At 36.7% G+C, this 115,343-nt stretch carries 121 protein-coding genes, 3 tRNA genes, 2 pseudogenes and 1 riboswitch (2 of these 127 cut by a window edge); of the genes and pseudogenes, 100 read left to right on the top strand and 26 right to left on the bottom strand.

Translation table 11 applies throughout. From position 1 onward, the window contains the following. The 9 genes from A6J68_RS07690 to A6J68_RS07645 form a co-directional block, all read left to right on the top strand. Positions 1-495 carry the 3' portion of a matrixin family metalloprotease gene (locus A6J68_RS07690; protein WP_001259482.1) on the top strand. Its footprint begins 216 nt before the window's first position, so the window shows 495 of its 711 coding nt (coding positions 217-711); the start codon falls outside the window, past its left edge; it ends in the stop codon at positions 493-495. Between the two features lie 237 nt (positions 496-732). Continuing rightward, positions 733-1,404: a ribose-5-phosphate isomerase RpiA gene (gene rpiA / locus A6J68_RS07685; RefSeq protein WP_000343877.1), complete on the top strand. Its 672-nt coding sequence runs from the start codon at positions 733-735 to the stop codon at positions 1,402-1,404. 56 nt (positions 1,405-1,460) lie between these two features. Next, a complete protein-coding gene (locus tag A6J68_RS07680) occupies positions 1,461-2,672 on the top strand; it encodes a phosphopentomutase (RefSeq protein WP_000077191.1) in 1,212 nt (403 codons plus the stop codon). A gap of 50 nt (positions 2,673-2,722) precedes the next feature. Next, complete coding sequence (arsC, locus tag A6J68_RS07675) at positions 2,723-3,130, top strand: arsenate reductase (glutaredoxin) (protein WP_000416957.1); 408 nt, start codon at positions 2,723-2,725, stop codon at positions 3,128-3,130. 38 nt (positions 3,131-3,168) lie between these two features. Then, entirely contained in the window at positions 3,169-3,978 is an 810-nt protein-coding gene (locus A6J68_RS07670; RefSeq protein ID WP_000173383.1) for a purine-nucleoside phosphorylase, read from the top strand. Between the two features lies 1 nt (position 3,979). Next, entirely contained in the window at positions 3,980-5,236 is a 1,257-nt protein-coding gene (locus tag A6J68_RS07665; protein WP_000254651.1) for a chloride channel protein, read from the top strand. Further along, positions 5,220-5,930, top strand: coding sequence for a purine-nucleoside phosphorylase (gene deoD / locus A6J68_RS07660; protein WP_000022110.1), 711 nt, complete (start codon positions 5,220-5,222; stop codon positions 5,928-5,930). The genes A6J68_RS07665 and deoD overlap by 17 nt, the downstream gene beginning before the upstream one ends. An 8-nt stretch (positions 5,931-5,938) precedes the next feature. Then, positions 5,939-6,706, top strand: coding sequence for a hypothetical protein (locus A6J68_RS07655; protein ID WP_000129278.1), 768 nt, complete (start codon positions 5,939-5,941; stop codon positions 6,704-6,706). 75 nt (positions 6,707-6,781) lie between these two features. Then, positions 6,782-8,127, top strand: a protein-coding gene (locus A6J68_RS07645; RefSeq protein ID WP_370657101.1) for an IS3-like element IS861 family transposase whose coding sequence is annotated in 2 segments (ribosomal slippage) — positions 6,782-7,238 and positions 7,238-8,127 — 1,347 coding nt in all. Because the reading frame shifts where the segments join, the coding sequence is not laid out codon by codon here. Positions 8,128-8,165: 38 nt separating this feature from the next. On the opposite strand, the gene A6J68_RS07640 is transcribed toward A6J68_RS07645, so the two are convergent. Further along, on the bottom strand, positions 8,166-9,089 hold the full coding sequence (locus A6J68_RS07640; RefSeq protein WP_001222599.1) for a LysR family transcriptional regulator: 924 nt from the start codon (positions 9,087-9,089) through the stop codon (positions 8,166-8,168). A gap of 189 nt (positions 9,090-9,278) precedes the next feature. Between A6J68_RS07640 and A6J68_RS07635 the strand changes: the two genes are divergently transcribed. From A6J68_RS07635 to A6J68_RS07550, 18 genes are all read left to right on the top strand, one after another. Continuing rightward, complete coding sequence (locus tag A6J68_RS07635; protein ID WP_105253172.1) at positions 9,279-10,736, top strand: LCP family protein; 1,458 nt, start codon at positions 9,279-9,281, stop codon at positions 10,734-10,736. A gap of 5 nt (positions 10,737-10,741) precedes the next feature. Continuing rightward, positions 10,742-11,473, top strand: coding sequence for a capsular polysaccharide biosynthesis protein Cps4B (cps4B, locus tag A6J68_RS07630; protein ID WP_000565380.1), 732 nt, complete (start codon positions 10,742-10,744; stop codon positions 11,471-11,473). Between the two features lie 8 nt (positions 11,474-11,481). Then, positions 11,482-12,174 (top strand): Wzz/FepE/Etk N-terminal domain-containing protein, encoded by a 693-nt coding sequence (locus A6J68_RS07625; RefSeq protein WP_001033073.1) that lies wholly within the window; start codon positions 11,482-11,484, stop codon positions 12,172-12,174. Positions 12,175-12,184: 10 nt separating this feature from the next. After that, complete coding sequence (locus A6J68_RS07620) at positions 12,185-12,874, top strand: tyrosine-protein kinase (protein ID WP_000197398.1); 690 nt, start codon at positions 12,185-12,187, stop codon at positions 12,872-12,874. Positions 12,875-12,886: 12 nt separating this feature from the next. Continuing rightward, positions 12,887-14,275: a sugar transferase gene (locus tag A6J68_RS07615; RefSeq protein WP_105253171.1), complete on the top strand. Its 1,389-nt coding sequence runs from the start codon at positions 12,887-12,889 to the stop codon at positions 14,273-14,275. 23 nt (positions 14,276-14,298) lie between these two features. Then, entirely contained in the window at positions 14,299-14,748 is a 450-nt protein-coding gene (gene pssD / locus A6J68_RS07610; protein WP_000686634.1) for a PssD/Cps14F family polysaccharide biosynthesis glycosyltransferase, read from the top strand. Further along, on the top strand, positions 14,748-15,221 hold the full coding sequence (locus A6J68_RS07605) for a glycosyltransferase (protein ID WP_000578448.1): 474 nt from the start codon (positions 14,748-14,750) through the stop codon (positions 15,219-15,221). The genes pssD and A6J68_RS07605 overlap by 1 nt, the downstream gene beginning before the upstream one ends. After that, the gene (locus A6J68_RS07600; protein ID WP_001233887.1) at positions 15,218-16,363 is read left to right on the top strand and encodes a capsule biosynthesis protein CapK; all 1,146 of its coding nucleotides are present in this window, start codon (positions 15,218-15,220) and stop codon (positions 16,361-16,363) included. The genes A6J68_RS07605 and A6J68_RS07600 overlap by 4 nt, the downstream gene beginning before the upstream one ends. Continuing rightward, entirely contained in the window at positions 16,360-17,328 is a 969-nt protein-coding gene (locus A6J68_RS07595) for a glycosyltransferase family 2 protein (RefSeq protein ID WP_000660893.1), read from the top strand. Before A6J68_RS07600 ends, A6J68_RS07595 begins: the two co-directional genes overlap by 4 nt. Before the next feature lie 33 nt (positions 17,329-17,361). Further along, on the top strand, positions 17,362-18,309 hold the full coding sequence (locus A6J68_RS07590; protein WP_000591739.1) for a glycosyltransferase family 2 protein: 948 nt from the start codon (positions 17,362-17,364) through the stop codon (positions 18,307-18,309). Between the two features lie 83 nt (positions 18,310-18,392). Beyond that, positions 18,393-19,349, top strand: coding sequence for a glycosyltransferase family 52 (locus tag A6J68_RS07585; RefSeq protein ID WP_000181211.1), 957 nt, complete (start codon positions 18,393-18,395; stop codon positions 19,347-19,349). Continuing rightward, a complete protein-coding gene (locus A6J68_RS07580) occupies positions 19,346-20,746 on the top strand; it encodes an oligosaccharide flippase family protein (protein WP_001093065.1) in 1,401 nt (466 codons plus the stop codon). Before A6J68_RS07585 ends, A6J68_RS07580 begins: the two co-directional genes overlap by 4 nt. Then, entirely contained in the window at positions 20,746-21,771 is a 1,026-nt protein-coding gene (gene neuB / locus A6J68_RS07575; RefSeq protein WP_000262516.1) for an N-acetylneuraminate synthase, read from the top strand. The genes A6J68_RS07580 and neuB overlap by 1 nt, the downstream gene beginning before the upstream one ends. Before the next feature lie 76 nt (positions 21,772-21,847). Continuing rightward, complete coding sequence (gene neuC / locus A6J68_RS07570) at positions 21,848-23,002, top strand: UDP-N-acetylglucosamine 2-epimerase (protein ID WP_000717640.1); 1,155 nt, start codon at positions 21,848-21,850, stop codon at positions 23,000-23,002. Continuing rightward, entirely contained in the window at positions 22,999-23,628 is a 630-nt protein-coding gene (locus A6J68_RS07565; RefSeq protein WP_000727601.1) for an acetyltransferase, read from the top strand. Before neuC ends, A6J68_RS07565 begins: the two co-directional genes overlap by 4 nt. Before the next feature lie 10 nt (positions 23,629-23,638). Next, entirely contained in the window at positions 23,639-24,880 is a 1,242-nt protein-coding gene (gene neuA / locus A6J68_RS07560; protein ID WP_000802345.1) for an N-acylneuraminate cytidylyltransferase, read from the top strand. 113 nt (positions 24,881-24,993) lie between these two features. Continuing rightward, entirely contained in the window at positions 24,994-25,479 is a 486-nt protein-coding gene (locus tag A6J68_RS07555) for a hypothetical protein (RefSeq protein ID WP_001209321.1), read from the top strand. A gap of 98 nt (positions 25,480-25,577) precedes the next feature. Continuing rightward, complete coding sequence (locus A6J68_RS07550; RefSeq protein WP_000682955.1) at positions 25,578-26,231, top strand: uracil-DNA glycosylase; 654 nt, start codon at positions 25,578-25,580, stop codon at positions 26,229-26,231. A 65-nt stretch (positions 26,232-26,296) separates the two neighbouring features. Here A6J68_RS07550 and plsY read toward each other — a convergent pair whose 3' ends face one another. Beyond that, positions 26,297-26,935: a glycerol-3-phosphate 1-O-acyltransferase PlsY gene (gene plsY, locus A6J68_RS07545; RefSeq protein ID WP_001021321.1), complete on the bottom strand. Its 639-nt coding sequence runs from the start codon at positions 26,933-26,935 to the stop codon at positions 26,297-26,299. Positions 26,936-27,048: 113 nt separating this feature from the next. On the opposite strand from plsY, the gene parE reads away from it, so the two are divergent. From parE to A6J68_RS07505, 8 genes are all read left to right on the top strand, one after another. Beyond that, entirely contained in the window at positions 27,049-28,998 is a 1,950-nt protein-coding gene (parE, locus tag A6J68_RS07540; RefSeq protein ID WP_000165915.1) for a DNA topoisomerase IV subunit B, read from the top strand. A gap of 133 nt (positions 28,999-29,131) precedes the next feature. Next, complete coding sequence (gene parC, locus A6J68_RS07535) at positions 29,132-31,591, top strand: DNA topoisomerase IV subunit A (RefSeq protein WP_000065521.1); 2,460 nt, start codon at positions 29,132-29,134, stop codon at positions 31,589-31,591. A 113-nt stretch (positions 31,592-31,704) separates the two neighbouring features. Then, the gene (locus A6J68_RS07530) at positions 31,705-32,727 is read left to right on the top strand and encodes a branched-chain amino acid aminotransferase (RefSeq protein WP_000217780.1); all 1,023 of its coding nucleotides are present in this window, start codon (positions 31,705-31,707) and stop codon (positions 32,725-32,727) included. A gap of 82 nt (positions 32,728-32,809) precedes the next feature. Next, entirely contained in the window at positions 32,810-33,040 is a 231-nt protein-coding gene (locus A6J68_RS07525; protein WP_000037096.1) for a DUF2969 domain-containing protein, read from the top strand. A gap of 60 nt (positions 33,041-33,100) precedes the next feature. Next, a tRNA-Tyr gene (locus A6J68_RS07520) sits at positions 33,101-33,181 on the top strand. 5 nt (positions 33,182-33,186) lie between these two features. After that, positions 33,187-33,258 (top strand) — tRNA-Gln (locus tag A6J68_RS07515). A gap of 125 nt (positions 33,259-33,383) precedes the next feature. Next, positions 33,384-34,586: a 30S ribosomal protein S1 gene (rpsA, locus tag A6J68_RS07510; RefSeq protein WP_001001614.1), complete on the top strand. Its 1,203-nt coding sequence runs from the start codon at positions 33,384-33,386 to the stop codon at positions 34,584-34,586. A gap of 72 nt (positions 34,587-34,658) precedes the next feature. Next, positions 34,659-34,730 (top strand) — tRNA-Arg (locus A6J68_RS07505). A gap of 268 nt (positions 34,731-34,998) precedes the next feature. Here the strand turns inward: A6J68_RS07505 and A6J68_RS07500 are convergent. From A6J68_RS07500 to A6J68_RS07480, 5 genes are all read right to left on the bottom strand, one after another. Continuing rightward, complete coding sequence (locus tag A6J68_RS07500; protein ID WP_000612517.1) at positions 34,999-35,622, bottom strand: DUF3862 domain-containing protein; 624 nt, start codon at positions 35,620-35,622, stop codon at positions 34,999-35,001. A gap of 68 nt (positions 35,623-35,690) precedes the next feature. After that, complete coding sequence (locus A6J68_RS07495; RefSeq protein ID WP_000224247.1) at positions 35,691-36,386, bottom strand: LrgB family protein; 696 nt, start codon at positions 36,384-36,386, stop codon at positions 35,691-35,693. Further along, positions 36,367-36,759 carry a CidA/LrgA family protein gene (locus tag A6J68_RS07490; protein ID WP_000781330.1) on the bottom strand — a complete coding sequence of 131 codons (393 nt, stop codon included), beginning with the start codon at positions 36,757-36,759 and terminating at the stop codon, positions 36,367-36,369. Before A6J68_RS07490 ends, A6J68_RS07495 begins: the two co-directional genes overlap by 20 nt. Positions 36,760-36,917: 158 nt before the next feature. After that, the gene (locus A6J68_RS07485; RefSeq protein WP_000235896.1) at positions 36,918-38,153 is read right to left on the bottom strand and encodes a cation diffusion facilitator family transporter; all 1,236 of its coding nucleotides are present in this window, start codon (positions 38,151-38,153) and stop codon (positions 36,918-36,920) included. Between the two features lie 63 nt (positions 38,154-38,216). Next, positions 38,217-39,563, bottom strand: coding sequence for an alanine/glycine:cation symporter family protein (locus A6J68_RS07480; RefSeq protein ID WP_000956724.1), 1,347 nt, complete (start codon positions 39,561-39,563; stop codon positions 38,217-38,219). A 156-nt stretch (positions 39,564-39,719) separates the two neighbouring features. Further along, a riboswitch (glycine riboswitch) is annotated at positions 39,720-39,852 on the bottom strand. A 307-nt stretch (positions 39,853-40,159) separates the two neighbouring features. On the opposite strand from A6J68_RS07480, the gene A6J68_RS07475 reads away from it, so the two are divergent. From A6J68_RS07475 to tpx, 14 genes are all read left to right on the top strand, one after another. After that, positions 40,160-41,485, top strand: a complete 1,326-nt coding sequence (locus A6J68_RS07475) for a uracil-xanthine permease family protein (RefSeq protein WP_000174081.1) — start codon at positions 40,160-40,162, stop codon at positions 41,483-41,485. Between the two features lie 132 nt (positions 41,486-41,617). Further along, a complete protein-coding gene (locus tag A6J68_RS07470) occupies positions 41,618-42,004 on the top strand; it encodes a PaaI family thioesterase (RefSeq protein ID WP_000671265.1) in 387 nt (128 codons plus the stop codon). 105 nt (positions 42,005-42,109) lie between these two features. Then, the gene (gene pcrA, locus A6J68_RS07465) at positions 42,110-44,389 is read left to right on the top strand and encodes a DNA helicase PcrA (RefSeq protein ID WP_001068637.1); all 2,280 of its coding nucleotides are present in this window, start codon (positions 42,110-42,112) and stop codon (positions 44,387-44,389) included. A gap of 411 nt (positions 44,390-44,800) precedes the next feature. Then, on the top strand, positions 44,801-45,046 hold the full coding sequence (locus A6J68_RS07460; RefSeq protein WP_000523009.1) for a GlsB/YeaQ/YmgE family stress response membrane protein: 246 nt from the start codon (positions 44,801-44,803) through the stop codon (positions 45,044-45,046). 47 nt (positions 45,047-45,093) lie between these two features. After that, on the top strand, positions 45,094-45,342 hold the full coding sequence (locus A6J68_RS07455; RefSeq protein WP_000053321.1) for a GlsB/YeaQ/YmgE family stress response membrane protein: 249 nt from the start codon (positions 45,094-45,096) through the stop codon (positions 45,340-45,342). Positions 45,343-45,356: 14 nt separating this feature from the next. Beyond that, positions 45,357-45,938, top strand: coding sequence for an alkaline shock response membrane anchor protein AmaP (gene amaP / locus A6J68_RS07450; protein WP_000033484.1), 582 nt, complete (start codon positions 45,357-45,359; stop codon positions 45,936-45,938). Between the two features lie 9 nt (positions 45,939-45,947). Then, on the top strand, positions 45,948-46,142 hold the full coding sequence (locus A6J68_RS07445) for a DUF2273 domain-containing protein (RefSeq protein WP_001288927.1): 195 nt from the start codon (positions 45,948-45,950) through the stop codon (positions 46,140-46,142). Positions 46,143-46,197: 55 nt separating this feature from the next. After that, on the top strand, positions 46,198-46,740 hold the full coding sequence (locus tag A6J68_RS07440; protein ID WP_000141119.1) for an Asp23/Gls24 family envelope stress response protein: 543 nt from the start codon (positions 46,198-46,200) through the stop codon (positions 46,738-46,740). Positions 46,741-46,786: 46 nt separating this feature from the next. Beyond that, complete coding sequence (locus A6J68_RS07435) at positions 46,787-46,984, top strand: CsbD family protein (RefSeq protein WP_001288036.1); 198 nt, start codon at positions 46,787-46,789, stop codon at positions 46,982-46,984. Positions 46,985-47,005: 21 nt separating this feature from the next. Beyond that, on the top strand, positions 47,006-47,557 hold the full coding sequence (locus A6J68_RS07430; RefSeq protein ID WP_000431299.1) for an Asp23/Gls24 family envelope stress response protein: 552 nt from the start codon (positions 47,006-47,008) through the stop codon (positions 47,555-47,557). Positions 47,558-47,720: 163 nt separating this feature from the next. Beyond that, positions 47,721-48,362: a TrkA C-terminal domain-containing protein gene (locus tag A6J68_RS07425; protein ID WP_000253256.1), complete on the top strand. Its 642-nt coding sequence runs from the start codon at positions 47,721-47,723 to the stop codon at positions 48,360-48,362. A 4-nt stretch (positions 48,363-48,366) separates the two neighbouring features. Next, positions 48,367-49,131 (top strand): HAD-IIB family hydrolase, encoded by a 765-nt coding sequence (locus A6J68_RS07420; RefSeq protein ID WP_000348145.1) that lies wholly within the window; start codon positions 48,367-48,369, stop codon positions 49,129-49,131. Further along, entirely contained in the window at positions 49,131-49,790 is a 660-nt protein-coding gene (locus A6J68_RS07415; protein WP_000362929.1) for a DNA alkylation repair protein, read from the top strand. The genes A6J68_RS07420 and A6J68_RS07415 overlap by 1 nt, the downstream gene beginning before the upstream one ends. Before the next feature lie 72 nt (positions 49,791-49,862). Continuing rightward, on the top strand, positions 49,863-50,357 hold the full coding sequence (gene tpx / locus A6J68_RS07410; RefSeq protein ID WP_000206527.1) for a thiol peroxidase: 495 nt from the start codon (positions 49,863-49,865) through the stop codon (positions 50,355-50,357). Between the two features lie 75 nt (positions 50,358-50,432). Here the strand turns inward: tpx and A6J68_RS07405 are convergent, their stop codons facing one another. The 3 genes from A6J68_RS07405 to A6J68_RS07395 form a co-directional block, all read right to left on the bottom strand. Further along, positions 50,433-50,966: a DUF3278 domain-containing protein gene (locus tag A6J68_RS07405; protein ID WP_000660086.1), complete on the bottom strand. Its 534-nt coding sequence runs from the start codon at positions 50,964-50,966 to the stop codon at positions 50,433-50,435. Between the two features lie 99 nt (positions 50,967-51,065). Beyond that, positions 51,066-51,305: a helix-turn-helix transcriptional regulator gene (locus tag A6J68_RS07400; RefSeq protein ID WP_001869992.1), complete on the bottom strand. Its 240-nt coding sequence runs from the start codon at positions 51,303-51,305 to the stop codon at positions 51,066-51,068. A gap of 154 nt (positions 51,306-51,459) precedes the next feature. Continuing rightward, positions 51,460-52,743, bottom strand: coding sequence for a hypothetical protein (locus tag A6J68_RS07395; protein ID WP_000061222.1), 1,284 nt, complete (start codon positions 52,741-52,743; stop codon positions 51,460-51,462). Positions 52,744-53,221: 478 nt separating this feature from the next. Between A6J68_RS07395 and A6J68_RS07390 the strand changes: the two genes are divergently transcribed. From A6J68_RS07390 to A6J68_RS07370, 4 genes and pseudogenes are all read left to right on the top strand, one after another. Further along, positions 53,222-53,908, top strand: a complete 687-nt coding sequence (locus A6J68_RS07390; RefSeq protein WP_000714061.1) for a hypothetical protein — start codon at positions 53,222-53,224, stop codon at positions 53,906-53,908. Between the two features lie 107 nt (positions 53,909-54,015). Continuing rightward, positions 54,016-55,023 (top strand): YeiH family protein, encoded by a 1,008-nt coding sequence (locus A6J68_RS07385; protein ID WP_000897651.1) that lies wholly within the window; start codon positions 54,016-54,018, stop codon positions 55,021-55,023. Positions 55,024-55,096: 73 nt separating this feature from the next. Then, positions 55,097-56,473: an NAD-dependent succinate-semialdehyde dehydrogenase gene (locus tag A6J68_RS07380; RefSeq protein WP_000323651.1), complete on the top strand. Its 1,377-nt coding sequence runs from the start codon at positions 55,097-55,099 to the stop codon at positions 56,471-56,473. 142 nt (positions 56,474-56,615) lie between these two features. Then, positions 56,616-58,163 (top strand): annotated as a pseudogene (locus A6J68_RS07370) (BCCT family transporter). Positions 58,164-58,185: 22 nt separating this feature from the next. Here the strand turns inward: A6J68_RS07370 and A6J68_RS07365 are convergent. Further along, positions 58,186-59,073 carry a polysaccharide deacetylase family protein gene (locus A6J68_RS07365; RefSeq protein WP_000951504.1) on the bottom strand — a complete coding sequence of 296 codons (888 nt, stop codon included), beginning with the start codon at positions 59,071-59,073 and terminating at the stop codon, positions 58,186-58,188. Between the two features lie 176 nt (positions 59,074-59,249). Here A6J68_RS07365 and A6J68_RS07360 point away from each other — a divergent pair, with 176 nt between their 5' ends. The 14 genes from A6J68_RS07360 to A6J68_RS07295 all read left to right on the top strand — a co-directional run bounded on the left by A6J68_RS07360 (position 59,250) and on the right by A6J68_RS07295 (position 72,284). Continuing rightward, a complete protein-coding gene (locus A6J68_RS07360) occupies positions 59,250-60,533 on the top strand; it encodes a homoserine dehydrogenase (protein ID WP_070469347.1) in 1,284 nt (427 codons plus the stop codon). Between the two features lies 1 nt (position 60,534). Further along, entirely contained in the window at positions 60,535-61,401 is an 867-nt protein-coding gene (gene thrB / locus A6J68_RS07355) for a homoserine kinase (RefSeq protein ID WP_001220331.1), read from the top strand. Next, positions 61,388-62,275: an EamA family transporter RarD gene (gene rarD, locus A6J68_RS07350; RefSeq protein ID WP_001224293.1), complete on the top strand. Its 888-nt coding sequence runs from the start codon at positions 61,388-61,390 to the stop codon at positions 62,273-62,275. The genes thrB and rarD overlap by 14 nt, the downstream gene beginning before the upstream one ends. Before the next feature lies 1 nt (position 62,276). Next, on the top strand, positions 62,277-63,539 hold the full coding sequence (locus A6J68_RS07345) for a bifunctional folylpolyglutamate synthase/dihydrofolate synthase (protein WP_000222111.1): 1,263 nt from the start codon (positions 62,277-62,279) through the stop codon (positions 63,537-63,539). A gap of 18 nt (positions 63,540-63,557) precedes the next feature. Further along, on the top strand, positions 63,558-64,121 hold the full coding sequence (folE, locus tag A6J68_RS07340; protein ID WP_001133587.1) for a GTP cyclohydrolase I FolE: 564 nt from the start codon (positions 63,558-63,560) through the stop codon (positions 64,119-64,121). Positions 64,122-64,124: 3 nt separating this feature from the next. Further along, on the top strand, positions 64,125-64,928 hold the full coding sequence (gene folP, locus A6J68_RS07335; RefSeq protein WP_000690157.1) for a dihydropteroate synthase: 804 nt from the start codon (positions 64,125-64,127) through the stop codon (positions 64,926-64,928). A 1-nt stretch (position 64,929) separates the two neighbouring features. Beyond that, positions 64,930-65,292 (top strand): dihydroneopterin aldolase, encoded by a 363-nt coding sequence (folB, locus tag A6J68_RS07330; protein ID WP_000358072.1) that lies wholly within the window; start codon positions 64,930-64,932, stop codon positions 65,290-65,292. After that, the gene (gene folK / locus A6J68_RS07325; protein WP_000214503.1) at positions 65,289-65,777 is read left to right on the top strand and encodes a 2-amino-4-hydroxy-6-hydroxymethyldihydropteridine diphosphokinase; all 489 of its coding nucleotides are present in this window, start codon (positions 65,289-65,291) and stop codon (positions 65,775-65,777) included. Before folB ends, folK begins: the two co-directional genes overlap by 4 nt. A gap of 143 nt (positions 65,778-65,920) precedes the next feature. Next, positions 65,921-66,823: a UDP-N-acetylmuramate dehydrogenase gene (gene murB / locus A6J68_RS07320; protein WP_000598027.1), complete on the top strand. Its 903-nt coding sequence runs from the start codon at positions 65,921-65,923 to the stop codon at positions 66,821-66,823. A 48-nt stretch (positions 66,824-66,871) separates the two neighbouring features. After that, a complete protein-coding gene (locus A6J68_RS07315) occupies positions 66,872-68,026 on the top strand; it encodes an ABC transporter ATP-binding protein (RefSeq protein ID WP_000184098.1) in 1,155 nt (384 codons plus the stop codon). Continuing rightward, on the top strand, positions 68,010-68,804 hold the full coding sequence (locus A6J68_RS07310; RefSeq protein ID WP_000753810.1) for an ABC transporter permease: 795 nt from the start codon (positions 68,010-68,012) through the stop codon (positions 68,802-68,804). The genes A6J68_RS07315 and A6J68_RS07310 overlap by 17 nt, the downstream gene beginning before the upstream one ends. After that, a complete protein-coding gene (locus A6J68_RS07305) occupies positions 68,801-69,577 on the top strand; it encodes an ABC transporter permease (protein WP_000712704.1) in 777 nt (258 codons plus the stop codon). Before A6J68_RS07310 ends, A6J68_RS07305 begins: the two co-directional genes overlap by 4 nt. Continuing rightward, positions 69,570-70,643: an ABC transporter substrate-binding protein gene (locus tag A6J68_RS07300; RefSeq protein ID WP_001255365.1), complete on the top strand. Its 1,074-nt coding sequence runs from the start codon at positions 69,570-69,572 to the stop codon at positions 70,641-70,643. Before A6J68_RS07305 ends, A6J68_RS07300 begins: the two co-directional genes overlap by 8 nt. Before the next feature lie 108 nt (positions 70,644-70,751). Next, positions 70,752-72,284 carry a ClC family H(+)/Cl(-) exchange transporter gene (locus tag A6J68_RS07295; protein ID WP_000427427.1) on the top strand — a complete coding sequence of 511 codons (1,533 nt, stop codon included), beginning with the start codon at positions 70,752-70,754 and terminating at the stop codon, positions 72,282-72,284. 56 nt (positions 72,285-72,340) lie between these two features. Here the strand turns inward: A6J68_RS07295 and A6J68_RS07290 are convergent, their stop codons facing one another. Beyond that, positions 72,341-73,270, bottom strand: a complete 930-nt coding sequence (locus A6J68_RS07290) for a helix-turn-helix transcriptional regulator (protein WP_001086430.1) — start codon at positions 73,268-73,270, stop codon at positions 72,341-72,343. A gap of 261 nt (positions 73,271-73,531) precedes the next feature. Here A6J68_RS07290 and A6J68_RS11760 point away from each other — a divergent pair. From A6J68_RS11760 to A6J68_RS07275, 3 genes and pseudogenes are all read left to right on the top strand, one after another. Beyond that, a pseudogene (locus tag A6J68_RS11760) lies at positions 73,532-73,713 on the top strand (hypothetical protein); the annotation flags it as partial. 970 nt (positions 73,714-74,683) lie between these two features. After that, positions 74,684-75,202 carry a ClbS/DfsB family four-helix bundle protein gene (locus tag A6J68_RS07280; protein WP_003047214.1) on the top strand — a complete coding sequence of 173 codons (519 nt, stop codon included), beginning with the start codon at positions 74,684-74,686 and terminating at the stop codon, positions 75,200-75,202. Between the two features lie 256 nt (positions 75,203-75,458). Beyond that, positions 75,459-76,760, top strand: a complete 1,302-nt coding sequence (locus A6J68_RS07275) for a hypothetical protein (protein ID WP_003047216.1) — start codon at positions 75,459-75,461, stop codon at positions 76,758-76,760. A 567-nt stretch (positions 76,761-77,327) separates the two neighbouring features. Here the strand turns inward: A6J68_RS07275 and A6J68_RS07265 are convergent. Together A6J68_RS07265 and A6J68_RS07260 are read right to left on the bottom strand one after the other, a co-directional pair. After that, a complete protein-coding gene (locus A6J68_RS07265) occupies positions 77,328-77,951 on the bottom strand; it encodes a YczE/YyaS/YitT family protein (RefSeq protein ID WP_001872998.1) in 624 nt (207 codons plus the stop codon). Positions 77,952-78,268: 317 nt separating this feature from the next. Further along, positions 78,269-79,513 (bottom strand): YSIRK-targeted surface antigen transcriptional regulator, encoded by a 1,245-nt coding sequence (locus tag A6J68_RS07260; RefSeq protein WP_025195529.1) that lies wholly within the window; start codon positions 79,511-79,513, stop codon positions 78,269-78,271. A 240-nt stretch (positions 79,514-79,753) separates the two neighbouring features. On the opposite strand from A6J68_RS07260, the gene A6J68_RS07255 reads away from it, so the two are divergent. Then, on the top strand, positions 79,754-82,966 hold the full coding sequence (locus A6J68_RS07255) for a GA-like domain-containing protein (RefSeq protein WP_225791477.1): 3,213 nt from the start codon (positions 79,754-79,756) through the stop codon (positions 82,964-82,966). 280 nt (positions 82,967-83,246) lie between these two features. Here A6J68_RS07255 and tnpC read toward each other — a convergent pair whose 3' ends face one another. The 7 genes from tnpC to A6J68_RS07210 all read right to left on the bottom strand — a co-directional run bounded on the left by tnpC (position 83,247) and on the right by A6J68_RS07210 (position 88,534). Further along, the gene (gene tnpC, locus A6J68_RS07245; RefSeq protein WP_071659975.1) at positions 83,247-84,518 is read right to left on the bottom strand and encodes an IS66 family transposase; all 1,272 of its coding nucleotides are present in this window, start codon (positions 84,516-84,518) and stop codon (positions 83,247-83,249) included. Next, entirely contained in the window at positions 84,490-84,675 is a 186-nt protein-coding gene (locus tag A6J68_RS07240) for a transposase (protein ID WP_000391861.1), read from the bottom strand. Before A6J68_RS07240 ends, tnpC begins: the two co-directional genes overlap by 29 nt. A 53-nt stretch (positions 84,676-84,728) precedes the next feature. Further along, positions 84,729-85,079 (bottom strand): IS66 family insertion sequence element accessory protein TnpB, encoded by a 351-nt coding sequence (gene tnpB / locus A6J68_RS07235; protein ID WP_000154547.1) that lies wholly within the window; start codon positions 85,077-85,079, stop codon positions 84,729-84,731. Positions 85,080-85,337: 258 nt separating this feature from the next. After that, positions 85,338-85,547, bottom strand: coding sequence for a helix-turn-helix domain-containing protein (locus A6J68_RS07225; RefSeq protein ID WP_000673009.1), 210 nt, complete (start codon positions 85,545-85,547; stop codon positions 85,338-85,340). Then, positions 85,537-87,195 (bottom strand): DUF2326 domain-containing protein, encoded by a 1,659-nt coding sequence (locus A6J68_RS11515; RefSeq protein ID WP_000904398.1) that lies wholly within the window; start codon positions 87,193-87,195, stop codon positions 85,537-85,539. The genes A6J68_RS07225 and A6J68_RS11515 overlap by 11 nt, the downstream gene beginning before the upstream one ends. Beyond that, the gene (locus A6J68_RS07215; protein WP_001176802.1) at positions 87,186-87,410 is read right to left on the bottom strand and encodes an ABC-three component system middle component 7; all 225 of its coding nucleotides are present in this window, start codon (positions 87,408-87,410) and stop codon (positions 87,186-87,188) included. Before A6J68_RS07215 ends, A6J68_RS11515 begins: the two co-directional genes overlap by 10 nt. Beyond that, positions 87,410-88,534, bottom strand: a complete 1,125-nt coding sequence (locus tag A6J68_RS07210; RefSeq protein WP_003047226.1) for an ABC-three component system protein — start codon at positions 88,532-88,534, stop codon at positions 87,410-87,412. Before A6J68_RS07210 ends, A6J68_RS07215 begins: the two co-directional genes overlap by 1 nt. Positions 88,535-88,966: 432 nt before the next feature. On the opposite strand from A6J68_RS07210, the gene A6J68_RS07205 reads away from it, so the two are divergent. Both A6J68_RS07205 and A6J68_RS07200 read left to right on the top strand, forming a co-directional pair. Continuing rightward, positions 88,967-89,563 carry a hypothetical protein gene (locus A6J68_RS07205; RefSeq protein WP_017646662.1) on the top strand — a complete coding sequence of 199 codons (597 nt, stop codon included), beginning with the start codon at positions 88,967-88,969 and terminating at the stop codon, positions 89,561-89,563. Between the two features lie 161 nt (positions 89,564-89,724). Beyond that, positions 89,725-90,267 carry a hypothetical protein gene (locus A6J68_RS07200; RefSeq protein ID WP_017646663.1) on the top strand — a complete coding sequence of 181 codons (543 nt, stop codon included), beginning with the start codon at positions 89,725-89,727 and terminating at the stop codon, positions 90,265-90,267. A 61-nt stretch (positions 90,268-90,328) separates the two neighbouring features. Here the strand turns inward: A6J68_RS07200 and A6J68_RS07195 are convergent, their stop codons facing one another. Genes A6J68_RS07195 through A6J68_RS07180 form a run of 5 tightly spaced genes read right to left on the bottom strand, consistent with a single transcriptional unit; the run spans position 90,329 to position 94,524 of the window. Beyond that, on the bottom strand, positions 90,329-92,284 hold the full coding sequence (locus A6J68_RS07195) for a DNA polymerase (RefSeq protein ID WP_017646664.1): 1,956 nt from the start codon (positions 92,282-92,284) through the stop codon (positions 90,329-90,331). 48 nt (positions 92,285-92,332) lie between these two features. Beyond that, complete coding sequence (locus tag A6J68_RS11425; RefSeq protein WP_017646665.1) at positions 92,333-92,500, bottom strand: hypothetical protein; 168 nt, start codon at positions 92,498-92,500, stop codon at positions 92,333-92,335. An 18-nt stretch (positions 92,501-92,518) separates the two neighbouring features. Then, on the bottom strand, positions 92,519-93,082 hold the full coding sequence (locus A6J68_RS07190) for a DUF2815 family protein (RefSeq protein WP_017646666.1): 564 nt from the start codon (positions 93,080-93,082) through the stop codon (positions 92,519-92,521). 4 nt (positions 93,083-93,086) lie between these two features. Beyond that, positions 93,087-94,208 carry a DUF2800 domain-containing protein gene (locus A6J68_RS07185; RefSeq protein WP_017646667.1) on the bottom strand — a complete coding sequence of 374 codons (1,122 nt, stop codon included), beginning with the start codon at positions 94,206-94,208 and terminating at the stop codon, positions 93,087-93,089. Further along, a complete protein-coding gene (locus A6J68_RS07180) occupies positions 94,201-94,524 on the bottom strand; it encodes a hypothetical protein (RefSeq protein WP_017646668.1) in 324 nt (107 codons plus the stop codon). Before A6J68_RS07180 ends, A6J68_RS07185 begins: the two co-directional genes overlap by 8 nt. 358 nt (positions 94,525-94,882) lie before the next feature. Here A6J68_RS07180 and A6J68_RS07175 point away from each other — a divergent pair, with 358 nt between their 5' ends. From A6J68_RS07175 to A6J68_RS07045, 27 genes are all read left to right on the top strand, one after another. Next, positions 94,883-97,171 carry a phage/plasmid primase, P4 family gene (locus A6J68_RS07175; RefSeq protein ID WP_017646670.1) on the top strand — a complete coding sequence of 763 codons (2,289 nt, stop codon included), beginning with the start codon at positions 94,883-94,885 and terminating at the stop codon, positions 97,169-97,171. A 280-nt stretch (positions 97,172-97,451) separates the two neighbouring features. Next, positions 97,452-97,733 (top strand): VRR-NUC domain-containing protein, encoded by a 282-nt coding sequence (locus tag A6J68_RS07170; protein ID WP_024051851.1) that lies wholly within the window; start codon positions 97,452-97,454, stop codon positions 97,731-97,733. Then, a complete protein-coding gene (locus A6J68_RS07165; RefSeq protein WP_017646672.1) occupies positions 97,714-99,090 on the top strand; it encodes a DEAD/DEAH box helicase in 1,377 nt (458 codons plus the stop codon). The genes A6J68_RS07170 and A6J68_RS07165 overlap by 20 nt, the downstream gene beginning before the upstream one ends. Beyond that, positions 99,083-99,559 (top strand): hypothetical protein, encoded by a 477-nt coding sequence (locus tag A6J68_RS07160; RefSeq protein ID WP_017646673.1) that lies wholly within the window; start codon positions 99,083-99,085, stop codon positions 99,557-99,559. The genes A6J68_RS07165 and A6J68_RS07160 overlap by 8 nt, the downstream gene beginning before the upstream one ends. 194 nt (positions 99,560-99,753) lie before the next feature. After that, a complete protein-coding gene (locus tag A6J68_RS07155; protein ID WP_017646674.1) occupies positions 99,754-99,936 on the top strand; it encodes a DUF6900 domain-containing protein in 183 nt (60 codons plus the stop codon). A gap of 47 nt (positions 99,937-99,983) precedes the next feature. Then, positions 99,984-101,021, top strand: a complete 1,038-nt coding sequence (metK, locus tag A6J68_RS07150; RefSeq protein ID WP_024051850.1) for a methionine adenosyltransferase — start codon at positions 99,984-99,986, stop codon at positions 101,019-101,021. Between the two features lies 1 nt (position 101,022). Further along, complete coding sequence (locus A6J68_RS07145; protein WP_017646676.1) at positions 101,023-101,388, top strand: HNH endonuclease; 366 nt, start codon at positions 101,023-101,025, stop codon at positions 101,386-101,388. A gap of 288 nt (positions 101,389-101,676) precedes the next feature. Beyond that, on the top strand, positions 101,677-102,132 hold the full coding sequence (locus A6J68_RS07140; protein WP_017646677.1) for a hypothetical protein: 456 nt from the start codon (positions 101,677-101,679) through the stop codon (positions 102,130-102,132). Next, on the top strand, positions 102,104-103,360 hold the full coding sequence (locus A6J68_RS07135) for a site-specific DNA-methyltransferase (RefSeq protein ID WP_017646678.1): 1,257 nt from the start codon (positions 102,104-102,106) through the stop codon (positions 103,358-103,360). The genes A6J68_RS07140 and A6J68_RS07135 overlap by 29 nt, the downstream gene beginning before the upstream one ends. Further along, positions 103,357-104,637 carry a DNA cytosine methyltransferase gene (locus A6J68_RS07130; RefSeq protein WP_017646679.1) on the top strand — a complete coding sequence of 427 codons (1,281 nt, stop codon included), beginning with the start codon at positions 103,357-103,359 and terminating at the stop codon, positions 104,635-104,637. The genes A6J68_RS07135 and A6J68_RS07130 overlap by 4 nt, the downstream gene beginning before the upstream one ends. Before the next feature lie 61 nt (positions 104,638-104,698). After that, on the top strand, positions 104,699-104,950 hold the full coding sequence (locus tag A6J68_RS07125) for a hypothetical protein (RefSeq protein ID WP_017646680.1): 252 nt from the start codon (positions 104,699-104,701) through the stop codon (positions 104,948-104,950). Between the two features lies 1 nt (position 104,951). Continuing rightward, positions 104,952-105,401 (top strand): DUF4314 domain-containing protein, encoded by a 450-nt coding sequence (locus A6J68_RS07120; RefSeq protein WP_017646681.1) that lies wholly within the window; start codon positions 104,952-104,954, stop codon positions 105,399-105,401. 48 nt (positions 105,402-105,449) lie between these two features. Beyond that, positions 105,450-105,923: a phage terminase small subunit P27 family gene (locus tag A6J68_RS07115; RefSeq protein WP_017646682.1), complete on the top strand. Its 474-nt coding sequence runs from the start codon at positions 105,450-105,452 to the stop codon at positions 105,921-105,923. Then, positions 105,920-107,512 carry a terminase large subunit gene (locus tag A6J68_RS07110; protein WP_017646683.1) on the top strand — a complete coding sequence of 531 codons (1,593 nt, stop codon included), beginning with the start codon at positions 105,920-105,922 and terminating at the stop codon, positions 107,510-107,512. The genes A6J68_RS07115 and A6J68_RS07110 overlap by 4 nt, the downstream gene beginning before the upstream one ends. Positions 107,513-107,578: 66 nt before the next feature. After that, positions 107,579-107,872: a hypothetical protein gene (locus A6J68_RS07105; RefSeq protein WP_017646684.1), complete on the top strand. Its 294-nt coding sequence runs from the start codon at positions 107,579-107,581 to the stop codon at positions 107,870-107,872. Then, on the top strand, positions 107,865-108,203 hold the full coding sequence (locus A6J68_RS07100; protein WP_017646685.1) for a type II toxin-antitoxin system RelE/ParE family toxin: 339 nt from the start codon (positions 107,865-107,867) through the stop codon (positions 108,201-108,203). The genes A6J68_RS07105 and A6J68_RS07100 overlap by 8 nt, the downstream gene beginning before the upstream one ends. A gap of 69 nt (positions 108,204-108,272) precedes the next feature. Then, the gene (locus tag A6J68_RS07095) at positions 108,273-108,476 is read left to right on the top strand and encodes a hypothetical protein (RefSeq protein WP_017646686.1); all 204 of its coding nucleotides are present in this window, start codon (positions 108,273-108,275) and stop codon (positions 108,474-108,476) included. Positions 108,477-108,544: 68 nt separating this feature from the next. Beyond that, a complete protein-coding gene (locus tag A6J68_RS07090) occupies positions 108,545-109,840 on the top strand; it encodes a phage portal protein (protein ID WP_017646687.1) in 1,296 nt (431 codons plus the stop codon). Continuing rightward, positions 109,833-110,531 (top strand): head maturation protease, ClpP-related, encoded by a 699-nt coding sequence (locus tag A6J68_RS07085; RefSeq protein ID WP_017646688.1) that lies wholly within the window; start codon positions 109,833-109,835, stop codon positions 110,529-110,531. Before A6J68_RS07090 ends, A6J68_RS07085 begins: the two co-directional genes overlap by 8 nt. Before the next feature lie 12 nt (positions 110,532-110,543). Beyond that, positions 110,544-111,752 (top strand): phage major capsid protein, encoded by a 1,209-nt coding sequence (locus A6J68_RS07080; RefSeq protein ID WP_017646689.1) that lies wholly within the window; start codon positions 110,544-110,546, stop codon positions 111,750-111,752. Next, positions 111,749-112,006, top strand: a complete 258-nt coding sequence (locus tag A6J68_RS07075; RefSeq protein ID WP_017646690.1) for a head-tail connector protein — start codon at positions 111,749-111,751, stop codon at positions 112,004-112,006. Before A6J68_RS07080 ends, A6J68_RS07075 begins: the two co-directional genes overlap by 4 nt. Next, the gene (locus tag A6J68_RS07070) at positions 112,006-112,344 is read left to right on the top strand and encodes a head-tail adaptor protein (protein WP_017646691.1); all 339 of its coding nucleotides are present in this window, start codon (positions 112,006-112,008) and stop codon (positions 112,342-112,344) included. The genes A6J68_RS07075 and A6J68_RS07070 overlap by 1 nt, the downstream gene beginning before the upstream one ends. After that, positions 112,337-112,705 carry an HK97 gp10 family phage protein gene (locus A6J68_RS07065; protein WP_017646692.1) on the top strand — a complete coding sequence of 123 codons (369 nt, stop codon included), beginning with the start codon at positions 112,337-112,339 and terminating at the stop codon, positions 112,703-112,705. Before A6J68_RS07070 ends, A6J68_RS07065 begins: the two co-directional genes overlap by 8 nt. 8 nt (positions 112,706-112,713) lie before the next feature. Continuing rightward, the gene (locus A6J68_RS07060) at positions 112,714-113,040 is read left to right on the top strand and encodes a hypothetical protein (RefSeq protein ID WP_017646693.1); all 327 of its coding nucleotides are present in this window, start codon (positions 112,714-112,716) and stop codon (positions 113,038-113,040) included. 2 nt (positions 113,041-113,042) lie between these two features. Next, a complete protein-coding gene (locus tag A6J68_RS07055) occupies positions 113,043-113,612 on the top strand; it encodes a major tail protein (RefSeq protein ID WP_017646694.1) in 570 nt (189 codons plus the stop codon). A gap of 11 nt (positions 113,613-113,623) precedes the next feature. Beyond that, positions 113,624-114,043: a hypothetical protein gene (locus A6J68_RS07050; protein ID WP_001249611.1), complete on the top strand. Its 420-nt coding sequence runs from the start codon at positions 113,624-113,626 to the stop codon at positions 114,041-114,043. 182 nt (positions 114,044-114,225) lie between these two features. Then, positions 114,226-115,343 carry the start of a phage tail tape measure protein gene (locus A6J68_RS07045; RefSeq protein ID WP_017646695.1) on the top strand. The gene runs 2,002 nt beyond the window's last position, so 1,118 of the gene's 3,120 nt are visible here — the first part of the coding sequence; it begins with the start codon at positions 114,226-114,228; its stop codon lies beyond the right edge, outside the window.

Genomic DNA, 115,343 nt, shown 5'->3' with positions numbered 1-115,343 from the left:
CAGCTCAAAAATTCCTTTGCTAATCTAGCTACGGATAATGTTCATCATTCAGAAAATACTAGATGGGATAAAAATCAGGCAACTATCTATATAGCAACTAGAGATTCTGAGTTGGCCTCTGCTTACAAGCAAGCAATCTCCAATTGGAATGCAACAGGTGCTTTTGTGTTACAAACAACAGATAATCCTAATGCTGATATTATTGCTAAGGATTACTCAGATGCTAAAACACAAGCTGCAGGTGTAGCTGAAACCGAGAGAAATGCTTTAACTAATCGTATTTCAAAGGTAACAGTTAAATTAAACACATTTTACCTTAGGAATAAACAGTTTGGTTATGACCATACTAGGATTGTTAATACGGCCGAACATGAATTAGGACATGCTTTAGGTCTAGGACATAATGATCAACAACATTCCGTTATGCAGTCAAAAGGTTCGCATTATGGCATTCAAGAAGTTGATATTCAAACGCTAAAAAACTTATATGCATAAAAAGATGAGCTAATAAACTCATCTTTTTTGTTTGAACACTTATTTTAGGTGATATAAGTGCGTTAGCAATAGATTATTAAAAATAAAGAATTTGACTATCACTACTAACTAAAATGCATAAAGAACAAAGAAAATGTTTTCAAAAATCACTTAAAAAATGGTATAATGTGTCTTGAGATAGTGTTTTGAATAGACTTATCAAAAATATTAGATAACATTAACTTAAAAGGGGAAAATATGGACGAACTAAAAAAACTTGCTGGAGTGACCGCTGCAAAATACGTTAAAAACGGTATGATTGTGGGTTTAGGGACAGGTTCTACAGCATATTTTTTTGTTGAAGAAATTGGACGCCGTGTCAAAGAAGAGGGATTGCAAGTCATAGGCGTTACAACGTCAAACCGTACGACTGAGCAGGCAAGAGGATTAGGTATTCCGTTGAAATCAGCAGATGATATTGATGTCATTGATGTCACTGTGGATGGAGCAGATGAAGTAGACCCTGATTTTAATGGTATCAAGGGGGGCGGTGGTGCGCTGCTCATGGAAAAAATAGTAGCTACTCCAACTAAAGAATATATCTGGGTTGTCGATGAGAGCAAACTTGTTGAAACGTTAGGTGCATTTAAATTGCCTGTTGAGGTTGTTAGATATGGTTCTGAGCGTCTTTTTCGGGTTTTTAAATCAAAAGGTTATTGTCCTTCTTTCCGTGAAACAGAAGGTGACCGCTTTATCACTGATATGGGGAACTACATCATCGACCTAGATTTGAAAAAAATAGAGGATCCAAAGCAGTTAGCGAATGAACTTGACCATACAGTTGGTGTTGTTGAACATGGTTTATTTAATGGTATGGTTAATAAAGTTATAGTAGCAAGCAAAAATGGTCTTGACATACTTGAAAAATAATTATTTAAATAATCGGTTTTAGGAGCTAACCGTAACCTCCTTAGAAAGAAGATATAATGTCACAATTTGATCGCATTCACTTAGTTGTCTTAGATTCAGTGGGTATTGGAGCGGCACCAGATGCCAATGATTTTGTCAATGCAGGAGTTCCTGATGGTGCTTCAGACACGCTTGGCCACATTTCAAAAACAGTTGGACTTGCGGTGCCAAACATGGCTAAAATCGGACTTGGTAATATTCCTCGTCCCCAAGCGCTTAAGACCGTCCCTGCAGAAGAAAATCCAAGTGGCTACGCGACGAAGTTACAAGAAGTATCACTTGGTAAGGATACAATGACAGGGCATTGGGAGATCATGGGCTTAAATATTACAGAGCCATTTGATACTTTCTGGAATGGTTTTCCAGAAGATATTATCACAAAGATTGAGGATTTTTCAGGACGTAAAGTTATTCGTGAAGCGAATAAACCTTATTCAGGGACAGCTGTTATTGATGACTTCGGACCACGCCAAATGGAAACTGGTGAGCTCATCATCTATACCTCAGCTGATCCAGTCCTACAAATTGCAGCTCATGAGGATATCATCCCTCTAGAAGAACTCTACCGTATTTGTGAATATGCTCGTAGTATCACAATGGAGCGTCCAGCTCTCCTTGGTCGTATTATCGCTCGTCCATATGTGGGTGAACCAGGCAACTTTACGCGTACAGCCAACCGTCACGACTATGCAGTATCACCATTTGAAGATACCGTATTAAATAAACTAGATCAAGCTGGCATCGATACTTATGCTGTTGGTAAAATCAATGATATTTTCAATGGTTCAGGCATTAATCATGATATGGGACATAACAAATCAAATAGTCATGGTATTGATACTTTGATAAAAACGATGGGGTTATCAGAGTTTGAAAAAGGCTTCTCCTTTACTAATTTGGTTGACTTTGATGCTCTCTATGGTCACCGTCGTGATCCTCATGGTTATCGTGATTGTCTTCATGAGTTTGATGAGCGTCTTCCAGAGATCGTTTCAGCGATGCGTGACAAAGACTTACTTTTGATCACTGCCGATCATGGTAATGACCCAACTTATGCAGGTACAGACCATACAAGAGAATACATTCCTCTCTTAGCCTATAGCCCATCTTTCACAGGAAACGGCCTTATCCCAGTAGGGCATTTCGCAGATATTTCAGCAACAGTTGCGGATAACTTTGGTGTTGATACTGCGATGATTGGAGAGAGCTTCTTGCAGGACTTGGTATAAATTTTTATTTCCTTAAGACACTTGTAGCATTAAAAATTGAGAGGAAGATGATGGAAAAAGTTAGGATTTACCATAACCCAAATTGTGGGACATCAAGGAACGTACTTGCCATTATTCGTCATTGTGGTATTGAACCAGAAATTATTTATTATCTGAAAACACCACCTAGCAAGATGGCACTAGTTGAACTGTTGTTAGAAATGAAACTTTCTGTGAGAGAACTTCTAAGAACAGATGTTCCTGCTTATGAGAAATTCAATTTGGAATCTTCTAGCGTTACAGATGAAGAAATGATTGATGCGATGATACAAGATCCTGTTCTTATCAATCGTCCCATAGTTGTTACGAGTAAAGGTGCAAAACTCTGCCGACCCTGTGAAGAAATTTTAACCATTTTACCTGTAAAGATGGAAAAAGATTTTGTTAAAGAAGATGGGCAGATTATCCAAAGTTTATAGCATATTGTATAGTGAATAATAGTTTAGGAGGTAAGTAAATGACATTATTAGAAAAAATTAATGAGACTAGAGACTTTTTGCAAGCAAAAGGCGTCACAGCACCAGAATTTGGTCTTATTTTAGGCTCTGGTTTAGGAGAATTAGCTGAAGAAATCGAAAATCCCATTGTTGTGGATTATGCAGACATCCCAAATTGGGGACAGTCAACAGTAGTTGGTCATGCTGGAAAATTAGTGTATGGGGATTTATCAGGCCGTAAGGTATTAGCGCTTCAAGGTCGTTTTCACTTTTATGAAGGAAATACAATGGAAGTCGTTACTTTCCCAGTACGTATCATGAGAGCATTGGCTTGCCACAGTGTGCTTGTGACTAATGCAGCGGGTGGGATTGGATACGGACCAGGAACTTTAATGCTGATCAAAGACCACATCAATATGATTGGGACTAACCCTCTCATAGGTGAGAACCTTGAAGAATTTGGACCACGTTTCCCAGACATGTCGGATGCTTATACAGCAACATATCGACAAAAAGCTCACCAAATTGCTGAAAAACAGAATATCAAACTCGAAGAAGGTGTGTACTTGGGTGTATCAGGACCCACTTATGAAACACCTGCAGAAATTCGTGCATTCCAAACAATGGGCGCACAAGCGGTAGGTATGTCCACGGTTCCAGAGGTGATCGTTGCAGCTCACTCAGGGCTTAAAGTGTTAGGAATTTCAGCAATTACTAACTTTGCCGCTGGCTTCCAATCAGAGCTCAATCATGAGGAGGTCGTTGAAGTTACTCAGCGTATTAAAGAAGATTTCAAGGGATTAGTTAAATCATTAGTTGCTGAACTTTAAAATGGTTTCTCGATTATACTATGCTGTCAAGTTTATGATAGCCGTTCTATTTATGACAGTTATGGCAGGAGTTGGAGCTATCTTAATGCACTATGTATTAATGTTTACAGAGTGGTTAGCATTTGGTGATAGTAGAGAAAATACTCTGTCTTTGTTAAATAGTGTCACACCAATTAAAAGAGTGTTATCACTTACTTTAGTCTCCTTTTTAGCATCCCTTAGTTGGTATTACTTACAAATCAAGCCAAAGCAAATAACTAGTATTAAACAACAGGTTGTTTTTAAGGATTTTTCTGTAAAAAAATCACCTTACTGGCTACATATAGGTCACGCATTTTTGCAATTGATTTATGTAGGAGCTGGTGGTCCTATTGGAAAAGAAGGAGCGCCACGAGAGTTTGGAGCCATAAATGCTGGGAAAATATCGGATTTATTAGCACTTAAAGTGCTGGATAAACGTTTATTAATCGTTAGTGGTGCAGCTGCAGGTTTGTCAGCAGTTTATCAAGTACCCTTAGCTAGTGTATTCTTTGCTTTTGAAACTTTAGCTTTAGGAATTTCACTGAAAAATATTGTGACATTGCTAGTCTCTACTTTTGGTGCAGCTAGTATTGCTCAATTAGTTATTTCGACAGCCCCTCTTTATCATATTTCAAAGATGAGTCTGAATTCACAGTCATTAGCTTTTATGTTCTTGATCGTTTTATGTGTAACTCCGATTGCGATTAGCTTTAGATATTTAAATCAAAAAGTGACAGAGAGACGTATTAAAAATATAAAAATATTGTTAAGTTTGCCAGTAGTGTCATTGATAGTATCTGTTTTATCAATAATCTATCCCCAGATTTTAGGAAATGGTAATGCCCTAGTTCAAGAAGTCTTTAAAGGGACCACAGTTAGCTTAATCGCTATTTTAGTTGTTCTCAAGATGATAGCAACATTATCCACTCTTTACGCTGGTGCTTATGGCGGTATACTGACACCATCTTTTTCCATTGGTGCTTGTTTAGGTTTTTTGTTAGCTAGTATTTCTATTCCTTTACTTCCCCACCTATCGATAGTAACCAGTATGTTGGTTGGTGCAGCTATTTTTTTAGCTATTACAATGAGAGCGCCACTGACAGCTGTCGGTTTAGTCATATCTTTTACTGGTCAATCTGTTATAACTATTGTTCCCCTAACTATAGCAGTACTTTTTGCTACTGCCTATGATTATTTTATAAGAAAAATGAGGAGTTTATATGTCAATCCATATTGAAGCAAAACAAGGTGAAATTGCAGATAAAATTTTACTTCCAGGAGATCCACTCCGTGCGAAATTTATTGCCGAGAATTTTTTAGAAGATGCGGTGTGTTTTAATACAGTTCGCAATATGTTTGGTTATACAGGTACCTATAAAGGACATCGTGTTTCTATTATGGGAACTGGTATGGGTATGCCTTCAATTTCAATTTATGCTCGCGAACTAATTGTTGATTATGGGGTTAAAACATTGATTCGCGTAGGAACAGCAGGTGCTATTAATCCTGATATCCATGTTCGTGAACTTGTTTTGGCACAAGCAGCAGCAACAAATTCTAATATTATCCGTAATGATTGGCCTGAATTTGATTTTCCGCAAATTGCTGATTTTAAACTTTTGGATAAAGCTTATCACATCGCAAAGGAAATGGATATTACAACTCATGTAGGCAGTGTATTATCTTCAGACGTGTTTTATTCAAACCAACCAGATCGTAATATGGCTTTGGGTAAACTAGGTGTTCATGCTATTGAGATGGAAGCAGCAGCTCTCTACTATCTTGCAGCTCAACACAATGTTAATGCTCTTGCTATGATGACGATTTCAGACAACTTGAATAATCCAGAAGAAGATACAAGTGCAGAAGAGCGTCAAACAACATTTACTGATATGATGAAAGTTGGGCTCGAAACACTTATTTCTGAATGAGGATAGAAATGACAGATTTTTCAACTGCTCTTAAAGTATTAGTGGAACAGTATTCTTATCATAATGCTTTCTTATTATTACGAAAACATGGTCCTTTAAACTCAGATTTATTATTTTTATTAGAAATGATGAAAGAGCGTCGAGAGTTAAACATTGATTTTCTTTTTGCTCATCAAGAACAAGTTGTTATATTACAAGAAAAATACAATATAAAGCTTTTGCATAACTCGTATGATTTAGAGTTGCTGGCAAATTACATCATGGATTTAGAAGCAAAAGTAAAAAATGGATTAATCATAGATTTTGTCCGTAGTGTTAGTCCTATTTTATATCGTCTATTTATGATTTTACTTGCACAAGAAGTACCTCACTTGCATGATTACATCTATAATGCAAGAGATGATCACTACGATACTTGGAAGTTTAAAGAATTAAAGGAGTCAAACCATCCAGTCCTTTTGGCATTCTCTGAAAGGTGGCACGATAGTCGCTTGACTTCTAAAAGCCTTGCAGAATGTTTACAATTAACCGACCTTGATGAAGAAGTGAAATCGACCATCATTCAATTAAGACAGTTCGAAAAATCAGTCAGAAATCCTTTGGCTCACCTGATTAAACCTTTTGATGAGCAAGAACTATATCGTACAACTCAATTTTCTTCTCAAGCATTTTTAGACCAGATTATCTTCTTGGCAAAGGTAATTGGTGTTGAGTATGATACTGTTAATTTTCACTACGATACGGTTAACAAGCTTATTATAAAGATACTTGAGTAATTTAAAAACAGTTCTGAGACATGAACTGCACCCCAAAAGTTAGACAAAAAATCTAACGATTGGGGTGCTTTTCTGATGAAATTAAGTTATGAAGATAAACTAGAAATATACGAGTTAAGAAAGATCGGGATGTCCTGGTCTCAGATTAGTCAACGATATGATGTTCGTATCTCGAATCTTAAATACATGATAAAACTCATGGATCGGTATGGTGTAGAAATCGTCGAAAAAGGTAGAAATGAGTATTATCCACCTGAATTAAAGCAGGAAATGATAGATAAAGTCTTGATTCATGGTTGTTCTCAACTCTCTGTTTCTCTTGATTATGCTCTCTCTAATTGTTCTATACTCACAAATTGGCTTTCCCAATTTAAGAAAAATGGTTATACTATTGTTGAGAAAACAAGAGGGAGACCGAGTAAAATGGGACGTAAGCGTAAGAAAACTTGGGAAGAAATGACAGAGCTCGAGCGACTTCAGGAAGAAAATGAGCGCTTGAGAACGGAGAATGCCTTTCTAAAAAAGTTGAGGGATTTGCGCTTGAGGGACGAAGCCTTACAGAGCGAACGGCAGAAACAATTAGAGAAATGGTCACAGGAGGATTCCGACTAGACCTCTTACTTGAGATAACTAAGATAGCTCGTGCAACTTACTATTATCAACTAAAGAAACTGAATAAACCAGATAAAGACAAAGCAATCAAATCTGACATTCAATCCATTTATGATGAACATAGAGGAAACTATGGCTATCGTCGGATTTATTTAGAACTGCGAAATCGTGGCTTTGTCATCAACCACAAAAGGGTTCAAGGCTTGATGAAAAGTATGGGCTTGACTGCTCGTATTCGTCGTAAGCGCAAGTATGCCTCTTACAAAGGTGAGGTTGGTAAGAAGGCTGATAACCTGATTCAACGCCAGTTTGAGGGGTCGAAGCCCTATGAGAAGTGCTATACCGATGTGACGGAGTTTGCTTTACCTGAAGGGAAACTTTATCTATCGCCTGTTCTTGATGGCTATAACAGTGAGATAATTGATTTTACCCTGTCTCGGTCTCCTGCCTTGAAACAGGTTCAAACCATGCTTGAGAGGGCTTTTCCTGCGGCTTCATACAGCGAAACCATTCTCCACAGCGACCAAGGCTGGCAGTACCAGCACAAGTCCTACCATCAATTTCTGGAGGACAAAGGCATTCGTCCTTCTATGTCACGGAAGGGGAACAGTCCTGACAACGGTATGATGGAATCTTTCTTTGGGATTCTAAAGTCTGAGATGTTCTATGGCTTGGAGAAGTCTTACAAATCACTTGATGACCTTGAGCAAGCTATCACAGATTACATTTTTTACTACAACAACAAGCGAATCAAAGCAAAACTAAAAGGACTTAGTCCTGTGCAATACAGAACTAAATCCTTCACTTAAAATAAATTGTCCAACTTTTGGGGGTCAGTACAACAATCTCAGGACTGTTTATTTTTATGATTAAACGAAACTTCCTCTAATAAATAGTCAATAAATTTTTGTCCCATTTTTGAAAGGTTTGCTTTGTCGTGTCGGATATAGACAATATCAATAACATCATCCACGTCAAGAGGGATTGCGACAATTTCGTCACCGTTCAATTTTGAGTTGAGGATACCAGTTGCCACTGTATAACCATCTAATCCAATCATTAAATTAAACAGAGTTGCTCTATCACTGACAACAATGGATTTTGGGTGAGGAATTTGAGACATCATTTCCTCAGAAAAGTAGAAAGAATTATGCAGGCCTTGATCATAACTCAGATAAGGATAATCTTCTAAATCTTTCATACTTAATTTTTTTCTATTAGCTAAGGGATTGGATTTGCTCACGAAAATATGAGGTGTAGTAGTAAAAAGAGTTGTGGCAATTAAGGAATTATCGTCGAATAATTTGGTTAATACATCTCTATTATAGCTATTAAGAAACAGAACACCAATCTCTGAACGGAAATTTTTAACATCATCAATAATTTCCCAAGTCCTAGTTTCACGTAAAAAAAGTTCGTATTGGGTCATGTCTGTGCCATTAAAGAGAGCTACAAAAGCGTTAACCACAAATGCATAGTGTTGTGAAGAAACGCTGAACAGCTCACGACTTGTATTATCACCCTTATAACGCTCTTCAAGAAGTGCTGTTTGTTCTAGAATTTGTCGCGCATATGACAGAAATTCCATACCATCTTTTGTTAACGTTATTCCTTTTGGATTTCGAATAAAAATTTGGATACCCATCTCAGTCTCAAGGTTCCTAACAGCGTTTGAAAGTGAAGGTTGGGTAATGTAGAGTTGTTTAGCGGCTTCATTCATGCTACCAGTTTCTACAATCTTAATAACATATTGTAATTGTTGAATTCTCATAATTCTAGTTTAAACTAGAATGTAAATAAATTCAATTAGATCAGCTAAATTATCAATATAGATCAATTGAAAATGTTATTTAGCTAATATAATCAGATTATTCCAATATTATTTTCGTTGAATATTGTATTGAAAAATGATATAATATCCAAGTAAAATTAAGGCTTTTTTAAGTATTGGAGAATTACAATGTCTAATCATTCGCGCCGTCACCAAAAGAAACACTCACATACACCTCTACGGGTGATTAATTTATTTCTTTTGTTGATTTTTATTTTGTTAAGTGTAGTCTCATTATTTCTTATGTATCGTCACCATTTTTTGGCATTTAGACACTTGAACGTCATTTATGGAGTTGTAATTATTTTAATCATTTTAGCAAGTTTATTTCTTTGTATTAAGAATAAAGCTAGAATTTTTACAACTATAATTTTAGTACTATCCTCTATTTTCGTTGCTACTACTTTATATGGATTTAAGTCAACCATTGATTTGACAAATAATCTAAATAAAACTGCTTCATACTCTGAAATTGAGATGAGTGTAGTTGTACCAAAAGATTCTAAAATAACCAATATAGAAGCTGTCAGCAAATTAGCCGCACCAGTTAAAAACGATACTTCAAATATTACTGATTTGATAGAACATATAAAATCAGAAAAAGGAATCTCTATTACACCACAAAAAACAGATTCTTACCAGGATGCATACAATAGAATTAAAAATGGTGATAGTCAAGCTATGGTTTTAAATAATGCTTATGTTAGCTTAATTGAACTTAGTACCCCTGATTTTAAATCGCAGATAAAAACGATTTATACTTACAAAATTAAGAAAAAAATTAATCGTAAAAATACTAATCATAAAGAAGGGGTATTTAATATCTATATTAGCGGTATTGATACTTTTGGCTCTATATCAACAGTATCAAGATCTGATGTAAATATTATTATGACGGTTAATACCAATACCCACAAAGTATTGTTAACGACAACACCACGAGATGCCTATGTAAAAATTCCAGATGGTGGGGGCAATCAATATGATAAATTAACCCATGCAGGTTTGTATGGTGTTGAGACATCAATGAAAACACTTGAAAACCTTTACGACATCAACCTTGATTATTATGCTAGAATTAATTTTTCATCATTTTTAAAATTAATAGACCTCTTGGGAGGAGTGACAGTTTATAACGATCAAGCTTTTACAAGTAAACATGGTAATTTTGACTTTCCTGTTGGTCAAGTAACATTGAATTCTGAGCAGGCTTTGGGCTTTGTTAGAGAACGTTATTCTCTACAAGGAGGCGATAACGATAGAGGTAGAAATCAAGAAAAAGTGATTGCAGCTATTATAAATAAGTTAGCTTCTAGTCAGTCAGTAACAAAATTAAATAGCATTACCTCACAGCTCCAAACGTCCGTTCAAACTAATATGACTATTGATAATATTAATGATTTGATTAACAATCAATTGTCAACTGGACAACGCTTCACTGTCGAGTCACAAGCATTAACTGGTCATGGTTCAACGGGTGAACTCCCTTCATATGCAATGCCAGGAGCTCAACTTTATATGATGTCAATTGATCAATCTAGCTTATCTAATGCAAAATCAAAAATTAAGAACACAATGGAGGAATAACAAGAATGATTGATATTCATTCTCATATCGTTTTTGATGTAGATGATGGGCCCAAAACGCTTGAAGAGAGTTTATCTTTAATAGAAGAAAGTTATCGACAAGGTGTTAGAATAATTGTTTCGACATCACATAGAAGAAAAGGTATGTTTGAAACACCTGAAGATATTATCTTCAAAAACTTTTCTATAGTTAAACACGAAGCGGAAAAAAGATTTGAACATCTTCAAATCTTATATGGTGGAGAATTATACTATACAAGTGATATGTTAGAAAAACTGAAGTTAAAGCAAATTCCAACTTTAAACAATACGAAATTTGCTTTAATTGAATTTTCTATGCAAACTTCTTGGAAAGATATTCATACAGCTTTGTCAAATGTTTTAATGCTTGGTATTACACCAGTCGTTGCGCATATAGAGAGGTATAACGCTTTAGAGAATCAAAAAGAACGGGTGAAGGAAATTATTAATATGGGGTGTTACACACAAATAAATAGTTTCCATATTTTGAAACAAAAACTTTTTAATGATAAGCATAAACGCTTTAAGAAAAGAGCCCGTTATTTTTTAGAGGAAAATTTAGTGCATTTTGTAGCGAGTGATATGCATAACCTTGATGTTAGACCGCCATTTTTAGCAGAAGCTTATAAGATTATCTGTAGAGATTTCGGTAAAGAACGTGCTAACCAACTTTTTATTGAAAATGCTCAATCTATATTAAAAAACCATTACATTTAGGAGATTTCATGAATAAAATAGCTAATACAGAAGTTGAAATAAATATATTCAACCTTTTAAAAAAATTGTGGAAAAAGAAATTTTTAATCACATTTGTTGCCATTGCGTTTGCAACAGCTGGACTTTTCTATAGTCTTTTTATTGTTACGCCACAATATACTTCTTCAACAAGGATATATGTCATTAACCCTAATACCCCTAATAATAGTATTACTGCACAAGATCTACAAGCGGGGAGTTTTCTTGCAAATGACTATAAGGAGATTATTACGTCTACTGACGTTCTAGAAAAAGTTATTTCTTCTGAAAAATTGAATTATCCTTCGTCTCAGTTGCTACAAAAAATAACAGTTTCTATTTTAAAAGATACACGTGTTATTTCAATATCGGTCGAAGATGCTAATCCAAAAATGTCTCAAAAATTAGCAAATTCAGTTAGAGAAGCAGCAGTTTCAAAAATCAAGGCAGTTACTCAAGTAGAGGATATCACTACTCTTGAGAAGGGAAATTTACCTAAAGCACCATCTTCTCCTAATATTAAAAAGAATGTACTAATCGGGTTTATTGTTGGTGCAGGATTATCAACTATTGTTTTAGTTATTATGGGGATTTTGGATGATCGTGTTAATACTGAAGAAGATATTGAAAAGGTCTTAGGACTTACTTCTTTAGGTATAGTACCAGATTTGAATAAACTTTAAGGAGAATATAATGACTCGTTTAGAAATAGTTGATAGCAAGTTAAGACAAGCAAAAAAAACAGAAGAATACTTCAATGCGATCCGTACAAACATACAGTTTAGTGGAAAGGAAAATAAAATTCTTGCAATTGCCTCTGTTAGGGAAGGGGAAGGAAAATCCACTACTTCAACAAGTTTAGCTTTATCTTTAGCTCAAGCAGGATTTAAAACATTATTAATTGATGCGGATACTAGGAACTCTGTTATGTCTGGAACCTTTAAAGCAACTGGAACTATTAAAGGCTTGACGAATTATTTATCAGGTAATGCAGATCTTGGAGATATTATCTGTGAAACCAATGTTCCTAGACTGATGGTCGTTCCTTCAGGAAAAGTACCACCAAATCCAACAGCATTACTTCAGAACGCTTATTTTAATAAGATGATTGAAGCTATTAAAAATATATTTGATTATATTATCATCGATACTCCACCTATTGGTTTAGTTGTTGATGCCGCAATAATCGCTAATGCTTGCGATGGTTTTATTTTAGTAACCCAAGCAGGCAGAATAAAACGTAATTATGTTGAAAAAGCAAAAGAACAGATGGAACAAAGTGGTTCAAAGTTCTTAGGTATTATTCTTAATAAAGTTAATGAATCTGTTGCTACTTACGGCGATTATGGAAATTACGGAAAAAGGGATAGAAAAAGGAAGTAAGGGACTCTGGTATTGAAAGAAAAAGAAAATATACAAAAGATTATTATAGCGATGATTCAAACAGTTGTAGTTTATTTTTCTGCAAGTTTGACATTAACATTAATTACTCCCAATTTTAAAAGCAATAAAGATTTATTGTTTGTTCTATTGATACATTATATTGTTTTTTATCTTTCTGATTTTTACAGAGATTTTTGGAGTCGTGGCTATCTTGAAGAGTTTAAAATGGTATTGAAATACAGCTTTTACTATATTTTCATATCAAGTTCATTATTTTTTATTTTTAAAAACTCTTTTACAACGACACGACTTTCCTTTTTTACTTTTATTGCTATGAATTCGATTTTATTATATCTATTGAATTCATTTTTAAAATATTATCGAAAATATTCTTACGCTAAGTTTTCACGAGATACCAAAGTTGTTTTGATAACGAATAAGGATTCTTTATCAAAAATGGCCTTTAGGAATAAATACGACCATAATTATATCGCTGTCTGTATCTTGGACTCCTCTGAAAAGGATTGTTATGATTTGAAACATAACTCGTTAAGGATAATAAACAAAGATGCTCTTACTTCAGAGTTAACCTGCTTAACTGTTGATCAAGCTTTTATTAACATACCCATTGAATTATTTGGTAAATACCAAATACAAGATATTATTAATGACATTGAAGCAATGGGAGTGATTGTCAATGTTAATGTAGAGGCACTTAGCTTTGATAATATAGGAGAAAAGCGAATCCAAACTTTTGAAGGATATAGTGTTATTACATATTCTATGAAATTCTATAAATATAGTCACCTTATAGCAAAACGATTTTTGGATATCACGGGTGCTATTATAGGTTTGCTCATATGTGGCATTGTGGCAATTTTTCTAGTTCCGCAAATCAGAAAAGATGGTGGACCGGCTATCTTTTCTCAAAATAGAGTAGGTCGTAATGGTAGGATTTTTAGATTCTATAAATTCAGATCAATGCGAGTAGATGCAGAACAAATTAAGAAAGATTTATTAGTTCACAATCAAATGACAGGGCTAATGTTTAAGTTAGAAGATGATCCTAGAATTACTAAAATAGGAAAATTTATTCGAAAAACAAGCATAGATGAGTTGCCTCAATTCTATAATGTTTTAAAAGGTGATATGAGTTTAGTAGGAACACGCCCTCCCACAGTTGATGAATATGAAAAGTATAATTCAACGCAGAAGCGACGCCTTAGTTTTAAGCCAGGAATCACTGGTTTGTGGCAAATATCTGGTAGAAATAATATTACTGATTTTGATGAAATCGTAAAGTTAGATGTTCAATATATCAATGAATGGTCTATTTGGTCAGATATTAAGATTATTCTCCTAACACTAAAGGTAGTTTTACTCGGGACAGGAGCTAAGTAAAGGTAAGGTTTGAAAGGAATATAATGAAAATTTGTCTGGTTGGTTCAAGTGGTGGTCATCTAGCACACTTGAACCTTTTGAAACCCATTTGGGAAAAAGAAGATAGGTTTTGGGTAACCTTTGATAAAGAAGATGCTAGGAGTATTCTAAGAGAAGAGATTGTATATCATTGCTTCTTTCCAACAAACCGTAATGTCAAAAACTTGGTAAAAAATACTATTCTAGCTTTTAAGGTCCTTAGAAAAGAAAGACCAGATGTTATCATATCATCTGGTGCCGCTGTAGCAGTACCATTCTTTTATATTGGTAAGTTATTTGGTTGTAAGACCGTTTATATAGAGGTTTTCGACAGGATAGATAAACCAACTTTGACAGGAAAATTAGTGTATCCTGTAACAGATAAATTTATTGTTCAGTGGGAAGAAATGAAAAAAGTTTATCCTAAGGCAATTAATTTAGGAGGAATTTTTTAATGATTTTTGTCACAGTGGGGACACATGAACAGCAGTTCAACCGTCTTATTAAAGAAGTTGATAGATTAAAAGGGACAGGTGCTATTGATCAAGAAGTGTTCATTCAAACGGGTTACTCAGACTTCGAACCTCAGAATTGTCAGTGGTCAAAATTTCTCTCATATGATGATATGAACTCTTACATGAAAGAAGCTGAGATTGTTATCACACATGGCGGCCCAGCGACGTTTATGTCAGTTATTTCTTTAGGGAAATTACCAGTTGTTGTTCCTAGGAGAAAGCAGTTTGGTGAACATATCAATGATCATCAAATACAATTTTTAAAAAAAATTGCCCACCTGTATCCCTTGGCTTGGATTGAAGATGTAGATGGACTTGCGGAAGCGTTGAAAAGGAATATAGCTACAGAAAAATATCAGGGAAATAATGATATGTTTTGTCATAAATTAGAAAAAATTATAGGTGAAATATGAGGAAATATCTAGATTTAGATTATTCTTTATTTTATGCTCTTTGGGTACTTATTTTAGTACCAAACCAATGGTATCAGTTTTTAATTATTACCATTATAGTTCTATTATTACTTTGGAAGAGTGAGTTTAGAATATCTATAAGCAATTCTTCAATACTATTTCTGCTTTGGTTATTTATTTATTTATTTGCAATACTCATTAGAGGTACTCAAGAGGATATAACGTTTCAGCGATTTATTGCTGAGCTATTAAAACTAATTAGTACAGGATATGCTTTATTTTTTTATAATTATTATAGAAAAGCTGATTTTAATAGTTCAGTTGTAAGGAATGTGGTAAAGGTTAACTATTTTGTGTTGTTTCTTATAACAGTTTTATATTTATTTTTTCCTATGCTGAAGCCAACTTTATTTGGAAGAGAATTGTTTTCAATAGAGTGGTTTCCACATATGAGAATAAGACTTGCGGCATATTTTGAATATGCTACACTAATTGGTCAGTTTATTTTATTTTCTTATCCCATACTTTTTTTGAAACCCCAAAAACATATGGAAAATATTTTAATATCCTTACTGTTGACTATATGTTCATACTTTTCTGGCGCTAGAATACTATTGGTCTGTATGTTGGTTTTATTAGCTTCGCTTCTTTTAGATTATATCCTTTTTAAAACTAATTTGAAATTGACCAAGAAAAACACTTTTATACTTGGTATGACTTTCTTATTTATCACCGCTTGTTTTTCTTATAACATATGGTCAATAATTGAAAAAATAATTATGTACAGAAACCAAAGTACTATCACTAGGATGATAGTTTATCAAGAAAGTATTATTGAAGTTCTAAAAGGAAATATTTTATTTGGACAGGGTATAAGGATTCCATCAAGTGAAGGAATATTCCTAGGATCGCATTCTACTTATATTAGTGTCTTTTACAGGACTTCTTTATTAGGAATTGTTCTTTATTTTTCTGCCTTTATACTTTTATATAAAGAAGCGATTTCAAAAAATTATAAAATCTACAGATTATTTTTTTATACGTTATTATGTTACACGCTCTTTGAGGAAATAGATCCTAATCATTGGAGTATTGTATTATTATTCTCAACTTTTGGTATAGTGGGAAGGGCTAAAAAATGAAAGAAAAAGTAACAGTCATTATACCTATATACAACTCAGAAGCATACCTTAAAGAATGTGTGCAATCCGTACTACAACAGACTCATCCATTGATAGAAGTTATACTAATTGATGATGGATCCACTGATAATAGTGGAGAAATTTGTGATAATTTATCTCAGGAAGATAATCGCATACTTGTATTTCATAAAAAAAATGGAGGGGTCTCTTCGGCAAGGAACCTAGGTCTAGATAAATCCACAGGAGAATTCATAACATTTGTGGATAGTGATGATTTTGTAGCACCGAATATGATTGAAATAATGTTAAAAAATTTAATCACTGAGAATGCTGATATAGCAGAAGTAGATTTTGATATTTCGAATGAGAGAGATTATAGAAAGAAGAAAAGACGAAACTTTTATAAAGTTTTTAAGAATAATAACTCTTTGAAAGAATTTTTATCAGGTAATAGAGTGGAAAATATTGTTTGTACAAAATTATATAAAAAAAGTATAATTGGTAACTTGAGGTTTGATGAGAACTTAAAAATTGGTGAGGATTTACTTTTTAATTGCAAACTCTTATGTCAAGAGCACCGTATAGTCGTAGATACGACTTCTTCCTTATATACTTATCGAATTGTAAAAACTTCTGTAATGAATCAGAAATTCAACGAAAACTCATTAGATTTTATAACAATTTTTAATGAAATAAGTAGTTTGGTTCCTGCCAGATTAGCTAATTATGTTGAAGCGAAATTTTTAAGAGAAAAGATAAAGTGTCTCCGAAAAATGTTTGAATTAGGTAGTAATATTGACAATAAAATCAAAGTACAACGAGAGATTTTTTTCAAAGACATTAAATCATACCCGTTCTATAAAGCGGTCAAATACTTATCATTAAAGGGATTATTAAGCTTTTATTTAATGAAATGTTCACCTAAACTATATGTTATGGCATATAGAAGATTTCAAAAACAGTAGCTGGAGAAATTTGGAAAGAGAATTTATAACTTCATGATAAAGAAAATTGAAAAGGATTTAATAAGTGTAATTGTACCTATTTATAATGTTGAAGATTATTTAGTTGAATGTATAGAAAGCCTTATTGTTCAAACATATCGAAATATTGAAATATTATTGATTAATGATGGTTCGACGGATAATTGTGCAACAATTGCCAAAGAATTTTCTGAAAGAGATTGTAGAGTTATCTATATAGAAAAGTCGAATGGTGGGTTGTCAGAAGCTAGAAACTATGGAATTTATCATTCAAAGGGAAAATACTTAACTTTTGTTGATTCAGATGATAAAGTTTCCTCTGATTACATAGCGAATTTGTATAATGCTATTCAAAAACATGATTCGTCTATAGCTATCGGTGGCTATTTAGAATTTTATGAAAGACATAATAGCATAAGAAATTATGAATATTTAGACAAAGTGATATCAGTTGAAGAAGCACTACTAAACATGTATGACATTAAAACTTATGGTTCAATTTTTATTACTGCATGGGGAAAATTATTCCATAAATCTATATTCAATGATTTAGAATTTGCATTAAATAAGTATCATGAGGATGAGTTCTTTAACTATAAAGCATACTTAAAAGCTAATTCTATAACATACATAGACAAGCCTCTCTATCATTATCGTATACGAGTAGGTAGTATCATGAATAATAGTGATAATGTTATAATTGCTAGAAAGAAACTTGATGTTTTATCAGCATTAGACGAGCGAATAAAACTTATAACAAGTTTACGTAAGTATTCCGTTTTTTTACAAAAAACAGAAATATTTTATGTCAATCAATATTTTAGGACTAAAAAATTTTTAAAACAACAATCTGTAATGTTTAAAGAAGATAACTATATCGATGCTTATAGAATGTATGGACGGTTACTTAGAAAAGTGAAGTTAGTTGATAAATTAAAACTTATAAAAAATAGGTTTTTCTAGAAATGGCTGTTTAATAGTTGTAATGTGAGTGACCACGAATTGTTGGATAACTATCAAAAAGACTAATTTAGGGGAAAAATAAAATGACTAATTTTGTTTGTCATACTTTATACCATCTACTGATTACTATAATAAAGTTAAAAGATAAAGAAAATACTAGAATATTTATTTGTGACACTATCACGGATTATGAAACTTGGGTAAAGATATTAAATGATCAGGGAATAAGAACTGAATCATTTAAAGAGTTTGCTTATCGGGAGCAGTTACAAAATAAAAATATTGAAGAAGTGATGGAGCTTGTAGATTCAGACTTAAATCACTACTTTGAGAGAGTAGATACACAAGTCTATCTATTTAATGATGATACTTTAATAGGTCGCTATATGGTGTATTTAGGTAAAAATTATCATCTAATTGAAGATGGTTATAACTGTTTTCAAGCCAAGTTATTCTTGGGTGGTTCTGTCGTAAAACGAGTAATTAAAACTTACTTATTTAAAAAGTATGTTCCGTATGGTTTTTCAAAATATTGTCTCTCAATTGAGGTTAATTCTTTAGTGGGGTTACCTCATGACATAAGGAGTAAGAAATATAAAGAACTACCGAGAAAAAAATTATTTGATAGTCTTAACAAAGAACAAAAATCACTGATTTTCAAAATATTTAAAACAAAACCATTAACTATAACTCCAAAGTCAGTATTATTGTTGACACAGCCACTTGCACAAGATAAATGTTATAAAACACCTACAGAGAGGTTTCAAAGTATTCAAGAGCAATACGATTATTTTGACGATATTGTCCAGGAATATAGAACGTTAGGGTACAATGTTTATTTAAAAGTTCATCCTAGAGATGTAGTAGATTATTCCAAATTGCCGGTAGAGCTATTACCATCAAATGTTCCTATGGAAATTATAGAGTTGATGTCAACAGGTCGGTTCGAATGTGGGATAACACATTCGTCCACTGCGCTGGATTTTTTAACTTGTGTTGATAAAAAAATAACTTTAGTAGATCTGAAGGATATTAAATGAATACTAAGAAATTACTTCAATCTGGTTTTATTTATACACTCGGGAATTTATTGGTGCAAGGATTAGCCTTTATCACACTTCCCATCTATACTCGGGTTATCTCAACAGAAGTTTATGGCCAATATAGTTTATATGTCGCTTGGATGAATATTATTATGCTTTTTATTGGCCTTCAGACGAGCGGTTCTTTAAGTTCAGCCCGGGTCAAATACGGAGAAGAATTTAAAAGCTATTCAGGGAGTGCCTTTTCTGTAGGTAATATATGGTTTCTTATTATACTTTTGATAGCTTTTCTATTTAGAAGTTTTCTTGCACCATTAGTTGGTTTTTCTGAATCTATTTTTTTATTAATGGTGTGTCAAAGTTACGCTAGCTATGTGGTGACTTTCTTTGGTCAGTATTTTATACAACAACAGAGGAGTTTGGCTAATTTAATATTATCCTTAGCCAATGCAGTTTCATCTGTTGCACTATCTCTATTTTTAATTTTTCATTGGTCCGATGACTTTTTATCTAGGGTTTTTGGAGCTTTTGTTCCTACTATAATAACTGGAATAGTTGCCTTTGCTTATATTTATTATCATAGCAAATCTTTTTACAATCCTAAGTATTTTCGGTTCATTGTCACTGTGTCTGTTCCCTTGATTTTCCATTTGTTAGGACACCAGTTGTTGGGGCAATTAGATAGAATTATGCTAGCTCGTTTATACAATACTAAAGAAGTTGCAATGTATAGTTTCGGTTATTCGCTTGGAATGATTATTCAGATTGTTTTGAATAGTATTAATATGGCTTGGATTCCATGGTTTTTTGATGCTAGAAAAGAAAAATTACTGCAACTTTCAACTTATATTAGCCGTTATCTCTACTTAGGAGTTTTCTTAACATTAGGTTATTTGACTGTTTTTCCTGAGTTAGCTCAAATAATGGGAGGAGACAAGTATAGTAGTAGTGTTCAATTTATTTCTTTAATTATTGTCAGCTACTTTTTAGTTTTTCTCTATACATTTCCTGTAAATATCCAATTCTTCTATGCTAATACGACATGGATTCCTATTGGGACATTATTAGCTGCTGGTGTAAATTGGTTACTAAACCTTGTATTAATTCCTCATTATGCAGCCTATGGCGCTGCTATGGCTACAATAATATCTTATTTAGCCTTGTTGATTTTTCATCATATTGTTTCGAAAGTTAAATACCATTATTCAGATGTCTCAGTTAGGCAGTACATCATTTTAAGTGGTATAGTATTTAGTTATGCTATGTTAATGAACATGTTCCTAGATACTATCGTTATTAGATGGAGTTTAGGAATAATTATTCTTATAGTATATAGCATTGTTTTTCAAAAAGTCATTTTAGACTTATTGAGTAAAAAAAGAAGGAGAAGATAATGGTTTATATTATTGCAGAGATTGGTTGCAATCATAATGGAGATATTAATCTTGCGAAAAAAATGGTAGATGTTGCCGTGTCTTGTGGTGTTGATGCTGTTAAATTTCAGACTTTTAAAGCTGAGAAACTTATTTCTAAATTTGCTCCCAAAGCTGAATATCAAAAAGCAACTACAGGAACAGCAGACAGTCAACTTGAGATGACGAAACGTTTAGAGTTAAGCTTTGAAGAATACTTAGAAATGCGTGATTATGCAATTTCAAAAGGTGTGGAGACCTTTTCAACACCTTTTGATGAAGAGTCATTAGAGTTCTTAATTTCTACAGATATGCCAATTTACAAAATTCCATCAGGAGAAATCACTAATTTACCTTACTTAGAAAAGATTGGCAAGCAACAAAAGAAAGTTATTCTTTCGACGGGTATGGCGGTAATGGAAGAGATCCATCAAGCGGTGAATATTTTACGTCAGAATGGTACAACCGACATTTCTATTTTACATTGTACAACAGAGTACCCAACACCTTACCCCTCTCTAAATTTAAACGTTATTCATACTTTGAAAGATGAATTTAAAGATTTAACGATAGGTTATTCGGATCATTCAATTGGATCAGAAGTACCTATCGCAGCAGCAGCAATGGGTGCAGAAGTTATTGAAAAACACTTTACTTTAGATACTAATATGGAAGGTCCGGATCATAAAGCCAGTGCAACACCTGATATTTTAGCTGCTTTAGTTAAAGGGGTTCGCATTGTTGAACAAGCCTTAGGTAGATTTGAAAAAATCCCAGATCCAGTAGAAGAGAAAAATAAGATTGTTGCTCGTAAATCAGTCGTTGCTTTAAAACCAATTAAAAAAGGCGATATTTATTCAATAGAAAATATTACGGTGAAGCGCCCAGGTAATGGTATTTCTCCTATGAACTGGTATGACATCTTGGGACAAGAAGCGCAAGATGATTTCGAAGAGGATGAAGTTATTCGTGATTCACGCTTTGAAAATCAATTGCCCGAGTTATAATAACACCTAATTATAATCGGCAACAGATGTATTACACGGCTAAGATTATGTAATTACTATATATAGAAGGGATACGATGAAAAAAATTTGTTTAGTAACCGGATCGCGTGCTGAATACGGAATAATGAAGCCATTGATTCAAAGATTATCAAAAGATAAAGAAGTCAACTTACAAATTATTGCAACAGCAATGCATCTGGAAGAAAAGTACGGCTATACTTATCGTCAAATTGAAGAAGACGGTTTTGATATTGCTTATAAAGTTCCCTTACATCTTTATGATACTGACAGAAGAACTGTATCTACTGCAATGGCGCATTTACAACTAGGATTGACCAAAATTTTTGACAAGGAAGACTATGATCTAGTCATCATTTTAGGGGATCGTTACGAAATGTTACCAGTTGTGAATGTAGCGTTGATTTATAATGTCCCAGTATGCCACCTTCATGGAGGGGAGACCTCATTAGGCAATTTTGATGAGTATATTCGCCATGCAATTACTAAGATGAGTCACCTACACTTAGTCTCTACAGAGGACTTTCGTCAACGTGTGATTCAGATGGGAGAACAACCTCAATTTGTAATTAACACAGGAGCTCTCGGAGTGGAAAATGCTCTATCAATCCCTTCTCTAACCAAAGAAGCAATAGAAAAGCAATTAGGTATTGTACTAGAGGAATCCTATTTTGTTGTTCTCTATCATCCTGTTACTTTTGAACAAGGAAAAAGTGCTGGAGAACAGATGAAAGCGGTACTATCAGCCCTTTCTAAATTTGGTGTCCAGTGTCTATTTATAGGATCCAATTCAGATACTGGTTCTGATGATATTGCAAAGGCTATCAATACTTATTTGATAAATCATGAAAATAGTTATTGCTTTGCTTCTTTATCAACCCAACTTTATCATTCCTTAATTCGTCATTCACTAGGACTGATTGGTAATTCGTCTTCTGGTTTAATAGAAGTTCCTTCTTTGATGAAACCTACTCTTAATATTGGTGATCGCCAAAAAGGTAGGCTACATGGAGAAAGTGTAGTAAGTGTACCAGTCGAAACCCCCTCTGTATTGGAGGGATTATCAAAATTGAATGAAGTGACCAACTTTGACAATCCCTACTACAAAGAGAATGCTTCATCTATTGCATATGAAGCAATAAAGCTTTATTTGAAAGATGAACCTTCAATTTCCCAACCATTTTATGATTTAAAGGAGAATAATCTAAAATGAAAAAAAAGTTGGCATTTTTAGGCGCAGGAAGTCATGCTGATGCGATTGCTCCGGTTATTGATCCTCTTGTGTATGATTTCGTAGGTTTTTTTGATGATAAAGATATTACGGAGCATGATGGTTATCCTGTTCTTGGAAAACTTTATGATGTGCTACCTTACCTTGAAGATGGCTCAATAGATGCAGTATTTATTACAATAGGTGATAATGCTAAAAGGAAAGAACTATTTGAATATGTAGCAAAGGATTATTATGACTTTATTATTAACATCATTAGTCCCAATGCTTTAGTATTGACACCAGATAGTATTTGTGGGCGTGGTATCTTTATTGGTTTTGGGGCTTTTATAGGTTCTAAAGTGAAGCTGTTTGATAACAACGTTGTTAATACAGGAGCGCTCATTGAACATCATACTGTTGTAGAATCACACTGTAATATAGCACCTAATGCTACCATAAATGGTCTTTGTTATATTAGAGAAGAAGTTTATGTAGGTAGTGCCAGTGTTATTATTCAAACCTTGGATATTTCATCGTGTACGACAATTGGCGCAGGAGCTGTTGTTGTAAAAGATATTATAGAACCTGGAACCTATGTAGGGGTTCCAGCCAAAAAAATAAAATAAAGGATATGTTATGAAGCCAATTTGTATTATTCCTGCGCGATCAGGGTCAAAAGGATTACCAGATAAGAATATGTTATTCCTAGCAGGTAAACCCATGATTTTCCATACTATAGATGCTGCAATTGAATCTGGAATGTTTGATAAGAAAGATATTTTTGTTAGTACAGATTCAGAATTGTACAGAGAGATTTGTTTAGAACGCGGTATTTCAGTGGTGATGAGAAAACCGGAACTTTCAACTGATCAGGCAACTTCGTATGATATGTTAAAAGATTTTTTATCTGACTATGAAGATAATCAGGAGTTTGTGTTACTTCAAGTAACCTCTCCACTAAGAAAATCATGGCATATAAAGGAAGCAATGGAGTATTATTCTTCACATGATGTTGACAATGTTGTAAGTTTTTCTGAAGTTGAGAAACACCCTGGTCTGTTTACGACATTGTCTGATAAAGGCTATGCTATAGATATGGTGGGAGCAGATAAAGGTTATCGTCGCCAAGATTTACAACCTTTATACTATCCGAACGGCGCTATTTTTATTTCTAATAAAGAAACTTACTTAAGGGAAAAAAGCTTTTTCACCTCTAGGACATATGCTTATCAAATGGCAAAGGAATTTTCATTAGATGTTGATACGAGAGATGATTTTATCCACGTCATCGGTCACCTCTTTTTCGATTATGCCATTAGGGAAAAAGAGAATAAAGTTTTTTATAAAGAAGGCTATAGTCGTTTGTTCAATAGAGAAGCTTCAAAGATAATTTTAGGTGATTCAAAAACGATATCTATCTCACTAGAAAATTACCATAATTATTCCCAAGGTGGTGTAACATTAGCAACGATGTTGGAAAACTTACCTAACTTTTTGACAGCTAATGTAACAGAGGCTTTTGTTTCTATAGGGGTAAATGATCTCATTACAGGTCATAGTGTGGAAGAAATATTCAGCAATTTCCAAAAACTCTACTCATTATTAGCTGAGAATAAAATAAAGATGAGATTGACAACTATTGCTTACACCCTTTTTAGAGAAACTGTCAATAATGCAGATATTGAGAAAATCAATCAATGGCTAACAGAATTTTGTTATCAAAATCAGATTCCACTGTTAGATATTAATAGATTTTTATCAAAGGATGGTAATCTAAATTATCATTTAACTAGTGATGGATTACATTTTACTCAAGAGGCTAATGATTTGTTACAAAGTCAATATCAATTATTTGTAGACGAAGTTAAAACCTTATAATATTTATTTTATAAAATTATTCATCTTATTTTTGCGATTTCAATAGTGATATGGTATATTTAAAGTAAGCTACGTATAGTTTTACCAGTCAGAAATAGTAAGGATGGTTGAGTATGAGAGAAACTGAAACACACGATCACCAAGCGCTAATTCAAAAATTGTTAGTCAGTATTCATTATTTAACCTTGTTTCGTGATGAAATTATATTAGTAGAAAAAACCCCATCTTTACTGGGGAAACATTTTTCTATTGCTATTGTGCAGAATGAACTAGGTGAGATACTTTCTAAAATAGAAGCTTTGAGTAAGCAAAAAAAACTGATTCGTTCTATTTATTGGTATGATGAATCGTCATTTAAAGTCATGAATAAGGCTCTGGCTATTGTAGAAGAATGGATTAAGGGCTTAGATAATCTTTTAGAATTCTGTCAATCACAGACGGTTTTTCAAGCAATTTTAGGTGATGAACGTGCACATGTATTTGGAATCCTTATTGATGTTTATACTTCTTTAAACATTATAAATACTTCTTTGAAAGAAGAAAATTCTAGACCAGTGTCCTTATCTGATTTGGCTCTAGGTCTTAAGGACGAAGATTAATAAAAAAACGTTACTGCTTTGAATGAATAAAGCAGTAACGTTTTTTATAAAATATTGCTATACTAGTAATACAGATATCTAAAAGTAAGGAGTTATAAATGAAACATTCCAGTTGGCATGATTTAATAAAAAGAGAACTACCCAATCATTACTACAATAAAATTAATACATTTATGGATGCAGTTTACGAAAGCGGAATCGTTTATCCTCCAAGAGATAAGGTGTTCAATGCCATACAGATAACACCACTAGAAAACGTAAAAGTAGTGATTATTGGCCAAGATCCTTACCATGGCCCTCAACAAGCTCAAGGACTCTCATTTTCTGTTCCAGACAATTTACCAGCTCCTCCTTCACTTCAAAATATTCTAAAAGAATTAGCAGAAGATATTGGGTCACGTTCACATCATGACTTAACATCATGGGCGCAACAAGGAGTGCTGCTATTGAATGCTTGTTTAACAGTTCCAGAACACCAAGCTAATGGTCATGCTGGGCTTATATGGGAACCTTTTACTGATGCTGTCATCAAAGTGGTTAACCAAAAGGAAACCCCAGTAGTCTTTATTCTGTGGGGTGGCTATGCTCGAAAGAAAAAGTCGCTAATTGATAATCCTATTCATCATATTATTGAGAGTCCTCATCCGAGTCCCCTATCTGCTTATCGTGGTTTCTTTGGTAGCAGACCTTTTTCTAGAACAAATCATTTCTTAGAAGAAGAAGGAATAAATGAGATTGATTGGTTAAATTAGAAGGGAAATCTACTCTCGAAACATTGTTAGTCTTATAATAAAAAACCGCTAGTAGCGGTTTTTTATTATTTATTTTTTTGTTTACTTAGGTTTAAGCCAAACGGAACCAAATTTTCTTGCCTTTTTCGAATACGTTTGATATTATCCTGATGTCGGATAATAATCGTGAGGGCCATTAAGATAACCACAGTGGTAAATATCCAGTCATAGTCCGTTAATATAAAACCTACTAATGGAAAAATTAAGACACTAAGGATACCTACGACAGCTACTGTAATACTGGATAGCGAAATCATGCTAAAAAGATAAAGCGTTAATAAAAAGATCACTAATAAGTAAAGGAAAAAAGAAGGTGCAAATCCTAGCAAAACCCCAGCGCTTGTAGCAACGGCTTTCCCACCTTTGAATTGTGCAAAAATAGGGAAAGTGTGACCTATAATAGCAAAAAAACCGATAAAAAATGGAGATACTGTCGTTACACCTAATATGATAGGAATAAGTGTTGCTAGAGTCCCTTTTAAAATGTCAATAGTCAAAGTGACAATGCCAGCTTTTACACCTAAAATACGGAAGGTGTTCGTGGTGCCAGTATTACCACTACCGTGTTGACGAAGATTGACTTGGTAAAAATATTTACCAATCCAAAGCCCAGTTTGGATAGAGCCTAACAGATAGGCAATGATAATCATAATTATAATATTCATACCCTTATTATAACATAAGCATAAAAGTCTTTTTGCTATTTTTAAAAAAATAATTTTGCAAAAACAGCAAAAAACTTGTAATATAAAAAAGATGAAAAAATTTGGAGGTCACTTTGACTAAACAAGATATAACAGTGACGAATTATGGCGACGATGCTATTCAAGTCTTAGAAGGATTAGATGCTGTTCGTAAGCGTCCAGGGATGTATATCGGTTCCACAGATGGAACTGGTTTACATCATTTAGTGTGGGAAATTGTAGATAATGCAGTTGATGAAGCTCTATCAGGTTTTGGAAATCGCATTGATGTGATTATTAACAAAGATGGGAGTATAACTGTTACAGACCATGGACGTGGTATGCCAACTGGAATGCATGCTATGGGAAAACCTACTGTTGAAGTCATCTTCACGGTGCTTCATGCAGGTGGAAAATTTGGACAAGGTGGTTATAAAACATCAGGTGGTCTCCATGGTGTTGGATCATCTGTAGTTAATGCTTTGTCTTCTTGGTTAGAAGTTGAAATCATTCGCGACGGAGCTATTTACAGACAACGTTTTGAAAATGGTGGTAAGCCCGTTACAACTCTGAAAAAAATTGGCACGGCACCAAAATCAAAATCTGGAACTTCTGTCAGCTTTATGCCAGATCAATCAGTATTTTCAACGATAGATTTTAAGTTTAATACAATTGCAGAGCGCTTAAAGGAATCTGCCTTTCTCTTAAAAAATGTTACTTTAACCTTAACAGATAATCGTTCAGAAGAAGCAGAGCATCTAGAATTTCATTATGAAAACGGTGTTCAAGATTTTGTAGAGTATTTAAATGAAGATAAAGAAACGTTGACACCAATCATGTTTTTCGAAGGTGAAGAACAAGAATTTCATATCGAAGTTGCTTTGCAGTATAATGATGGTTTTTCAGATAATATCCTTTCTTTTGTCAATAATGTTCGTACTAAAGATGGTGGAACACATGAAACTGGCTTGAAATCAGCTATTACAAAGTCTATGAATGACTATGCACGTAAAACAGGACTTCTTAAAGAAAAAGATAAAAACCTTGAAGGTTCTGATTATCGTGAGGGGCTATCAGCCATTTTATCTATTCTTGTACCTGAGGAGCACTTGCAATTTGAAGGTCAAACTAAAGATAAACTAGGAAGTCCCTTAGCACGACCAATTGTTGATGGTATTGTTTCTGAAAAGTTAACTTACTTTCTTATGGAAAATGGAGATTTAGCATCTAATTTAATCCGTAAGGCAATAAAAGCACGTGATGCGCGTGAAGCTGCACGTAAAGCACGTGATGAAAGTAGGAATGGGAAAAAGTCGAAAAAAGATAAAGGTCTACTTTCTGGAAAATTAACCCCTGCACAATCAAAAAATGCTAAGAAAAATGAACTCTATTTAGTCGAAGGAGACTCTGCAGGTGGCTCTGCTAAGCAAGGTCGTGATAGAAAGTTTCAAGCTATTTTACCGTTGCGAGGAAAAGTATTGAATACAGCTAAGGCAAAGATGGCTGATATTATAAAAAACGAAGAAATTAATACAATGATCCATACCATTGGTGCAGGTGTTGGTCCTGATTTTAATCTTGACGATATTAATTATGATAAAGTTATCATTATGACCGATGCTGATACTGACGGAGCTCATATTCAGACACTATTATTAACTTTCTTTTATCGCTATATGAGACCTCTTGTTGAAGAGGGACATGTCTATATTGCTTTGCCACCTTTGTATAAAATGTCAAAAGGAAAAGGTAAGAAAGAAATTGTTGAGTATGCTTGGACGGATATAGAGTTAGAAGAATTACGACAAAAATTTGGTAAAGGCTCACTATTACAACGATATAAAGGGCTTGGAGAAATGAATGCCGATCAATTGTGGGAAACCACTATGAACCCTGAGACAAGGACATTAATTCGTGTAACAATTGAAGATTTAGCAAGAGCAGAACGTCGAGTTAATGTCTTGATGGGTGATAAAGTTCCTCCAAGACGCCAATGGATTGAAGATAATGTCAAGTTTACTTTAGAAGAGAATACAGTATTTTAATAAAGAGCCTTGGTTATTCATGTTTTATAGTGTACAAGTAATATTGTATGCGTTAGACAAGAGAGCCAATCATTCATTTCAAATAAGTGGAAAAATAATACTAAGCCACTCCAACTAGGAGAAAATTAAAAATATGTCTAATATTCAAAATATGTCCCTTGAGGACATTATGGGAGAGCGTTTTGGGCGCTATTCTAAGTATATCATTCAAGAACGGGCGTTGCCGGATATTCGTGATGGCTTAAAACCTGTTCAACGTCGAATCCTTTATTCAATGAATAAAGATGGTAATACTTTTGAAAAGGGATTTCGCAAATCTGCAAAATCAGTCGGTAATGTTATGGGGAATTTCCATCCTCATGGGGATTCCTCTATCTATGACGCGATGGTTCGTATGTCTCAAGATTGGAAAAATCGTGAGACATTGATTGAAATGCACGGAAATAATGGTTCTATGGATGGAGATCCTGCGGCAGCTATGCGTTATACGGAAGCCCGTCTATCAGAAATTGCTGATTATCTTCTTCAAGATATTGATAAGAATACTGTACCCTTTGCGTGGAATTTTGATGATACAGAGAAAGAACCAACTGTTTTACCAGCTGCCTTTCCTAATCTTTTAGTCAACGGAGCAACAGGAATATCTGCAGGCTATGCGACAGATATTCCACCACATAATTTAGCAGAAGTCATTGATGCTGTCGTGTACATGATTGATCACCCTAAAGCTAAATTAGATAAATTAATGGAATTTCTACCTGGTCCAGATTTTCCAACTGGCGCTATCATTCAAGGAAAAGATGAAATTCGTAAGGCATATGAGACTGGTAAGGGGAGAGTAGCGGTTCGCTCGCGAACTGCTATTGAAACCTTAAAAGGTGGTAAGAAACAAATTATTGTTACTGAAATTCCTTATGAAGTTAATAAGTCAGTTTTAGTAAAACGAATCGATGATGTTCGTGTTAATAATAAAGTTCCAGGAATAGCAGAAGTGCGTGATGAGTCTGATAGAGATGGCCTTCGTATCGCTATTGAGCTCAAAAAAGAAGCCGATGAAACAATTGTCTTAAATTATCTTTTTAAATATACAGACCTACAAGTTAATTATAATTTCAATATGGTTGCTATTGATGACTATACCCCTAAGCAGGTGGGTCTATCAAGAATATTAACTAGCTATATCGCTCACCGAAGAGAAATTATTATTGCTCGTTCAAAATTTGATAAAGAAAAAGCCGAAAAACGTCTCCATATTGTTGAGGGACTGATTAGGGTTCTTTCTATTTTGGATGAAGTGATTGCATTAATTCGTGCTTCTGAGAATAAAGCTGATGCGAAAGAGAATTTGAAGGTCAGCTATGAGTTTTCAGAAGCTCAAGCAGAGGCTATCGTCACATTGCAATTATATCGTCTCACAAATACTGATATTGTGACGTTGAGAGAAGAAGAAGAAGAACTTCGTCAACAAATCACAATGCTCAAGGCAATTATTAGTGATGAACGTACGATGTATAACGTAATGAAACGTGAGTTACGTGAGGTCAAAAAGAAATTTGCCAATACTAGACGTTCTGAACTTCAAGAATTAGCTGAAACTATTGAAATCGATACTGCAAGTTTAATTATCGAAGAGGACACATACGTCAGTGTTACTAGAGGCGGATATGTAAAACGCACCAGCCCTCGCTCTTTCAATGCATCAACCGTTGATGAACTTGGTAAGCGAGAAGATGACGAATTGATATTTGTGAGCAATGCAAAGACTACCCAACATTTATTGATGTTTACTAACCTTGGTAATCTTGCTTATCGTCCAGTTCATGAATTAGCTGATATTCGATGGAAAGACGTTGGTGAACATTTATCACAAAATCTTGTTAACTTTGCTTCAAATGAAGAAATTATTTATGCTGAATTAGTAGATGATTTTACTAAAGAAACTTATTTTGCTGTCACTAGTTTAGGGCAAATAAAGCGTTTTGAACGTCAAGAAATCAGTCCATGGCGGACATATAAGTCAAAAACAGCTAAATATGCTAAGTTAAAAAATGTAGATGATTACGTTGTGACTGTTGCTCCTATCCAATTAGAGGATGTTATACTTGTCACTTATAATGGTTATGTGTTGAGATTTAGTATAAATGATGTACCAGTCGTTGGTAGTAAAGCCGCAGGTGTAAAAGCGATGAATTTAAAAGATAGTGATCACATCGTATCTGCATTTATAGCTAACACCACAAGTTTATATTTATTAACTCATAGAGGAAGTCTTAAACGAATGGCCATTGATGTTATCCCCACAACTAGTCGTGCTAATCGAGGACTTCAAGTTCTTCGTGAATTGAAATCCAAACCGCATCGCGTTTTTAAAGCAGGACCTGTATATTTAGAGGATTCATCTTTTGAATTTGATTTATTTAGTTCAGTATCGAATCATGAAGGAGATACTTTCGTACTTGAGATTATGTCTAAAACAGGAAAAGTTTACGATGTTGATTTAAGTCAATGGAGTTTTTCTGAACGTACAAGTAATGGCTCTTTTGTATCTGATAAGATTTCTGACGAAGAAGTATTCTCAGTTAAAATTAAGTAAAAACATATTTGTGTTTTTACTAGTTTGGTAATTTATCTGAATTTTACAAATAATATTGAAAAAATAATGATAATAGCGTACAATAGTTAGAAACCCAAAGAAAGAGGTACCTTATGACAGTAAATTTAGATTGGGATAATTTAGGTTTTGCTTACAGAAAATTACCATTCCGATACATTTCGCATTTTAAAGATGGGAAATGGGATGATGGCAAGTTGACAGATGATGCAACGCTACATATTTCAGAAAGTTCTCCTGCCCTCCACTATGGGCAACAAGCTTTTGAAGGATTGAAAGCTTATAGAACTAAAGATGGCTCTATTCAGTTATTTCGTCCAGATCAAAATGCAGAACGACTTCAAAGAACAGCAGATCGTCTTTTAATGCCACATGTTCCGACAGACAAATTTATTGCAGCGGTTAAATCTGTTGTACGCGCTAATGAGGAGTTTGTTCCACCGTATGGTACAGGGGCAACATTATACATTCGTCCCTTATTAATTGGTGTGGGAGATATTATTGGAGTTAAACCTGCTGAAGAATATATTTTTACGGTATTTGCAATGCCAGTAGGTAGTTATTTTAAAGGTGGTTTAACACCAACTAACTTTATTGTTTCCAAAGAATATGATAGAGCAGCACCGAATGGTACAGGAGCTGCAAAAGTTGGTGGTAACTATGCTGCTAGTCTTCTTCCTGGGAAATACGCTCATGAGAAACAATTTTCAGATGTTATCTATCTTGATCCAGCGACACATACTAAAATTGAAGAGGTTGGAGCAGCTAATTTCTTTGGAATTACTAAAGATAATCAGTTTATCACCCCTTTGAGTCCTTCAATTTTACCTTCAATTACTAAATATTCATTGCTTTACCTTGCTAAAGAAAGGTTTGGTATGGAAGCGATTGAAGGAGATGTCTTTGTCGACGAATTAGATAAATTCACAGAAGCTGGCGCATGTGGTACAGCCGCAGTTATTTCACCAATTGGAGGAATTCAAAACGGAGATGACTTCCATGTCTTCTACAGTGAGACAGAAGTTGGTCCAGCGACACGTAAACTATATGATGAGTTAGTAGGGATCCAGTTTGGTGATGTTGAAGCACCAGAAGGGTGGATTTATAAAGTAGATTAAGTCTATACTAAAAGCTTGCTCTTGCAAGCTTTTAGTATTTTGTGTACAATAAAAAACAATAAAAGAGATATTGGAGTTAATAGTGAGTAAAAAAGATAAGAAAATTGAAATTCAAATTTTAGACGCTCAAGTAACAGTTAATGGAACTAAGGTTGATGGATACCAACTCGTTATTGGAAAAAAAATTGTAGGTCAAATTGCAGAGCTAGATTCTAAATTTGCTGTGATTAAAGGTGAGCAAGTGAGTGGATTCTATAAAAATTTAGATCAAGCTATGGGAAATATTATTGAAGAATATAATCTTAATCGCTAATATTTATTTAAAAAGCTTGCGTGCTAACAACATCTGTGGTAGAATAGTCAGTGTTGTTACGGAAAGATAGCGAAGAGGCTAAACGTGGCGGACTGTAAATCCGCTCCTTCGGGTTCGGGGGTTCGAATCCCTCTCTTTCCATTATTTGGGGTATAGCCAAGCGGTAAGGCAAGGGACTTTGACTCCCTCATGCGTTGGTTCGAATCCAGCTACCCCAGTCAAAGGTATCAAACTTTTGTTTGACACCGTCAAAGAGATATTTGTTGTCCTTGCGGGTTACCTTGAGAAAATATATTGTTATCAAAAGCTAGCTCGGCTAGCTTTTGTTGGAGGATTTTTTAGAATGAATGAATTTGAAGATTTGCTAAACAGTGTTAGCGAAGTGAATCCTGGTGACGTTGTCACTGCGGAAGTTTTAACAGTTGATAACGGTCAAGCAAACGTTGTTATCGATGGTACTGGTGTTGAAGGTGTCTTGACACTTCGTGAATTGACTAACGATCGTGATGCTGATATCAATGATTTTGTTAAAGCTGGCGACACAGTTGAAGTACTTGTTCTTCGTCAAGTTGTAGGTAAAGATACTGATACAGTAACTTTCCTTGTATCTAAAAAACGCTTGGAAGCTCGTAAAGCATGGGACAAACTTGTTGGTCGTGAAGGTGAAGTTGTTACTGTTAAAGGTACACGTGCTGTTAAAGGCGGACTTTCAGTTGAATTTGAAGGACTTCGTGGTTTCATCCCAGCTTCAATGATTGATACTCGTTTTGTACGTAACACTGAAAAATTTGTTGGACAAGAATTTGATGCTAAAATCAAAGAAGTTGATGCAGCAGAAAATCGCTTCATCCTTTCACGTCGTGAAGTTGTTGAAGAATCAGCAGCTGCTGCACGTAAAGAAGTTTTCTCAAACATTGAAGTAGGTTCAGTTGTAACTGGTAAAGTTGCTCGTTTAACAAGCTTTGGTGCTTTCATTGACCTTGGTGGTGTTGATGGACTTGTACACGTAACTGAATTATCACATGAGCGCAATGTTTCACCTAAATCAGTTGTAACTGTTGGTGAAGAAGTTGAAGTTAAAGTACTTTCAATTGATGAAGAAGCTGGTCGTGTATCACTTTCACTTAAAGCAACTACACCTGGCCCATGGGATGGCGTTGAACAAAAACTTGCTGCTGGTGATGTTATTGAAGGTAAAGTAAAACGCTTGACTGACTTTGGTGCTTTTGTTGAAGTGTTACCTGGCATTGATGGACTTGTACACATTTCACAAATTTCACACAAACGTGTTGAAAATCCTAAAGACGTATTATCTGCAGGACAAGAAGTTACTGTTAAAGTTCTTGAAGTTAATTCAGATGCAGAACGTGTATCACTTTCAATGAAAGCTCTTGAAGAGCGTCCAGCGCAAGCAGAAGGTGAAAAAGAAGAAAAACGTCAATCACGTCCACGTCGTCCACGTCGTCAAGAAAAACGCGACTATGAGCTTCCAGAAACACAAACTGGATTCTCTATGGCTGACTTATTCGGTGATATTGAATTATAATAATTAAAAGACTTGCTAAAGCAAGTCTTTTTGTTTTTGTTGATAAAGTATGCTATAATGTAACATGTACTACCATCTTTAGTGTAATGGATATCACACAAGATTCCGGTTCTTGGGATAGGGGTTCGATTCCCTTAAGATGGATAATAGATGCTCCATAAAGCTTTATGTTATAGGCTTTATATTAGTTTATCTCCAACCTTGCCTCACAGACTGATTCTCCTCATTTCTGATAAGTAAAACTAGGGTTGACAAATAAGGGAGAATCAGTTTGAAATCTGTGTAAGTTAGTATCATAATTAGTTAGTATGACCATTAAGGGGCTAAGTTAAGGTACTAAGATTAAACCATTGTGTAATAAAATGTTTCTAATAAGTAATTAAGGTATTAATAAAAAGGCGTTAATGCCTTTTTATTTTAAACCATGCTGTTGTTTGTTAGTGAGTTTATCATTTTCAAATGTAAGGTTAATTCCCGGGTCACTGTCTGACGACTGGATGCCACTAATCCATGCAGCCTGTAGTTCCTCTTTATCTGAAGAAACTGCTTGAGAAATATCATCAGGTTCTCCTAGAAGTTCTTTTACTTTATTGTATGACATGCCATTTTTTAAACTATTATAATCTTTTGTTGTGATGTTGGCATCACGAATAAACTTAAAATTACTAATTGAACGAACAATGCTACTATCGTTTAATAATTGTATAGTGATGGAGATATCATCGACATTCCAACGATAGCCTTTAAGAGTGACATTTCCCGCTGGTGTATCAAATTTTTCATTTGGTTCGCCACCAAATAATTGTTTTAATTCAGCGAGACTAGTGCCTCCTTTAAAGTTATTTGCTTTAACCCCTAACTTTACTTTATTAAATTTCAAACGTAATTCTTCGTGGTCAGCTTTGATATTTTTATGTTGTGATACATTTGATTTTGAAGTAGAGGTTTGCTGAGTATTTGAAGAAGAGCATGCTGTTAAACCCAAAAATGAGAGACAGACAATCGTTCCAACAGTTATTTTTTTTAACGGTATCATAATTATTTATCCTAAATTCTATTTTTAAATATTATAACATAATTATTTTGGGTTTACTTTTCTTTTCCTCATTTCAATATTAAGCCTGCAACTAAAGGACTGACAATAACATAGCAAATTCCTGTGATACCAATTGCTAGTCCAGCCATGGCGCCTTGAACTTGGCCATATTTTAAGGCTTGTCCAGTTCCTATAGCATGCCCAGTTCCTCCTAGCGCGAGCCCTATAGCAACAGGATCTTCTATTTTTAATAATTTTAGAAAAATAGGCCCCAAAACGCTTGTTAAGATGCCTGTAATAACAACTACGACCAGAGTGATAGTAGCTAATCCACCTGCTTTACTTGTAATTCCAACGGCCATAGCTGTAGTTACGGACTTTGGGAAAAGTGAGATTGCTAAGAAATATTTCATACCAAAAAACTTAGCAACTATTGCGGTAAAAACTGTGTTGATAACAGAAGCTAAGATGATGCTAATGCTAATACTTTTAATGTGATGCTTCATTAAATGAAAGGTTCTATAGAGAGGAATAGCCAATACAACCGTTGAAGGCGTAATTAACATCGTTAGAAATGAACCACCATTGTAGTAATCTTTATAGGAGATATGTGTTAATTTTAAAAAAGCAATTAATAAAATAGTCGCCAAAAGAAGTGGAGTTGTTGCAGGGGAAGGATATTTTCTAAAAATCCTTATGCCAATGTAATACGCCCATACGGTTAACATAATACCAAAGATAGGGTTATTCGTTAAAGTTGCCATTTTTACCTCCAATTTCTGGATAATCTCCTTCATATCTCTTTTTGATCCATTGGGATACCAGTCCAATAGTTAGAATATTGAGAAATAGCGCTCCTAAGATAATGATAGCTATCCCAAAAAGATAGGGCTTTATGTCTTGAAAGTGCTCCATCAGTCCAACTGCTGGTGGTAAAAATAAAATGGTCATATTTGCTAATAGAAAATTCCCCACAGTATCAATATGCCTGAGCCTGATGATTTTGTATTTTAACGCTAGGAATAGTAATATTAATCCAATAATACTACCTGGTATAGGTAAGTTGAATATAGTAGATAGAACCTCACCAGCGAATGAAAAGGTTAAAATAACCATTAATTGAACGTATAATTTCATGAAAAACTCCTTCCATTATAGTCTACTACTCTGAAAGTAATTTTCAAGGCTATGAAACGTTTACATAAAAACAAATTAAAAAGACGGAGATTCTTCTCAATCTTTTTAATTTGTTTTTGTAAGCTATTTTTATCAAGAGTAACTGATTAAATAGTATATTAATCAAGGGAAGTGATTTGATATCGTCTCGTTTTATACGGACTTGACTTGGCAGTTATTTGATGGTAGATTAAGAACCATTTTTCATTACGGCGCCAAATACTAGTATGTCGTTTACCTTCCAATTCATAAGACACAAGTTTTGTTTTTTGACTAATTGATTTTACATTGAAATATTTAAAGTTGCTTGCCAATGAATGATTTGTAGCATTAGTAAGCATGTCAGAAGTGATAATATTTCCCTTTTCATTAATCATATAAAAGTCAGGGCTAATAAAAGTCTCATAACCGGGGATTTTTGCTAGGATGATTTTTTCGTTTTTGTATAATTTTTGGTAAACATTATCGAAAATTTCGTCTTCTGGGATAGAAGCGGGTTCTACATGAATATCTATGTCATATACAGAAAATTTATCACTGAGTAGTTTTTCCACTTTTTCGGTAATGGCATGACTTTCAAAGACTGAGAGATCAGGGTTCATTTCGAGAACAATATCAAGGTAAATATTACTACCGTAAGTACGTCCACGTTGAGATTTTACAGCGGATATTTTAGGAATTGTTAATATAGCTTTTTCGTATTGTTTTAATTGATAATCATCGAAACCATCCGATAAGCTGAAAGCAGATTCTATAAAAATATCATAAGCTGTTTTAAGAATAAAATAAGTAATAATGATAGCAGCTAAACGATCAATAATAGGAAAATTTAGAGAAGCCGCAATGATAGCAATAGATGTGCCGATAGATGTCACAGCATCAGAAAGGTTATCTTTAGAAGCTGCAACCAGAGCGCTAGACTTTACTCTTTGAGATAATTGTTTATTATAGAAACAAACGCCAAGCATAACAAGAGCAGATATAGCACCTACTATAGCACCTAGAGGATCAATGTTAGTATCAGTATTATTAATAATCTTAGTGACAGTTTGAATAAAAACTTGAATACCTACGACAAACATGATAAAAGAGGTAATCAGGCTTGCTAAATCTTCAATTTTCCAGTGACCAAAACGATGGTTTGAGTCGGCTGGTTGACTAGCCAAGTGTAAACCAATTAAGAGTGCTACATTTCCTAAGATATCAGATAAGTTATTAAATCCATCTGCTACAAGTGAAGTAGCATCAAACCAATAACCTGCAGCTAATTTAGCGACTGCCAGTGTTATATAGGCAATGATACTAATAATAGGCCCTCTTTTTGCAAGTTGTAAGTTTTCAGTAGAAGTTGCCATTTTCCTAATTTCCTTTCATCTACACATTATATCACTTAGGAGCAGACTATAAAACTAGTAAGTTCAAGGCTTAGTGATATTTTTAGTCTCTGAAAAATATTTCTGTGTTTCTTTAACAATAATTGGTGACAAAGCTAGGAGAGCTATTAGATTTGGTAAAGCCATTAAACCATTAACGATATCAGCGATAACCCAAATGAGATCGAGCTGTAAGAAACCACCTAAGCCGACCATAATGACAAAAATAATGCGATAAGCGTTAATAAATTTAGTCCCCAATAGATATTCAAAGCAACGCTCTCCGTAGTAGCTCCATCCTAAAATAGTAGTAAAAGCAAATAAGACAAGGCAGAAGGTTAGGGCAAAACTACCTAGTGAGCCAAATACGGTATTAAAAGATGCTTGTGTTAACGGAGCACCCTGTAAATCAAATTCTAGCCATTTTCCTGTAACTAAAATTGCAATCCCTGTCAAAGTACAAATAACAATAGTGTCAATGAAGGTTCCTGTCATTGAAATAAGCCCTTGTTCAACAGGTTCTTTTGTTTTAGCTGCTGCTGCAGCTATTGGAGCAGAACCCAATCCAGATTCATTTGAGAAAACTCCTCTAGCAATTCCCTTTTGAATTGCTTCTTTAACGATAGCTCCAGAAAAACCACCAATGGCTGCTGTCCCAGAAAAAGCACCGCTAAAGATGAGTTGGAAAGTATGTGGAATCTTATTGTAATTAACTGCAATAATAATCAGAGTTGCTAAAATATAGCTTATAGCCATAAAAGGCACTATTTTTTCTGAAACTTTTGAAATAGATTTTATACCTCCAAATATAATAAATAATACTATAACAGCAAGAATGAGGCTGGTAAATCTAGTTGATATTTTGAAAGTATGCTCAAGAGAAGAGGCAATTGCATTGACTTGAGTGAATGTCCCTATTCCTAAAAGAGCTACTAAGATACCTGCTGCAGAAAAAAAGACTGCTAATGGTTTCCATTTTTGTCCCATTCCATTGACAATGTAGTACATTGGTCCCCCAGAAATTTCTCCATTAGTATCTTTTGTGCGATATTTGATAGCTAATAATCCTTCTGCGTATTTTGTTGCCATTCCAAAAAAGGCGGCTACCCACATCCAAAACAAAGCTCCTGGTCCTCCAGATTTAATAGCCGTAGCCACACCAACGATATTACCTGTCCCTACCGTTGCAGCAAGAGCAGTTGCAAGAGCAGCATAACTTGAAATATCTCCTTGTCCATTATCTTCTCGGAAAATCAATTTGAAAGCTCTAGAAAGTTGTCTCAATTGAACAAAACCTAAGCGAAATGATAGGTAAATACCTGTTCCGACTAATAAAGCAAGTAAAGGTGGACCCCAAACGAAGCTATTGATATGAGTAAAAAGTGTTAGCATATGTTCTCCTTTGATACATGACATACCTATGGATTCTGTAATGAAACGAAAGAAGTTATCTCTAAAAGAGATAACTTCTGAAAGATGCTAGCTAAAAAGCGCACAAATAAAGGTAGTAGTAAACTTAATAAGCTTACTACTCATTATTAATATTGGCTTTTAGCTTCTGTCCTTTTGCCTGAGAGATTGGAGGAGTTGTTTTACTCTTCTTGCCCCTTCGGCGCCTAGAGCACATCTTGGTGTCAATACAAAGATGTTGCTACTTATAGGTCTCTCCAGAAGTCCGTCTGTCAATCAGTCCTGTCTTAAGACACCTGAGAGTGTAATTCCTTCGGCGAAAGTCTAACTTTCTTCTCCTGAATGACGTCATTCGGTATATTTTATTATGTTAACTATCATAATGAAAAAGCATAGTTTTGTCAATATAGTTTCAAAAAACTCTTGTTTTCTAAAATGTCTTATGCTATAATTCTTTCAGCGTAGGTTTTTAAACTCATCCCGTGAGGTGAGAAAAACATCAGGAAAAAAATAAAGCCTATGACTATATTGCTATAGAAAGTGGGCTTTTTTGTATGCCCAAGAGGACTAGTTTAGATATGACTTTAAATGCTAAAGGTGAAAGTAATCAAATTCTAGTAGATAAGGAAGTACATTCTACTAACTTATTACTAGATATCGATGAAAAACCAGAATTATTTCAAGGTTTGCTTTTAAGTTTTCAACATGTTTTTGCCATGTTTGGAGCTACGATATTAGTTCCGCTTATTTTAGGGATGCCTGTATCAGTGGCTTTATTTGCTTCTGGTTGCGGAACGCTCATTTATCAAGTTGCGACAAAATTTAAAGTCCCTGTTTATCTAGGCTCATCATTTGCTTATATTACAGCTATGGCATTAGCCATGAAACAAATGCATGGCGATATTTCGGCTGCTCAAACAGGTATTCTTTTTGTAGGTCTAATCTATGTCGTTGTGGCGACGGTTATTAAGTTCGTAGGAAATTCATGGGTTGATAAGATTTTGCCACCAATAATCATTGGACCTATGATTATTGTTATTGGTTTAGGTTTGGCAAACTCTGCTGTAACTAATGCAGGTTTTGTCGCTAAAGGTGATTGGCGTAAAATGCTAGTTGCTGTTGTTACATTCTTGATTGCAGCTTTTATCAATACTAAAGGGAAAGGTTTTATCAAGATTATTCCATTTTTATTTGCAATTATTGGAGGTTATATTTTATCAATCATTCTTGGCTTGGTAGATTTATCTCCAGTTGAAAAAGCTGCCTGGTTTGAATTACCAAAATTCTATTTACCGTTTAAGACAGGTTTATTTCACAGTTATAAACTTTACTTTGGACCAGAAATGCTTGCAATTCTTCCAATCTCAATTGTAACGATTGCTGAAAATATCGGTGATCATACAGTTTTAGGTCAGATTTGTGGGCGTAACTTTCTAAAAAAACCAGGTTTAAATCGTCTTTTAATTGGAGATGGTTTAGCAACCGCATTTTCTGCTCTTATAGGAGGGCCAGCTGAAACTACTTATGGTGAAAATACAGGTGTTATTGGCATGACGCGTATAGCTTCTGTAACGGTTATTCGTAATGCAGCTTTTATTGCAATCGCTTTTTCATTCTTTGGTAAATTTACAGCTTTGATCTCTACAATTCCTAGTGCAGTACTTGGTGGAATGGCTATATTACTTTATGGTGTTATTGCAAGTAATGGATTAAAAGTGTTGATTGAAAATCGTGTCAATTTTGCTGAGGTTCGTAATCTGATTATTGCCAGTTCCATGTTAGTTTTAGGCCTCGGTGGAGCAGTCCTTGATCTAGGTGCTCTAACTTTATCAGGAACAGCATTAAGTGCTATAGTGGGTATTATATTAAATTTAATATTGCCAAAAGAAAGCATGAAATCATAACAAAAGAGCTCAGAGTATCTGAGCTCTTTTGTTATGATAGATCAGTTAAAAACTTTAAAATAAAAACGTTTACAGTTATGGTTTCCTTATTTTCTGCTATAATGGTCATAGAAAAAGTGAGGTTATAGTAGAATGAAATTCAATTTAGAACAAGTAAAAGTATTTGAGAATTACGAAATTGAAAACTGGGAAGAAGGTCAAGTTACCTTAACAACGAAGGTCGTTGACTCTTCGCTCAACTATTATGGTAATGCTCATGGTGGTTATTTGTTTACACTGTGTGATCAAGTCAGTGGTTTAGTTGCTATTTCAACAGGATATGAAGCGGTAACTCTACAATCAAATATCAACTATTTGAGGGCAGGCCGATTAGATGATCTGCTTACTGTCATCGGTACTTGTGTTCATAATGGTCGTACTACAAAAGTCGTTGATGTTCACATTAAAAATCAGAAAGACGAAATGGTTACAACTGCTATTTTTACAATGTTTGTAACTGGAGAGAGAAAAGAGAAGTAAAAAAGGTAGGAGTTAGACAGCGTCTGTTTAACTCCTTTTTCTATTGGGAAAAAGATGAAAAAATGATATACTAGAGAGGCAATTTTGACAAAATTAGGAGTAGAAATGAATCCTTTAATAATTGGAATGAATGATAAACAAGCAGAAGCGGTACAAACGACAGACGGACCGCTTTTGATTATGGCAGGAGCTGGCTCTGGAAAAACACGTGTTCTGACTCATCGTATTGCTTATTTAATAGATGAAAAATATGTTAATCCTTGGAATATTTTAGCGATTACTTTTACTAATAAAGCAGCGCGTGAAATGCGTGAACGTGCTATCGCCTTGAATCCAGCTACCCAAGATACTTTGATTGCAACTTTTCATAGTATGTGTGTTCGTATTTTACGTCGTGAAGCTGATTATATTGGATATAATCGTAACTTTACAATCGTTGATCCAGGTGAGCAGCGTACTTTAATGAAGCGAATCATTAAGCAATTAAATTTGGACACAAAAAAGTGGAATGAACGTTCAATTTTAGGTACAATCTCTAATGCTAAAAATGACCTTCTTGATGAAATTGCATATGAGAAGCAAGCCGGAGATATGTATACACAGGTAATTGCTAAATGCTATAAAGCTTATCAAGAGGAATTACGTAGAAGTGAGGCCATGGATTTCGATGACTTGATTATGATGACACTTCGATTATTTGATCAGAATAAAGATGTTTTGGCCTATTACCAACAGAGGTATCAATATATCCATGTAGACGAGTATCAAGATACTAACCACGCTCAATACCAATTAGTTAAGTTATTAGCTTCGCGTTTCAAAAATATTTGTGTTGTTGGTGATGCCGATCAATCCATTTATGGATGGCGTGGAGCTGATATGCAAAATATTCTTGATTTTGAAAAGGACTATCCGCAAGCCAAAGTTGTATTATTAGAAGAAAATTATCGATCAACTAAGAAAATACTTCAAGCTGCTAATAATGTGATCAATCATAATAAAAATCGCCGTCCTAAAAAATTATGGACTCAAAATGATGAAGGTGAGCAAATTGTATATCATAGAGCTAACAACGAGCAAGAAGAAGCCGTTTTTGTAGCGTCAACTATTGATAACATCGTTCGAGAACAAGGAAAAAATTTCAAAGATTTTGCCGTTCTTTATCGTACGAATGCGCAATCTCGTACTATTGAGGAAGCACTTTTAAAATCCAATATTCCATATACAATGGTTGGTGGAACAAAATTCTATAGTCGTAAAGAAATTCGAGATGTTATTGCTTATCTCAATATCCTTGCAAATACTTCTGATAATATTTCTTTTGAGCGGATTGTAAATGAACCTAAAAGAGGGGTGGGGCCAGGAACTTTAGAAAAAATACGGTCATTTGCCTATGAACAGAACATGTCTCTTCTTGATTCCTCTTCAAATGTCATGATATCGCCCTTAAAAGGGAAGGCTGCTCAAGCTGTTTGGGATTTAGCTAATCTGATTTTGACTCTACGTAGTAAGCTAGATAGTTTAACTGTAACGGAGATTACAGAAAACCTACTGGATAAGACAGGATATCTAGAAGCACTTCAAGTTCAAAATACATTAGAAAGTCAAGCGCGTATTGAAAATATTGAAGAATTCTTATCAGTGACTAAAAATTTTGACGATAACCCAGAGATTACAGTAGAGGGTGAAACTGGTTTAGATCGTCTATCGCGTTTTTTAAATGATTTAGCTTTAATAGCAGATACTGATGATAGCGCCACTGAAACGGCTGAAGTCACTTTAATGACATTACATGCTGCCAAGGGTCTAGAATTTCCAGTTGTTTTCTTAATCGGTATGGAAGAAGGAGTATTTCCTTTATCGCGTGCAATAGAGGATGCTGATGAATTAGAAGAAGAGCGTCGTTTAGCTTATGTCGGGATTACGAGAGCAGAACAAATACTTTTCCTTACCAATGCTAATACCCGTACTTTATTTGGTAAAACTAGTTATAATAGACCAACCCGTTTTATACGTGAGATTGATGATGAGCTGATACAACATCAAGGGTTGGCTCGACCAGTTAATTCTTCATTTGGTGTGAAATATTCAAAAGAACAGCCTACACAATTTGGTCAAGGAATGAGTCTTCAACAAGCGCTTCAGGCACGTAAAAGTAATTCACAACCTCAAGTAACTGCCCAACTCCAGGCTCTTAACGCGAACAATAGCCATGAGACATCATGGGAGATTGGTGATGTTGCAACTCATAAAAAATGGGGGGACGGTACGGTGCTTGAAGTTTCAGGTAGCGGAAAGACTCAAGAGTTAAAAATAAATTTTCCAGGTATTGGGTTAAAGAAATTATTAGCGAGTGTCGCTCCTATTAGTAAAAAGGAAAACTAACTTTCTTCTATTATATGCTTAAATAATCAGAGACTAAGAATTGTATTCTTAGTCTTTTTGCATCATTTGAATAGACAAAATAAGTTATCATTTGGTTTTTACTTACTAAAAAGGTTGATATTAAAGCGTTTTCCAAAAGTGACCATACTATTTTAAAGAAAGAAGCGTTTCTCTTGCATTCTTTTCTAAAAAGAGTATAATAACAATATCAATTAAATATCAAGTGGTCACTTAAAAATAAAAGCATTTACCAAGCTTTTTACTTGGCAGTCACTTTATAAAGTTGTATAATATTAGTATAGTTAACAACTTAATTAATTGCCGAGTGGTCACTTTAGAAACTCTTGTTATTTAGTTAAGAACAAAATAAGTTTGTACACTGAGATGTACTTAGGAAGAAAGGTATTTATCATGGGGTTAATTTGGTCATTAATCGTTGGTGCTATTATTGGTGCTATTGCAGGAGCAATCACTAACAAAGGTGGTTCAATGGGTTGGATAGCTAACATCTTAGCTGGTTTAGTTGGTTCATTTGTTGGTCAAAGTTTACTAGGAACATGGGGGCCTAAGTTAGCAGATATGGCTTTGATTCCTTCAATCGTAGGTGCGATTATCGTTATCATTGTTACTTCATTTGTATTAGGCAAAAAATCATAACTACATAACTAGTAGAATGATTAGTCAAGAAAGAGAAGGTATTTATCATGAGTTTAATTTGGTCATTAATCGTAGGTGCTATTATCGGTGCTATTGCAGGGGCTGTTACTAACAAAGGTGGTTCAATGGGTTGGATAGCTAACATCTTAGCTGGTTTAGTTGGTTCATTTGTTGGTCAAAGTTTACTAGGAACATGGGGGCCTAAATTAGCAGGTATGGCTTTGATTCCTTCAATCGTAGGTGCGATTATTGTTGTCATTGTTACTTCATTTGTACTAGGTAAAATGAATAACTAGAAAAGGAGTTACCTATGTCAAAAGGACTAAAAAGTTTATATACTTTGCTAGGTCTAATCTCCCTTACCCTACTAGGATTTGTAGCTGTTATCAGTAAACAACACATTTATCTACCATCTTTTAATTGGTTAGATTGGGATTTTAATTTGCCATCACCGATTGACGTTGGTATGTATCATTATTTCTTTTGGGGAGCATTAGTGCTGTTTGTAATCGTTTTACTGGCTATATTGGTAGTTCTGTTTTATCCAAGACGATACACAGAGTATAAACTGGCTGATAAAACTGGTAAATTGATGTTAAAAAAATCTGCAATAGAGGGATTTGTTAAAACAGAAGTATTAAAAACTGGTTTGATGAAATCTCCTAGTGTGACAGCTCATTTATATAAGAAAAAAGTGAAAGTTGATGTTAAAGGTCTTTTAACTTCTCGTACAAATGTACCGGAACAACTTGAACATATTCAAAGTGATGTTGAACTTGGCTTAAAAGAATTCTTTGGGTTGGAAAAGAAAATGAACACTAGAGTATTTGTTAAGCAAGTTGAAGAAGAAAATGTTGGAAATGCTAAGACGAATAAAAGTCGTGTAGAATAGGAGTCTAATATGTCAGAATTCGTGAGGAAATACAGATATCCACTAGGAGGTGCAGTTATTGGGCTCGTTTTAGCTGCAATGATTGTAACCATTGGATTCTTTAAAACAATTCTTGCTCTTGTTATCATTGTGCTAGGTGCTTATGCTGGGCTTTATGTGCAAAGAACAGGTATGCTTGACCAATTCTTTAATAAGAGAAAATAAAATTTTTCGTTTATATTTATTCTACATTATTTAAATAAAAGAAAGAGGAACTATTATGACTGAAACTTACATCAAAAACACAACTAACAATTCTGGCACGACAGCTGTTCGTGGAGAATTAACTTTCGAAGATAAAGTGATTGAAAAAATTGTTGGAATTGCGATTGAGCATGTAGATGGTCTTTTGGCTGTAAATGGTGGTTTTTTCTCAAATTTAAAAAATAGCGTTGTAAATTCTGATTCAGTTACAGATGGCGTAAATGTTGAAGTGGGTAAAAAGCAAGTTGCTGTTGATTTGGATATTGTTGCTGAATACCAAAAACATGTTCCAACTATCTTTGCCGATATCAAAAAAGTTGTTGAAGCTGAAGTGAAACGTATGACAGACCTTGAAGTGGTTGAAGTTAATGTTAATGTTGTTGATATTAAAACTCGTGCTCAACATGAAGAAGATTCAGTAACTCTTCAAGATCGTGTAACAAGTGCAGCACAAGCAACAGGTGAATTTGCTTCGAATCAAGTTTCAAACGTTAAAAGTGCCGTAGGTAACGGTGTTGATAAAGTGGAAGACATGAAGTCTGAACCACGTGTACAATAATTGATTTAAGTATAGTTTAAAGTATTGTTATTAGTAGGAGGCTATTATGTCTGAAGAAAAATTTGATGCAAAAGTTGATAAGGTTTCTGGTTCAGTAAAAGAATCTGTTGGGAAACTTACTGGCGATAAAGAAGTTGAATCTGAAGGTAAAGTCGATAAATTGAAAGGTCATGCAAAAGAAAAACTTGCTGACATTAAAGATACCATTAAGGGTGCTTCAGAGAGCTTTAAGAAAAAGGACTAGAAGGTTTGAGGTCATTTATTTATGGAAAATCAAAAACAAGATATTAAAACTTCAGTAACTTATGAAGAAAAGGTAATTGCTAAAATTGTTGGACATGCTTTAGAATCAGTAGACGGACTCTTGGCTGTGAGTGGAGGTTTCTTCTCTAATCTAAAAAATAGCGTTGTAAATTCTGACTCAGTAACTGATGGTGTAAATGTTGAAGTTGGTACTAAAGAAGTTGCAGTTGATTTAGACATCGTTGTTGAATACGGCAAGGATATCCCAGCTATCGTTGAAAGCATTAAAGCGATTGTCAGTCAAAACGTTGAAGTGATGACCCACCTTAAAGTTGTTGAATTGAACGCAAATGTCGTAGATGTTAAGACTAAAGCTGAACATGAAGCTGACTCAGTGACAGTACAAGATCGTGTATCTGATGCAGCACAAGCAACAGGAAACTTTGCTTCTGAACAAGCTGGCAAAGCTAAAGCAGCAATTTCTTCTGGAGCAGAGAAAACAAAAGAAGCAGTATCAAATGGTACTGAGGCTGCAAAAGAAAAAATCTCAGAAGCTCGTACTAGTGAATCTTAATTCAGTAAACTACTTTTTATGATAAGACACTCGGAGCTGGGAGACCAGCTCCTTTTATATGATATTTACTAAAGACATTAGATATTAACAAAAAAGATATATTTGCAATATTTTGCTAATTGTGGTTTAATATGTATGTTTTTATTAGGATAAGGAGGGTTGGATGGTTTCTGAACAATCTGAAATTGTAACATCTAAATATCAAAAAATAGCAGTAGCGGTTGCACAAAGAATCGCAAATGGAGATTATGAAGTTGGAGAGAAGTTGAAATCTAGAACAACTATTGCTTCAACATTCAACGTATCACCAGAAACAGCACGTAAGGGTCTTAATATTTTAGCAGATTTACAGATTTTAACTTTAAAGCATGGCAGTGGAGCCATTATTCTTTCTAAAGAAAAAGCAATTGCATTCTTAAACCAATATGAAACCTCTCATTCAGTTGCTATTTTGAAAGGTAAAATCCGTGATAATATTAAGGCTCAGCAACAAGAAATGGAAGAGTTAGCTACTTTAGTTGATGATTTTTTGCTTCAAACACGTGCGGTTAGTAAACAATACCCACTAGCACCATATGAAATTATTGTCAGTGAAGATTCTGAACACCTTGGTAAGTCAATAGGAGAATTAAATGTATGGCATCAAACTGGTGCGACTATTGTGGCTATTGAACACGAAGGGAAATTTATTGTTTCTCCAGGGCCTTTCTCAGTTATAGAGCAAGGAGATCATATCTTTTTTGTTGGTGATGAAGATGTTTATGCACGTATGAAAACCTATTTTAACTTAAGGATGGGGCTTTGAGAGAATGGATTTTGTCTTTGATATAGATGGAACTCTTTGTTTTGATGGTATGAGTCTATCTAAAGAAATACAAGGAATACTAGAGAGAGCCCAGATTGATTATGGTCATAGAGTCACTTTTGCTACGGCGCGATCTTATAGAGACACTATAGGTATCCTTGGCGACAAGCTATCTTTATCAAAAATTATTGGTTTAAATGGTGCGACTTTACATGAAAATGGTCACTTAGTGGATAGTTACTATTTACAAAGTGACTTTTTTAGTACTATTATTTCATATTGTCATCGCTATCAGATTCCATATTTTGTTGATGAGGTCTTTAATTACGCTACTTATCAGGCTTCTAAAATTCCCTTTATTGCTTATGTTGATCCTCAAAAAAGGGGAGAGCTTCTAGAAGTTTCTAAAATTGAGAAACCGATAAAAATGGTGTTGTATTTTGGTGATCAGCTGAGAAGGGCAGACCAAATGTTAGCGAAATTAAATCGTTTTGGACTTAGTAGTCACTTTTTCCACGAATTTGAAAAATGTTTGTACATAAATCCCATTGCAGTTGACAAGGGAAAAGCCACTAAGAAATTATTTGGGAATCGTTTTATAGCTTTTGGCAATGATAAAAATGATATTTCTATGTTTGATGCTGCGCATTATAGTGTTCAAGTAGGGGATTTTGATGAACTGACTCCTTACGCTAATTTACGTGTATCAAGAGAATCTGTACATGAAGGAATTACAATGCTTTTTGAAAAATACAAGGGGATTACGTAATGGATTTATTCCTAAGTTTAGAGAGGAAATTTAAAGCTGCAAGTGACAAAGAAGTTTCTAAGCAACAGGAGGCTTATTTACGCCATCATTTTAAGTGCTATGGTATTAAATCACCTGAGCGACGTATGCTCTACAAAGAGCTTATAAAGGCCGCTAAAAGACAAGCAAAAATTGATTGGCAATTGCTTGATAAATGTTGGCAAAGTGACTATCGTGAATATCATCATTTTGTACTTGATTATCTATTAGCTATGAGTCAATTTCTCACCTATAATGATTGCTCTAGACTAGAGTTTTACGCTCGTCATCAACAGTGGTGGGATAGTATTGATGTTCTGACTAAGATTTTTGGGAACTTATCCTTAAAAGATGACAAGGTTATGAATTTACTGTCAGAATGGTCACTTGATCAAGATTTTTGGATGAGGCGACTAGCTATTGAGCATCAACTAGGATTTAAAGAAAAAACAAATACTGATATTTTGTCACTTTTTATTTTAAGAAATACAGGAAGTCAAGAATTTTTTATCAATAAGGCGATTGGCTGGGCGCTTAGGGATTATTCAAAGTATAATAAAGTATGGGTAAAGGACTTTATCAGTAATCATTATGATGAGTTGTCGACTTTGAGCATACGCGAAGGAAGTAAGTACCTCTAATTATCAGTTCAATTATTCGAAAAAGAAGAAGCTTCATAGTAAAATAAAGGTAATTGATAAGGAGATAAACTTATGACGACATTTCTTGGAAATCCTGTTACTTTTACAGGAAAACAGCTACAAGTTGGGGATATTGCAAAAGATTTTTTACTAATAGCTACAGACTTATCTCAAAAATCTTTAAAAGATTTTGAAGGGAAAAAGAAAGTTATTAGCGTTGTTCCTTCTATTGATACAGGTATTTGTTCAAAACAAACACGTACTTTTAATGAGGAATTATCAGAGCTAGATAACACAGTGGTTATTACTGTTTCTATGGACCTTCCATTTGCTCAGAAGCGTTGGTGCAGCGCTAAAGGTCTTGATAACGTGATTTTATTATCAGATTTTTATGATCATTCGTTTGGTCAAGAGTACGCTCTTTTGATGAATGAGTGGCATTTGTTAACGCGTGCAGTTCTTATTTTGGATGAGCATAATAAGGTGACTTACACCGAATACGTTGACAATGTTAATTCAGATGTTGACTACGAAGCGGCGATTAATGCTGCAAAGATATTACCATAAATAATAAGGCTGGAAAATTTTCCAGCCTTATTATTTATATAGACAGTGAGAACAATTAGAGATGAAATGTTGTCATTATTCATCTTTTTCAATATCAACATTGTTTTTAAATATTAGATACATAACTCCATTGTAAGCTACACCGGACATAATACTAGACAAAATAACTTTTAAAGAAAATAGTGATACAATCAGCGGAGTGTTATTGTTAGTTGTTAAACCCAAGATAAGCCACTGGATGACAGTATAAAATATCCCGATTTTGATAAATTTTTGTTTGTTTTTCTTTATTGCTACTGGATAGTCATTTTTTGAGACTTCTAGTGGCGTTATTAAATCATGACTGTTGAGATAAGAGGGAATAACAATTAGAAAAATACAAAAATATAGAAAGAATGTTAAAGCTAGGAGAGTACATGCAGTCTCTGTGGGATATTTACTTACCGTGAACCAGGCGATGATAGAGGATAAAATGTGATAGAGACTAGTGGTTGCAAATAATAGATTTCCAAGGTAATTGATTTTTTGTTCTCTGTATTCATCGAATGGGCCATTAATACCATATAGGGATTTTATTAATTTTATCCCCAAATTTTTCTTTTCTTTCATAATATTCTCCTATCCTTGAACTATTTAATAAAGTTTGAGATTGAAATAATAATACGACCTAACCTCCCGAGTTTTCATAGATTTAGAGAGTCTAATCTGTTATAGATGTCTACTATCCCAAAAAAGAGTATTGAGGTCTGTTTGTAGGCATTCCGCTAGTCTTATACAAAGATCTAGCGAAGGATTGTATTTATTATTTTCAATAAGGTTTATTGTTTGTCTGGCGACACCAACTGATTTTGCTAAAGCTAATTGAGATATGCTAGCTTTAATTCTGTATTCTCTAAGACGATTCACGATTATTAGCTCCTTTAGTAAAGAATTTAAGAAAAGTGTCATATATAGATGACATTTTAAGTATATATCATTTTTCGAAGAGTGTCAATTATATGTGACAAATAAATATAAAAAACTTGTTTCCAGTCAAAATGGAAACAAGTTTAATGATTTTAATCAGTATAAGATAATGAGAGATTAACCCTATCGGTTATAACTATTTTTCTAAATAGCTATAGTTGTATTTAGAGTCAGTATTTTCGCAAGCAAATTGTTTGTTTGGATAACAAGCTGCTTGTGGTTTATTACCCAAAAATTCAGTTGAATCTTCTTCAGTATAGATGTTAGGCTGATTTTCAAGTGATCCTGAAGCGCCTGAGTGATAATCCCAATCAACAGGTCTTGCATCATAAGAAATTACGGGAGCGTTCTCTTTAGAATAAGGTGTTTCTGAAAGATAAACAGTATATTCTTGTTCAGCTGTTTTTTTCATATTTTGAATAAAATATCTTTCTCCTGATTTTGTAGTTGGGATAAGATTTTCTTCAAAGAGTCTGTTATAGACATGGGAGACAGTTACCAATTGATAACCAGTTAATGTGTGGTTAAATAGCGGTTGTTCAGTTTTGGCATCAACCATTTTAATCGAAATGGTTGATTCTGTACGTGCTAAACTTTTAGCATTTTTAGAAACATAGTAGCGTTCTGTAATGATGTCAGATTCTACTTCAGCTGATGAGCGACTTAATAGTGGACGGATATTCCCGATTTGGTAGTAAATATTTTCCTCATTAAAGTCATAATTGAAAATCAATTTATTAATTTGAAGGTTTTGTCGTACATTCGTGCTAATACGATGTTGAAGTTTGTAACCTTCTTTATCTAAACGAGAGTTTAAAAAAGCTTCGTAAGCAGACTTAGAAAGTGCATAGTCTGTGATATAATCTCCAACACGATAACCGTTAAGTTCCGAATCAGCAGTGTGTAGATTTGTGTATTCATCTAAAACTTTTCCAGAAGATTCTTCAACAAAGTAAATACGGTGTGATATAGCGACTGGAGTCCCCCATCGAACTTCATGTGTTTCTGTTACGATAGGAGTAACAGTACAAGTTACTGGAACGTCAATCCAAAATTTGTTTGGACCGTCTTTAGGTACAGTAACACCGTCGTTATCAATTGCTATTTCTTCTGTCTTGCCATCATCTAATTGACGCTTCAGATAAGCACTTTCCTTAAACTCGATGTTGCTGTATTGAACGTTTTTACTTTCTCCTCCAACACTAGAGTTTAAATTTCGAGCAATATAATCTAGAATTTCTTCTTTACTTAAAGTTTGTCCCATCTTTACATTGACTTCGATATAATGCGGTAAAATGCTATTTCCGTTTTGATCAGTACCTGTAACATTTACAATAATGTGAGGATTTGGGTTTTCTACGTATTGGCGGTCACTAGGACCAGCAATAGCGTGGGCTTTTTCAGTGTAATAAAGACTCATCGATAGTACGAGCGTGCAAACTCCAATCGATAGTATACGTTTAAATGTTTTCCTAGACATTCATAAATCCTTTCATTTTAAACAATAAATTGTTTAGTTATCCTAAAATAAAGCAGTGAATGATAGGAATTAATCTCTACGACACTAAGTTATACTGATATAAAAATTAATAAATATAGAAATGTATATATTAATTTAAAATCTATATTTATTTTATATTACCATAAAAAAGCGACAAATAATATAATAATTCGGAAAAATATTTAAATATACAAATGAAAACCTTTACCGAGATTAATTGTCTTATAATTATTATATAGTAAAATTAAATGTTTTAGATTATGTCATTTTTACAAATAATAGGTTTCATTAAAATGTATAAAATTACAAAATTTTATATAATTATTTTACTATTTTAATTGAAGGAGTTGTGATATTATGTTATGATTAATGTAGTTTATCATAAGGAGTTTTTATCATGAAAAAGTTTTTAAAAGTTTTTTTAACTGTACTAGTACTTATTCTAATTGTAGGTGCAGGCGGTCTCTATTTCTGGAATAATCGTCAGTCACTAGAGGGGAAATGGCGTACAGTTTCTTTAGAGAAGCAAGTTGAGAAAGAAATAGAACAACAACTTGGAAGTCAGGCAGCGGATATGGGGATTAGTGCAGCTGATTTGGTTAAGGGCGCTAATATGCATATGAACGTCAAAAACGATGAGGCAAAGATAACAGTCACTGCTCAAATTGATGAGGTAAAATTCCATCAAGCTATAAAAACTTTTATTGATAAAGCTCTTGAAAAACAATTAAAAGATCAAGGTTTGACTTACAATGATTTAAGTGAAGCAGGTAAAAAGATTTTTGATGAAACAAAAATCACTGACAAACAAATTGACCAACAAATTGATAGAAGTTTCCAAAGTGCTGCACAAGCTGTCGGAGGAAAATATAATACTAATACTGGTGAAATGACATTGCCAGTTATGGATGGTAAAGTACATCGCTTAACAAGTGTTATTAAAGTATCGCATATCAATAAAAAGGCAAATGCGTTCTATGGTAATATTGTGAAAAATGGTGAAAAAACAGCCTATAAAAAAGAGGGCTCAAAATTGATTTTAGGTAACGAAAAATCATATCCATTTATGAAAGTAACTAAATAATTGTGAATTAGTAATGAAAGAGGATCAGAGCATATTCTGGTCCTCTTTCGGTTTTCCTGCCACGTTTTAAAGCTTGTGATATAATAGTCAATGTGAGGAGGACTATCATGTTATTTAAGGAAAAAATTCCTGGACTAATATTATGCTTTATTATTGCTATACCATCTTGGTTGCTTGGGCTTTATCTCCCTTTAATAGGAGCACCAGTCTTTGCTATCTTGATTGGAATAATTGTTGGATCCTTTTATCAAAATCGACAATTGTTTAATAAGGGTATTGCTTTTACGTCTAAATATATTTTACAAACAGCAGTTGTCTTATTGGGTTTTGGACTAAACCTCATGCAAGTGATGAAAGTTGGTATATCATCGTTACCCATCATTATTATGACGATTTCCATTTCATTGATTATTGCTTATGTTTTGCAAAAGTTATTTAAGTTAGATAAAACGATTGCTACTTTAATAGGTGTTGGTTCATCTATTTGTGGTGGATCCGCAATTGCAGCGACTGCACCAGTTATTAATGCTAAAGATGATGAAGTAGCACAAGCTATTTCGGTTATTTTTTTATTCAATATCTTAGCGGCTTTAATTTTTCCAACGCTGGGGAATTTTATTGGTCTCTCTGATCACGGTTTTGCATTATTTGCAGGGACTGCTGTCAATGATACCTCGTCAGTTACAGCAACTGCTACTGCATGGGATGCTATCAATCACAGCAATACTTTGGGCGGAGCTACTATTGTTAAATTGACACGAACATTAGCCATCATTCCAATTACGATTGTATTATCTATTTATCATATGAAACAAACGCAGAAAGAACAATCTGTAAGTGTTACTAAGATATTTCCGAAGTTTGTGCTTTATTTTATCTTAGCTTCTTTGCTAACAACGATAGTTGCTTCATTAGGTTTTTCGTTACGTATCTTTGAGCCACTTAAGGTTTTATCTAAATTTTTTATTGTTATGGCAATGGGGGCAATTGGTATAAATACTAATGTCAGCAAACTAATTAAAACTGGAGGAAAATCAATTCTTTTAGGTGCAGCGTGTTGGTTAGGCATTATTATAGTTAGTTTAACAATGCAAGCTATCCTTGGAACTTGGTGATCTTGTCTAAAGCTAAATATTTGTAATCGATTTCATAAATGTTATAATGAGGATATCAAAAGGAGGGAACATTATGGCATATAAAACAATTTATCCGTACACTAACGAAGTATTGCATGAATTCGATAATATCAGTGACAGTGATCTCGAACAGTCATTAGACATAGCGCATGCCCTCTACAAGACATGGCGCAAAGAAGATAATGTTGAAGAACGCCAAAATCAATTGCATAAAGTAGCAGATTTATTACGTAAGGACCGTGATAAGTACGCTGAAGTTATGACTAAAGATATGGGAAAACTTTTCACTGAAGCACAAGGAGAAGTGGACTTGTGTGCAGACATAGCTGACTATTATGCTGATAATGGGCAAAAGTTTTTAAAACCTGTTCCGTTAGAAAGTCCAAATGGAGAGGCTTACTATTTGAAACAAGCTGTCGGTGTTTTACTTGCTGTCGAGCCATGGAATTTCCCATTTTATCAGATTATGCGTGTATTTGCCCCTAACTTTATAGTGGGTAATACTATGCTTTTAAAACATGCTTCTATTTGTCCTGCATCAGCTCAAGCATTTGAGGATTTAGTCCGAGAAGCAGGAGCTCCAGAAGGAGCGTTTAAAAATATTTTTGCTTCGTATGATCAAGTTTCAAACCTTATATCAGATCCTCGTGTTGCAGGTGTGTGTTTAACTGGTTCTGAGCGTGGTGGGGCATCAATAGCAGCTGAGGCTGGTAAAAATTTGAAAAAATCGTCTATGGAATTAGGTGGGAACGATGCTTTTCTTATTTTAGATGATGCTGATTTTGATTTACTTAGTAAAACAATATTCTTTGCGCGTTTATATAATGCAGGTCAAGTATGTACATCTTCAAAACGTTTCATTGTTATGGCTGATAAGTATGACGAATTTGTAAATATGGTAGTTGAGACCTTTAAGTCTGCTAAATGGGGTGACCCAATGGATTCGGAAACAACCTTGGCTCCACTGTCATCTGCAGGTGCAAAGGATGATGTTTTAAAACAAATTAAATTGGCGGTAGACCACGGTGCTGAGGTAGTTTTTGGAAATGACACTATAGATCATCCAGGAAACTTCGTCATGCCAACTGTTTTAACGAATATCACTAAAGCAAATCCAATCTATAATCAAGAAATTTTCGGCCCCGTAGCCTCTATCTATAAAGTGGATACTGAAGAAGAAGCTATTGCTTTAGCTAATGATTCTAGTTATGGTTTAGGAAGTACTGTTTTCTCTTCTGATCCAGAACATGCTAAAAAAGTGGCGGCTCAGATTGAAACAGGGATGACATTTATTAATTCAGGGTGGACATCATTACCGGAATTACCGTTTGGAGGTATTAAAAATTCAGGATATGGTCGTGAATTGAGCCAACTTGGATTTGATACCTTTGTCAACGAACATTTGGTATTTACACCAAATAGTGATTAATCACTAAGTCAAACACAAGAACCAGATAATGTTATCTGGTTCTTTTTTGTTGAGGAGACAAGGAGAGGTCTTGATACAGGTGATTAAAATGAGAGGAGTATTTATTAAAGTATGCTATACTATTTTAGTATAGGAGGAAATTTTGAGTAAAAAACATATTACGCCTGTGTTTACAGGTTCACTAATTGTATCGCTTATTTTAGTCTTATTAGGAATTATTGTTCCTCGTGGTTTTCAATCTTGGACACAAATCTTGCGTGAACAGGTATCTACCAATTTCGGTTGGTTGTACTTGTTGTTAGTTACTTCAATTCTTGCTTTGTGTGTCTTTTTTATTATGAGTCCTCTTGGACAAATACGTTTAGGGCGACCTCATTCACGTCCTGAATATTCAACTGTATCATGGATAGCAATGATGTTTTCAGCAGGTATGGGGATTGGTTTGGTCTTCTACGGAGCAGCTGACCCCTTATCGCATTTTGCTATTTCGACACCTGGCGCACCTAAGGAATCGCAAACAGCATTAGCTGATGCATTTCGTTTTACATTTTTTCACTGGGGGATACATGCTTGGGCAGTATATGCATTGGTTGCTTTGGCTCTAGCTTATTTTGGATTTCGAAAGCAAGAGAAATACCTCTTGTCTGTCACTTTAAAGCCTCTTTTCGGTGATAAGACAGATGGTTGACTAGGAAAAATTGTTGATATCACCACAGTTGTTGCTACAGTTATTGGAGTTGCTACGACACTTGGATTTGGAGCTGCTCAAATCAACGGAGGGTTAAGTTTTTTATTGGGTGTTCCCAATAATGCATTTGTTCAAATTGTTATTATCCTTATTACAACAGCTTTATTTGTTATGTCAGCTTTATCAGGTTTAGGAAAAGGTGTTAAAATTTTATCGAACTTAAATTTGATTTTAGCGGTAGCCCTCTTAGCTTTAGTTATTGTATTGGGACCAACGGTTCGTATTTTTGATACCCTAACAGAGTCTTTAGGCTCTTATTTACAAAATTTCTTTGGAATGAGCTTTCGTGCAGCTGCTTTTGACAATACTAAACGTTCTTGGATTGATAATTGGACGATTTTTTATTGGGCGTGGTGGATTTCCTGGTCTCCTTTTGTTGGAGTTTTCATCGCTCGTATTTCTAAAGGGCGTAGCATTCGGGAGTTTTTAACGGTAGTTCTTTTAATACCGACATTATTGAGTTTTGTATGGTTTGCAGCATTTGGCACATTATCAACTCAGGTACAACAACTGGGTATTAATTTGACAAAGTTTGCAACAGAGGAAGTATTGTTTGCTACTTTTAATCACTACACTTTAGGTTGGCTTTTATCCACTATTGCTATCATTTTAATTTTTTCATTTTTTATTACATCAGCAGATTCTGCAACGTACGTTTTGGCTATGTTGACAGAAGATGGTAATTTAAATCCAAAAAATCGAACTAAAGTAATTTGGGGGCTAGTGTTGGCAGTGATTGCTATTGTCTTACTCTTGTCTGGTGGTCTGTTAGCGCTGCAGAACGTTTTAATTATTGTCGCTCTGCCATTTTCATTCGTAATGATTTTGATGATGCTAGCGCTATTAGTGGAGCTTTTCCATGAGAAAAAAGAAATGGGCTTATCGATTTCTCCAGATCGTTATCCACGTAAAAATGAACCATTTAAATCTTATGAAGAATAAAAAGAAGCCAGAAGGCTTCTTTTTATTGGTTAATCGTTTTGATCAAATCATCATCGCTAGTAGTTGGTAAGATACGAACTCGATTAAGAGAAAGCAAACCGTTATCTTTTGTTGCAACTCTTTCGTTTGTTGTAAGCCCTAGTTTATAATATTGACTAGCAATATCCAAAGTTGTAGGATTGTAGCGTCCTGATGGATAAGCAATCGCAAGAGTATCTTGAGAGAGTTTTTGATCTAAAAACAGTTTTGATAGTGTCATTTCTTGGGTTTGTAGTTCTGGAGTTAAGAGAGAAAGATTGGGGTGAGTAACCGTATGTCCTTGGAATGACATGCCGTTTTGCTTCATTTCTAGCATTTGTTGAACGTTGAGGTTAGATTCTCGTCCTTCTTGAACAAAGCCAGTGATGATATTATTAGTGGCTTTAACCTTGTACTTTTTGAGTATAGGGTATGCCTTAGTGTAGAAATCGGCATTTCCATCATCAAAAGTAATCCAAATGACTTTTTTTTCAGGTAAAGCATTTTCGTTTAGTGCACGATATGCCTCGTTAGGGGCTAAGAAGTAATATCCTTCCTTTTTGAGACGTTTTATATGACTTTCAAAAATGTCAGGTGCCACAATTAAGTTAGCACTGGCGGCTTCAGAAGGGTCCATAACATGAACAGCATGGTACATTAAAATGGGTATTTTAACAGGAGTCTTTTGCTTAACCCATTTCTTTTTTTTGATAGATGTGACAATTTTTCGATGACTAGAGGCGTTCGTTTTTGTTTTTATTTCTTGCTTTGAACGATTGTTGAAGAATAGAAATATGCCGATTAAAGCTATTAACAAAAAAAAGACAGAAGCAATAGCTAACCATGGGGAACGTTTTCGTGGTTTACGATGACTAGTAGGTGTGTGTGCCATTTATTTCTCCTTAACTTTTAAAGTACTTTTATTGTATCATCTTTTCTGAAATAATATTCTCTTTTTAAGAACTTTCATAGGACAAGACGCGTTTACCCTATAAAAAATATTGGTAATTTGTTATAATATAGCCAATGTTTGTCTTGAAGTTAGAGACAATTTCTAAGGAGAAATTCATGACTATTAAAATAGCTTTATTAGGTTTTGGAACGGTTGCTAAGGGTATTCCATATTTGCTAAAAGAAAATCAACATAAGCTACTTTCTTTAGAAGGCGAAGATATTGTAATTGATAAAGTATTAGTAAGAGATAATGAAAGCCGCCAGCGTTTCATCAATCAGGGATTTACTTATAACTTTGTGACAGAGATAAATACTATTCTTCAAGATCCACAAATTGATATTGTAGTGGAATTAATGGGGGGGATTGAGCCAGCTAAAACTTATTTGAGTCAAGCATTAGGATTTGGTAAACATATTGTGACAGCCAATAAAGATCTCATTGCTTTACACGGAAAAGAGTTGATGGATTTAGCAGACGCTAGAGGTCTAGCTTTATTCTATGAGGGAGCAGTTGCTGGAGGCATTCCTATTTTAAGGACCCTATCGCATTCGTTTGCCTCAGATAAAATGACACGTTTATTAGGAATTCTCAACGGTACCTCCAACTTCATGTTAACAAAAATGTTTGAAGAGGGATGGTCTTATGAACAAGCTCTAAAAAAGGCACAAGAGTTAGGTTATGCCGAAAGTGATCCTACAAATGATGTTGAAGGTATTGATACTGCCTACAAAGCCACTATCTTAAGTCAATTTGGATTTGGTATGCCTATTGATTTTGATGATGTTAATTATAAGGGGATTTCTAGTATTCGCTCAGAGGACGTTGAAGTAGCTCAGGAGATGGGCTTTGCCATTAAGTTGGTAACTGATCTTCGTGAAACTCCAACTGGTATAAGTGTAGACGTTTCTCCGACACTAATTTCTCAAGAGCATCCCTTAGCTGCAGTTAATCATGTGATGAATGCAGTATTCATTGAATCAATAGGGATTGGTCAGTCTCTTTTTTATGGACCAGGTGCGGGACAAAATCCAACAGCAACCTCTGTTTTAGCCGATATCATCGATATTAGTCGTAGTATTCGATCACAGATAAAAATTAAGCCTATGAATACTTATCATTGTCCGTGTAGGTTGTCAATGCAGTCTGATATCTTCAATGAGTACTATCTAGCTATTTCTTTGAAAAATGCTGAAGATAGTGATACACTTGGAAGGTACTTTGAGCAAGAAAATATAGGTTTGAAAAATGTTATTGAAAAAGCATTGGATGATAAACAACAAGAAATCTATGTATTAACAGATGAAGTTAGCCAAGAGAAAATAACTCAATTTATTGAGGAGTTTCCTGAGAGTGGTGTCATTCAGTTAATCAATGTTTTCAAAGTAATAGGAGGGTGAAATGAGGATAATTGTACCTGCAACTAGTGCGAATATTGGTCCAGGCTTTGATTCAATAGGAGTTGCGTTATCAAAGTATTTAAGCATTGAAGTATTAGAAGAAAGTACAGAGTGGTTAGTTGAACACAATTTAGTAAATATTCCAAAAGATCATACTAACCTCCTTATTCAAACAGCTTTGCATGTTAAGTCGGATTTGGCACCACACCGCTTAAAAATGTTTTCAGATATTCCTTTGGCCAGAGGTTTAGGTTCTTCTTCCTCTGTAATTGTTGCAGGAATAGAATTAGCCAATCAATTAGGAAATTTGGCTCTTTCTCAAAAAGAAAAATTAGAGATAGCTACCCGATTAGAAGGACATCCTGATAATGTAGCACCGGCCATTTTTGGTGATTTAGTTATTTCATCAATAGTGAAAAATGATATTAAAAGTTTGGAAGTGATGTTTCCAGATAGTTCCTTTATCGCTTTTATTCCAAATTATGAATTAAAAACAAGTGATAGTCGAAATGTACTACCTCAAAAATTGAGTTATGAGGATGCAGTTGCTTCAAGCAGCGTCGCTAATGTGATGGTTGCGTCGTTGTTGAAAGGTGATTTGGTAACTGCTGGATGGGCTATAGAAAGGGACCTCTTTCATGAAAGATATCGTCAACCTTTGGTGAAGGAATTTGGAGTTATAAAACAAATCAGCACTCAAAACGGTGCGTATGCTACTTATTTGTCTGGAGCAGGACCGACGGTAATGGTTCTGTGTTCGAAAGAAAAAGAACAACCAATTGTCACAGAGTTAAGTAAATTATGTTTAGATGGACAGATTCAAGTACTTAATATTGAGCGAAAAGGAGTGAGAGTTGAGAAAAGATAATTTAGGAATTATCCTTGGCTTGTCAGCCTATGTTTTATGGGGGCTTTTATCTCTTTATTGGAAATTATTATCTGGAATTGAAGCATATAGTACGTTTGCTTATAGGATTATATTCACTGTTTTAACTATGCTTATTTATATGCTCGTTTCGGGTAGAAAAACAGTCTATTTAAAAGACTTAAAAGGCTTAGTTAATAATAAAAAGTCATTTTGGACAATGTTTGTAGCCAGTATTTTAATTTCAATTAATTGGTTGGTCTATATTTTTGCAGTCACGCATGGTCACGCTACTGAGGCAAGTCTTGGTTATTATATGATGCCGATTATTTCAATTTTGTTGTCGGTCCTTGTTTTACGTGAACACCTGGCAAGAGTAGTTAGCCTTGCAATTTTGATTGCAATCATGGGAGTTGGAATTTTAGTTTATCAAACTGGTCATTTTCCTTTAATTTCACTAACTCTAGCGCTTTCTTTTGGTTTTTATGGGTTATTAAAAAAATCAATTTCTTTATCTAGCGATTTTTCGATGCTGGTAGAAAGTAGTTTTATTGCTCCGTTTGCACTCATTTATATAGTGTTTTTCGCCAAAGATTTTTTAACTGATTATAATATATTACAATTAGTTTTACTCTCACTTTCAGGAATCATTACAGCAGTTCCTCTTTTATTATTTGCAGAAGCCATTAAGAGGGCTCCTCTAAATATTATCGGTTTTATCCAATACATCAATCCAACCATCCAATTATTGCTAGCATTGTTTATTTTTAAAGAAACTATCGTTAGTGGGGAGGTAATAGGTTTTATTTTTATCTGGCTTGCTATTTTAGTTTTTAGTATTGGACAAGTACATACGATGTTAAAGAAAGGTAAATAAGATGACTTATCAAGAAGCGCTAGAATGGATTCATAGCAAATTAGCTTTTGGTATTAAACCAGGTTTGGAACGTATGAGATGGATGCTAGAGCAGTTAGGAAACCCTCAAAACAACCTATCTGCCATTCATGTTGTTGGAACGAATGGTAAAGGATCAACAACTAGTTATTTACAACATATTTTTACAAATTCTGGTTATCAAGTTGGAACATTTACATCACCATATATTGTTGACTTTAGAGAGCGTATTAGCATTGATGGTCAAATGATTCCAGAGTCTGATTTTATCAAACTTGTTGAGACTGTTCGTCCAGTTGTTGAACGGTTGCACCTTGAGACCAACCTAGAACCAGCTACAGAATTTGAAGTTATAACAGTTTTGATGTTCTATTATTTTGGCAATAGCTGTCCAGTTGATATCGTCATTATTGAGGCTGGAATGGGCGGTTATTATGATTCTACCAACATGTTCAAGGCTTTAGCGGTTACTTGTCCGTCAATTGGATTAGATCATCAGGAGGTTTTAGGACGAACTTATGTAGATATAGCTGAACAAAAAGTAGGTGTTTTAAAAAAAGGAGTTCCATTCGTATATGCTAATGATCGTCAGGATGTTGAAGAAGTCTTTCAAATAAAAGCCAAGGAAACCCACAGCCAGACTTATCGTTTACACAATGACTTTTATATAAAAGAAGAGGAAAATTATTTTAACTATATAGGTCCTCAAGCAAATATTGATCATATTCAGTTGCAAATTCCGGGACATCACCAAGTTTCCAATGCTAGCATAGCTATAACTACCAGTTTATTATTAAGAGACAAATATCCAAAGTTAACCCTACAGACCATTAAAGATGGGCTTGAAATGACAAAATGGGTAGGCCGTACAGAATTAATCTTTCCAAATGTAATGATTGATGGCGCTCATAATAATGAAAGTGTCGATGCTCTCGTTCAAGTTATAAAAAAATATCAGCAGAAAAACGTGCATATTCTATTTGCTGCAATTAATACTAAACCGATAGAGAGTATGTTAGAATCATTGTCTAGTATCGCTCCGGTTTCGGTTACTAGCTTTGATTACCCTAAATCAATAAACTTAGACAAATATCCTAAAGCGTACACTAGAGTTAGTGATTGGAAGAAATGGCTACATGATATAAATCTGACATCAGATAAAGATTTCTATGTGATTACTGGCTCCCTTTATTTTATTTCTCAAGTTCGTCAGGAACTACTATTAATCAAAACTACAACAACTTAAAAAGGATAGGATAAATTAATGCCCAATCAAGAAAAAATGGAAAAAGCTATTTATCAATTTTTAGAGGCTTTAGGAGAAAATCCTGATCGAGAAGGGTTGAAAGATACACCGAAGCGTGTGGCAAAAATGTATATAGAAATGTTCTCAGGACTTAATCAAGATCCAAAGGAGCAATTCACTGCAGTCTTTTCTGAAAATCATGAAGAGGTTGTGATTGTCAAGGATATTCCATTCTATTCCATGTGTGAACATCATTTGGTTCCTTTTTATGGTAAAGCTCATATTGCTTATTTACCAAACGATGGACGTGTTACTGGACTTAGTAAGCTTGCACGTGCAGTTGAAGTGGCGAGTAAGCGTCCTCAACTTCAGGAACGTTTAACAGCACAAGTTGCACAAGCTTTAGAGGATGCTTTAGCGCCTAAAGGTATTTTTGTTATGATAGAAGCAGAGCATATGTGCATGACAATGCGTGGCATTAAAAAACCAGGAAGTAAGACGATTACAACGGTAGCTCGTGGTTTATACAAGGACGATCGATATGAAAGACAAGAAATTCTATCGCTAATACAAAAAGGATAAAAGATGAAAATAGGACAATATGATATTACAGGTAAAGCTTGTATCATGGGGATTTTAAATGTAACGCCTGATTCCTTCTCAGATGGTGGTTCTTATACCACAATTGATTCAGCTTTAAATCAAGTTGGTGAGATGCTTGAACAAGGGGTGGCAATTGTAGATATTGGGGGAGAATCAACGCGGCCAGGTGCAGTATTTGTGACTGCTGAAGAAGAAATTAAACGTGTAGTTCCAATGATTAAAGCTATTAGAGAGGTCTACCCTGATCTTTTGTTATCAATAGATACTTATAAAACAGAGGTAGCTCAAGCAGCCCTTGATGCAGGTGTACATATTTTAAATGACGTTTGGTCAGGTTTATATGATGGTAAAATGCTATCTTTAGCAGCAGAACGAAATGTTCCAATTATTTTGATGCATAACCAGGAAGAAGCTGTTTATCAAGATATCAAAAAAGAAGTTTGTGAATTCTTACTTGAAAGAGCAGAGCGTGCTTTAGAAGCAGGTGTTTCAAAGGATAATATTTGGATAGATCCTGGCTTTGGTTTTGCTAAAACAGAGGAGCAAAATTTAGAGCTATTAAAAGGTTTGGAACAAGTGTGTGATTTAGGTTATCCTGTGTTATTTGGGATCTCTCGAAAACGTACTGTTAATTATCTTCTAGGTGGTAATAGGGAAGTAACTGAACGTGATATGGGGACTGCTGCTTTATCGGCATGGGCAATAGCAAAGGGGTGTCAGATTGTACGTGTTCACAATGTTGAAGTAAATAAGGACATTGTGACAGTAATTAGTCAGTTGGTGTAATATGGATAAGATTTATTTAAATAAATGTCGGTTTTATGGTTATCATGGTGCTTTTTCGGAAGAACAAACATTGGGGCAAGTTTTTCAAGTTGATGCTGTTCTATCACTTGATTTAGCAAAAGCATCACAAACTGATGATTTAATTGATACGGTTCATTATGGTGAAGTTTTTGACTGTATTAAAAATCATGTTGAAAACGAACAGTATCAATTAATAGAGAAATTAGCAGGTGTTATTGTTGAAGATATTTTCTTACAGTTTCATCCAGTACAAGCTATTACATTAAAGATTACAAAAGACAATCCACCAATTAATGGGCACTATGAATCAGTTGGAATTGAATTGGAGCGCAAGCGAGTATGACAACCGTTTACTTGAGTTTAGGTAGTAATATTAGTGATAGAGAAACTTTTCTGAAGCAGGCTCTCTTTTCAATTGATCATTTGCAAAAGACAAAAGTCGCGCAAATTTCCGCTATTTATGAAACAGCTGCTTGGGGGAATACTAACCAAGAAGATTTTTTTAATATATGTTGTCAGGTAGAGACAGACTTAGCACCTTTTGAATTATTGGATTATTGTCAAGAAATTGAAAAACGCTTAAAGCGCGTGAGACATGAGCACTGGGGTCCAAGGACAATAGATATTGATATCTTACTTTTTGGTAATCAAGTGATTAACCAAGAAGATTTAGTAGTACCCCATCCGTATATGACGAAGCGAGCATTTGTTCTAGTTCCGTTACTCGAAATAGCACCTCAACTAAGTTTACCTAATGGTTCTAAGCTAGAAGACTATCTCGAAAAATTGAATTTAGGAGAAGTTCATTATTTAAAACCAGTCGAATAGTCAGTTAGGATTTTAAAATTAAAATACACAGAAATTGTGATAATGTATCGTCAACAACCTATATTTTTGGTATAATAGAAATCGGTTTTATGCCGATTTTTTGTGTCTATAAAACACAATAAAACAGAATTGAGATAAAGGTTATGATTAAAACAATACAAAAAGAATTAGAAGGTCTCGATATTCGCTTTGATGAGCCTTTAAAGAAATATACTTATACTAAAGTAGGAGGACCTGCTGATTATCTTGCATTCCCAAGGAATCGCCTTGAACTATCGCGTATTGTTAAGTTTGCTAACAGTCAAAATATTCCTTGGATGGTTTTAGGAAATGCGAGTAATATTATCGTTAGAGATGGTGGTATCCGTGGTTTTGTTATCATGTTTGATAAACTGTCAACTGTTACAGTCAACGGTTATGTTATTGAAGCAGAAGCAGGAGCTAATCTCATTGAAACAACTCGTATTGCACGTTATCATAGTTTAACTGGCTTTGAGTTTGCTTGCGGAATTCCTGGAAGTGTAGGTGGAGCAGTCTTTATGAATGCTGGCGCTTACGGTGGTGAAATTGCTCATATTTTATTGTCTGCACAAGTTTTGACACCACAGGGTGAACTCAAAACGATTGAAGCTAGGAATATGCAATTTGGTTATCGTCATTCTGTCATTCAAGAGAGTGGAGATATTGTTATATCAGCTAAGTTTGCCTTAAAACCAGGAGATCATCTCATGATTACTCAGGAAATGGATCGTTTAACCTATCTCCGTGAGCTGAAACAACCTTTAGAATACCCTTCTTGTGGTTCTGTGTTCAAACGTCCTCCAGGACATTTTGCAGGGCAACTCATTAGCGAAGCACATCTTAAAGGTCAACGTATTGGTGGAGTAGAGGTTAGTCAAAAACATGCTGGTTTTATGGTTAACATTGCAGAAGGTTCAGCTCAAGATTATGAAAATCTTATTGAACATGTTATTAACACCGTTGAATCAACTTCAGGTGTCCATTTGGAACCAGAAGTTCGTATTATCGGTGAGTCGCTATTATAAAGTAGTTTAGTACTTACTTTAGTCAGAAAAATGGAGGATTTATGAGAATTGACTAACCCAATCATTGCATTTAAAAATGTATCAAAGGTATTCGAAGACAGCAACACGGTTGTCTTAAAAGATATTAATTTTGAACTTGAAGAAGGTAAATTTTACACCTTATTAGGGGCCTCAGGAAGTGGTAAATCAACTATCTTAAATATTATTGCAGGTTTGCTAGAGGCGAGTACAGGCGATATTTACTTAGATGGGAAACGCATCAATGATGTTCCCACTAATAAACGGGATGTTCATACCGTTTTCCAAAACTATGCTTTGTTTCCACATATGACGGTTTTTGAAAACGTTGCTTTTCCATTAAAGTTGAAAAAAATGGATAAGAAAGAAATTCAAAAACGTGTTCAAGAAACTCTAAAAATGGTTCGTTTAGAAGGGTTTGAAAAGCGAGCTATTCAAAAATTATCAGGAGGACAACGCCAGCGTGTTGCGATAGCGCGTGCTATCATCAATCAACCTAAAGTAGTCTTACTAGATGAACCCTTATCAGCATTGGATTTGAAATTGCGTACAGAGATGCAATATGAATTGCGCGAACTGCAACAACGTTTAGGAATTACCTTTGTTTTTGTCACACATGATCAAGAAGAAGCGTTGGCAATGAGTGATTGGATTTTCGTCATGAATGAAGGTGAAATTGTTCAATCAGGAACACCAGTAGATATCTACGATGAACCTATCAATCATTTTGTAGCAACTTTTATAGGTGAATCAAATATCTTATCTGGCAAGATGATTGAGGATTATTTGGTTGAATTTAACGGTAAGCGCTTTGAGGCTGTTGATGGCGGTATGCGCCCTAATGAATCAGTCCAAGTAGTTATTCGTCCAGAAGATCTTCAAATTACCCTACCCGATGAAGGAAAACTTCAAGTTAAAGTGGACACACAACTTTTTCGAGGTGTCCACTATGAAATTATTGCTTATGATGATTTAGGTAATGAATGGATGATTCATTCAACTCGTAAAGCTATTGAGGGTGAAGTTATTGGGTTAGATTTCACTCCAGAAGATATACATATTATGCGTCTTAATGAAACAGAAGAAGAATTTGATGCGCGCATTGAAGAATATGTAGACACTGACGATCATGAAGATGGTTTAATCAATGCTATCGAGGAGGAGAGAAATGAAGAAAACCTCTAGTCTATTTTCAATTCCTTATATGGCTTGGTTATTCTTATTTGTATTAGCACCTGTTGCTTTGATTGCTTGGAACTCGTTCTTTGATATTAATGGGCACTTTACTTTAGCTAATTACCAGACGTTTTTTAGCTCAGGAACCTATCTTAAAATGAGCTTTAACTCGGTCCTATATGCAGGCATCGTTAGTTTCATAACGCTTTTGATTAGCTATCCAGCTGCTTATTTGCTTACAAAATTAAAACACAAGCAATTATGGCTAATGCTAATTATTTTGCCAACATGGATTAATCTTTTGTTAAAAGCCTATGCTTTTATGGGGATATTTGGTCAACAAGGGGGAATTAACGCCTTCTTAACCTTTATAGGTATCGGCCCAAAACAGATTCTATTTACAGATTTTTCATTTCTTTTTGTAGCAGCTTACATTGAATTACCGTTTATGTTATTACCCATTTTTAATGCCTTGGATGATATTGATCAAAATCTCATTTATGCAAGTGATGACTTGGGTGCAAATGCATGGCAAACTTTTCAGAAGGTTATATTTCCTCTATCTCTGAATGGTGTAAGAGCAGGTGTACAATCTGTCTTTATTCCTAGTTTAAGTCTCTTTATGCTTACGCGTCTTATTGGTGGTAATCGAGTTATTACTTTAGGGACAGCCATAGAACAACATTTTTTAATCACACAAAATAAAGGTATGGGCTCAACCATAGGGGTTATTTTAATTTTAGTGATGGTTGCTATTATGTGGTTAACAAAGGAGAGGAAAGCATGAAAAAATTCGCAAATATCTATTTAGCATTTGTTTTTATTATCCTTTATATTCCTATTATTTATTTGATTTTTTATTCTTTCAATAAAGGTGGGGATATGAATTCTTTTACTGGATTCACCTTTAGTCACTATGGAGAACTGTTTCAGGATAGCCGCTTAATGCTAATTTTAGTGCAAACATTCTTTTTGGCTTTTCTTAGCGCCTTATTAGCTACAATTATTGGTACCTTTGGAGCTATTTGGATTTATCAGGTAAGACGTAGACATCAAACCTCTATTTTATCGCTTAATAATATCCTTTTAGTAGCACCAGATGTTATGATTGGTGCAAGTTTTCTCTTAGTATTTACTGTTATTGGTTTACAGTTAGGTTTCACTTCTGTATTATTGAGCCATGTTGCATTCTCTATTCCTATTGTTGTTTTAATGGTCTTACCTCGTTTAAAAGAAATGAATGATGATATGATTAATGCTTCCTATGATTTAGGAGCTTCAACTTGGCAAATGCTTAAAGAAGTTATGTTACCCTATTTGTCGTCGGGTATTATTTCAGGTTTCTTTATGGCTTTCACTTACTCGCTAGATGATTTTGCGGTTACTTTCTTTGTTACAGGTAATGGCTTTTCAACGCTTTCAGTAGAAATCTATTCACGCGCACGTCGCGGTATATCATTGGAAATTAATGCCTTGTCAACTATTGTCTTTTTATTTAGTATTTTATTGGTAATTGGTTATTACTATATTTCGAAAGAGAAGGGAGAAAAGAATGCGTAGAGTTTATTCCTTTTTAGGCGGTATTATTCTTGTTATCCTGATCCTCTTTGGTTTAACCACTTACTTAGAAAAGAAGAGTAGTTCAACACCTAACTCAGATAAGTTAGTTATTTATAACTGGGGAGACTATATTGATCCAGCCTTATTAAAAAAATTTACAAAAGAAACTGGAATTGAAGTACAATACGAAACGTTTGACTCTAATGAGGCTATGCACACCAAAATTAAGCAGGGTGGGACGACATATGATATTGCTGTACCTAGTGATTATATGATTGACAAAATGATAAAAGAAAACCTTCTGGTTAAACTTGATCATTCAAAGATAGCTAATTGGGATGCTATTGGAGCTAGGTTTAAAAATTTGAGTTTCGATCCTAAAAATAAATATTCGATTCCTTATTTTTGGGGAACTGTTGGGATTGTTTATAATGATCAATTAGTTAAAACTCCTCCTAAACATTGGGATGATTTATGGCGTCCAGAGTTTCGAAATAAAATCATGCTAGTTGATAGTGCACGTGAGGTTATTGGAGTTGGTTTAAATTCCTTGGGATATGGATTGAATACAAAGAACATATCAGAATTAAAAGCCGCTTCTAAAAAGTTAGATGCTCTAACACCAAACGTTAAGGCTATTGTTGCTGATGAGATGAAAGGCTATATGATTCAGGGAGATGCAGCGATTGGTGTTACATTCTCTGGAGAAGCACGAGAAATGCTTGATGGGAACAAGCATTTGCATTACGTTGTTCCTAGTGAAGGATCGAACCTTTGGTTTGATAATATTGTAATCCCCAAAACAGTAAAGCATCGCAAAGAAGCTTATGCCTTTATTAATTTCATGATGGAACCTAAAAATGCGGCACAAAATGCAGAATATATTGGTTATGCGACCCCTAATCTCAAAGCAAAAGCGCTGTTACCAGCAGATATCAAAAATGATAAAGCATTTTATCCTCCTGATAAAACAATTGATCATTTAGAAGTTTATAATAACTTGGGTCAAAAATGGCTTGGTATTTATAATGATTTGTACTTACAATTTAAAATGTATCGTAAGTAATCTATTAACTAAAAGTACTTCTCTGATGAGAGGTATTTTTAGTTACCAAGAGTTCCTAGAAAGTTTGTGATATTTTTGTTAAAATAATTGTAAGAAAAGGAGGAAAATATGGAAAATCATAAAAATGAATTTCAGTTTTCACTTGAATCAATTCTGGGATTTGTTTGGAGAGGAATAGTAGTAGGCTTAATAGCAGGATTTGTTGTCAGCATATTTCGATTAGCGATTGAAAAAATTTTTTTAGTTGTTATGGAACTTTATAAAAGTGCCCATTATCAACCAATTATTTTATTGAGCATTACGGTTACTAGTATTATCGCTGCAGTGATAATAGGTTTTTTTATCAAATCTGATCCTGATATTAAAGGTTCAGGTATCCCGCATGTTGAAGGTGAACTTAAAGGAATGCTATCGCCAGACTGGTTTAGTATTGTATGGAAGAAATTCATTGCGGGTATTTTAGCTATTTCTTCGGGACTTATGCTTGGTCGCGAAGGTCCCAGTATTCAGTTAGGAGCTATGACAGGTAAGGGAATTGCACAGTATCTCAATGCTAGTCGAATGGAAAAACGTGTTTTAATTGCTAGTGGTGCAGCAGCAGGTCTTTCAGCAGCCTTCAATGCTCCTATTGCAGGCCTTTTATTTGTAGTTGAAGAAATTTACCATCATTTTTCTCGCTTAGTTTGGATAACAGCTTTGGTAGCAAGTTTAGTGGCAAACTTTGTCTCACTTAATATCTTTGGTTTAACCCCAGTTTTAGCTTTACCATCAGAATTACCATCTTTAAATCTCAACTTTTATTGGATTTTTTTACTCATGGGTCTCTTTTTGGGTATCTTAGGCTTTATCTATGAGTGGGTAATTTTGAGATTTCATGTGATCTATGATTATTTAGGTAAACTATTTCATCTACCATCTCACCTATATGGTATATTAGCGGTAATTTTTATTCTTCCTATTGGTTACTATTTCCCACAATTATTGGGGGGTGGAAATGGCTTAATTGTATCACTGCCTAGGAGTAATCTTAGTCTGATGATGTTAGGATTATTTTTCCTCATTCGTTTTTTATGGAGTATGTTGAGTTACAGTAGTGGCTTGCCAGGAGGAATTTTTTTACCAATTCTAGCTTTAGGATCTTTAGCAGGTGCTTTTTTTGCAGTAGGTATGCAGTACTTTGGTATAATATCTCATCAGCAGATATCTTTATTTGTTGTTCTAGGAATGGCGGGCTATTTTGGTGCAATCTCAAAAGCACCACTAACAGCTATGATTTTGGTTACAGAAATGGTTGGCGATTTAAAACAATTAATGGCTATTGGAATTGTAACAATGGTATCTTATATTGTCATGGATTTATTAAAGGGAGAACCTATTTATGAAGCGATGTTGGCTAAAATGACCTTCAATCCAAAAGATAAAGTAATGACACCTACATTGATTGAATTAACTGTTTCAGATAAAATATCAGGAAAGTATGTCCGAGATTTAGAATTACCAGAAAATGTGCTAATAACGACTCAAATTCATCATAAGACATCGGCTGTAGTATCAGGAAATACTATCTTGAATGCTGGCGACACCATTTTTTTAGTTGTGAATGAATCGGAAATTAAAGAAGTACGTGAGCAGCTGATGTAAACTAATTAACGCTTAAATAATAAAAAATAGAAACTAGTCATGGATTTAACTAGTTTCTATTTTTTTGTATTTATATTTCTATAGACAAGCGTACTACCGTCTTTTTTGTTGGTAAATTGTTTGCGGTACTGGCGAGGAGTTGTATGATAATAGCGTTTAAATTGGCGATTAAAATTTGATAGATTATTAAAACCAACGCTGTTGGCAATATCAATAATGGCCGTAGTGGAGTTAATAAGATGCTCACTAGCTTTATTAAGACGAACTTGTATGATAAATTCTGTACAGGATGTTCCAGTATGCTGTTTAAATACGGTCATAAAATGTGTCTTACTATACCCCATATAATCAGCTAAAAATTCAATGGTAAGATTTTGCTGGTAATTATTATTAATATAATCAATCAGATCACGAATTCTCTCGTTTTTTCTGTAGGTATCATCAGTATGTTTTTTAATGACATATTGATGATAATAGAGTAAATACAAGAGTTCGTTTAATTTAGCTTTTAGGAGTAGCTCAAAATGTCGATTTTCTTCTTTTGAAATATTAAAAATATCAAACAAACAATTTTTGATATCATTATATCCTGTCATACTAGGTTTGATACATTGAATAAACTTAAAAGAGCTAGTCTGCAACGGTTGTAAATAACGAAGGCTAACTTGGTCTACAATAGAATATCCTATTAAATCTAAGTGAAATTTAATGCTATCTGTGATATGCTCTTTATTTTCAATCGGATGAATAGAATGCATACCATTTGGACGGATCAAGATAATATCACCAGATTGGCTATTAAAAAAATCATAATCGATGTGATAACGTGCGGTCCCCTCGTGGACATATGAAATTTCAAGTTCCGGATGCCAGTGAAATAAAATGTCAGGGTAACCATTTCTAACCTCAGTATGCATGTGTTCATAGGGTAATAAATGCCGGTTATCTTCTAAATTATGTGATAGTAAATTATCAAGTGAGTTCATCGTTTTTCTTTCTAAAATCGTAGGATAGTATTATTATAACAGAAAACTATCAAAAAATGGGTTTCGTAGGATAGTATTATTTTTTGAAAGGATAGTGTAAGTTTTGTATAGGAACATGACATATAATATAAGTCATAGAGAAAACGCTTTAAAATTTTTGCTTAGAGTGTTTCTAATAACTTCAAAATCCTTACAGGGTCGTTTAATCTCCTTATCTCATGTAAGGATTTTTTGTTGTATTAATATGACCAAATTTATTAATATACTCAATTATTTATTTTTTCAAAACAGAATAACTATGTGAAAAAAAAATAATGTTAGGTCTCTCAAAAACACGTATAGCAATTTCGAATCTCAAATATTTTATTATGACTATTGTAATAGTTACGAATCTATTATTCAACTCAACAATAAGAAAACTCTTCAGTAAATCATTATGTTAAACAAGCTCTGATAGTATGGAGATAAGTATAGGTAAAAGTCGATTTAATCTCTGAAACAAAATTTAACTTAATTAATAGAACCGTTGACGTATCAGGTATCAAATCTTTTTGGTTTATATGTGATATAATGAAAGAACATATTGAGATATTTGGCACCCTCTTGAAAGGCAAAGGTTACTTGTATGATTAAACTAATAGCAACAGAAATAAGAAGAAGTTAATTGATACAATTTAACGTAATAAAATCCTTGAAATCAGCAAATTTCAAGGATTTTTTGGTGATCTTATGGATAGCATTGAGGAAATAAAACTTTTTAGAGGAGTTGAGTTTGGCTCTCAGCATTGTAATCGTTAAATAGTGTCAAATCGTTAAATAATGTGATATTACCAAATACGCATCATGTGGAGGTAGTCGGACTGCTGGTGAGAGAGGGATAAAGCCCACCGTTTCAGGGTTTAGAAAAGCCTTGATTTCAAGCCTTTTTTGAATTTTTTGGTGAAGTATCAATCAAACAATCTGAAGTGAGGTAGTTGGATTGATAGCGGTAAAGTATAAAATTTATTCCCACATACGCAGAGGGGGTGCAAAATGTTCTGACAGGTAGGGTGTCTGTGGGAATAGTTTTGCCCCCACTTTTTTGATTTTCTGATATCACCAAGATGGTCGATAGAAGTGTGAGTTCTATATGTTGATACTACATATTTTAAAGTTAGTATTTTTAAATCAGTAAAATAATATCCTTATTTTAACATTTAGAGAAAAGTAGTATAATAATAGAAAAGAAGAGAGTTCGTGGTTGTTAATAGATATAATCTTGTTTACAATCAGAATATTTCTGAGAATAGTCACTGCCTTTTAAAAGCTTCATTCGTAAAAGGTATAGAAATATAATATTTTTTGAAGAGGTAAAGGAGAAAATAAGATCTGTTTAATTTAGGGTACTGATAAATCAGAATGGAGGTGATTTTTTTGCGAACATACGAAAATAAAGAAGAGCTGAAAAAAGAAATAAGTAAAGCATTTGAGAAATATATTTCAGAATTTAATAATATTCCGGAAACCTTAAAAGATAAAAGAGTTGATGAAGTTGATAGAACTCCAGCTGAGAATCTTGCTTATCAGGTTGGATGGACAACTTTGATTCTTAAATGGGAAGAGGATGAAAGAAATGGACTTCAAGTTAATACGCCATCAGATAACTTTAAATGGAATCAACTAGGCGACTTGTATCAATGGTTCACAGATACTTACGCTCAATTATCTCTACAAGAGCTAAAAGCCAAACTAAATAAAAACATTAATTCTATTTATGCCATGATTGATGCACTAAGTCAGGAAGAATTATTTAAACCACATATGAGAGAATGGGCTGATCAGGCGACTAAAACAGCGACTTGGGAAGTATATAAGTTTATTCATGTTAATACAGTTGCACCTTTTGGAACTTTCAGAACAAAAATCAGAAAATGGAAGAAGGTAGTATTATAATTGTAGCTTGTAAAATAAAAATTTCATAAAATTGTTTACTAGAGGCGATAAAGAAAAACTATCGTCTTTTTTTATAAATCCTACTTACTTCATTGAACTATCCTTTATTTAATACTATATAGTGCTATCATGTTACTTCATTCAATATTTTAAAAATAATATGTTTTTGACTACATAATATTGAAATAATATTTTTTATTTTACTTTTCTTAAGCTAAGCGCTATATTATTACCATAAATAGTTGGAGGTATTACAATGGTAAATCAAGTTAATAATTTAACTGAATTCATCGAAGCAATAAAAATTGAAAACAATGATATTTATGTCGCTTCATCTATCCTTATTCCTTATTCTGTGACACTTTCAGCGGGAGTAAGTATTCATGGTTCTAGAGATAAAGGAACCATGTTAAGTTTTCCAAATAGTGATGGGATTGCTTTAACAAAAAATAATAAGCTTTCAGACTTAATTATTCAAAGCATCTCTAACCAAAGAGCGATTTACATTTCATCAAGTGACGAAGATTTATCTACAATGACTTTAGAGAAGCTCACAGTAACTGGTCAGGTTCAACTATTAACACGCGCACCAAATAAAACTATGGAACTGATTATTGATGACTTAGACATCCCATTTAGCGACTCCAGAAATCGTTCCGAAAAGCCACTAAAATATGGAGTCGTCGTCCAACAAGGGGCTTTAACTATCTTTAATTATAATCAAGACAGTGCATCAACCATATCAGCCGATATTAAAAACGTTTCAATTGGTCGTAAGAATGCCCCTGTATTAGGATCAGGTGTTTTTATTGCAGGTTTTAATGAAACAGGTGGTTCTGTAGAAGTTAAGGAATTAGTAACTAAAGATATTTATTCAAATGGTATGATTCCTTTTGGTCAGCCTAATATGATTACAGGAGGAATATTCATTTTAACCGGCGCTCATGCTCAATCAATTCACTCTCAAGGAACAGTTACCACCTACGGTGTAAACGATATGGTCTTAGATGTATGGGGTGAAGTGGATAGCTGGATTACAGAAAAACCTATTGAAAGCTTTGGAACTTCTGGCATTGGATTTGTCAATTTTGGGACAGTGCATCGTTTTCAAGCCAATGATGCAGTTGTGACTTACGGCTCAGGAGCACGGGGGTTTAATCAATATGATGGTACAATAGATTTTGCCTCATTTAAGTCAATTACTACTTACGGAGATGGTTCAATTGGAATGCAGTTTTCAAAACCAGTGGGAGAGATTATTATTGAAGATTCTATTACTACATCTGGTGATGTTGGAGATTCCTTAGTAAAAGGTGAAATTCAATCCCTTAAGGCAATTGCTTTATCCCTACAACCTGGCGGTGAGATAGAAAATCTTAGTGTTGGTAAAAACATTGCAACTAAAGGTAAACATGTCCACACCATTGAAATTAAGCAAGATGCTTTTCTTCATGATTTTTCAATAGGCGGAGAGATCAAACAAGAGGGAAATGACAATCCAAAGGTTATCATAGAAGAAACACTTTCTGCAGATATAAAAGCTTTACTAGATAAATAACTAGTTCTTAAAAAATATTCCCCCAACTAAATAATGACTTGCATCTCAAAAGTTAGACAGAAAATCTAACTTTTGGGATTGGACCTGGTTAAATAATGTGGACACAAAATTAAGTGGAAACGAGGAAAATAATCAAGTCAAGAAAACATTTGATAAGGCGTTTAAATTAGCTGTTGTTAAAGTTTTCTTGAGGCGGAGTAGTCTGTAAAAATCGTTGGAGAAGCTTTAGGAATTCATCCAAATGGTTTCGTTGGTTTCAAGAATATGAAATAGATGAAGAAAGAGCGTTCCCAAGACATGGGAGCGCTCTTTGTCATGGTCATGCTCAATTTGAGAAAAAACTTGGAAAATAAGATATTACAAGAGGAATAGAGTCTGAAAGAAATAGTCTTTAATTAGCTTAACTTTTTGTCTATTATTGCTTGATATGTCCAAAGTTCTTTCACTAATTATTGTCCAACTTTTTGGAATCAGTAGAATAATTAGTAAAGTAGCATTTTGTTGATTATTTTTTTAACCCAAACATCATACTAGAAAGGTTTAAATCTATGAATTGTTAGTAGCATACTACTTTAATTTGTCAAGGCTATATGTAATCATTGACACACAAGGAGCTGTGAATACTGTTGCAAGAAGTGTCCCTTCGCGTATTCCCAAAAAGGGTCTCGATAATAGAAACGAAAGGATTAAAGCCGTGAACACCATGGATAAATCTGACCACAGTTTGACTTTTGCGAAAGGTAAGTGAAAATGCTTTGCTATTGTTTGAGGTAATCCTTCTCCAGGCATTAAAATAAAATCTGCTTTAACTTCAATAACTACACCCAGCGCTAAAATAACTATACTAATCAATAGTAAGCTAATCTTTAAAAAATAATTGTCAAATGGAGGAAGTATTTTCAAAAGGTTAACATAACAATTGATAAAATATCCAAATATAGCGCCAGGGAACATTTGAATACAAATATTGAAAAGCTTAACTTTATTTATTTGATGACCAACAATTATTATTTGTAGAATAATCAAAAAAAGCATAAACAACAGCATGTATAACCCTATCGATTGTTTCCATACTTCTGATAGAACATTGGGAATAGAGGCAATAGGAGAAGTTCCCAATTGTGAGACTTTGGATAAGGCAACAGCTAAAGCCATAATATTGATACCAATCATAAATCGTAAAAATTTCAACTTAATCATCCTTTCCCATATGAGAAACATTCATTTATCAAATCTAATGACGATTGAGAGGTAATTGAAAGCAAACAACAACTTAATTATATACCTTTAATAAGTTTACGTAAACCATAATACAGAAATTAGTTTAAACCAACTATGTAGCATATCGAATTAGTTGAAATGAATATTTTATAACATTAGGTATATCATTGAATGGGATAATAGTAAGTTTCCATTTATTTTGCCATTGTCAATTGTAGTGGGTGATACCATTGGCAGTAGTTATAGAGTTTTTTTATATAGAAAAAGATCCAGAGAGGAGCCTGTCATCAGTGGCTCTCCTCTGGATCTTTTTGAGTCTGTCCTTTACTGGTCTGCTGACTCGCCAAATTATTTTGCTGCGCATACTTTAATGGACTGATCCCAACCACTCTTTTGAAGGTACGTGAAAAATTAGCTGATGTTGAGAATTGGAGTAATTCCGCAATGTGAGCCAATGTTTTTCCTTCCTCTAATAACTGTTTAGCCACTTCAATTTTTAAATGAAGAAAATATTGTAGAATGGTCATGTGCTTTTCTTGTTTAAATAACTTTCGTAATTTAGATTCACTCATGTGAAACTGTCTGGCTATTTCCGCAGTCTTAATAGCTCGATTGAGGTTATTTTCAAGATATTGAATAACCCCAATAACTGTTTGAGAATATTGTGATACTAGTTTTTGTTTAATCCCCGACACTTGTTGAGTGTAAAATAGAATAGCTGTATCGCGTAACTTCAAAACAGCGTGTAATGATTGAGCTTGTTCTGTTTCTGTAACAAAGCGATCTCGCGATTGATAGGCTGTCTCAATATCAAGGCCAGAGTGAACAGCTCCTTGAGCTAAACGATCATAAATCATAATAGAGTAATTCTTTTCGGACCGTAATTCATCGCCACTTAACGTAGCAGAAACGGCATTGCTTAATTGACTTACAGTTTCTCTTAAAAGCTCTTCCTTCCCAGATTTAACAGCTTGTAAAATCCTAGTTTCATACTGGTATTGATAAGTATAGGTATTACTATTTTCGACAGACAACTGTTTGATTTTATTTAAATCAAAAGCATTGCTCCACCCTTTTGTATAGTGATGTAAAGGGGCTGACAACAAATCTTCAATTTTCCCAGTTAAACAATAGTTAACTAAAATAAGTAGCTCTCTAATTTGACTGAGGGGGAAGAAAGGAAGTTGAACCAACTTCTCAAAGAAATAATTTTGTTCATCGTTCTCAATATGAGCTTCGTTCATTTTCCTTTTAAAGAGTAAAGGATCAATGGCATTACTCCTCCAAGGACCAATAATGACGTAGTGATTGTCTGTGCGAAGAGCAAGGAACAATTCTCCCATAAACCCATAGTGAAATAAGAAATTCTCTTTGGTTTTACTAAACTCATTTAAGATAAGATGATGGTCATAATAAAGAGAAACGGTTTTATCTGATTTATACTCTGTTAGAACTGTAAAGGATCTGTCACAAACGGTAATAGATAATTTTAAAGTGCTATGTAATGATTTTAACAGTAAAGAGTTTATGATGAGCACCTCCTCTTTTTGATTTATAGTAATAATTCTAAAAAAGATTCTAAGAAAGTCAATAGATATCACCTCTAAAAGTTAAAAATACCAAAAATGATCAAAAAAATTAAATACGCTTTATTAGAAAAAAAAAAAAAACACATGAGAAAATATAAATAAATAGAGATATTCTAATCAAACTCCTAAACAGGTAGACTTAATTTTGTATAAAAATATACAAAATAAAAAAGGAGACTACGTATGTTTAGTAAGGCAAGAGGGACACAATACGATGCTTCACAGACGAAACAACGCTTTTCGATTAAGAAGTTTAAGTTTGGTGCTGCTTCTGTATTAGTCGGGTTATTATTTTTAGGAATGAATAGTCATTCTGTTTTGGCGGATGAGTCAAGTGCTATGAGTGCAGAGGTAACACAAGCGGCTGAAGTAACCTCAGTGGACAATACAATTAATTCAGATACTGTAGTTTCAGCAGGTCATACAGAAAATATAAATCCTGATGATGTGGTTAAAATTTCGGAATCTGGTATCAGTGAAGACTCTAATATCTCATCAGAAGATACAGATAAAGTTAATGATTTGGGAGAAACTGTAAGTGAAAAAGATATTACTGTACCTCCTGTAAATACAATGCGTTCTATAGATGATGCTGATGAAAGTTTGGAGAAAGCTAGTGTTGATAATAATAGGGGAAGCGAAGTATCTGGTGAACATCAAAATAAGGAAGAACAGGATACGGTATATACCCTTCAGGATACTCCAAACAAGCAGGAGTACTCAGATAAATATCAGTTACCTTCAAGAGATAGTGTAGATAAACCAAAAGTAAGGTCACGTCGTTCATTAAATTTATCTGATAGAGAATCTAGTAGTCAAGAGTTTCCATTGGGATCTGCTGAGTATGTGGATAAAGCTCATCTAATTGTCACTAAAAATAATATGGTTGACCACTTTGAAGTTAGAGGAACAGCACATGGTGATGACCAAAATCCTGTTGTACTAACTGAAGATGTTTCAGGTCAAGCTGGAAGTTTACTTTTGAATAAAAGAATTGATATGAATGAATCTTTTAGACTAGAAGGTAGATTAAGTTTAGGTGATAAATATGAAGGATACAACGTTGGTGGAAGAAGCGGTGGAGATGGAGTTTCTTTTGCTTTTACTTCAACTGCACCAGGGACAATTGGACTATCAGGAGCGAGTATTGGATTAGGTGGCCTTCCAAATTCTTTTGGGTTTAAGTTCGACACATGGCATAATACCTCAAACCCTAATGTAAATCAGAAAGCAGGAGCGGATCCTAAGTTTAGTGGATATCAAAATGGGGCTTTTGGTGCCTTTTATGGCACAGATGCTAGTGGAAAAGCAATTACATTGTTGCAAGATGCTCGAAGATTAGAGTCACAACCGCATAATAACGAATTTAAAAATGTGATTGTTGATTATAATGGACAATCAAAGGCTATGACAGTGACATATGATGGACAAATATTCACAAAAAATATTCAAACCTATTTAGATAAAAGTAGACTAACTACTAACCAGGCTAAGGGAAGAGAAGAGTTGGGCTTTGCGATTTTTGCTTCTACTGGGTCAGGAACAAATTTACAACAATTTGATTTAACTAGGTTTGAGTATTCTTCAGGTGGTAGCTATATAAAATTATTGTATGTTGATGATTCAACTGGAAATGTTATTAAAGAAAAGCTATACTCAGGTCTGACTTATCAATCTCTAGATTTGTCGGATAAATTGATGTTACCTAATTATACATTTAAGAGGACTAATGCTCCTACTGCAGTAGGATATCAGGACAGTAACACAATTAATTTCAATTCAGGTATTCAAACTATTACCTATACTTATAAAAAGGTTGAGAAAGAAGAATTACAACGACTTTTAGATAATGATTCTAATTTGAAGTTAACTGATATATATGTTAATGCAGATAAAACAAAACAAACGGCTTACGATGATTCTATCAAAAAAGGTCAAGTAGTAGTAAACGATAGTTTTACAAGCCAAGATAAAGTAGATGATGCAGTTAAGATTATAACTGATAGTATAGTTGCTCTAAGAGTTTCCGCAGCTGAAGCAGCCGTGAAAGCAGCCGAAGATGCCGCCCAAGCAGGCAAAGATAAGAAAGCTGAAGTTGAAGCAGATGGTGTTGTTAATCCAGATGAGAAATCAGCCGTAGATGGCTTGAACGATGTCACAACTGAGAAGAAAGGTACAGCAACTCCGTTAGTCGATAGCTTACCAGAAGGCCCAGTCAAAGAAGCGTTGAAAGCACGTCTTGATCAAGTAACGACATCAGAAGTAACCGTCAACGATGCGGATAGCAACGGCAAACCAGATTCCCAAGATGCCGCAGAAGCCGCAGCTGAAGCAGCCGTGAAAGCAGCCGAAGATGCCGCCCAAGCAGGCAAAGATAAGAAAGCTGAAGTTGAAGCAGATGGTGTTGTTAATCCAGATGAGAAATCAGCCGTAGATGGCTTGAACGATGTCACAACTGAGAAGAAAGGTACAGCAACTCCGTTAGTCGATAGCTTACCAGAAGGCCCAGTCAAAGAAGCGTTGAAAGCACGTCTTGATCAAGTAACGACATCAGAAGTAACCGTCAACGATGCGGATAGCAACGGCAAACCAGATTCCCAAGATGCCGCAGAAGCCGCAGCTGAAGCAGCCGTGAAAGCAGCCGAAGATGCCGCCCAAGCAGGCAAAGATAAGAAAGCTGAAGTTGAAGCAGATGGTGTTGTTAATCCAGATGAGAAATCAGCCGTAGATGGCTTGAACGATGTCACAACTGAGAAGAAAGGTACAGCAACTCCGTTAGTCGATAGCTTACCAGAAGGCCCAGTCAAAGAAGCGTTGAAAGCACGTCTTGATCAAGTAACGACATCAGAAGTAACCGTCAACGATGCGGATAGCAACGGCAAACCAGATTCCCAAGATGCCGCAGAAGCCGCAGCTGAAGCAGCCGTGAAAGCAGCCGAAGATGCCGCCCAAGCAGGCAAAGATAAGAAAGCTGAAGTTGAAGCAGATGGTGTTGTTAATCCAGATGAGAAATCAGCCGTAGATGGCTTGAACGATGTCACAACTGAGAAGAAAGGTACAGCAACTCCGTTAGTCGATAGCTTACCAGAAGGCCCAGTCAAAGAAGCGTTGAAAGCACGTCTTGATCAAGTAACGACATCAGAAGTAACCGTCAACGATGCGGATAGCAACGGCAAACCAGATTCCCAAGATGCCGCAGAAGCCGCAGCTGAAGCAGCCGTGAAAGCAGCCGAAGATGCCGCCCAAGCAGGCAAAGATAAGAAAGCTGAAGTTGAAGCAGATGGTGTTGTTGAACTTCCTTCTACTGGCGAGATCAATACTCATCTATCGTTGTTTGGAATAATTGTTTTGTTAATAAGCACTCTTATGTATGGTTCTAAGAAAAAAGAGGATTAAATCTTTTGACCTATGACCTGAAATGTCATTAAACTTTTCTCCGTTTTACGGTGTGAATGATCTATGTTTAATTATCTCTCTCCAACCTAAATAGAGTATTCAATATGTTCAAGCATCATGCTTGGAAAGTCTATCTAGATGTATAATCTAGATAGACTTTTGATTTTGTAAGAGCATTTCGTTTTTGGAGTTCTTGAATTTGTTTAGCAGTCATAACGTAAGCGCCCAATAACAAGGTATATTAAAATCTTCCAAAGTTCACTGACTCTGGAAGATTTTGTTATCTACAATTTTGTTGTACCTTCTCTGCCCATGGCAAATAAGCCTCTAGAACTTCCTTTTTGGCGAATATCTCCTCATTCGGAAGATTCTCTAGTAGGTAACCTATATATTTTTCGCTATCCAAGTGATGTCGTTTAGCTGTTGCCAATAGAGACATAATGATAGCACTTGATTTAGCACCCTCAAAGCTTTGTGAAAAGAGCCAATTTTTACGTCTCATAACCAAAGACTTGATCGCACGTTCCGCCATATTATTGGATAAGACGAGACTACCATCTTTAAGTACAGTTCTAAACGTTTCTTCATACTTAAGGCTATAGTCAATGGCACGTCCCAACTTAGAGCCTGGAAGAACAGCCTGCCTGCGACACCAGTCAAAGAACTCTGCCATCAAAGGTTCTAACTCATCTTGGCGTTTCATCAGGCGATCTTGTAAAGATAAATCAGCCCATGACTCCTCTAAGGCAAACATCTTATCACAATAGCACAGCCCTTTGAACACCAGAGAACTCTTATCTGCCTTGGCAGTCTCCAATTGACGATAAGCCCCATGCATATCGCAATGAACATAACCAGCGTAATCACCTAGAAATTCTTGGGCAACTAGCCCACTACGACGCTTATCGTGATGATAAAGAGTGATTACTTCTTTCTCATCCTTACCAGATAAGAAGGTCCAATAGTAAGTTAGCTGGCTATCGCTTTCTAAAACGCGATAGCTGGTTTCATCCGCATGAAGGACGGGCTGTTCTAGTAATTTCTGGTGTAAAAGCTCATAAAGTGGTTCAAAATAATACTGACTTGCCTTAATATGCCAGTTAGCGATTTCTTTGCGTGTTATAGGCAAACCAAGTTTAGTCCAATCTTCTTCCTGACGATAATTCGGTACTTTAAGATGAAACTTCTGATGAATCGTATGAGCAATGATTGAAGCAGACCCTAGACTATGTGCTAGTGGTGCTTTAGGTACGGGAGCTTTGATAATTTTATCACTGAGAGTCTTCTCACTACAAGCCAGACATTTGTAGGCATGCTGGATATGGTCAACTCTCTTCAGCTGTGCTGGAATAAAGACCAGTTCTTGACGCTGAACGGTTGCACCAATTTCTTTGAGAGCCCCATGACAATCTGGACAAGCACATTCTGTTAGGTGATAATGTCTTTCTTCGGCTTTAAATTGGTTCAGAATGGTTTGACGTTTTCCTTTAGCCTTCTTACGCTGATAGGTAATGGTTTCAAGTTCACCTGGGTAAGTCCGCTTTTTCTTCAGTTAATTGTTCTTCTTCAAAAAGACTGAGTTGCCCATTAATTTGAATCGTTTTCTCAGATGATTTGCCATAAATTTTTTGTGTCAGATAAACGACTTGTTCACGAAGGAGAGCAATCTCATTAGACTGCTGTTTAATGATTTTAAGTAATTCTTCCATAAATGATCTCCTCCTAATGTTTTCTATATTATACCTAAAGAAAAGCCATGATTTCAATAGAAATCACGACTTTTTGTACAGTTTATGTTAGGAGTGATGAAAAATCCTTTCATTAGCCAGTTTAATTGTTCAGAAGTCAGAGCCTTAACGTCATACTCATTGTTTGGCCAAGTGAGTTTTCCTTTTTCAAAACGCTTGTAGAGGAGCCAGAATCCTTGACCATCCCAATAAAGAGCTTTAAAGCGATCCTTCCGCCCCCCACAAAAGAGGAATACCTGACCTGAGAAGGGATCTAGGTCAAATTGACTTTTAACAAGATAAGCGAGCGAATCAATGCCCTGTCTCATATCTGTTTTTCCACAAACCAGATAGACCTGGCCTAAATCACTTAAGTTAATGGTCATAGGACAATACCTTATCCAAGATAGCGATAGCTTGTTCAGATGAGATAGGGGAGTAAAAAGAGAGATCAAGCTCTCTCACTTTACAACGAAAGATAAGAGCATTCTTCGCTTTTTCTCAAATTTTCGAGAAATGGGTAGTTGTTCCAAAGGAACAATAGGTTGTTTGGTCATTCAGATATCCCCCAGTATTCTTATTTTCTACAGTATAGCAGAATTACTGGAAGAGAGGATAGGTACCTTGTTATTGGGCGCTTACAATTAATCATCATTATCTATAATTTCTACTATATCTTCAATCTTACAATCAAGTGTAATACAAATTTTCAATAAAATATCAGTAGTGATATTTTCCCCTTTTCCTAATTTTGCGATCGTGGAAGAACTAATCCCAGCTTCTTGTCTAAGCTTTGTTTTTGTCCAATCTTTATCAATGAGAAGTTTCCATAATTTATTGTAGCTAAACTTCATCTGAGTTTTCTCCTTTATTCCATGAAATACCGTAGAGTTCATTTCCGTTACTAGAGAGTCGCAATACAGTATTTTCTAATAAGAGTTGATTAGCTTCTGGAGAGTATGAGCTTGCTTTATCGAAAGCTAAAAACACCTGCTTATTTAGTGATTTTGATTGGTCATATAGCTTCAACAGAGCTTCGGTTGCTTGGTAGCTAATATTACTCAAGAGTAATGAGTCGTGTGCCAGTGCTGGCAGGTTAGTGAGATAGAGCATGGTTAGGTCAAATAAAATCATCCCTTTGAACTTAGTTCCTGTACCATCATCATCTGGGGTGTAGAAGGAGTAGCTGTTATGAGCTTTGAGATTGATTTGAGGGGCTTTGCGAATATCTGGATACAGAATATTATTGAACTCTCGCATTTTAGCATTGATTTTTCCTTCTAACTCTATTAGTATATCTTCGGTGCTACGCTTCAAGTCAGAGTCTGCTTCTGACTTTTCTTTTGATAAAGCAGACTCTTTCAGATAGGCTTCGTTTTGCTCTTTGAGTGCATTGATCGTTGCTGTTAGTTTAGAGTAGTTTTCTAAGAACTCAGTTGAAAGATTTGGGATGCTTCCTAGTTCTTGAAGTTCTTGGTTTAGAGTTACTAATTGACTCTCTAATTCGTCAATCTCACCTACTAGGGATTCACGTTCGGTTGAGAATTCGGAATCTAAAATAGTTGCCAATTTTTTGTGGTAGGTCTCAACTTCATATAATTTCTTGAGATTAGTATCAGGGAAGTATTGCTGAAGCTCTGTTAAGTCAGATTCAGTAGGATATAAACCAAATTCGATACTGATATCTAATAGCTTAAGACGTCTTTGTTTATCACGGAGAATACTTTCTAGCTCCAACTTAGTATTTCTAAGCTGGAGTTTTTGCTGATGTTTCTCAATGTCATCCGAACAAATGTTGTCTTGATAAGTATCTTGAAGGTGTGATAAGCCATATTCCAATCTTTTAATTTCTGAGACGTTGAGCTCGAATTGCTTTTTACCACCAACTAAGTTGGAGATAAATTCATATTTTCGAGCATTGCGAAACGTTGTTAACTGGTCACTCTTATCCTTAAGTCTTTCTTTGTATCGTGCAATGTTATCATACAAATTAAATAGTTGGATAAGGGTTGTAATGGATTCGGAAGATTTTTGGCTTGCATAAACTTGTAACGGGAAATCGGTATTTTGATTATTTTTCCCTGCAATTCTAAAGAAACCACTCATAGCTAATCGGAATGATAAATCGGAGGATTCCAAATGATATCGTTTCTTAAGTTTGTTAAGAAACGTTCCAAGGTCCATTATTTCACCAGTTGGAGAGTAGTTCTTGTCACACACTATAATGATATCAGGATTGGCTGTATCTCTTGAAAAATAAAACTTTTTCTCAAATTGAAAGCAGAAGTAGATAGGATGATCACCTAATTTCTTAACCGCAATTGATTTTAGATAGCTATTACCTCCGAATATGAAGTCAATTGCTAATAAAGAAGAGGATTTGCCGATAGAATTATTAGCTAAGTCCATACCCATGATAACGTTTAATCCAGGGTGAAATTGAATCGGTTCCCGAGTTTGTCCATCCTTTTTAAAGACTGGCGACCACATTTCTATAAGCATAATGTTACCTCTCCTTCATTGGTCATTTCAATGGCGTTTAATGTATATAAGCAATCCATGATGGATAAGAAATCTGTCGGATCCTCCAACTCTTCTGAGATAGTATGAAAGATATCTTTCACATTTGAGTTCCCCATTTTAATTTCATGTAGCACTCTAGGTAAATAGGCTAGGGTGCTTTTTTGATAGGAATAAAGTTTATTTGGTAATTGCATTATTCAAGTACCTCGCATTTTTGGATAAAGTAAGAGACAATCATCTGGCAGAAGTAGATGTCCTGTAGTGTAGCTTTATGGAGTTTTTCCGAAATAGTATTGAAAATCTCAAGATTACCATGCTTGGCAGCCTTTAACTTTTTGTACATCGATCGCATTTGATATTGGATATCCTCGTAATCGATTCTTCCTTGTTTATCTAAATTTATAATGATTTTTTGAATGGTTAAGTAGTTATCAATAACTTGGTTCTTAACCAATTGATAAAGCGTACGATTGTTCTCAGGTGATATCTTATCAGTCAATTGCTTCGGGTCATAGGAGATATCATATTCATCAAATTTTAGTTTATTGAGACTAGTCAAAACTGAGACAATTCCACTATCTAACTTCATATCAGAAATCGATTGTTGGCTGTTATGTGCAGAGACTAGAATCTTTTTAACATTTTTTAGAGCTGTTACAATTTTTTTGCGACTTTCTGCTTGATAGGTTAAAAAACAATCTGGGCAGAGGGCTATCAGATTCAGTGGTTCAGCGTCCTTATCTTTTTCAATGGTTGAAACCTCATAGTTTTCCGATGCTAAACCACCTCTTGTTAAAATGAGTGGTCTATCACAGCCTGGGAATGCACAACAGTTATTTGCTTCCGTCAGTAAGAATTGTCCATATTGTTTTTTGAGTTGATTCGACTGGTTAATAAATGTAGCTTTTTGAGCTGTGGTTGATATTCCCATCCCAGCTTTCTCTCTAATGAAGTCAACGAAAATTTCTGGAATTCTTTGCGAGGCATTTTCAGCAGTAATATCAGGATAATAAGTATTAAATTCATTAGCTAGTAACTGAATAGTTTCATCTGGCCTACTTTCAATAGACTCCGTCATATTAGCTGAATTGACCCGGTAGAGCAATTGATTTGCCATCTTCTTGGTGAAGCCTCTTTTGGGCTTTGTATAAGAGATAAGCGTACTATCTGCTTTGTCAGATGTAATACCAGAAGCACTAATGATATCTTCGGCGTCATCATCAGTAATCATTTCAATGAGTTCTCGAAAAAACTCTGGGATAGTCGCGCCATCTCCAAGATATTTTTTCAGTATTCTAAAATAAGTGGGAAAATCCAAGTGATTATCTCCTTTTCATTTTTGTACCAAGCTGTACCGTATTGTACTAATCTGTCCCCGAATTCAAAATCTCATTTAATACAATAGAGTCGAACAAAGTAATCGTTAATGATTAAGTTTATTATATCATGACAGGATTGCGATGTTCAAAAATATATTTGCGAACGCATAAAAAGTTTTGCGAATGTAAAAAATCTCGATTATCGAATAGCGCTAATAGGTAATTTGAGATGGTTGTTGCCTAATGATGATACTTTGTAAATGAGTGAAACTGATTTACCGTGACTTTAAGGGTACAAATTAGGTGTGCAGTTCAACTTGTAAAGTCAGTTGACCATGAATTAGCAGAGGAATTGCTGATGTGGTCAGAAAATCTTTTTAATAGTTCTTTGTCTTGTCACGTTTCTCTGCTTAAGACAGAAAGTGGAAAACATGACAAACAAGGACAATATTTATAACGAATGTCAAAAACAAGAATGCTCCCTAGAAGTCGGACTTTTAGAGGGGCAGATGCTAGCTCCTATGTTGGTTGAGAACCAACAAGTTATTGAGGATATGCGTCTCAAAAGAGAGACCCTTCGGTCTTGGAGGCCAGCTAAACAGCTGAATGTTTATGTACTGGTTGCTTTTATCCCAGTCTTTCCTGAAGAATATGCTAAAACGGAACGTATCTATAAAGATGCCGTTGAAAACTTTTTGAATGAGTTCCGTACACGTAAGTCAAAGAATATTGAAGAGATTATCTCATATGAAGCCTGGATTGATATGGATGAATCTACTCTTTACAGTTCTACTGAAGAATTGGAAGAATTTATGTTTGCAGAAATGCTGCAAGATTTACTTGAGAAAGTAAGGCAAGCAGACAAGGATTTGTATGATATCACTTTGGGCTTACTCGCTAAAGAGTTTGATGAGAGTATTGAAGATGTATTTGCTAGGATTGGGGTTAAACGTTCTACAGGTTTCTATCGCTTGCCAAAGGCTCGTGCTTTGGTTGCGGCTTTATTGAAGAAATTCAATCCGAAATAGTGTTTATATTTGACACTAGCGATGTTTTTGGTATAATTTAAGTAGAAGTAGTCGGAGAGTAATACCGACTCTAAAAAGAAAATACTCTAAAGTTGATGTAGTCGTAAGGGTCGCGACTCTAAAAAGAAAGACCCTTTTTTCGTATGATAGAGGTTTAGTTTATGTCAAAAATCAATAAGAATAGTCTGTATTTTCATCTAATAACTCAAGACTATTTCGATACTTACCAATATTTGGATGAGTTTCAAGAAGATAATGCGCGTGGACATGGTGTTATGGTTCTTGATATCAATAATCAACTGATTGCAATTCCGCTTCGCTCCGGTCTTCCTGAGCATCTTAGGAATGCAAGTCATTTATTCCCTTACACAACCTATAGACGTCACGATGGAAGAATTTGTCTGAAGGCTTTAGATTTCAGTAAGTTGACGATTATCGAGGAAAAATATATTGACAATTCAAGAATATATCACTTTAAAAATCCAAATGAGAAGATTTTTTATCTAAGAAATTCAAATCGTATTTTCTCACGAGTTAAGAATTACGTAAATAAGTATATTGAGATTTGTTCAAAGATTGAAAAGGGAGAAACTGTCACTTTTAGGACATTGAACCCATACCGATTTAGCACTCTACGCAACTTTCATGATGAATTGGGTATAGCAATTTCCAAGGAAGATTTCATCAATCAATTAAGGAAATAGTTTTTATCACATATAAAATGGTTCACTACCTGAATTAGTAGTGAACCGTTTTTTTGTGTGTCTAGTCCTTCTGATAAAAGGAACATTCATAACCATCAGCTCGGAGGTTAATGTCAGACATCCAGTCTGGTGCAATCCCCATCAAGGTTGAAATTTCTTCAAGGTCTTGGTCTTGATCACACTCAATGATGACTTCATCATGGACATGACCGACAATCTTGAACTCACTAAGTTGTCTCATCGAGTAGGCAAGAATATCACGGCTAATGGCCTGGACAATGTTCTCGACAAACTTTGGTCCATAGCTTTCAAGTCGCTCCCAATGTTTAGCAGTTCCTGTACCTTCATAGGTAACAGACTCTCCACCAAATTGGTTCTCACCCATCTTGGGTTTGACGTAGGCAAGTTTTCGACCAGAAGGGAGAGTGATAAATAACATCCCATTTCTGACTTCGAACTGAATGCCGTGAGTTTCGGTTTGGATTTGTTCTTTGACGGCAGTTTTCACAGCCCTATCCACATCCCACCAAAAAAGGACGATGCTGGGATTGGCTTGTCGCCAAGAATCCACTAGTGGTTGGAGTTCTTGTTCCTCAAGTCCCATATCAATGGCGCCCATTGCTTTAAGAGCACCAACTGCTCCGCCATATCCACAAGCCAACTCCGCAATCTTCCCTTTTTGACGCAGGTCAGCGTTTTGCCCATGTTTCTCAACGGGTACTCCGAACATCTGTGACGCAGACATGCAGTAGATGTCTTTTCCTTTTTCAAAGACCCTGCTTCGCCATGTCTCTCCTGCAAGATGAGACAGAACACGCGCCTCGATGGCAGAGAAATCACAGACGATGAATTTTTTTCTATCGCTTGGGACAAATGCAGTTCGGATAAGTTGAGATAAAGTATACTGCGTGTTATAAAGTAGCTCAGTAGCTTCTAGGTCACCAGTTTTGAAAAGTTTTCTAGCTTCCTCAAGGTCAGGAAGATGGTTCTGTGGAAGGTTTTGCAACTGAACCAAACGACCAGCCCAGCGCCCAGTACGGTTTGCTCCATAGAATTGGAACATTCCTCTAGCACGTCCATCTTTACAGACACAGTTCATCATTGCTTGGTATTTGGAGACGCTGGATTTGGCTGCTTGCTGCCGAAGTTTGAGAACTTGTGCAGTTTTCTCATCGACAGTTTTGAGGAGTTTTTTTACAGATTTCTTATCGAGGGAATCAGTGGTCACTCCGTGTTCTCTTAACCAACCAATCATCTGAAGAACGGAGTTGGGATTATCAAGTCTAGTTAGTTTTCTCAATTCTTCTTGGATTTTAGTCTTACTTTCCCCGTCAATGGCAATAGCTGCATTGACAAAGTCCACATCAATACCAATCCCACGGTCGTTGATGATTTGGTCTTGATGGTATTCCTCCCAAACAAAGACTGGAACAGGGTAGTTACGGAGTTTCTCTTTGATGGCCAATTCCACCTCAACATCACGCTGGTTGTAATCGATAAAAGCAGACCATTTATCAGGTGAGTGACTGGGAAAGTTTCGTGTTCGTCCACCATTGACCTTGGTCGGTTTACAGGGGAGACAGAAGTAGCGGATTAAGTCTCCACCTTCTTTAAGTTTCTGTTCTTTTAGCTTGAGGACAGTTCCGACTCCTTCAAGTGAGAGTGGTAGGCCAAGATATGCTGACCAAACCATACTGCATCGCCATGAGTTTGGAGATAGGAAACCTTCGGATAGTAATTCTGGGTGATGTTTCTTGAGCCAGTTAGACAGACAGATGCGTTCAAAGCTGGCATTAAATGCCCACTTGATGATGGTGTCATCTACCAATGCTTGTAGGATTTCATCAGGAAGTTCTTCCTTTGTTAAGTCATAAACGGTTACTGGTTCGTTATCAACTGAGACAGCTAGAAGAAGAATTTCAAAGGAATCATCTTCAGCGTAGCGATAGACACCAGACTTTCTCAAATCCACTTCGCAGTAGGTCTCTAAGTCAATCGATAGTTCTTTAATTGGCATAGTTTGTCCTTTCATAAAAAGGTGGCAGGAGTGCTGCCACCAGAAGTATTAACGGCTACGATGTAGCGGAGTTGTGTTGTTGTCTTGACGTTTCTTTTCAGCTTTTCGCTCTTTCTCACGACGAATATCGTCACGGATGGTCATGTAGTTGAGATAGAGTCCAAGAAAGACGTAAATACCAAGAATTATGCAAAGTAAAATTGTGTAAATGTCCATAAGTAATATCCTCCTCTATTAGTTCAAGAAATCATCATCGTCATCAGTCGCAAAGTCATCTTCTGCACGAGTACGTCCACCGAGTGGTTCTCCGTCACGAAGTTTTTGCAAGTTATTCAAACCGCAGGCGATACCCTTGTTGCCATTAGAGTTAAAGGCATAGAAGGAGATAGAGGCACGTCCGTAGATACCGGAGTAGAGTTCTGAGGTGTCGATAATCTCTTGACGATTCCCGTCAACGACCCCTGGCTTGTGTGGTGAATTGGCATTGACGAAGTAGGCATTGCGATAAGCGTCATCATCAGGACGCTCGAGGTCACCATCACGGAGTGGTGTTTTAAGGATAGAAAGTGCTGGTACTGTTTTCCCATTGCCTTTGAGTTTTGCCTCACCTTCCTTGTAGGCAAGCTCAATGGCTGCTTTGATTTTGTTGACAGTCTCAATATCATCTTTTGGAATGATGAGGGAGACGCTGTACTTCGGTGTGCTTCCGTTAATGGATTTTGGTTCATTGGCATTCAAGTAGCTGAAGCGTGTGTTTTTACCAGTAATCACTTTTGTTGTTTGTACTTTAGTTGACATTCTTTTATACCTCTTTGAATTCATTTTTAGCTAGGTTCATCTCTTGACGACTATCATCAAGAGGAACGAGTGTTGGTTTACCACTTGGTTTGACAATCAGACCACCAAGTAGGTCATTGAAGGTTTTCTTGCCAAGGAGTTTGCTCATGGCAGTGATGGTCAGGAGTTTCTTTTCGTAAGGGTCAAAGCCAGCCTCCATCACAGCTTGACTGACAGCAGCTTCGTCTGAAAACTTACGAACCGAACGTCCTTCTACAAGTTTGTAGCCTGGAATATTGTGTCCTTCAGTTGCTTCTTTCAAAGCATAGGCTTTGACATCATTTGCCCACGAAACCAGCAAGTCCAGTTTAGGCAAAATCTCTGCAATATCCTCATAGTCTAGAGTAGCAGGGTCTGCAAATTCCATCTTGGCGAGTGCCAAGTTATCCTCTGCACGTTTGCGACAGACATTCTTGAGCTTGCAGAACTGGCAGTGTTTACCAGAGGTCATCTCTCCCTCTCCTTTAAAGGCCAGTTCAGCTTTGGGTGAGAGTTCTGTTTCTGCCCACTCAAGTAGTTCAGTCTTATCAATTTCAAAGGTAGAGATGTTGTTTTTTCGCGGTTGAAAGATGGTCATGGTGACCTTATCAAAATCATAGAGGTCATCAAACATCTCAAGAGCACCTAGAGCGTAGCACATCATCTGTGGGTTGTGGTCTGCATCAACTAAAACGCCAAGTCCGTGTTTGTAGTCGATCACTTGAAGCAGTCCATCAGCCACAATCAGACAGTCGCCTGTTCCAAAGCCTTCAGGGACCCATTTAGAGAAGTCCAGTCGTTGCTCAACCAGAACTGTTGGGTCACGAGAATAGCCTTTAGCTTTCTCAACTTGCTCCATGACGTAGTTGCGATATTCCTCGGCACAGGTTTGCATTTCTTCATTGTAGAAGGATAAGTCCTTAGTTGGATCACGCACCTTCCTACCCAATGCCTTCTCAACAAGATAAGCGCATAGCTCGTGAGCGTCTGTTCCTTCAAGGGCAAACTCTGAGGTCACATCTGGCATATCTTCGGTAAGTCGTACAGAAGGTGGGCAGTTGAGCCAGCGATGAGAAGCAGAAGCAGAGAGTACTGCGTGATTAGTCATTGCCAATTCCTCCAGCTTCTTCAAGAACAGCTGCGTAGTGCTCAGTGGCTAAAGCAGATAATGATTCAGCTCCATATTTATTGAGGAGAGCACGCACCTCATTCTTGTAGCCATCTTTGGCTTTGGTCGCAAGGACGGCACGAACATCTTCCAACTTGAGTTCCTTTTGTGGTTTAGGTTTTGGCTCTTCAGAAATTGTGTCTGTCTCTTCCTCAGTAGAGAGAAGTTTCTTGAACTCATCTACCAAGCGTAGGTAGTATTTAGCTGTGCCTTCCATCTCTGTAATTAGTTCAAGTAGTTGTTTATGTTGACTCATTTCGATTCCTCCTTTTGTAACTTACGAGCTAAGAGCCTAGCGATAACGCTGATGGCGATGAGAGTGTCTGTCAAGTCTTCTTGTTCTTGACGGTTTATGGTGTTTTCCATAGAAAGTCCTCCTTTAGGTTTGTTTGGGTTATCTCGCCCTTACACCTACTAGGGGGACTTTTTTGCGTTTTAGTCTAAACAGATTTAAAAAAATATAAAAAAATTGATCGATGGAAGGTCGCTCAATAGTTATTTATAGAAGAAAAAATTTTTTTGAAACTTTTTGGACTAAACGCCTTCATTCTTCCCCTAGTAGGTAGGAAGTGAAACCTTCACAGATTATTTTTCCAAAATGGAGGCTATGATTTATGCAATTTACCTTATCTCATTCAGGACAGACAGGTATTCAAACGACAACGGTCTATCCTCATCAAGTAATGATCTCAGACAAAACAACTCTACAAAAGGTCGCACTCTTTGACCATGTGGCTGGCTTGTTTACCAATAATACTCGTTCCAATGCCAACTTCATCAAATCAGATGTATTGGTCATGGATATTGATAATGACCATACGGACAACTCTGATGAATGGGTAACGGAAGAGCTACTTAAAGATATCTTTGCGGATTACAACTTTGCTTTAGTGACCAGTCGTAACCATTTGGTTCAAAAAGGGGATAAGGCTGCCAGACCCAAATTCCATATCTACTTCCAAATCAATGAAATCACAGATAAGGACACCTATGCCTTACTGAAAGAAGAACTTGTAAATCGCTATGGCATCTTTGACACTAATGCCAAAGATGCGGCTCGTTTCTTCTTTGGAAATCCTAACGCACAAGTCTTGTGGCATGATTCTTGGTTGACCATTGATGAGGATTTACTGGATGACATGGTTGCTCAAGATGATGAAGAGGACTTTGATGCAGACTTCTATCAGCCAACAACAGGTCCAATCACTGAAGGTAGTCGCAACTCAACTATGTCAGTTTTTGCGGCGAAAATTCTTAAGCGTTTAGGTGTAACGAAAGAAGCACGAGACGGTTTTGATGAACAGGCACTCAAATGTGTTCCTCCTCTTGAGAAAGCAGAGCTTGACACTATTTGGGGCAGTGCTGTTCGCTTCTATAACAAAACCATCAAAAACTCCAAAGATTATAAGTCACCAGAAGAGTTTCAAAGGGAATCACTAAAACCTGATGACTATTCAGATGTTGGTGAAGCTGGGGTTCTTGCTAGAGAATATGCAGATAAACTAGCCTACACCAATGCGACAGACTATCTTTTCTACGATGGAACACACTGGCGTGAGAATAAGCAGCTGGCACTAGGGGCAGTTGTACACTTTACCGATGACCAACTTGCGGAAGCAAATACCTTTTTAGAAACAACAGAGAAACAGCTTCAATCTTCAGGTATTGATGAAATGACCATCAAGGCAGGAGGTAAACGTCTAGAAAATGCGGTTGAGACCTCTCTACAGTTGAAATATCTTAAAGCCTATCTTGCGGCAAAAGAGTTCCATAAATTTGTCATGAAACACCGTGACTATAAGAATTTAATGGCTGTCTATAATACCGCAAAGCCTATGCTTACGGTTGAATTATCAGAGTTGGATAGTGATGACATGTTGCTCAACACTCCTGAGGCTACCTATGATTTGCGACAAGGAACAAAAGGACAGCAAGAACATAATCCTGAAGACTACATTACTAAAATGACAGCTGTCTCTCCTAGTGACAAAGGCCAGGACTTGTGGCGGGAAACCTTGGCTACCTTTTTCTGTAACGACCAAGAGTTGATTGACTATGTTCAAGAAATCATTGGGATGGCAGCGATTGGTAAGGTTTATCAGGAACACATGATTATTGCCTATGGTGGCGGTGCAAACGGTAAGTCTACCTTTTGGAACACCATTGCTCGTGTACTAGGAAGCTATTCTGGGAAATTATCGGCGGATGCCTTAACCATGTCTAACAAGCGAAACGTCAGTCCTGAACTTGCGGAGCTTAAAGGAAAGCGTCTCGTGATTGCTTCTGAGATGGCTGAAGGAATGCGACTTAATACAGCCGTTGTTAAGCAGATTACCTCTACAGATGAAATCCAAGCAGAGAAAAAGTACAAGGATCCCTTCCACTTTGTGCCATCACATACGCTGGTTCTTTATACCAACCATCTGCCTAAAGTGGGAGCGAACGATGATGGGACTTGGCGACGTTTGGTGGTTATTCCTTTTAACGCCAAAATCACTGGTCGCTCTGATATCAAGAACTTTGCGGATTATTTGTACGACCATGCAGCACCAGCCATTATGTCTTGGATTATTGAAGGGGCAGAAAAAGCCATCAAGGCAAACTTCAAGACAAGTGTGCCATCTGCTGTTTCAAATTCCGTCAAAGCCTACAGAGAAGCCAATGATTGGTTAGGGCACTTCCTTAGTGACTGTTGCGAAGTTGGTGATCAGTTTACAGAAAAATCTGGAGAACTCTACAGTCAGTACCGTGCCTACTGTACCAAAAATATGGAGTACACGCGCAGCACGACAGATTTTTACTCTGCCCTGGATCAGACAGGATTTAGACGCAAACGTACCAATAAAGGAAACCTTATTCTAGGTTTGAAATTGGTTGATGATGACTATGATTTCCTAGACTAGTGACCATCATTTTCCATGTCCTACTTCCACAAGGGAGATGGAGAGGGATTTTAGATGTGCTAGTCATTGACCTGATGACAAGAATTTATGAGTTCTACTCACTAGAACAGATTAGTCAAAAGGACTAGCACGACTAACATGATTTGATTTTGTGTAGGTCTATTATGGTCTTTTCTAAAACTATCCTTTAAGTAAAACTTACTATAAAAAAGCCTATAAGGGGAGTTTTAGAAATGACTGTACTATACCTCCACACGTCAATTTGACGAAAGGATTTGTTATGCGAGAAAAAGTTGTTGAACAGAAGTTAGTAAGTGAAGTGAAAAAGCGTGGTGGAATTTGTCCTAAGTGGGTGTCACCTTCTTTTGGCGGTGTACCAGATAGGTTGGTGTTTTTACCCAAGGGTAAGTTTGGCATGGTGGAGGTGAAAGCTCCTGGTGGAAAGCCACGTTTACTACAAGTGACAAGGCACAGACTATTTGAGCGATTAGGCTTCAAAGTTCATGTGCTGGACAGTGTTGAGAAGATTGGAGAAGTGCTAGATGAAATTGAGTTTACATGACTATCAAGAAGTCACCAAGGACTTCATCATAAGAACCCCTTATGCGGCGGTCATCTTAGACATGGGGATGGGAAAAACTGCTACGACCTTATCAGCTATCAACGAGCTGATGTTTGATCGCTACGAAGTCTCAAAGGTACTGGTTATCGCACCTCTTCGTGTTGCAAACACCGTATGGAGTGATGAAATAGAGCAGTGGGAGGAGCTGAGACACCTCCGTTATGCTAAGATTGTTGGAACACCAAAACAGAGAAGAGCTGCCCTGGAGCAAGATGCGGATATCTACATCGTCAACCGTGAAATTCTCCCTTGGTTGGTGCAACAATGTAGTCCCTACTTCAAGTGGGACATGGTAGTTATTGATGAGCTCTCGTCTTTCAAGTCATGGCAGTCCAAACGTTTCAAGGCCTTCATGGCTATGCGCCCCTACATGAAGCGTGTCGTGGGATTGACAGGAACACCTAGTTCAAATGGGCTTATGGATTTGTTTGCGGAGTTTAAGGTCATTGATAGTGGTGAGCGTTTGGGACGTTTCATTGGAGAATACCGCAGTCGATACTTTGACGAGGGACGTAGGAACGGCAATATTGTCTACGAGTATATCCCAATGGACTATGCGGAGTGCCAAATCTATGACAAGATTGACGACATTACCATTTCCATGAAAGCCATGGATTATTTGGATATGCCTGAGTTGATTTCGACCAAGAAGGTGGTTCATCTCACTGACAAAGAAACGGACAACTATAAGCGATTCAAGAAAGACTATGTGCTTTCGGATTTGGAAGATGGTGAGGTGACAGCTGCCAATGCGGCTAGTCTGTCAAACAAGCTGGTGCAGATGGCCAATGGTGCTGTCTACTCTGACGACCATCAAGTAGTGAGCCTACATGACCAGAAGCTCGATACTCTGGAAGATATTATCGAAGCAGCAAACGGTGAGCCAGTTCTTGTTGCTTATTGGTTCAAGCATGACCTTCAGCGTATTGAGGAACGCTTGGCAAAGCTCAAGGTTCAGGGCACAGTCCTTAAAACTGAGCAGGACATCCGTGAGTGGAATAAGGGTAATATCAGAGTTGGACTTCTACATCCTGCAAGTGCTGGTCATGGACTTAACTTACAAAAGGGCGGCCATCATTTGGTTTGGTTCGGTCTCACTTGGTCTTTGGAACTCTACCAACAAACTAACGCCCGTCTATGGCGACAAGGGCAACAAGCAGAGACTGTGGTCATACAGCACATTGTAACGGAAGGCACTATTGACGAGGAAATCCTCAAAGCACTGGAAAACAAAGATGCCCAACAATCACGGCTGATTGAAGCTGTGAAAGCACAAGTAGGAGGAACGGATGGATAAAGCGGAATATATCCTAACGCATTATAATGAACTCAAGGGGGACTTGGAAATGTTGAAGTATCGCTTGGAGAATTTTAAGCCTGTGACTGAGAATGAAGTGATTGGGTCACTTGTCTTCGAACGGTCGGATGAACCTAAAGTCACCTCTACTCCGACAAATCTACGTTCAGAGGTGATAGCCCTAAGTTTTCGTGACAAGATGATTCAGGAAAATGAAGAGCTCTTAGCAGATTTGACTCAACGATATATACGACTGGCAAATGACCTTGATAATTTTGAGATAGCTATTCGATTTCTTAAGGATGACCTAGCTGAGTTTGCACAAGAAATGTTAAAGCCGGAGTGTAATTGGGATAGTTTGATGAGGGAGTTTCACATTAGCCGTAGTACGGTTAGAAATTGGCGTCGTAAGGTATTGGATCATGTTAGGGGAGTTTATCTGAAGATGGGTTATTCTTTAGAAAAATAACCTTCCCTTGCACTCCCCCTGACCTAACAGTAACCTCCCCTTGCACTAAATGTGACCTAACATTGACCTCCCTTTGTAAAAAATTGTGGTAGAATTGTAAGTGTCAAAAAAGATAAAAATCTCCCAGTAATGACTGGATATACCTTCGCTTGTACGGTAATATAACGCTACAAAAACAAGAGGAGGTCGTCAAAATGACAAAATGCCAACAAGAAAAACTCAACACCCTTTTAACAGCGATTGCTCAAGAAGAACTTTTGGTTGAAACTTTAGAAACTCGCATGAGTGACAACCTTGATTTCTACGATGTTTCGGTTTGGGGAATTAAAAGGGCACTCGAGAGAGCCTACGAAGCAGGTCAACAATCAGTAAAATAAACCAAAGCCTAGCCCAAAAGGGTTGGGCTTTTTGCATGGAGGAAAACATGATTTATACCAGTGAACAAGTTTCAAGCGGACACCCAGACAAACTCTGTGACCAAATCTCAGATGCTGTTGTGACAGAATGTCTCAAGCATGATAAGAATAGTCGTGTGGCAGTTGAGACGCTGATTAAGGATAATCAAGTAGTTGTGGCAGGAGAAGTCTCAACCAAGCACTTTTTCAACCTCGAAGGCATTGTCAAAAAAGTTCTTGAACCTTACGGCATGGAGGATATCATGGTGACGAACCTTCTCGGTGTTCAAAGTCCAGACATTGCTCAAGGTGTGAACAAGGGAGGTGCTGGTGATCAAGGCATTATGTTTGGTTATGCGACCGATGAAACACCTGAGTTCTTGCCGCTACCTTATGTACTTGCGACTCGGGTGCTTGAGAAGCTGATGAACCTTGGTCATCCTGCCTTGGGTAAAGATGCCAAGGCTCAAGTCACTTATGACTACGAAAACAAACGTATAGAGACCTTCCTTGTCTCTATCCAACATGATGAGGAGGTTGACCTTGCATCCGTGAAACGCATTGTTACTCAAACCATGATGTCGGTTGCTCAACGCTACCGTCAGAACCTTGACTTTAGGGTTTTGGTTAACCCAACAGGATGCTTTGTTCTCGGTGGCTCTTACGCAGATGCTGGTGTGACTGGTCGTAAGATTGTGGCAGATACCTACGGTGGTTTTGCCCACCACGGTGGTGGAGCTTTTTCTGGTAAGGATCCCTCTAAGGTCGACCGTTCAGCCGCCTACATGGCACGGAAGATTGCAAAGGACTTTGTCCGTGAAGGGTATGCCAAACGCTGTGAAGTCCAGTTAGCTTATGCTATTGGGGTTGCGGAGCCTGTAGGTGTTTATGTGAACACCTTTGGGACAAGTGATTATCTTCTTGAACAACTAGTAGGAGTGGTTCGTGAACGCTATGATCTTACCCCACAAGGGATTATCAAGGAGCTGAACCTCTTGGATGTGGACTACACCAAGACCACTTGCCTTGGGCATTTCACCAAGCCTTATCTTCCTTGGGAGCAGTAAGATGCCACGCCGACCAAGCACCCCTTGCAAGCAGCATGGTTGTCCTAACCTTGTGACCTATGGAAACAAGTACTGCGATGACCACAAAGCTAACCATACCCTTGATGCCAAGTCAACCAAAGCCAAAGGTTACAACTCTCGCTGGAACAAGGCACGGCTTCGTTACTTAAAGCTCCATCCTCTTTGTGTTTACTGTCAAAGGAAAGGACGACTAACCAAGGCAACGGTGGTTGACCACGTCACTCCCCACCGAGGAGACCAAGACCTCTTTTGGAACCAATCCAACTGGCAAGCTCTCTGTAAATCTTGTCATGACCGAAAGACTAAGACGACTGACCGATATGTGGAATATACTTATCGGTTTTAAATTTAGAGTTTCGTTACAAAAGTATCCCTTTTTCCATCATTTGGGGTAGGGGGGTATAAATCTCTAAACCCTTGTCCCACAAAGACCGACGCCCCCTCAAACGTGCATTTTCGCAAAATTTGTTAGGGGCATACCGAAAACAGCTAAAAAGTGCATTGAACCATTATGGTGTCAATCTTTCTAGCAGGGTAAGTATCGTTTGCTAGTGTCTGTTTTAGCCTGTTTTTGAAGGGGTAACTAAGTGAAAAATAGAGAAAATAACCATTTTTAGTTCTTGGAGGAAAACAAATGAACGATAATCAGCGGCGAGGCATTTGGAAGCTTAGGCGAGATGGATTTGGCTATGGTGCCATTGCTCAAATGTTAAATCTGTCTCTTGGTTCGGTGAAGCAATATTGCCGCAGACACCCAGAGTTAAAAGGAGTGGGTCAGTTCGTCAAGTATCAGCTTGATGAAGGAGAACGTCCTTATTGTAAGAACTGCATGAAAAAATTACACCATGCTGTCCAAGGCAGACCTAAAAAGTTCTGCTCAAATAGCTGCCGAGCGATTTGGTGGCGAAACCATCAAAGCCAACACGATAAAACCAAAACTGCATACGATGAATTGACTTGCCAAAACTGTGGTGAGTTTTTTTTATCTTATGCCAATCCAAAAAGGAAGTTCTGCGGACACCCTTGTTACGTGGAATACCGATTTAGAAAAGGAGTATCTAATGACAACGCAACCCAAGATGGAGATTAAGGAACTTCCCCTGAGTGACTTAAAACCAGCTTCTTATAACCCTCGAAAGAAACTGAAAAAGGGTGATAAGGAGTACGAAAAGATTAAACAAAGCCTACTCAAGTTTGGCTACGTTGACCCAATCATTGTCAACGAGGATTTGACAGTCATTGGTGGTCACCAACGCTTGACGGTATTGAAAGACCTCAAGTATGAAACGGCCAAGTGCGTCATTGTTTCTCTTTCCAAGGAAGACGAAAAGGCACTGAATATTGCCCTCAATAAAATCACTGGTCAATGGGATGACCAGCTTCTAGCTGACTTGCTTTTGGATTTGCAAGAGTCTGACTTCAACCTTGACTTGACTGGTTTTGAACCACCAGAGATTGATGACATTCTCTCCAACGTCCACGACAAGGACTTGACTGAAGATGACTTTGACGTGGAAGAGGAGCTGAAGAAACCAACTGTCGCAAGACGTGGAGACATCTGGCAACTTGGAAAACACCGAGTGATTTGTGGTGATTCAACCAAGGCAGAAACTTATGACCAGCTACTTGGTGATAAAAAAGCCAATCTTGTTGTGACGGACCCGCCTTATAACGTGAACGTGGAAGAGACGGCTGGAAAAATCCTCAACGATAATATGTCGGACGGGGACTTCTATCAATTCCTCTATGACATGTTTACTCAGGTTGAAAGCCACATGGAAGCTGATGCTTCAATCTATGTTTTCCATGCGGACACGGAAGGGCTTAACTTCCGTAAGGCTTTCAAGGATGCTGGTTTCTATCTGAGCGGTTGTTGTATTTGGAAGAAGAACTCACTGGTTCTCGGACGCAGTCCCTACCAATGGCAACACGAACCCTGTCTCTTTGGTTGGAAACAAAAGGGAAAACACCAGTGGTTCAGTGACCGTAAGCAAACAACTATCTGGGAATATGACCGACCTAAGTCTAGTAAAGACCATCCAACCATGAAGCCGATTCATCTCATGGCATATCCTATCCAAAACTCATCCATGCGAGGAACGTTAGTTCTTGACCCATTTCTTGGTTCAGGCTCAACCCTCATGGCAGCTGACCAAACTGGTCGAATCTGTTACGGCATAGAGCTTGATGAAAAGTTTGTGGATGTCATTGTCAAACGCTACATGGAGTCGACTGCTAATTCCGATGTGACAGTCCTTCGAAATGGTCAGACCTTATCTTATGACGAAGCTAAAGCACATATGGAGGATGACCTATGACTCTAACCTTTCTTGATTTCTTTGCAGGAGTGGGTGGCTTTCGTCGTGGGTTGGAATTGGCAGGTATGACCTGTCTTGGGTATTGTGAGAAGGATAAGTTTGCACGGAAATCCTATGAAGCAATGTACGATACAGAAGGAGAATGGTTTCATGACGACATCACAAGCATTGACCCCACACGACTTCCAAAAGCAGATTTATGGACTGCGGGAAGCCCTTGTCAAAATGTGTCTATCGCAGGAAAGCGAGCCGGCCTATACGGTGAGCGAAGTGGACTCTTTTTTACATTTGTTGACCTCATCCAAAGCCAAAAGGAAGAAGATAAACCCGAATGGGTTCTCCTTGAAAATGTTAAGGGACTTCTATCAAGTGGCGGGGGACGAGATTATCTCGACTATCTCTCTATCTTGGATGAAGCAGGGTACGACCTTGAATGGCAAGTGTTCAACTCAAAAGACTACGGAGTTCCCCAAAACCGAGAACGTATCTACACTCTCGGACATCTTAGAAGTCGAGGTCGACGACAAGTACTACCTCTCAGCGGAGAAGGCGGTAGCTATCTTAAGCAACTTGTAGGTGGCATGCAAAGCTATCGAGTCTACGACCCAAGTGGCATTGCCACAACCCTTGTTGGTGAGGGGGGAGGACTAGGAGCTAAGACAGGTCTTTATCTGATTGACCAGTCTTTGACCGAGCCAAAACTAACTGAAGAAGCACGGTGTATAACCGCTCGTTATACGGCAGGAGCTACAAAAAGAACAGCAATGAACTCTGGTGTTCTTGAGGTTCAGCCCATTCTGACCCCAGATAGAATCACTAAACGCCAAAATGGTAGACGGCTAAAGGAACAGGATGAGCCTATGTTTACTCTGACTTCTCAAGACCGTCACGGTGTCCTTGAAGGCATCAAGGTCAGAAATGGGACAAAGCAGGACTACCAAGTCGCAGAGGTTGGCGACTCTGTTGACCTTTCCTATCCAGGCTCACAGACGAGACGAGCCAGAGTAGGGAAGGGCATCGCACACAACCTCTCTTGTGGTGGTCAGATGGGTGCCGTGGTTTGGAAGGGTCGAGTGGTGAAAATCAGACGTTTGACCCCACGAGAGTGTTTCAGACTCCAAGGGTTTTCAGATGACTTGTTTGACAAGGCTCAGGCTGTTAACTCTGATGCCCAGCTCTACAAACAGGCTGGCAATGGCGTGACAGTAACCGTGGTTTATGCCATTGGGAAAGCTATTTTAGAAGCCAATAAATCTGCAAATAATAAGCAGAAATGACTGGATATAAGTCCTCTTTAGAGGTAATATGTAACCAACAAAAGAAGAGGAGAACAAAACCATGACAACCACAACACTTGAAAAACTTTACAGCCATTATCCAGCAACCGCAAGCATCCTTCCTTACAAGGATTGGGTGATTGTTGCCACACCAACTTACAAAGGCATTGTGGCTGAGATTTACAAATACGAGAGCCTTAGCGAGTACACCAATCGCATGGAGGCAGACCTTAACCTTGAGAAAACCTCAGAAGAAACCTTTCAAGACCAAGGTCACGCAGTCAAATGGGCATTTGAAACATTAGGAGCATAAGATGAACGACAAGATTCTAAACCGAATCAAGTCAACCTACCCAGAAGGGACAAGGGTGAGGTTAGTCCAGATGGACGACCCTCGCCCAGTTCCAGTGGGGATGCTTGGCACGGTGCTTGATGTAGATGACATTGGTTCTCTCCTTGTCTCTTGGGATAATGGACAGAGCTTAAACATATTGTACGGTATTGATAGTGTGGTCAAGGTTGAGCCTGACCGTGACGGCTTTATTCAAAGTCTCTACAACTATCTGAGACAGGGGTACAATGGATACGTTTTTGATAGTGGTGAGAAAGCCGTTCCCTTATCGCATGATGAGGTTATTAGCTTAATGACTAGTCCGACCGCTAGAGTTGAGATTGATGTGTTTGAAGATGAACGACATTACCATAACTTAGAACCGAGTGTTAAGTTATCTCGTGAGGAGATTGAAAGTGTTGTTAAGAACTAAAAGGTTTCTGTTTGAAGCCTTTTTTTGTGCCAAAAAGGAGGTGAGACCGTGGCAGTTAGAGGGCGAAAACCAAAGCCTACCAATTTGAAAATACTTGAAGGAAACTCAGGGAAACGACCTCTACCGATTAACGAGGTTAAGCCCAAACAGAAAGCCCCACGTTGCCCACAGTGGCTGGAAGATGATGCCAAGAAGGAATGGAAACGGATGGGAAAAATCCTCGAACAAATGGGGATATTAACGGAGATGGATATGACAGCCTTCGCAGGCTATTGCCAAGCCTATGCACGTTGGAAGGAAGCCGAAGAGTTTCTCTCCAAACATGGGTCCATCATCAAAACACCAAATGGTTATCTCCAACAAGTGCCACAGGTATCTATCAGTCAAACCAACCTGAAAATCATGCTCAAGTTCTGTGAGCAGTTTGGTTTGACACCATCAGCTCGTAATCGCTTGGCGACTATGGATGCGGAGGTTGGTACTGGTGATGAGATGGAGGATTTGTTAGGAGGTATTCTATGACTTATCACTATGAACCGAGTCCTTTTATGCTTCCGACTTCCCACTACGACAAGGCAAAGGCAGATAGGGCAGTTACCTTTATCAACAACCTTGCCCACACCAAGGGGAAGTGGGCAGGGAAGAAGTTTGATTTGTTGCCGTGGCAGGAACAGATTGTTCGTGACCTCTTTGGGATTGTTAAGGAAGATGGTAATCGTCAGTTTCTGACAGCCTACATCGAGATTCCGAAGAAAAACGGTAAGTCTGAACTTGCCGCAGCTATTGCCCTTTATCTTTTGTATGCTGACAATGAAGCCAGTGCGGAAGTGTATGGAGCGGCTTGTGACCGCAACCAAGCTTCCATTGTATTTGACGTTGCCAAACAAATGGTTCTCATGAGCCGACCGCTTGAGAAACGCTCCAAGATTATGGGGGCGACAAAGAGGATAGTGAATTATTCCAATGCTGGATTTTACCAAGTCCTTTCAGCTGAGACAGGGACAAAACACGGTCTTAACGTGTCAGGTCTTGTCTTTGATGAAATTCATGCCCAACCCAATCGTCATCTCTATGATGTCTTGACCAAAGGTTCTGGTGATGCCAGGGAACAACCTCTCTTTTTCATCATCACAACAGCTGGGACAGATAAAAACTCCATCTGTTATGAACTCCACACCAAGGCTCTCGATATCCTTAAAGGTCGAAAGCAGGACACGTCCTTTTATCCAGTGGTTTATGGCCTTTCTGATGAAGATGATTGGAATGACGAAGCCAACTGGCTAAAAGCCAATCCGTCCCTTGGGCACACCATTGGGATTGACCGTGTTCGTGAAGCCTATCAACAGGCTCTTGATAACCCAGCAGAGGAGAATGTCTTTAAGCAACTCCGACTCAACATGTGGACGAGTTCTAGCGTGGCTTGGATTCCTGAACATGTCTATGCCAAAGGTAATGCCCCGATAGATTATGAAGCTCTTAAAGGTCGTGACTGTTACGCAGGGCTTGACTTATCAAGCACATCTGACATTACAGCCTTTGTTTTGGTTTTCCCACCACGACATAGCGAGGAGAACTACATCATCTTGCCATTCTTTTGGTTACCAGAGGACACCTTGGAACTAAGATGTCGTCGTGACCATGTCCTTTATGACGTTTGGGAAAGGCAGAGCTATATCAAGACAACCGAAGGGAACGTTGTTCACTATGGTTTTATCGAAGCCTTTATTGAACAACTCTCTGAAACCTACCACATCAAGGAGATTGCTTATGACCGTTGGAATGCGACCCAGATGGTGCAGAACCTTGAAGGAATGGGCTTAACCATGGTGCCTTTTGGACAGGGCTATAAGGATATGAGCCCACCGTCCAAGGAACTCTACAAACTCATGATGGAAGGGAAAATCCAACACGGTGGTCATCCTGTTCTTAAATGGATGGGACAGAATGTAGTCATGCGACAAGACCCTGCTGGTAACATCAAGCCAGACAAGGAAAAGTCAGTCGAGAAGATTGACGGTATTGTGTCACTTATCATGGGACTTGACCGTTGTATTCGCCACCAAGGTGATGAAACTAGTGTCTATGATGAGCGAGGGATATTGAGTTTTTAGTTGAAGTATAAAGAGAAGTTTGATAAAATGTAAATACAAATCATCTTTACAAAAGAGGTCTTTATTATGGCAAATACTCAACCAGTCAATTTTAGAGCAGATTCTGCCTTTTACCAACAAACCAAAGCAATTCTAGCAGATGAAAAGTTAACGCTTTCTGATGTTTTCAATGCGGCTCTCCGTAAAATTGCAACAGGGGCAGTCGATGCAAAAGAATTCGTTTCTAGCGATTTAACAGAATCACAGTATCAAATCGCCTTTGAAGATTTAAAAAAGGAGATTTTACTTGGGCATCAAGATATCATGGAGGGCAAGGTGACTGCGCTCTCTGATGTCAGAAAGGAATTTGGCCTTGACTAATCACAAACGTTACCATGTTCTTCTTGCAGACCATGCAAAGCAAGACTTGAGGGATATCCATGACTATATCTTAGTGAACTTTTATAGCCAGCAATCTGCAGATGGGAAGATTGATTTAATATTATCTGCTCTTGAAACCTTAGAAACTTTTCCTGAGGCCTGTCCTTTGGTATCAAGTCGTGGTTATGGTCAATTGACTGATGATGGTAAAATCTATCGCTATATGCCTATCGAAAACCATATTGCTTTTTATTTTATAGAGCAACACACCGTCAACGTTGCTCGTATTATGAATTCAAAGCAAAATTGGGCTAAATTATTTAATAAATAGCCATTGATTTTTTGACCGAAAGTTAGGATTTAGAGTCAAAATAGAACTATTAAGAAGTGAGGTTTTAATATGACGATTAAAGAAATTCAAGAGAAAATCGTAGCCGAGTTAAGAGATAAAGTTTCTGCAGGGGAATTTTCAGAGAATGATGCTGTGGCCTATTGGTCAGACGAGACTGGTGTTTATGCTTATTCACTTGAAGAAAAAGATATCGAACATCACTCTTCGGTGACGTCAATTCGAGATTTGATTGAGACTATTTTGGAAAGCTAAAAAGAATATAGCATGAAGCATCTTCAAATGCGGAGGTGCTTTTTTCGTACCCAAAATAAGGAGGGATTATGGGATTACTTGATGTACTAGGACTAAAAAGGGCAAGGGCTGAGCCTGTAGCTCGAAATAGCTATGAGGGACAGGACTTTTCTTACCTCTTTGGTCGCACAACCAGTGGGGAGAATGTGGATGAATTTAAGGCCATGCAGACGACGGCAGTTTATGCTTGTGTGCGTATTTTGGCAGAAGCTATCGCAAGTCTCCCTCTACATGTTTACGGACGCACAACCAATGGTAAGGAGAGAAAGATGGATCATCCACTTTACTTTCTGCTCCATGATGAGCCCAATCCTGAGATGTCATCCTTTGTCTTTCGAGAGACGATTATGAGTCACTTGTTAATATGGGGAAATGCTTATGTACAGATTATCAGGGATAAGGCTGGACGAGTGATTAGTCTCTATCCGCTTTTGCCAGATAAGATGTCTGTCCACCGTGATGATAGTGGGAAACTCTACTACAAATACCAAAGGCAAACCGAAGAGAATCCTAACTTCAAAGATAAAGGGACAGTCCTATTGAAGCAGGAGGATATTCTTCATGTGCCTGGTCTTGGCTTTGATGGCTTGATTGGTTACTCACCGATTGCCATGGCAAAAAATGCGATTGGGATGACACTAGCGACCGAAAATTATGGGGCAGCCTTCTTTAAAAATGGTGCTAACCCAGGTGGTGTCTTAGAACACCCAGGGATTTTGAAAGATCCTAAACGAGTTCGTGATTCATGGAATGCTGTCTATAATGGGGCGACCAACGCCCATAAGGTGGCAGTTCTTGAAGAAGGGATGAAGTATACCCAAGTCGGTATTCCACCAGAAGAAGCCCAGTTTCTACAGACACGGAAGTTTCAGATTAACGAAATTGCACGGCTTTACCGCATTCCACCCCATATGGTTGGGGATTTGGAGAAGTCGTCTTTTTCAAATATCGAACAGCAGTCACTTGAATTTGTGAAATATACTTTAGACCCTTGGGTAGTTCGGTTAGAGCAGGCCTTCAAGAGGTCTCTTTTTTTACCTGAAGAAAAGAAGCGTTATCTTATCAAGTTTAATGTAGACGGTTTGCTTCGTGGAGACTACCAAAGTCGTATGAATGGCTATGCCATCGCACGGCAAAATGGCTGGCTTTCGACTAATGACATTCGTGAGTTAGAAGACTTGAACTTGCTCTCTGATGAAGAAGGCGGAAACCTCTACTTGATTAACGGAAACATGACCAAATTAAAAGATGCTGGTGGTTTCATGAAGCAACCGACAGAAACGGAACCAGCTGAAGGCCCACCAGAGGAGGAAGAAGATGCGTAAATTTTGGAATTTTACTGACGAAGGAGAAGTCCGCACCCTTCGGATTGAGGGACAGATTGCGGACGAGACTTGGTTTGGGGATGAAGTCACCCCGCAGCTCTTTAAGAATGATTTGTTAGCAGGAACAGGCGACATCACCCTCTGGATAAACAGTCCAGGGGGTGATGTATTTGCGGCCGCTCAAATCTATAACATGCTTATGGATTATCAGGGCGATGTCCATGTCATCATTGATGGTCTAGCCGCCAGTGCTGCCAGTGTCATCGCCATGGCAGGGACAACAGTTTCCATGAGTCCAGTTGCCATGATGATGATTCATAACCCTTGGACGTTTGCGCAAGGTGAAGCGAAAGATATGGCCAAGGTCATTGAGATGCTTGGCGAAATTAAGGAGTCCATTATCAATGCCTATGAGCTTAGAACTGGACTTTCCAGAACCAAGATTTCTCATCTTATGGATTCGGAATCTTGGTTCAATGCCAAGAAAGCTGTGGAGCTTGGTTTTGCGGATAAAGTGCTCTTTGAGAAAGAGGAGACACCTGAGCAGGATCATCAAAATAGCTATACCTTTAGTAGAGTGACTGCTGCTCATGATTTGGTGGTGAAACTGCAAGCGAGCCTTCAACCGCCTAAACCACAGAAAACAATCCCTTTCAATCAGTTGGAAAAACGATTGAACCTATTGAAATAAAGGAGAATACCTATGTCTAAACTACTTGAATTGAAAGAAAAACGTAACGCTGCTTGGGCTCAAGCGAAAGCCTTTCTGGATACTGTTCGCTCTGAAGACGGCTTGGTATCGGATGAAGATTCCAAACGCTATGAGGAGATGGAATCTAAAATCGAGCTCTACAATAAGGAAATTGCTCGCTTGGAGCGCCAAGAAAAGATTGACCTTGAACTGGCGCAACCTACCTCACAAGCTCTAACGACGCAGCCAACAGTCATTGTCGATAACCAAAAAGAAGATGAAAAGAAAGGTGTGGCATCAGACATCTACACCCAGACTTTCTGGACCAGTGTTCGTAAGCGTAACTTCTATGACGTGAAGGATGTTCTTCGTGTCGGTGAAGACACAGAAGGCGGACACCTTGTCCCTGATGAATACGAGAAAAAGTTGATTCAGGGTCTCCAAGAAGAAAACTTTTTCCGTAGCCTGGCAACTGTTATCAAAACCTCTAGTGGTGAGCGTAAGATTCCAGTTGTTACGGGTCACGGGTCTGCCTCTTGGATGGACGAGAATGGGCTCTATCCAGAGACGGATGAGACTTTTGGTCAAGTGACTCTTGATTCACATAAGATTGGGACAGCAATCCGTATCTCTGAAGAATTGCTCAATGACTCTGTCTTTGACCTTGAGTCTTACATGACTTCTGAGTTTGCACGCCGCATCGGTACAGAAGAAGAAAAATCATTCTTGGTGGGTGATGGTTCAAAAAAACCAACAGGTATCTTTACTCAAGCAGACGTAGAAGGACCAACGACCGCAACCAAAGACATCACCTTTGATGACATGATTGAGCTTTACCACTCGCTTCCTGCTCCTTACCGTAAGAATGCAGTCTGGATTCTCCACGATACTACGGTTAAAGCAATCCGTAAGCTCAAGGACAATAACGGAAACTACATCTGGCAACCGTCCACACAGGCTGGTCAACCTGATTTGATTCTCAACCGTCCTTACTACACGTCAACTTTTGCGCCACTTCCAGAAGCAGGAAACAAAGCTATTGCATTTGGTGATTTCTCTTACTACTGGATTGCGGACCGTCAAGGGCGTACCTTCAAGCGTCTCAATGAGCTTTACGCTAACAATGGTCAGATTGGTTTTCTTGCCAGCCAGCGTGTGGATGGGAAACTCGTTCTACCAGAAGCGGTGAAGACTTTGACCATCAAAGGTAAAACGGCATGATGACGTTAGAAGAAGTCAAGCTCTATCTGAAAGTGGAAAATGGCGAGGAGGACTATCTAATCGAGCAGTTGATGACAACTAGCCGCCAACTCTGTGAAGATATCCTTCGTGAGACATCCACTTCAGAAGTTCTAAAGACGGCAATCCTCTATGGGGTTGCCTATCTTTATGAACACCGTGAAGAAGCCAATCACAAGGAGTTGAAGGAAACCCTCTATCATTTGCTTTTGGCAGATAGAAAGGATGTGTTCTGATGAAGATTGCGCCTCTAAGAGAACAGTTGGTCTTTCAAGAAAAGCGACTCAAGCAGGACGACATCGGAAACGAGTCGGCCATTTGGGATGACCTCTTTATGCGTTGGTGTTCTTGTCGTCCACTAGCTTTAACTGAAAGTGATGGGAGTGCGACAAAACTGATTCATAACAAGGTGCAGTTTACCTTGCGTTATGACAAGAAGGTTCTTGTCCTTAATTCTTTAACGACTCGGATTTTCTTTCGTGGGCAATTTTATGCCATAGAGTCTATTGATGGTGATACGGTGCCACGGAGCTTGATTTATATCGTTACGACTAAGGAGGAGCTTTATGACTAAGATTGGACTTGATGATTTAGCTTCTGTCATAGAAAAGGAGCTGACGACTTATGCCAAAGAGACCACAGATGTCATGCGTGAGGTGGTTGAGGAAGTGACAGACGATGCCGTTGATACCTTAAAGGTTACTTCCCCAAAACGACGAGGGAAATATGCTAAAGGGTGGACGAGTAAGACAACGACTGACACCAATACCGATCTGACTAAAACCATTCATAACCGAACGCCTGGGCTAACTCATCTGCTTGAAGATGGGCATGCCAAACAAAATGGTGGTCGGGTTGAAGGGCGAAAGCACATCGCTCCTGTCGAGAAAAAGGCAATTCAGTCGTTTGAAGACAAATTGCGACAGAAACTGTGAGGTGGTCTATGAGATTTGAAGAGCTTTTCCGTGTCTTGAAAGCAACCAAACTCCCAGTAGCCTATCACCATTTTGAGGAAGGGCACAGCCCCAGTCCGCCCTTTATGGTTTATCTGGTCACTGATTCAGATAATCTTGGGGCCGATAACTGGACTTATCACAAAAGGCTCAACGTCCAGATTGAGCTTTACACGACAAAGAAAGATTTAGCAACAGAAAAGACGGTGGAATCAGTTCTTGATGCCCACCGTCTTTATTTTGACAAGGTAGAGACTTACATCACTAGTGAGAAACTCTACCAAACCATTTATTCCATCACACTATTAGGAGGATAACCATGGCAGAAAAAAACAAGGTCACCTTTGGCCTACAAGATGTCCACTGGGCAGAAGTCACCAGTGAGGGAGCTGCCGGTGCTTTGACTTATGGTACTGTCGAGCGCCTTCGTGGTGCTGCAGAACTAACCCTTGAACCAACTGGAGACAAGGGTTCTTACAAGGCAGACAACATCAACTTTTACACCTCTGAATCCAATGACGGCTATGAGGGAACACTCAAAGTTGCCCTCTTGTCTCAGGAGTTTCTGACTCGTGTTTTGGGCGAGCAACTTGATGTGACCACCAATACCATTTCAGAGATTGCCAGCAGCAAGAAAAAGAACTTCGCTCTCATGTTCCGATTTGAAGGGGACAAGAAAGAGACGCTTCATGTGCTTTATTACTGTTACGCTTCACGCCCAACTGTAGGCTCTAAAACCAAGTCTGGGTCTGATATCAATGAGGTAGAGTTGACCTTTACGGCAAGTCCACGCCCACTTGATAAGATTGTTCGCCGCAGAACGACTGAAGAAACAAGTGATGAGATTCGTGAGAACTGGTTTAAGTCTGTCTTTGAACCAGCTGCTTAAAGGAGGAGAACATGCGACAAAACATCACCATTGCTGGGAAAACCTATCCCTTGGCTACGAATGCCTACACCCCAATTGCTTATAAGGAACAATTTGGAAAAGATTATTTCCAGGATCTCTTTAACATGTTAAGTGCGGAATCCATCATGACACAGCTTGAGCAATTGGAAGAGGGGGAAGAGTTAAAGGCTAGTCAGATTGACCTATCTATCTTGTCTGATTTCGACATGACCTTTTTCCACCGTCTCTTTTGGGTCTTTGCCAAGTCAGCCAATCCTCGAATCAAACCATTCGAGGATTTCTTTATGTCGATGGAGGAATTTCCCCTTCAGGAAGTTGGGCCAGTCTTGATGTCCATGCTTAACCAAGGGATGACAACCAGAAAAAAGCAGAAACTTCCGAAACAGCGAGCGAGGAAATCTTCACGGTAGAGAGTTACCTCTCTTGTTGTAAGGAGACTGGCCTTTCCATTGATGACTTAAAGCACATCTCAATTGGCATGGCACTGGATTATCAGACGGATTATGTGGAGCTAAGAAGCCGAGATGAGACTGGTGTTCGCAAAGCTACCCAAGCAGACTTTGACAATTTCTAGTAGGGAGGAGGAGTGACGATGGCAGGAAACATTAAGGGGATCACCATTGAAATCGGTGGCGACACCCAGCCCTTACAAAATGCCTTAAAGGGTGTGAACAAACAGGCTTCTGAAGCCACCAAAGAACTGCGTCAGATTGACAAGGCTCTTAAGTTTGATACTGGCAATGTCACTCTTTTGACCCAAAAGCAGGAAGTCTTAGCCAAACAAGTTGAAACAACTAAAGAAAAACTCGCCACACTTCGTCAAGCTCAAGCCCAAGTCGAGGCTCAGTTCAAGGCCGGTAACATCGGTGCAGACCAATACCGTGCCTTCCAACGTGAGGTGGAGAGTACTCAAACAGTCTTAAAGGGCTATGAATCAAAGCTAGAAAGTGTTAACAGAGCTCTCTCAGAAAACGGAGCGCAGGTTGAAACCAATCAGTCCAAGCTCAATCGTCTCCAAAATGAGCAGGCACAGTTGGTGTCAGAAAGCGAAAAACTCAATAGTTCCTTTAAGCTACAAGAATCGGCTTTAGGTTCGACTGCAAGTGAGGCTGATAAGTTAGCACTTGCCGAACAAAAGGTCGCTTCTCATTCAGAAATCCTTGAGAAACAGATTCATAATCTGGAACAACAACTCTCTTTGACAAAGAGCGAGTATGGGGAGAATTCAATTGAAGCTAACAAGCTTGAGAAAACTCTTAATGAGACAAAGACCGCTTACAACAATCTCCAAAATGAGATGGAGGAGTTGGCCTCTAGCTCTGCGAGTTCCAAGGCTTCTTTGGAAGAGACAAACAGCCTCTTAAAGGCTGACCTTCTCATGGAGTTTGGCGACCAACTGGGAGAGTTGTCACAGAAATTGATTGACTTCGGTCAACAATCGCTTGACGCATTTCTTGAAGTTGATGAGGGTATGGATATCATTGTCACAAAAACTGGAGCGACTGGTTCTGCCCTTGAAGAGATGACAGACATCGCTAAAACCCTAGCCACTGAACTACCAACGGATTTTAATACGGCAGGAAGTGCCGTAGGGGAGTTGAATACGCAATTTGGGTTAACAGGAGATGCTCTTAAATCAGCCTCTACCCAGTTGATTCAGTTCTCAGAGATCAATGGGAGTGATGTGACGAGCTCTGCCCTTTCAGCCAA

Origin of the sequence: Streptococcus sp. 'group B' (assembly GCF_002073795.1) — a bacterium.
GTDB lineage: Bacteria > Bacillota > Bacilli > Lactobacillales > Streptococcaceae > Streptococcus > Streptococcus agalactiae.
Note: the sequence above shows the minus strand (reverse complement) of the source record. Positions and strands in the feature narration are given on the sequence as shown.

Bases quoted from the DNA above. Each gene is read 5' to 3' on its own strand.
- rpsA (WP_001001614.1), top strand. From the start codon at position 33,384: ATGAATGAATTTGAAGATTTGCTAAACAGTGTTAGCGAAGTGAATCCT.
- A6J68_RS07365 (WP_000951504.1), bottom strand. From the start codon at position 59,073: ATGGCACACACACCTACTAGTCATCGTAAACCACGAAAACGTTCCCCA.
- A6J68_RS07420 (WP_000348145.1), top strand. From the start codon at position 48,367: ATGGATTTTGTCTTTGATATAGATGGAACTCTTTGTTTTGATGGTATG.
- A6J68_RS07395 (WP_000061222.1), bottom strand. From the start codon at position 52,743: ATGAGTCTTTATTACACTGAAAAAGCCCACGCTATTGCTGGTCCTAGT.
- tnpB (WP_000154547.1), bottom strand. From the start codon at position 85,079: ATGACCATTAACTTAAGTGATTTAGGCCAGGTCTATCTGGTTTGTGGA.
- A6J68_RS07635 (WP_105253172.1), top strand. From the start codon at position 9,279: ATGTCTAATCATTCGCGCCGTCACCAAAAGAAACACTCACATACACCT.
- A6J68_RS07295 (WP_000427427.1), top strand. From the start codon at position 70,752: ATGGAAAATCATAAAAATGAATTTCAGTTTTCACTTGAATCAATTCTG.
- A6J68_RS07070 (WP_017646691.1), top strand. From the start codon at position 112,006: ATGAAGATTGCGCCTCTAAGAGAACAGTTGGTCTTTCAAGAAAAGCGA.
- A6J68_RS07275 (WP_003047216.1), top strand. From the start codon at position 75,459: ATGGTAAATCAAGTTAATAATTTAACTGAATTCATCGAAGCAATAAAA.
- A6J68_RS07290 (WP_001086430.1), bottom strand. From the start codon at position 73,270: ATGAACTCACTTGATAATTTACTATCACATAATTTAGAAGATAACCGG.
- A6J68_RS07400 (WP_001869992.1), bottom strand. From the start codon at position 51,305: ATGACACTTTTCTTAAATTCTTTACTAAAGGAGCTAATAATCGTGAAT.
- A6J68_RS07550 (WP_000682955.1), top strand. From the start codon at position 25,578: ATGAAACATTCCAGTTGGCATGATTTAATAAAAAGAGAACTACCCAAT.
- A6J68_RS07240 (WP_000391861.1), bottom strand. From the start codon at position 84,675: ATGGAAGAATTACTTAAAATCATTAAACAGCAGTCTAATGAGATTGCT.
- A6J68_RS07565 (WP_000727601.1), top strand. From the start codon at position 22,999: ATGAAAAAAAAGTTGGCATTTTTAGGCGCAGGAAGTCATGCTGATGCG.
- A6J68_RS07090 (WP_017646687.1), top strand. From the start codon at position 108,545: ATGGGATTACTTGATGTACTAGGACTAAAAAGGGCAAGGGCTGAGCCT.
- A6J68_RS07190 (WP_017646666.1), bottom strand. From the start codon at position 93,082: ATGTCAACTAAAGTACAAACAACAAAAGTGATTACTGGTAAAAACACA.
- A6J68_RS07165 (WP_017646672.1), top strand. From the start codon at position 97,714: ATGAAATTGAGTTTACATGACTATCAAGAAGTCACCAAGGACTTCATC.
- A6J68_RS07185 (WP_017646667.1), bottom strand. From the start codon at position 94,208: ATGACTAATCACGCAGTACTCTCTGCTTCTGCTTCTCATCGCTGGCTC.
- thrB (WP_001220331.1), top strand. From the start codon at position 60,535: ATGAGGATAATTGTACCTGCAACTAGTGCGAATATTGGTCCAGGCTTT.
- A6J68_RS07385 (WP_000897651.1), top strand. From the start codon at position 54,016: ATGTTATTTAAGGAAAAAATTCCTGGACTAATATTATGCTTTATTATT.
- A6J68_RS07580 (WP_001093065.1), top strand. From the start codon at position 19,346: ATGAATACTAAGAAATTACTTCAATCTGGTTTTATTTATACACTCGGG.
- neuA (WP_000802345.1), top strand. From the start codon at position 23,639: ATGAAGCCAATTTGTATTATTCCTGCGCGATCAGGGTCAAAAGGATTA.
- A6J68_RS07130 (WP_017646679.1), top strand. From the start codon at position 103,357: ATGACTCTAACCTTTCTTGATTTCTTTGCAGGAGTGGGTGGCTTTCGT.
- A6J68_RS07670 (WP_000173383.1), top strand. From the start codon at position 3,169: ATGACATTATTAGAAAAAATTAATGAGACTAGAGACTTTTTGCAAGCA.
- folE (WP_001133587.1), top strand. From the start codon at position 63,558: ATGCCCAATCAAGAAAAAATGGAAAAAGCTATTTATCAATTTTTAGAG.
- A6J68_RS07380 (WP_000323651.1), top strand. From the start codon at position 55,097: ATGGCATATAAAACAATTTATCCGTACACTAACGAAGTATTGCATGAA.
- A6J68_RS07530 (WP_000217780.1), top strand. From the start codon at position 31,705: ATGACAGTAAATTTAGATTGGGATAATTTAGGTTTTGCTTACAGAAAA.
- murB (WP_000598027.1), top strand. From the start codon at position 65,921: ATGATTAAAACAATACAAAAAGAATTAGAAGGTCTCGATATTCGCTTT.
- A6J68_RS07105 (WP_017646684.1), top strand. From the start codon at position 107,579: ATGGCAAATACTCAACCAGTCAATTTTAGAGCAGATTCTGCCTTTTAC.
- A6J68_RS07655 (WP_000129278.1), top strand. From the start codon at position 5,939: ATGACAGATTTTTCAACTGCTCTTAAAGTATTAGTGGAACAGTATTCT.
- amaP (WP_000033484.1), top strand. From the start codon at position 45,357: ATGTCAAAAGGACTAAAAAGTTTATATACTTTGCTAGGTCTAATCTCC.
- A6J68_RS07480 (WP_000956724.1), bottom strand. From the start codon at position 39,563: ATGCTAACACTTTTTACTCATATCAATAGCTTCGTTTGGGGTCCACCT.
- A6J68_RS11515 (WP_000904398.1), bottom strand. From the start codon at position 87,195: ATGCTTATAGAAATGTGGTCGCCAGTCTTTAAAAAGGATGGACAAACT.
- A6J68_RS07080 (WP_017646689.1), top strand. From the start codon at position 110,544: ATGTCTAAACTACTTGAATTGAAAGAAAAACGTAACGCTGCTTGGGCT.
- A6J68_RS07415 (WP_000362929.1), top strand. From the start codon at position 49,131: ATGGATTTATTCCTAAGTTTAGAGAGGAAATTTAAAGCTGCAAGTGAC.
- A6J68_RS07195 (WP_017646664.1), bottom strand. From the start codon at position 92,284: ATGCCAATTAAAGAACTATCGATTGACTTAGAGACCTACTGCGAAGTG.
- A6J68_RS07470 (WP_000671265.1), top strand. From the start codon at position 41,618: ATGAAATTCAATTTAGAACAAGTAAAAGTATTTGAGAATTACGAAATT.
- A6J68_RS07050 (WP_001249611.1), top strand. From the start codon at position 113,624: ATGCGACAAAACATCACCATTGCTGGGAAAACCTATCCCTTGGCTACG.
- A6J68_RS07460 (WP_000523009.1), top strand. From the start codon at position 44,801: ATGGGGTTAATTTGGTCATTAATCGTTGGTGCTATTATTGGTGCTATT.
- A6J68_RS07170 (WP_024051851.1), top strand. From the start codon at position 97,452: ATGCGAGAAAAAGTTGTTGAACAGAAGTTAGTAAGTGAAGTGAAAAAG.
- A6J68_RS07155 (WP_017646674.1), top strand. From the start codon at position 99,754: ATGACAAAATGCCAACAAGAAAAACTCAACACCCTTTTAACAGCGATT.
- A6J68_RS07065 (WP_017646692.1), top strand. From the start codon at position 112,337: ATGACTAAGATTGGACTTGATGATTTAGCTTCTGTCATAGAAAAGGAG.
- A6J68_RS07440 (WP_000141119.1), top strand. From the start codon at position 46,198: ATGACTGAAACTTACATCAAAAACACAACTAACAATTCTGGCACGACA.
- A6J68_RS07075 (WP_017646690.1), top strand. From the start codon at position 111,749: ATGATGACGTTAGAAGAAGTCAAGCTCTATCTGAAAGTGGAAAATGGC.
- A6J68_RS07145 (WP_017646676.1), top strand. From the start codon at position 101,023: ATGCCACGCCGACCAAGCACCCCTTGCAAGCAGCATGGTTGTCCTAAC.
- A6J68_RS07665 (WP_000254651.1), top strand. From the start codon at position 3,980: ATGGTTTCTCGATTATACTATGCTGTCAAGTTTATGATAGCCGTTCTA.
- A6J68_RS07360 (WP_070469347.1), top strand. From the start codon at position 59,250: ATGACTATTAAAATAGCTTTATTAGGTTTTGGAACGGTTGCTAAGGGT.
- A6J68_RS07060 (WP_017646693.1), top strand. From the start codon at position 112,714: ATGAGATTTGAAGAGCTTTTCCGTGTCTTGAAAGCAACCAAACTCCCA.
- rpiA (WP_000343877.1), top strand. From the start codon at position 733: ATGGACGAACTAAAAAAACTTGCTGGAGTGACCGCTGCAAAATACGTT.
- pcrA (WP_001068637.1), top strand. From the start codon at position 42,110: ATGAATCCTTTAATAATTGGAATGAATGATAAACAAGCAGAAGCGGTA.
- plsY (WP_001021321.1), bottom strand. From the start codon at position 26,935: ATGAATATTATAATTATGATTATCATTGCCTATCTGTTAGGCTCTATC.
- A6J68_RS07495 (WP_000224247.1), bottom strand. From the start codon at position 36,386: ATGGCAACTTTAACGAATAACCCTATCTTTGGTATTATGTTAACCGTA.
- A6J68_RS07430 (WP_000431299.1), top strand. From the start codon at position 47,006: ATGGAAAATCAAAAACAAGATATTAAAACTTCAGTAACTTATGAAGAA.
- A6J68_RS07455 (WP_000053321.1), top strand. From the start codon at position 45,094: ATGAGTTTAATTTGGTCATTAATCGTAGGTGCTATTATCGGTGCTATT.
- A6J68_RS07200 (WP_017646663.1), top strand. From the start codon at position 89,725: ATGTCAAAAATCAATAAGAATAGTCTGTATTTTCATCTAATAACTCAA.
- neuB (WP_000262516.1), top strand. From the start codon at position 20,746: ATGGTTTATATTATTGCAGAGATTGGTTGCAATCATAATGGAGATATT.
- A6J68_RS07640 (WP_001222599.1), bottom strand. From the start codon at position 9,089: ATGAGAATTCAACAATTACAATATGTTATTAAGATTGTAGAAACTGGT.
- A6J68_RS07620 (WP_000197398.1), top strand. From the start codon at position 12,185: ATGACTCGTTTAGAAATAGTTGATAGCAAGTTAAGACAAGCAAAAAAA.
- A6J68_RS07310 (WP_000753810.1), top strand. From the start codon at position 68,010: ATGAAGAAAACCTCTAGTCTATTTTCAATTCCTTATATGGCTTGGTTA.
- A6J68_RS07625 (WP_001033073.1), top strand. From the start codon at position 11,482: ATGAATAAAATAGCTAATACAGAAGTTGAAATAAATATATTCAACCTT.
- parC (WP_000065521.1), top strand. From the start codon at position 29,132: ATGTCTAATATTCAAAATATGTCCCTTGAGGACATTATGGGAGAGCGT.
- A6J68_RS07300 (WP_001255365.1), top strand. From the start codon at position 69,570: ATGCGTAGAGTTTATTCCTTTTTAGGCGGTATTATTCTTGTTATCCTG.
- A6J68_RS07125 (WP_017646680.1), top strand. From the start codon at position 104,699: ATGACAACCACAACACTTGAAAAACTTTACAGCCATTATCCAGCAACC.
- folK (WP_000214503.1), top strand. From the start codon at position 65,289: ATGACAACCGTTTACTTGAGTTTAGGTAGTAATATTAGTGATAGAGAA.
- A6J68_RS07120 (WP_017646681.1), top strand. From the start codon at position 104,952: ATGAACGACAAGATTCTAAACCGAATCAAGTCAACCTACCCAGAAGGG.
- A6J68_RS07110 (WP_017646683.1), top strand. From the start codon at position 105,920: ATGACTTATCACTATGAACCGAGTCCTTTTATGCTTCCGACTTCCCAC.
- A6J68_RS07180 (WP_017646668.1), bottom strand. From the start codon at position 94,524: ATGAGTCAACATAAACAACTACTTGAACTAATTACAGAGATGGAAGGC.
- A6J68_RS07485 (WP_000235896.1), bottom strand. From the start codon at position 38,153: ATGGCAACTTCTACTGAAAACTTACAACTTGCAAAAAGAGGGCCTATT.
- A6J68_RS07225 (WP_000673009.1), bottom strand. From the start codon at position 85,547: ATGAAGTTTAGCTACAATAAATTATGGAAACTTCTCATTGATAAAGAT.
- A6J68_RS07600 (WP_001233887.1), top strand. From the start codon at position 15,218: ATGAGGAAATATCTAGATTTAGATTATTCTTTATTTTATGCTCTTTGG.
- neuC (WP_000717640.1), top strand. From the start codon at position 21,848: ATGAAAAAAATTTGTTTAGTAACCGGATCGCGTGCTGAATACGGAATA.
- A6J68_RS07605 (WP_000578448.1), top strand. From the start codon at position 14,748: ATGATTTTTGTCACAGTGGGGACACATGAACAGCAGTTCAACCGTCTT.
- folB (WP_000358072.1), top strand. From the start codon at position 64,930: ATGGATAAGATTTATTTAAATAAATGTCGGTTTTATGGTTATCATGGT.
- A6J68_RS11425 (WP_017646665.1), bottom strand. From the start codon at position 92,500: ATGGACATTTACACAATTTTACTTTGCATAATTCTTGGTATTTACGTC.
- A6J68_RS07445 (WP_001288927.1), top strand. From the start codon at position 45,948: ATGTCAGAATTCGTGAGGAAATACAGATATCCACTAGGAGGTGCAGTT.
- pssD (WP_000686634.1), top strand. From the start codon at position 14,299: ATGAAAATTTGTCTGGTTGGTTCAAGTGGTGGTCATCTAGCACACTTG.
- arsC (WP_000416957.1), top strand. From the start codon at position 2,723: ATGGAAAAAGTTAGGATTTACCATAACCCAAATTGTGGGACATCAAGG.
- A6J68_RS07085 (WP_017646688.1), top strand. From the start codon at position 109,833: ATGCGTAAATTTTGGAATTTTACTGACGAAGGAGAAGTCCGCACCCTT.
- A6J68_RS07135 (WP_017646678.1), top strand. From the start codon at position 102,104: ATGACAACGCAACCCAAGATGGAGATTAAGGAACTTCCCCTGAGTGAC.
- deoD (WP_000022110.1), top strand. From the start codon at position 5,220: ATGTCAATCCATATTGAAGCAAAACAAGGTGAAATTGCAGATAAAATT.
- A6J68_RS07425 (WP_000253256.1), top strand. From the start codon at position 47,721: ATGGTTTCTGAACAATCTGAAATTGTAACATCTAAATATCAAAAAATA.
- A6J68_RS07405 (WP_000660086.1), bottom strand. From the start codon at position 50,966: ATGAAAGAAAAGAAAAATTTGGGGATAAAATTAATAAAATCCCTATAT.
- metK (WP_024051850.1), top strand. From the start codon at position 99,984: ATGATTTATACCAGTGAACAAGTTTCAAGCGGACACCCAGACAAACTC.
- A6J68_RS07255 (WP_225791477.1), top strand. From the start codon at position 79,754: ATGTTTAGTAAGGCAAGAGGGACACAATACGATGCTTCACAGACGAAA.
- A6J68_RS07475 (WP_000174081.1), top strand. From the start codon at position 40,160: ATGACTTTAAATGCTAAAGGTGAAAGTAATCAAATTCTAGTAGATAAG.
- folP (WP_000690157.1), top strand. From the start codon at position 64,125: ATGAAAATAGGACAATATGATATTACAGGTAAAGCTTGTATCATGGGG.
- A6J68_RS07490 (WP_000781330.1), bottom strand. From the start codon at position 36,759: ATGAAATTATACGTTCAATTAATGGTTATTTTAACCTTTTCATTCGCT.
- tpx (WP_000206527.1), top strand. From the start codon at position 49,863: ATGACGACATTTCTTGGAAATCCTGTTACTTTTACAGGAAAACAGCTA.
- A6J68_RS07095 (WP_017646686.1), top strand. From the start codon at position 108,273: ATGACGATTAAAGAAATTCAAGAGAAAATCGTAGCCGAGTTAAGAGAT.
- A6J68_RS07140 (WP_017646677.1), top strand. From the start codon at position 101,677: ATGAACGATAATCAGCGGCGAGGCATTTGGAAGCTTAGGCGAGATGGA.
- A6J68_RS07680 (WP_000077191.1), top strand. From the start codon at position 1,461: ATGTCACAATTTGATCGCATTCACTTAGTTGTCTTAGATTCAGTGGGT.
- A6J68_RS07160 (WP_017646673.1), top strand. From the start codon at position 99,083: ATGGATAAAGCGGAATATATCCTAACGCATTATAATGAACTCAAGGGG.
- A6J68_RS07390 (WP_000714061.1), top strand. From the start codon at position 53,222: ATGAAAAAGTTTTTAAAAGTTTTTTTAACTGTACTAGTACTTATTCTA.
- A6J68_RS07555 (WP_001209321.1), top strand. From the start codon at position 24,994: ATGAGAGAAACTGAAACACACGATCACCAAGCGCTAATTCAAAAATTG.
- A6J68_RS07435 (WP_001288036.1), top strand. From the start codon at position 46,787: ATGTCTGAAGAAAAATTTGATGCAAAAGTTGATAAGGTTTCTGGTTCA.
- A6J68_RS07590 (WP_000591739.1), top strand. From the start codon at position 17,362: ATGATAAAGAAAATTGAAAAGGATTTAATAAGTGTAATTGTACCTATT.
- A6J68_RS07500 (WP_000612517.1), bottom strand. From the start codon at position 35,622: ATGATACCGTTAAAAAAAATAACTGTTGGAACGATTGTCTGTCTCTCA.
- A6J68_RS07595 (WP_000660893.1), top strand. From the start codon at position 16,360: ATGAAAGAAAAAGTAACAGTCATTATACCTATATACAACTCAGAAGCA.
- A6J68_RS07205 (WP_017646662.1), top strand. From the start codon at position 88,967: ATGACAAACAAGGACAATATTTATAACGAATGTCAAAAACAAGAATGC.
- A6J68_RS07215 (WP_001176802.1), bottom strand. From the start codon at position 87,410: ATGCAATTACCAAATAAACTTTATTCCTATCAAAAAAGCACCCTAGCC.
- A6J68_RS07345 (WP_000222111.1), top strand. From the start codon at position 62,277: ATGACTTATCAAGAAGCGCTAGAATGGATTCATAGCAAATTAGCTTTT.
- A6J68_RS07055 (WP_017646694.1), top strand. From the start codon at position 113,043: ATGGCAGAAAAAAACAAGGTCACCTTTGGCCTACAAGATGTCCACTGG.
- A6J68_RS07175 (WP_017646670.1), top strand. From the start codon at position 94,883: ATGCAATTTACCTTATCTCATTCAGGACAGACAGGTATTCAAACGACA.
- A6J68_RS07305 (WP_000712704.1), top strand. From the start codon at position 68,801: ATGAAAAAATTCGCAAATATCTATTTAGCATTTGTTTTTATTATCCTT.
- A6J68_RS07585 (WP_000181211.1), top strand. From the start codon at position 18,393: ATGACTAATTTTGTTTGTCATACTTTATACCATCTACTGATTACTATA.
- cps4B (WP_000565380.1), top strand. From the start codon at position 10,742: ATGATTGATATTCATTCTCATATCGTTTTTGATGTAGATGATGGGCCC.